Source organism: Streptomyces sp. NPDC033131, from assembly GCF_055578365.1.
Window position 1 is genome coordinate 1 of the sequence record NZ_JBVIPA010000010.1, and the last position, 112,079, is coordinate 112,079.

The window sequence follows — 112,079 nt, forward strand, 5'->3', positions numbered from 1 at the left end:
GCCCCTCAAACGGGCCCAGCACCGCAACTGGACACCACCCGCACCGGACACCCTCACCATCACTCGGCGAGACAGAACTTAAGTCACCGGCATTGCCCCTAGCCCGGCAGCGAGAGCCGCATCCCAGGCGCCCGCAGGCGGCGGCGACGCGGTCCGGGGCGCACTGCGGGGCGTCCGGCGACATGGTCGCAACTGTTGGGTCGTTCAACGGGGCCGGCCGAGTGCCGCCGCCGGACGCAGGTTCTCCTCGAGTCCTTCGGCCATGGCCGCGCCGGCCAATGCCCGTCCGAGGCGAGGTGCCTGTTTGAAGAGGTTGTGCCCGGCGGCGAAAAAGATTCTGTCAGCTTCCCAGACCGCCATGCCGTCTTCGCTCCACGGCAGGCTTGTCACCCAGCAGTGCAGGTACTCGACGGGCTCGGGGTCGAGGCGGGGCAATGCGCGGGAGACGTACGCGCGGGCGCGGTCGCTGAGTGCCGCCAGTGCTGCGGGGTTCACGAGGCTGCCGTCCTCCCGCACCTCGACCGTTTGGCTGAGGCCCACCGTATATCGGCTGTTGCCCGGGTAGGGGGCTGCGTAGACGCCAACCTCCCCGAAGTCGCCGCTGCTGTCCTGCAGGCAGGCGACCCGTTCCGGGGGCGCTCCCCTGACCTGGAAGGTGAGGCGGACGTGGGCTGCCGGCCGTACGGGTAGCGAAAGGCCCACGTTGCGCGCCAGCCGCGCGGTGCCCAGGCCCGCGCAAACAACGACGGTTGCGTACTCTTCGCGGCCGGCGGCGCTGAGCACCTCCACCGTGCCGCGGCCCGTGGGATGCAGCGAGATGACCTCGTCGGTGACCACGGAGTCACCCAGCGCATCGGCCAGGCTCTCGACCGCGACACGGGTGCGGATGGCACCGCCGTCCTCATCGAGCATCGCGGGACCGTGGTAGTCCGCGAGCAGCGGCATGCTGGCCTGAAGCTCGGCGCTGTCCACGGGCCGGACCGGTATGCCGCCGGCATCCTGCAGAATGCGAAGTCTCCCAGGAACGGGACCGCCCAGGGCGACCACTCCATCCTGGGAGATCAGTTCGGCGCCCAACCGGTCGGCCCACTCGTCCCAGACGGCGCGGCCCTGCCGGGTGAATTCAACCAGGCGGGCGTCGTCGTGCGCGTGACGGAATATGCGGGACTGGCCACTGGACTGACCGCTGCCTGGAACGCCGATTTCGTAGACCCGCGCCGTCGTCCCGCGCTCGGCCAGGGCATAGGCGGTACAGAGTCCGACGATGCCGGCTCCTACCACGGCCACCTCGGGAACCCGGTCCATACGATGGCCTCACTTCGCGTCCCGGAGCTGTCCCCTACGGAGCAGGGGTGAGGTTCATTTGTCGCCGCCTCGAACTGGTGGGTGACTGGACCCGATGGGCGGCGCTGCCAGGCTCTACGCGATACGACGGCGGAACCGCGTCTTCTCCAGCCTCACACCGGTCTGAAAAATGTCAACCGGCCCCCTCAGATGGCAGCCCTGACCGACCGGCGGGGAGCCGCGGGGTCGGACGCCCTGGTCCTGCACAGCCTCACCAAGACAGTCCGCCCGTGAGCAATGCGGCCCCTGGCCGTCGGGCAGTAGTTACCAACGGTGGTGCACTGCCGCGTTGGCTGGACTGCAGAGAAACCGGCGGGCCAGTCGCTGGCGCAGTTCTGACAAGCCGATCGACAGGTCGCTGTCACCGGAGTCGCGCTTCGCGGGCGCGCTCTCCGGTGAGCGGTCGCGTTCTGCTACCCCTGGGTGTCTCCGTGGACGCGACCTGATCCAGGACTGCCCGCCGCAACTGCGTGTGGGACAACCGCTCCGACACCGCCACCCTGCGCAACGACCGCGACCGTTTCGTCGACGAGGCTTCCTGGCGCGACGACCGCGGTGACCGGACCGACCGGGGCGAGCGCCGCTGGCACTGACGCGCAAACCCGCGGGCCGGCGAATGCTGAGTCGGGGCCCGTACGCTTCTGTAACGCGGCGCGCCCGGCCCTTCACCGCCCGGCGTGCCGTTCTGCGTACGTGGGTCTGTGATGCCAGGAGAGGGAGTAGCGGTGTCCGGGGCCGGCCTGCAGGGCACGTCAGGCGGTATTCCGGCCGACCAGCGCATGCCTGGGTACAGCTGTGGCGGGCCACCGTCCTCCGGCCTGCGCCCCTGCGGTGAGGGCGTGAATCCACAGTTCGTGAGTCCCCTGATGGCTCCCGACCGGAACTGGCCCTACTCAGGCCTGAGTTGAGTACGTGTGCTCATACCCGCAGCCCGCTGCGCGGCCAGTATGGGTGCAACGGCGCAGCCGAGAGCGCCGGTCTGGTCCAGCTGAGTCTGTTGGGGGAGTCTTTCATGTCGCGACGTGTCGTTTTGTCCGTGGCCGCCGGTGTCGCCGTGCTCGCAGGTGGCGGAGCGTTCGCCGTTGCCCACGCCGGGGACCAGCCTCTTTCCGTGGCGCACAGCACCGCTCGCTACGCTGCCCCCGACGGCGACCGTGGCGGCTCGTTGACCTTCACCACTGACGTGACGGCGTCCGCGGGTATCAAGGACGTGAAGGTCCTGGCCTGGCCGGCGAACTCGTCCTTCGCCAAGCAGCAGCTGACTGCGAAGGACATGGCCGCCGTCGAGTCGGCCGCCTGCGAGCCGTCCGGTGAGGACACCGTGCACTGCACCTATGCCGTCACCGTCTCCCGTGACGAAGCCGACGCGTCCCCGCGCGGCCTGTGGCACGTCGCCGTCCTGGCCACCGCCAAGGACGGCGACACGACGCTGGACACCACGGCGGCCGACTTCACCGTTGAGTGATCCAGAAGGCGTCCTGGCGCAGGTCGAGGAAGAACCGCAGTCGTACGCCGGGCCCGCCGGGCTCCCGGATCGTACGGTCCGATGGCGCGATGGCGCGAAGGGCGGGTTGTTCGCCTGCGGCGAGCAGCCCCAGCTGCATCGGGGCCAGGATCGAGTAGCGAGCGGTCTTGTAGTCGGCGACACAGTGCAGCGCTTCCTCGTCCGTGGCCGGGGCGAAGTCCCGCTCAAGGTCGATGATCTGGCCCACGAAGGTGTCGGAAGCCGCCCTGCTCTGCACCTCGACCATGGCCTGCCGGATCGCGGGGGGAGCTTTGGGCTCCAGAAGGACCCGCAGGGACAGGGCGAGGGCGAGGTCACCCGCAAGGATGGCCAGGCCGAGGGCGGCCTGCGGATGGTCGGGGAACTTGTGACGGTAGGCGTAGTAGGTGGAGGGGCCGCCCCGGCGGGGTGGGGCTGTCGTCGTGGCCGGCTCCACGACCTGATACTCGACGGCGCTGCCCGGAATGGTTTCCCGTACTTTCGCCACGCGGCCGCCGTTGTCGGCGATGGGGAACGGGTCTTTCGGCACCGGATCGGTCAGCCGTGCTCCTGGCGACCGGTCCTGCCGGCGAGGCGTTCCAGGGCGTTCCATGAACACACTCGGCCACAACAGCGCCACAGGGCCGTCGGCGGGGGCCGGCGTCCTGGATGCAACGCCCGTCCTCGGCGCCGCCGATGACCAGGGTAGGTGCGGTGATACTCCCGAGGGCATCGACCACGCTGCTGCGACCGGCCGGCACCGACCGTACGACGCGGGCCGATACGACTCCACGAACGAGGCGGTCGCATCAGGTGTGTGCCATGTGCCATGTGCCATGTGCCGGGCCTCGGTGAACTCTCTGCAGAGCGACGAGGTCCACTGGGAGGGGCTGATCGTCGGAGGCGACGTCGTCTACAACGGCGTACACCAGATGCTCCTGGAGGCCCCTGGCGGCGGATTCGAGTCGCCTTTCGCCCGCCGAGGGTGAGCCGACTTGAGAGACGGGAAAGGCAGGCTACAGGCGTCCTGGGACTCCGGCACCGCCTCGCTGCGGATTACGCCCGGGCCCGTGCTCCGACGCGGGTGAGGCCTTGGCGGCGGAAGGCGCCGGTTATCGAAGGAAGAAGTTGAGGAGAGCGTCGGCACGCTTGCCGAAGGGGGCATACAGGAGGCGGACGGCGTTGTAGCGGCCTTGTACGTAGATGCCCTTGGGGTGGCTGAGCGTCCGGAAGCCCTCGATCCCGTGGTACTGGCCCATGCCGCTGGCGCCGACGCCGCCGAAGGGGAGGTCGTCCTGCCCGACGTGCATGATGGTGCCGTTGACGGTGACGTTGCCGGAGGTCGTACGGTCGAGGACCTTGCGCCGGTCCGCGTCGTTGCTGCCGAAGTAGTAGAGCGCGAGCGGTCGTGGTCGTGCGTTGACGTACTCGATGGCGTCGTCGATGTCGCGGTAGGGGAAGATCGGCAGGATGGGGCCGAAGATCTCCTCGTGGGCGATGCGCATGTCGTCGGTGACGCCGAGTACGACGGTGGGTGCGAGGGTGTGCGGGCGGTGGGCGGCCTCGCCCGGCCGGTGACCGACCTCGATGATCCGTGCCCCGTGGCTGCGGGCGTCTTCGATCAGGTCGGTGAGGATCGCGTACTGCTTGTCGTTGATGATCGAGGTGTAGTCCTTGCTGGTCGGACCGTCGGGGTAGGCGGCCTTGGCCTGTCTGTCGTAGCTGTCGATGAAGGTGTCGATCTCGGATTCGTGGACCAGGGCGTAGTCGGGGGCTATGCAGGTCTGCCCGCCGCTGAGGAGTTTGCCGAAGACGATGTCGGCCACGGTCCGGTCGGTGACGTGTCCTTTGGCGACGATGGTCGGGGACTTGCCGCCCAGCTCCAGCGTCACGGGGACGAGGTTCTCGCTCGCCGCCTTCATCACGGCTCGTCCGACTTCGGTGCTGCCGGTGAAGACGAGATGGTCGAAGGGCAGGGAGGAGAACGCGGCACCGTCGCCGCTGACGATCGTGACCTGCTCCTGGGGGAAGAGCTCGCTCAGCATCGAGGCGAGCACGGCGTTCGTCGCCGGGACGAACTTCGACGGCTTGAGCATGACGCGGTTGCCGGCGGCTATCGCGGTGACGACCGGCATCAGCGACAGGTTGACGGGATAGTTCCACGGTGAGATGACCCCGACCACTCCGAGCGGCTGGTACTCGATGCGGTTGGTGCTCATACGCATGTGCAAGGCGGTGTGGCGGCCAGTCGGGCGCATGTACCGGCGGAGGTGGCGCTCCAGGTAGTCGATGCCCGGGACGACGCCTCCGACCTCCATCATCGCGGTCTCGTGGCGCGAGCGGTTTCCGAAGTCGGCGCTGATCGCCTCCTCGATGGCGTGGCGCCGGGCGATCAGCGCCGCCTTGAACCTGTTCAGGTCGCTGCGCCGCGCCGCCAGTGAGGGCGCTCCGTCGCGGAGGTAGGCAGCGCGCTGAACGGCGAGGATGTGGCCGAAGCGCTCCGCGTCGGTGGGCGGTGGGGTGACTTCTGTGATGGTCACGATGGTGGTCCTTTGCTGCTGGTGGGGACGACGGAGGGGCAGTGCCGCCTGGGACGTGGAGCGGGTCGCCGAGAGCTGCGGCCTCCGGTCAGGGGCGGGCCATGCGGCCCATGATCCGGACGATCAGGCGGCGCGGCAGGATCTTGCCGGCGAGGGCGATCGGGCGGCCGTTGGTGATCACCGACGGGGGCGCGGAGCGGCGGTCGAGCGTGTCCAGGGCCATCTTCACGACGTGTTCGGGGGTGACTCGCTTCGCGCCGTAGTCGGCCGTCTCGCTGCCGGCGGCGTCGTAGAACTCGGTCTTCGTGGCGCCGGGGCACACGGCGAGGACACGCAGGCCGGTGCCACGGTTCTCTTCCCACAGTGATTCGGTGAAGCTGAGGACGAAGGCCTTGGTGGCGCCGTAGACGCTCAGGTACGGGGTCGGCTGGAAGCCCAAGAGGCTGGCGACGTTGATCAGGATGCCGGTGTCGGCGGAGTTCAGCGGGCCGATGTAGGCGCGGCTGAGGTCGACCAGCGCGCTGACGTTCAGCGCGATCATGCTCTGCAGGCGGTCCGGGTCCTCGTCGGTGAGGGCATTGTGGGTGCCGAAGCCGGCGTTGTTGACGAGTCCGGTGGCGTAGATGCCGCGGGATTCGAGTTCGGCGCGCAGTGTGCGGCCGGCGTCGGGCCGGCCGAGGTCGCGGGCGACGACGTGCACCGTGACGCCGTGGGCGCGGGTGAGTTCGTCGGCCAGGTCCTTGAGCCGGTCCGCGCGGCGGGCGACGAGTACGAGATCCGCACCGCGGCGGGCCAGTTGGTGGGCGAATTCCGCGCCGAGCCCGGAGCTTGCTCCGGTGACGATGACGGTCTGGCGGCGATAGTCAATTTTGCTCATGGATTCACTTTACGCACATGCTTGCACTCAGTGCAATTATTTGCATCGCGCGAAGACATGTACTATCGGTGCATGCCTCCGAAACCGACGCCCCTCCGGGAACAGACCCGCTCGGTGGTTCGCGCGCTCCTCGCCAAAACCGCCCTCGAGCTGTTCGCGGCCAAGGGGTACGACGACACGACACTCGACGAGATCGCCTCGGCAGCGGGGGTCTCCAAACGGACTCTGTTCAACTACTTCCGCAGCAAGGAGGACCTCGCGCTCAACGGCCTGTCCGAGCAGGGGGAATTGATAGCCGCGCGGCTCGCCGAGCGCCCGGCCGACGAGGACCCGTGGACGTCGTTGCGTGCGGCGTTCCAGGTGCTCGAGGAGATGGACCTCACGGCCGAGCGCCGGCTCGAGATGGTCACGCTGCTGTTCGGCAATGAATCCCTGCGCGCCGGCCATGCCGAGAAGCAGGCCCGCTGGCAGGACCTGTTCGCGCCGCTGATCGAGCCGCGACTGCCCGACTCCGACCACCGCCCTCTGCAGGCCCGCGCAATCGCGGCCGCGGCGATCACCTGCCTCCAGGCGGCAACAGAAGAGTGGATGCGCCTGGGCGGACAGGTCGACGTCTCCGACCTCTACGACACGGCCGTACAGGCCATCCGCCGGCCCGCCTCACCACCAGAGAAGACAACGACATGAGCAAGGGCCTGCCCCCGCCGACCTGCCGAACATGGCCGCCGCCCTGCGCGCCGAACGTGCCGGGATGCTGGACTTCACCAGCGGCCTCACCGACGACGAATGGACTGCGCCCAGCGCCGCGGCCGGATGGCGCATCGCCGAGGTCGTCGCCCACCGGCGCGACAGCACGGAACTTCTACACACCCCCCTCTCGGGAGGCGCTGCGGGCCACCAGCCTCGAACGACTCAACGAAGGCCCTGTCGACCGGCGCCGAGGCTGGAGCCGGGCACAGGTCATGGCCGAGTACACCCGCGCCACCCGCCGAGCGACCACGCTCCTCGACCTCATCCGACGTACCCCCGCCACTCGGCTGCGCATACCGCTCGTCGAACTCGGACGCTACCCCTTGGGCTTGTTGATCGGCGGCGCACTCGTCTTCGACCACCACACCCACCTGCGCCACGACATGGCCCCGGCACTCGGCCGGCCCGTGCCGTCCACCGATGCGGACAGGATGCGCGCGGTCCTGACGTGGATGATCGCCGTACTGAGCAATCAGGTCGCGCAGGCACCGGTCGCCGGGCTCGACGCCCGCGTCGCACTGACGCTCACCGGCCCCGGCGGCGGGACCTGGTGGTTTGATGAGGCGGGCGGCCTGGCTCCCTCCGACGGCGCGGTCGCCGCGCACGTCACCGCCCTCGCGTTGACCTTCCCCGACTGGGGCACACAGCGCTCGTCCTGGCGCGACAGCGACGTGACGGTCACCGGCGACACCGACCTCGCCGCCCGCTTCCTCGACACCGTCAACGTCATCTGAGCGGAGTACCAGAGGCCTTCCAGGCAGCCCCATTCCCGTCGGCCACAACATCGCCCGCCGTGTCCGGGCGGTCTCGCAGCGGTCTTGGAGGGCGCTGCCGCCGGCTGGCGGGAGCGCGTGATGCTGTTGCGCGGCCCTGACCGGGAGCCGGCGCGCGGCACGCCGAAGCCGGGGCCAGCGGGTCACTCGCGGACCGCCACCGTGTGGCTCATGTCCGCGTAGCGGGTGCCGACCACCTGCGCCGACAGCGGTTCGAGCGCGGCGAGTTCGGCCGCGGACAGGGCGAGCGCCGCCGCCGCGTTCTCCCGCAGCCGGGCGGACCTGCGGGAACCGGGTATGGGCAGGACGGTGAGGCTGTGGACGCGGGATTTGCCCGTGCCGCCCTGCCCCCTGCGGCCCCTCCCATGCCGAGTTCTTCGCCGTGGGCTGTCGGTGTTACGCCCCGCCGCCGGTTTCGGGTACCGGCTTGCCCGGCGGCGTGAAGGCGGCAAGGACCGTGGCCGTGATGTGGTCGGCGGCGCGGTCGGAGGTGAGGCGGCCGGCGCGAATCTCCTCCGCGGCGCTGTGCATGACCATGTGCAGGACATTGACCAGCCACGCGATCGACAGGTCCGTACGGAAGGCGCCCTCGGCGCGGCCTCGGGCGACCAGGGTCTCGACCCGGGCGGCGGGCCCGGCATGCAGTTCGCGGATACGTCCGGCGGAGAGTTCCTTCTGGGCGGCGACGAGCAGTGCCCGCGCCTGGTCCACCAGATGCCAGCCCGCCTCGACGTAACGCGCGAGGGCGAGCAGCGGATCGCCGGTCAGATCGATCGCGTCCAGTGCCTCGTTGCCCCGGTCGATGGCGCGGCTCATCGCCGCGTCGACGACTTCCGCCCGGGAGGTGAAGTGCGCATACAGCGTCACCCGGCCCACCCCCGCGGCGCGCGCGATCTCGCTCATGCTCGCCTCCGGGTTGCGTCCGAGGCATTCGGCGGCGGCCTGCACGATCGCGTCAATGCTGCGCAGAGCGTCGGCGCGCTTGGTGGCTGTGGAGTTCTTGCTGCCCATGCACCCACACTACCCCGGCAAGTCGTACAGGACTGTTTGGTTTATACCCCCTGGGCGTATAACGTGAACACCCCTGTACGACTTAGTGAGGAAAGGGTGAGCGTCATGAGCGAGACGGAAACCACCACCACACGCGCACCGGATGCGCCGCATCCGCTGCGCTGGACGGCCCTGGGCCTGCTGGGGCTGGCCCAGCTGATGCTGATCCTCGACATCACCGTGGTCGCGATCGCACTGCCCCACATGGGCGCCGAACTGGATCTGGACCGCGCCGCTTTGACCTGGGTGGTCAGCGGCTACGCCCTCACATTCGGGAGCCTGATGCTGCTCGGCGGCCGGGCGGCGGATCTGTTCGGCGCCAAGCGGGTCGTCCTGGCCGGGCTTGCCGTGTTCACCGCCGCGTCGTTGGCCGCCGGACTCGCCACCGGCGCCCCGCTGCTGCTCGGCGCCCGGATCGCCCAGGGGGCGGGCGCCGCGATGCTCTCGCCCGCCGCCCTCTCCGTGGTGGTGCGGCTGTTCGACGGCGACGAGCGCAACCGCGCGCTGGGCATCTGGTCGGCGCTCGGCGGCGGCGGCGCCGCCCTAGGTGTGCTGCTGGGTGGGCTGATCACGGCAGGACCGGGCTGGGCCTGGGTCTTCTTCGTCAACGTCCCCGTAGGCCTGGTCGTCCTCGTCTCGCTGGCCCGGATCCTGCCGAGTCTGCCCCGCGCGACCACCGGCTCCCTCGACGTGCCCGGGGCCGCCCTGGTCGCCGCAGCGACCGGCGCCCTCATCTACGCACTGATCCGGGTCGGCGACCACGGCTGGCTCGACGCCGTCACCGCCGTCCTGGTCGCCTTCTCGGCAGCGGCCTACGCCGCGTTCGCCGCGTGGCAGCGCCGGGCGGCGGCACCTCTGATGGACCTGCGTCTGCTCGGCCGGCGCCCGGTGGTGGCGGGCACTTTCGTGATCGCCGTGACCACGGCGCTGATGGTGGGGGCCTTCTTCCTCGGCTCCTTCTACCTCCAGAACCATCAGGGCCACGGCGCTCTGATGACCGGTGTGCTGTTCCTGCCCGTGGCACTGGTGACGATGGCCGCGGCCACCGCCGCCGGACGTGTGATCGGCCGTCTGGGAGCACGGCTGCTGGCCGGGGTCGCCCTGGCCGTTGCAGCCGCCGGATTCCTCGTGCCGGTGCTCCGGTCCGGAACCGCCGCCATGGTCACCGGTGTGAGCGTCGCCGCGGCGGGCTTGGGCGCGCTGTTCGTCGTCGCCGCGGCCACCGCGCTCAGCAGCGTCGCCCCTCATGAGGCCGGCGTGGCCTCCGGGATCGTCAGCACCTTCCACGAGTTCGGCGCCTCGGTCGGCGCTGCGGTCGTCTCCAGCGCCGCAGCCGCGAGCATCGCCGTCCGCACCGGCGCTCAGGCCGCCTCCGGCTTCGACGACGCGTTCCTCGTCGCCACAGGAGTGGCCGCACTCTCCGCCGTCATCGCCCTGTGGCTGATCCCGACCGAGAACGCGTAAGCCCGTGCCACCCACCAGGCGTTGGCCACGCGATTGAAGCACCCCCATCCGAGACGAGCGGGCGTAGAGCCCGCCCGCGAACTGCCCAAGGGAGGCACTGGATGAACAACAGCAAGCGCCGGCTCTGGATGGCCGGCATCGCCGCAGGGGGTGTCGGCGCGGCACTGGCCGCAGTTCTGCTGATCGGGAACCCGCTGCAGGATGGTGACGACCGGCGGACCGACCGGCAGGAAACGGTGGCCGAACGCGGTCGGACCGTGATGCCCTTCGACCTCGAACAGACCACCCACCACTTCACGCCCACCAAGACGGGCGGGGCCCAGGACGTCGTCGCCGACCAGCCTGACGACGCCAAGCAGACCGGCCTCATACGCACCCATCTCCAGCAGGAGGCCAAAGCCTTCAGCCAGGGCGACTTCGGCGACCCCGCCCAGATACACGGCGACAGCATGCCGGGCCTGGCCGAACTGCAGGAAGGCTACGAACGCATCGAGGTGCGCTACCGGGAACGGCCCCAAGGGGCCACCCTCACCTACACCACCGACGAGCCCGCGCTGGTCGACGCACTGCACGACTGGTTCAAGGCGCAGCTCAGCGACCACGGGGACCACGCAGAATCCGGCCACTGACCAACGAGCCGAACACCGGAGCAGTCCCCTCACTGCGCACATCGCACGATCGGAAGTGGATGGCTTGAGTGATCCTTACGAGTTGAGCATGGGCGTGCCCTCCGTCGAGGTCTTCCGCCGCTTGCGCACCGATGCGGGCCTCTCGGACAAGACCCCCGAGGCGGTCGCGCTCGCCCTGCCCAACACCTGGCACGGGGTGGTGCTCCACCACGAAGGAGAGCCGATTGGTATGGGGCGCGTCATCGGGGACGGCGGTACCGCGTTCCAGATCGTCGACCTGTGCGTACACCCCGCACACCAGAGACGCGGCCTCGGCAGGCGCATCATGGCCGCGCTCACCGAGGAACTGGAACGCCGGGCGCCTGCGACCGCCTACGTCTCCCTGATCGCGGACGGCCCCGCGCGCTTCCTGTACGAGCAGTTCGGCTTCGCCGACACCGCAGCGCACGAATCCATCGGCATGTACCGCGTGATGAGCGGGGGTGCCTCTGTGTCTTTGGTCGAGTAGGGAGGGTCGTCCGCGGAAATTTCCCAGCCCTGGGCGACGTGAAGGTGGGCCCACTGGGAGTGCGAGTCCTGGGCGGGTGATCAGGGCAGGTCTTCGTCCGGGTGCAGGTATGTGTCGTTCTCGGCGTAGTGGACGACTGCCTCGCATGCCTGTTGCGGGGAAGGAAGGACCCCGTCACGGTGCGCACGCCAGGTCTCCAGGACGTCGCGGATCAGGAAGGTTTCCAGGAGGTAGGTGCGGCCGTCTGCATCTGGCCGGCTTGTGCCTTCCCGGTGGGGGACAGCCATCGCGTCGCTCTGCGTAGTCCAGGGCTCGCTGGCGAAGACGGTCAGACCGTCATCCCTCTCGGTCAGTTGGCTGATCAGTTCTGCAAGTGTCACGTGTACTCCGGCTCGGCTCATCGGCTAACTGCAGAGTCCCATGTGGCGTGGGGTTCTGGGTTCGTAGAAGGTGCCGTCGCGGAGCATCGCGAAGAGCACGTTGATCCGCTGACGGGCAAGGCGGAGGAGGGCCTGGGTGTGGGTCTTTCCGCGGGCCCGGCACTTGTCGTAGTAGGTGCGGGAGGCGGGATCGCAGCCCGGTGAACACCACTGTCAACTGCCGGCGTTGAGCGATGACGCAACGGCCGGGCTGGGTACCGGACGCACAGTGTCGGGGTGCTTCCCCCGCCGAGTGACGACTGACTGCGCAGATCAGTCGGTGTCCGTCGCTGCGAGTACGGCGATACGGCGGCCGTCAGGGGAGAGGGCGACGATGCCGTAGTCGTCCAGGTCGTTGTAGAACCATTCGGTGTCGGCCTCGAAGCGATACCAGGTACAGGCCCGGGCTCGCTCCTCGACTTCGGATGCGTTTGCCTCCGGGTACTCGGCTCCGCAGAGCCCCGCGAGGGAGAGCCAGGCGCTGAAGCGCCCCCAGGCACCGTGGACGCCCGCCGAGCCGATTCCGCCGGTCGAGGCGGTCATGAACAACGTCAGCCAAACCGAGTCGAGCGTGCACGCCTCCCCTTCGAACCGGTCCTGCTCACCCAGTCCCCGCAAGCAGTCCAACGGCAATGCGGTCACGACTCCCGGCAGATCCTCGGGGGCGACGGGCTGATCCAGGACGAAGACCCGCGCTTCGTGGTTGCACCATCTGCCGTCTTTGGCCGGCCTGCTGATCAGGTCGACCAGATGCGCGGGTGTGGCCTCCCGGACGCGGTGGGCGGCGCCGGCCCGACGTGCAGCCACATCGACAGACGTGGGCGACTTCATCACCGGGACGGATCCGGAGGCACCGCCCTGGTAGCCACGGTTCGGCAACCACCTTCTCAGGTCCGGCCCCTCCATCTCCGAGAGCCGGGCCGGCAGCCAGGAAAGACCGCTCCAGTAGGCCGGGCGGAAATCGGGGCGTTGAGTGGCATGGGGGACCAGCGTGTCGGGGTCTGCCCCGCGCAAGAGCAACTCGTGGAAGAGGCAGGCCCGTAGCGCATGGTGCTCTTTGCCTTCGGGGTGCCACAGTACGTACAGCGCGTCGTCCAGCGACTGCGCCTCCGCGATCAGTGAAGCGAGCAGGCGCTCGTCGCTCGTACCCGAGTACCGCACCTGACCACTCAGGGCCAAAAGCCGCTCCATGAACGGTCGCCCGGGAGTGAGTGCCAGGACCCGCTGCAGGAACGTGAGGTCGCGATGTAGCCACCTCAGTCGTTCCTCGATGTGCTGAGCCTCCGCGCCGAGCGCCTCACCGAGTACGCCGATCCGCTCAGCCTCCCCACTCCTGGCCCACGCCTCGATGGTGATCCAGGGGTATCGCTCACCGGCGTCCCCTCCCCGCGTGTCCACGTTCGCCATGTGCTGCCTTCCCCCGTGAGCCGTCTGAATCATCCGCGAGAGTAGAAGACTGAGAACCCTGGTGCGAACTCTCCTGCGAGGCGACCCGCACCCCGTACGGGGTCGCGAGCGTCAGGCACTGCGCGCTGGATTCGCACACCGCGATGGACGCAACCTCCCGGACGGTTCGCATCCCCCGGACCTCTCGCGGCCTGGCCCGCACCCTCTCGGCCTGGATGGTCGCCGGCGAGGCGACCATCAATAAGATCACCGCCCTGCGGGGCACCCTGGCAGCCCTGACGGACCCATGCACTGCACCGCATGGGCGGCGCGGGGGGTCTGCTGCCGGTGACGCCGGTGACACTCACGTCTGGGGCTCTGCGTAACGGCCTTGTCTCACATTCGTTGGTGACAGTCCTCTGCCCGCCTGCGCGGTGCTGGGCGGGCAGAGGAGCGGGATGCTCAGTGCGCCCGTACGGATGCGCCGTAGCTGTCACTCTGCCGAAGCACCGTCACTGGTGCTGCCGGTGCCGGCCACGCCTGGATGAGGTACCACTCCGTTACCTCGTCGGGTGCGAGGTCGACTGCGGTGTCCCGGCCGCGTGCGTGAATGCGCAGCCGGTAGTCGCCTGGGCCACAGGAGGACAGGACGGGGAGTTCTTCGTCAAGGTCGTCCATTGGGCCGCGGACCATGAGATCGCCCGACGTGGAGTGTGCGGAGATTTCAACGACTTCCTGCCAGCCGCCGGAGTCCGGCGCGGGCTCGGTTTCGTGAAGCGTGACGGTGACGTCCACGTCGCCGGTGTGGATGCCGGTGACGACGATGGTGACGCCGTCGGTGACCTGCACGAGTCCGTTGTGCTCGGGGTGCAGGTCGGGGCCGGTCGGTCCGTCCTCGTCGCTGATGTTGAACTGGTGATACTGGACGGGGACAGGTCCGTTGCCTCGTCGGGTGTCGTGGCTCATCTCGCAGTCCTCATGCGGCTGGTGCGGGTCTACTGGGCGCTGGGAGACTGGTGCCGCGTCAGGCAACGCTCGCCCTGGTGGTCTGTGACGATGGCTCTATGGACGAGGAAGTCATTCCCATTCTTCGCGTTGAGGACGCTGCGGCGGCGGTCGCCTGGTATGAGCGCCTGGGCTTCGCCAAGCTGTGGGAGCACCGCTTCGAGCAGGGTCTTCTCGCGTTCGTCGAGGTCGCCCGGGGCAGGGTGCGGTTGATCTTGTCGGAGCACAAGGGAGATGCCCGCCCTGACACGTTGGCCTATCTCCGTATTCATGCTGTCGAGGTCATCGCTTCCGAGTTCGGTGTGCAGGCGAAAGACGCTCCGTGGGCGCCTGAGATTGAGCTGCACGACCCTGACGGCGACCGGCTTCGGATCGGCACGCCGACGGAATGACCCTCGCCCGCCGCGCGCGGCAGGGAAGCTGTGCCGGTGGCTGAGCGAGTGCGCGTCCGACGTTCTCCAGCGGCGTTGCGTCCCGCCGTCGGCTGAGTATGGCATCGAGTGCGTCCGGAAAACTGGCACTGGCTTTGGCTCGGTGCATCTCCTTGAGCGCCTCCCGGTAGCGGCACGGCACTCAGGGTCCCACAGCTCCGTAAGGGGCTTCGGCGCCACCCTCGGAGCACCCGATGCGTCGAACTCAGCGCTGCTGACGGGACGCGGCGGATCGCTGCGGAGGACGGTGATACGAGGGTCGGCGACGTCCGGCGTGAAGAGCACCGATGTCGTCCAGGAGCAGGTGGCCGAAACGGAGTCCGTCTCAGGGAGCATGGCGAGACCTCCCGGTCTGCACTGCACGACTGCCACGCACCACTCGTGATCGGGTGCGGTACGTGACTGGACTGATGCCGCATCAGCCGCCATGATGACGTCGCCATGACAAAGACGTCTCTTGGGTGGTGACCCGTGCGCGGATCCTTCGTCAGAGCCACGTTGGCCGCCGTGTTACTCCTGGCGCCCCTGACGCCCGTCCCCGCAGCCGCACAGGGTCCCGCCCCCGAGACGGGTACACCGTCCGAAAGGGCCGTGCCCGCCGTGCCCGCCGCGGCCAACTGGACGGCACCGCTCAGCACGCGAGGCCGCTGGATCGTCGACGCGGACGGAGACCGCTTCAGACTGCGGTCCGGCAACTGGCATGGAGCCAGCGGAACGTGGAACGGTTCGGGAAGCGCCGACGAGGACGCCAACCACCACGCGGGCGAGAACTCCGGCCGGATACCGCTCGGCCTGGACCGCGCCCCCATGGCCGAAATCATCGCCGGTTTCCGGGAGATCGGGATCAACAGCATCCGACTGCCCTTCTCCAACGAGATGATCCACGACAGCGTCCCCGTCACGGACCACGCCGTCGCCGCCAACCCCTCCCTGCGCGGCAAGACCCCACTCCAGGTGCTCGACGCCGTCGTCCGCGAACTCACCGCTGCCGGCCTCGCCGTGATCCTCAACAACCACACGAACACCACCCGCTGGTGCTGCGGAGTCGACGGCAACGAACGCTGGAACGCGAGCCGGTCCACCGAGACCTGGGAGAACGACTGGCTCTCCATGGCCCGCCGCTACAAGGCCAACCCGCGTGTCGTCGGCGCCGACCTCTACAACGAGGTGCGCCGCGACATCTGGGACGACCCCAACTGGGGCCTTGGTGACAACCACGACTGGTTCGCCGCCTCGCAGCGCGTGGGCGACCGCATCCTGACAGAGGCCAACCCCAATCTGCTGATCATCGTCGAGGGCATCAACTGGACCGGCATCCCTGTCGACGGCCTCGCGCACGAACGTCCCACCCTGGAACCCGTACGCCGCCTTTCACACACGCTCGTCGACTCCGGCAAGCTGGTGTACTCCGCCCACTTCTACGACTACACCGGCCCCAACCACAGCGGCGCCACCGGAACGGGCGAGACCACCGACCCCCGCTACCGCGACCTGACCCCCACCGAACTGATCGACGTACTGAACCGCCAGGCGTTCTTCGTCACCGGCGAACAGAACCAGCACTTCACCGCCCCCGTCTGGATCAGCGAGTTCGGTGTCGGAGGCCGTGAGGAGACCGGTTCCCGGCAGCGCGCCTGGTTCGGGAACTTCGTCGACCACCTGATCCGCACCGACGCCGACTTCGCGTACTGGCCGCTCGTCGGCTGGCACGAGAACCGCACCGGCAACGGCTGGGCCCTGCTGCACTGGGACGCGGCGGGCAACCGTATGGGCCTGTACGACGGTGATGACTGGCGTGCCACCGCCTGGGCCAGGCTCGTCGGGGCCCAGAGCCGCACCGGCCGCATAGCCCCCGTGACGGACTGGTCGATGCTCAGCCCCGACCACGGCGACTTCGTCCAGTCGCGGCGGATACGCGCCCTGCCCGACTGGGACGCCGGAGCCCGTAAGGCCGTCTGCCCCGACGACCAACGCCTCCTCGGCCTCAGCCACACCGGCAACCGCGGCCTGTGCTCGGACGTGTCCGCCGGTCCCAAGTGGGACCCGGCCGCCGGACACAAGGTGATCGTCGACGAGCGATACGTCATGCCGGGCCGGGACTGGGCGACCGGATACACCAAACTCCAGTGCCCCGACGGCCACTTCCTGACCGGCTACAGCGCCCGTGGCGCCGCTCTCTCCGCCGTCCTGTGCGCAGCCGCCGCGCCCGGCTCGATCACCGGCACGAGCGGCCGCACCGTCTGGTTCGACCGCGGCGACAGCAGGGGCTCGGCACCCAAGGGCGGCGACTTCGCGCAAGGCCACTACAAGGGCCAGTGCGCGGACGACGAGTACGCGGCCGGGATCGCCTTCACCGGCCGGGTGGGCTCGTCGCGCACCCCCGACGCGCTGTACTGCCGACAGCGGAGCTGATCCGCCGCCCACCTGGCCTGTCTGCGCGAAGGTCTCGGATGCGGGTACCTGGTCGGTATCCGCCGCACCCGTGTGGTCTCCCATTCGTGGGCAGCTGTCGTAGGTGCCATCGCGCTTGGTGGCGACGCTGCCCGTCCGGCGCCGGGTGCGCAGCGGATCCCGACGGGTCAAGGGACGGCGTGCGGGGCGGAGCGCACGTTCGCGCCTTCGATGGCGCAGTCGCAGACGGCGCGGCCTTCTGGAGTGAATCTGACGAGTGTCAGGTAAGCTGGGCTCCCAAGCCGGTCGCCGGCCCGGCTCGCCCCGCGGGGGAGGGCGGTTCTTCGGTACAGAGCGCGACGACTCACCGACGAAGACATCGGCGCACCGCACGGCACGCAGGAACGAATCAGCAGCAGTGGAGGCAGTAGTGGGAGCACGAGCCGAGTCGGTTCGTCGGCCAGGGCGCCCCGGGGCGGGCACCCCCGAGGTGCCCGAGACCGAGAGCATCCTGCTGCGAGGGCTCGAGGCCTTCGCGGAGCTGGGGTACGACCATGCCTCCGCGCGCGAGCTGGCCCGCCGGCTGGGCGTCAGTCACAACTTCATCAACGACCGGTACGGGTCCAAGGCGGCGTTCTGGCGTGCGGTGGTGGACCACGCGCTGGGGGCACAAGTGGAGCGCATGCCGCAGGTGGATCCCTCGCTGGACGACGCCGAGCGGCTTCGGCAGATCATCACCGGCTTCTATCGGACCGCGGCGGACGCGCCACTGATCGGACGGATCTTCGTCAACGAATTCACTCTGGACACCGACCGGCTGGACTACCTGTACGACAACTACATCGCCCCGATCCTGCAGCCCATGAGGTCCTGCATCGACCGTCTCGTGGCTTCCGGACGCATGGCGGCCGTCCCGATGGACGTGCTGTTCTTCGCGATCATCCCTCCCATCTCGGGGATGGTGGAGGTGCCGCTGGCGCGACGCCTGGGACGGTCCGAGGCCGCGTCGCCGGAGCAGCTCACGGCCACGGCCGAAACGCTGGCGACGCTCGTGATCAACGGGCTGCTCGCATCAGGCTCTAGGGGTCGCCCCTGAGCTGGATCGACGACGACCTGCCCAAGCGGGAACTGAGCCGGGGCTGGTTGAAGGCGTCCAACCGGGCGCGGACGAGGAGCGGTCCACGCCGTGGAAGCCGTTCCACAAGCTGACGCGCGCCGAGCGAGAGCCGGCTGTGCCGGGCGAGATCGTAGAGTGCGACATCGAAATCTCGGCGACCGCCAACGAGTTCCGCCGCGGTCACCGGATCTGCCTGGAGATCACCAGCATGGACACCCCGACGGGGATGGCCGGGGCGACCAATGCCGCATACGTGCCGTACCACGTGTGCAGTTCGAAGACCACGCTGCACCACGTTCACCACAACTCGGCCTACCCCTCGCACCTTGTGCTGCCGGTGATTCCTCATGAGCGCTGACCTGATCACCGACCCGTCCACACGCTCCGTGAGGCGCGGGTATGGCTGCGCGACCACCTGGCCATCCGGCGCAACCCGTTCCACGCCCCCACCGATTCAATGCACGACCGCGCCGCCCGGGTGCGATCCGGATGGGTGGCATTGCCGATGGGACCGAAGCAGACGATCAGGCCATCGGTGTCGGCCACAACCACCGTCGTACGCGGAGCCCCTCCCAGTGGTACCGCGGTACCACTGGGACGCTGAAGATTCCTCTCCGGGCCCATAGTTCAGACCTGCGCCACGCCTAACTTCGAACGCAGGCGCGGCGCATCCGCGGCCGAGTTCACAGCAGGAAAGGCCCAAACTCCCATGATCGAAGCGCGTGAGCTGACGAAGCGCTACGGCGACAAGACGGTCGTCGACAGCCTGACCTTCACCGTCAAGCCCGGTGAGGTGACCGGCTTCCTCGGCCCCAACGGCGCGGGCAAGTCCACGACCATGCGCATGATCGTCGGCCTGGACTCCCCCACGAAGGGCTCGGTCACCGTCGATGGCAAGTCGTACGCCAAGCACGCCGCACCCTTGCACGAGATCGGCACACTGCTGGAGGCCAAGTCCGTCCACCCCGGGCGCAGCGCGGTCAACCACCTGAGGGCGCTCGCGTACACCCACGGCATTCCGCGGCGCCGGGTGGACGAGGTAATCGAGCTGGCCGGACTGACCAGCGTGGCCGACAAGCGGGTGGGCGCGTTCTCGCTCGGCATGGGGCAGCGGCTCGGCATCGCCTCGGCCCTCCTCGGCGACCCGGCGATCGTCATGCTCGACGAACCGGTCAACGGCCTCGACCCCGAGGGCGTGCTGTGGGTGCGCAACCTCCTGCGTGGGCTGGCCGACGAGGGCCGGGCGGTAATGCTCTCCTCGCACCTGATGAGTGAGACCGCGCTGATCGCCGACCACCTGGTCATCATCGGGCGCGGCCGGCTGCTCGCCGACACCACGGTCGACGACTTCACGCGAGAGGCCGGCGGCTCAGGCGTGAAGGTCTGCACCACCGAAGCCAGGAGGCTGCGCTCGCTGCTGGCGGGCCCGGACGTCACGATCAGTTCCTCCTCCGCCGAGGAACTGCTGGTCACCGGACGTGACGCCCGTGAGATCGGGGCGATCGCCGCCCAGCACGGGTTGGCGCTGTACGAGCTCACCCCGCAGGCCGTCTCCCTGGAGGTGGCGTTCATGGACCTCACCCGCGATGTCGTCGAGTACCAGAGTGCTCCGGCCGGCACCGAACGAAAGGCCGCCTGATGCCCGCCACCGCACTCCGCCGCATCCAGCGCCCCGGCAAGCGCTCCAAAATGTCCGCAGCGCCCGATCCCACGACGCCGGCCACCTCCGGGACGACCTACAAGGTGACCGGCGTCCGGGTACTGCGTTCGGAGTGGGCCAAGTTCTGGTCGCTGCGCTCGAGCTGGATCACCCTGGGCGTCGCTGTCTTCCTGCTGATCCTCTTCGGGACGGTCGCCAGCTACACCTACAGTCCCGACGCCGTCGACACCGGCGGGCCGCCCGGACCGGGCAACGGCGGCGACAGCGACGCCATCGGTCTGGCGCTGACGGGGGTTACCTTCGCGTCCCTGGCCATCGGCGTGCTCGGGGTGCTGCTGTCCGCGGGCGAGTACACCACGGGCATGATCCGTTCCACCCTCGCCGCGGTTCCGCGACGGCTGCCCGTTCTGTGGTCCAAGGCCGCCGTGATCGGACCCATCGCCCTGTTCCTCACCTCCGTCGGCGCGCTGGCCGCGTTCCTGCTGGGCACACCGGGCCTGGACGGCGAGAAAATCGCGCTCTCGCTGAGCGACGACGGTGTACTGCGCAGCCTGGCCGGCGCCGGCGGTTACCTCGCCTTGGTGGCCGTCTTCGGTGTGGCCCTGGGCATGCTGCTGCGCTCCTCCGCCGGGGCCATCGCGGCCCTGGTCGGCGTCCTGCTGATCCTGCCCGGTCTGGCTTCGCTGCTGCCCGACTCCTGGTACGACACGCTCAGCCCCTACTTCCCCAGCAACGCGGGGTCGGCCGTCTACGCCCTGCACCAGTCCTCGGACGCCCTCTCGCCCGGGGCCGGGATCGCCGTCTTCGCCGGCTGGGTGGCACTGACCCTCGCCGGGGCTGCCGTCCGGCTGGTCCGGACCGACGTCTGACCGTGGTCACGAGGGAAATGGTGTCCATGAGCGTGGAACGCGCGGCCGCCGATGAGGACACCGCCCAGGGGGCCGCCCGCCCGCAGCCCCCTGGGGTCGACGCCGACTGGACGCACCCCGTCCTGGGGCGTATGTGGCGCGGTCATCAGGACCGGAAGCGGCTGGACCGCCGGCATCCTTGGCTGTTCGACACCGCGGTGGTGCTGGTCGTCGTATGCGTCAGCATTCCCGACCTGATCTGGGGCAGCGGTGGCTCGCCCTTCAGGGACACGGATTCCCGTGACCAGCTGCCGTCGGCCGTCCTGTTCGCCTTCACCGCCGCACTCGCCATTCCCCTGTGGTGGCGGCGTAGGGCTCCGGGTGTCACCTTCTTGGTGATCGCTTCGGTGTCCCTGGTCCAGTCGTCGCTGGGCCTTTGGCTGCAGGCCGGCATCAGCGCCGTCATCGCCCTGTACGCCCTCGCCCGCCGAGGTTCGTTGCGGGTGCTGGGCTGCGCCTTCGTGATGGCTGCCACCAACGTGATCGTGGCCGTCAGTGTCCCGGCGCGTGTCGACGATCCGTTCCTCGGTGTCTTCTTCCTGATGGCGCCGATCACGGCGGCCACGGCCATGGGCCTGACGCTCCGGATCCGCCAGATGTATCTGGCGGCGCTGGAGGACCGCGCCAGGCGTCTGGAGATCGAACAAGAACAACGTGTCCGGCTCACCGCCGCCGCCGAGCGCTCCCGGGTAGCCCGCGAGATGCACGACATCGTCGGCCACAATCTCTCCGTCATGGTCAGCGTCGCGGACGGCGCCGCGACTCTCGCCGCCAACAGGAACGAGCAGTCCGCCGAAGCCCTGCGCATCCTCGGCGACACCGGCCGTCAGGCCATGAGCGAACTGCGCCGGGTGCTGCGCGTCCTGCGCGAGGAGCAGGACGACGAGACGATGCTCAGCCCGCAGCCCGGGATCCGTGATCTTGACCCCTTGCTGGCACGCGTGCGCGCAGCGGGACTGACGGTGACCTACCGAACCGTCGGCGACCTCGACGCACTGGGCAGCGGCGTCCAGCTCAGCGTCTATCGCATCGTCCAGGAATCCCTGACCAACACGCTCAAGCACGCGGGCAGGGGCTCCACCGCCGAAGTCACCGTGGCCGCCGACTCGGGCAAGGTGCGGATACGGGTCGCCGACACCGGGGTGCCGCCGGGAGCGCCGCCGCGAGCGAAGCGGGGAACCCAGACCGACGACCCCGGCCACGGCCTGGTCGGCATCCGTCAGCGGGCCGCCATGTACAGCGGCTCCGCCACCATCGGCCCACGTGGGACGGGACACGGCTGGACCGTGGAGGTCGTGCTCGACGTACCTGCCGCACCCGCCCCGTCGGCACCAGGAGAATACTTGCCATGACCACCATTCTCATCGCCGACGACCAGCCTCTCCAGCGCATGGGTGTCCGCATGCTCATCGAGGGAACCCCGGGCCTGACCTCGGTCGGTGAGGCGGAGCACGGTGCCCAGGCCGTCCGCATGGTCGCCGAACTCCGACCGGACGTCGTGCTCATGGACATCCGCATGCCAGGGATGGACGGCATCGAGGCAACCCGTCGCATCATCGCCGCCGGCGGCCGTACCCGAGTGCTCATCGTGACCACCTTCGACCTGGACGAGTACGCGTATGAAGGCCTGCGGGCGGGAGCCAGCGGCTTCCTGCTCAAGGACGCCCGCCCGGAGGAGCTCGTCGCGGGCATCCACGCGGTCGCGACCGGTGACGCCGTCGTGGCCCCCCGCCTCACCCGGCGCCTGCTGGACGCCTACGCCCACCAGGTGCTCGCTCCGGCCGGCACTTCCGCCCCAGAGGACCCCCGACTGCAAACCCTCAGCGAACGCGAACGTGAGGTCCTGGTCGCCATCGGTCAGGGCTGGACGAACACCGAGGTCGCCGAGCGGCTCGTCCTCAGCGAGTCCACTGTGAAGAAGCACGTCAGCCACGTCCTGACCAAGATCGGGGCGCGCGACCGGATCCAGGCCGTGATCATGGCGTACGACGCCGGGCTGGTCAGGGCGAGGTCATAGCCGGGAGCGCCCCCGAAGCCGGCCGGCTCCCGCCGTTCGTCTCGTCGATGACGTCGGTATTCCTCCCTCACTCGGCATGGAGAAGACAGGCACGGTCTCCGTACTCATCGTCAACGACCAGTTCCTGGAGCGCCCCGCCTTGTACGTGCTCCTGAACGCCGAGCCCGACCTGGCCGTCGTACGGTGCCGCCGGTGGCATGGTGCGAGCACGCCTGGAGGGAGCTCTCCCGCTCACCGGTCGCCGGCGACTGGGACAGGCGCGACGACGCGTCCCCGGACGACCTGACGGCGGCCATCCGCGTGCTGGCAGCCGCAGTTGCCGTGATCACCCCGAACGCCTGCTCCGCCGACTCGTCCCCTCGGTCGTCGTCATCTCCTTCGTTCCAGACCTTTTCCAGTTCGGCGAGGGCAAGGCGACTGGTGTGGCGGCGCTGCTGGTGATGCACGTCGTGGTAGCGGCGATCGCGGTGCAGGCGTATCGCAGAGTCATGCCAGTGGACTCGGTGCGATGACCTGAACGAACACGCTGACGATGCGGATGACTGCGGATTCTCTGGCTCTGCTTCAGGCGTGTCGTGGCTTGAACGATGTGTATTGCGTGCCGTGGGCGGCATGGTGGACGAGTTGGGCGGGGGCGACCTCCCGGCTGGTCAGCACGTACTCGAGTGAGGTGAGGACCAGGTCGGCGTCCGCGTGGGCGGACGTCTTCCAGGCCACGTGTCGTGAAGTCGCGTTGCACCAGGTCACGGGCGAGGTCGGCGTCCGGGTCGCGGCGGGTGAAGCCCTTGCTCCTGCGGGGGCTGATCCCGGCCAGGCCGGCCTGGCGCATGAGCCGATCGACCCGCTTGCGGCCGACGCGAACTCCATGGCGGCCCTGGTCGGCGTCGACCATGGGTGCCGGGTCAGTCGTCGACCTCGTACTGGAGAGGACGCGGTTGTCGGCTGGACTGGGGGAGCCGTCGCAGTAGCGGCCGGCGGCCCTACTGTTCGCACACACCGTTCTGGTGGGCGTCTCACCGGTGACGCGAGGCAGCACGCGATCCGCTCCCTGTCCTTCCCCGGCAAGGGGCGAGGCCTGCTGAGCAGTAGTGACGGTCTTGCGGCTAATGTGATGACATGTGCGAGTTTCATGAGGGAGGTTCCACCACCGCCTCCGCTGCGCGCGGGTGAGCGGGGGGCGCGGTGACGGCTGAGAAGGCTGGGCACTCGAGCGACGCAGAGCGGCCTGAACGGCTGCCGATCGGCTCCCTGACGGCCCCGGGCGAAGACGCTTGGGGGGACGGAGCGTGGGGCACGGAGACGCTGGCACTCGTGCTCCGGCAGGCGACGACGTGCTTGGGTGGCTCGGGTGCCCTGGTGCACAGACACGACCGAGCCGCAGGTCGGCTGCGCCTGGTCGCGGCCAGTGGGCTTGCCCGGGCCGGCGCGGGTGAGTGGGTGTATCTGTCCGACGAGCAGAACGTGGTGCCCGCAGACGCCCTACGCCATGGTGGCTTCGTGTGCGTTGCCGGAGACAGCCTGGGCACCGGCGCGGGCGGTACGGTCGCAGTACCCTTGCCCGGCGCCGATGGACCGGTCGGTGTGTTGTCCGTGCTCATGCCAGGGCCCGGCGAGCCGGATGAGGCGCAACGCTCCCTGCTCCGCGCGTTGGCGGCGTGGGCCGGCGCACGCCTGGGCGGCGGCCCCGGTCGGTCGGCCGGTCCGGACCCGATGGCCGCGACCGAGCGGTCGGTGCGCATGGGTGAGCTGACCGCAGCGCTCGCCGAGGCGGCCACCTCCCGTGACGTCGTGGAGGCCGTCGCCGAGTTCGTCATGCCTCCCTTCGGTGCCGACGGGGTGGTGTTTCAGCTCCTGGAAGGCAGCCGTCTGCGGGTCGTCGGCGCTGTCGGATACTCGCAGGAGTTCCTCGGCCAGATCGACGGGATCCCGCTCACCGCCGATGCCGCCGTCGAGAACATGATGCGCACCCGTGCTCCCGGGTTCATCGGATCAAGAGTCGAGCTGGCGGCGCGCTATCCGACGCTGACCAAGCTGAACGAGGCGTCGCCGAAGGAAGCGTGGGCGTTTCTGCCCATGCTGGCGTCCGGACGCGCCATCGGCTTGTGTGTGGTGTCCTTCAGCGAGACCCATGTCTTCACCGACGACGAGCGCGCCTTGCTGACGGCGTTGAGCGGTCTGGTCGGTCAGTCGCTCGAGCGGGCCCGCCTGTACGACGTGGAGCACGCCCGAGCCCAGGAACTGCAGCGTGGCCTGCTGCCCCGGACGCTGCCACGCCTGCCCGCCGCCAGCGCCGCCGCCCGGTACCTGCCCGCGGGCCGCGGTGAAGAGGTGGGCGGTGACTGGTACGACGTGATTCCGCTGTCGGCCGACCGGGTCGTCATGGTGATCGGCGACGTCATGGGGCACGGCATCAGCGAGGCGGCCACCATGGGCCGACTGCGCACCGCAGTACGCACGCTCGCCGACCTGGAGATGCCCCCCGACGAGCTGCTCAGCCGCCTCAACGACCTGGTCTCCGACCTCGGCGAGGACTTCTACGCCACGTGCCTGTGCGCCGTCTTCGACCCTGTGGCGCGCACCTGCTCGTACTCCCTGGCAGGTCACCCGCCGCCGCTCGTCGTCCACCCCGATGGCACCGTCCACAGTCCCGATGTGGCCCCCGACCCGCCACTGGGCGCGGCCACGCCGCCCTTCGAGACTCACCAGCTGAATCTGCCCGATGACTGCCTTCTCGTCCTGTTCACAGACGGGCTCGTCGAATCCGCAACCCGGGACGTCGACCAGGGGCTGGCTCAACTGCGGGGGGTCCTCTCCCGGGCCGTGGTGGACACCGCCTGCTTCCAGGCCACCGATGAGGGCGACAAGATCCGGGGGTTGGACGAGTTGTGCGACAGGGTCGTGTCGGCTCTGCTGCCCGACCACGAGCAGACGACGGATGACGCCGGCCTGCTCATCGTCCGTACCCGGTGCGCCGCTGCCCGCGATGTCGCCTCCTGCGCTCTCCCGAACGATCCCCGGGCTGCCGGACAGGCCCGGGAGTATGTGCGCGATCAGCTCGACGCGTGGGGGCTCGGTGATCTCGTGCTCACCACCGAGCTACTGGTGAGCGAGCTGGTCGGCAACATCGTCCGGCATGCCAAGGGGCCCATCCGCCTCCGCCTGCTGCGCAGCCGCTCCCTGACCTGTGAGGTCTACGACGGGAGCCTGACCACCCCCCGCATCCGTCACGCCAGCTACACCGACGAGGGAGGACGCGGCCTGCAACTCGTCGCCGCCCTGTCCCGGCGCTGGGGCGCCCGCTATCTCGACGACGGCAAATGCATCTGGACGGAGCAGGACCTACCGCCCACGCAGAACTCCGCAGAACGCGGGCACCCAGGCGTTCAGGCCGTACCGCAGCATCCCCCCATGCCGGGTGCGTGACCGGAGCCCCGCCTCGACGGGCTCGTGGTGACACCGTCGAAGCACTTGTCGCGCCCTTCGGGGGCAGCACGCAGAAGATCTACGTGTCGCTGGGAACGGACGCGGCCGACGTCCTGCCGAAGAACGACGAGCGTCGCCGGTTTCTCGGCGACACCCGAGCCGGTGGGACGTTCCACGCCTGCCTGACCGCATGCGCTGCGAGAACGTCGGCGGGTGACCGCGGGTGTCGCGCGGCCACTCGTTCCGGCCGCTGCGGCGACATGGCCGGTCTGATGGCGGGGGTCTGGTCGATCCGCGTCACCGGATGACGTCACGTCATGGTCTGGTCGAACTCGTCCTCGTCGAGTGCGCGGTGGGGCAGAGGGCTGGGGCGGTCGCGGTCGTGGCGCAGGCCGTCCAGGAGGAGGACCTGGTAGCGCCTCCACAGCTCGGGGGCGATGGTTCGGCTGTGCTCGGTGACGGCTCCGAGCATGAGCTGGATGAGGGGGAAGTCGGTGGGTTCGATGTCGTCGCGGAGCCGGCCGGCCTGCTGGGCGCGCACCATGACGGCGGTAACCGTGGGGGCGAGGCGGACCCGTGCGACAGCGTGGGTCTTTCCGCGGGCGCCTTGCAGGAGGACTTCCCTCAGTCCGCGGTTCTCGGCGAAGTCCTGCATGACGTCACCCCGAACCAAAAATCTCAGTAGCCGGAGTCCTCATGCGCTGGTGGCGGTGCCACCGCACCGGTCTGCAAGTCGGCGTGTCCGGCCCGTAGCCCACTGGGCTGGACACGCGCTGCCGCCGTTCAGGCTCCGCCGGCGAGGCGGGCGCAGCCGCCTCGCCGCTGGCACTCGCTCCACCTGGAAAGCCCGAACCGTGCGACGACGCCGGGGCCCGCACCCCTGCCCGCGCTCTGCGCATCAGACTTGTCCACCGGGGCCCACTAAACGCGCCAGTCACACGTGGGCCTTACGCAGCGCGGCGGTCTCCAACTGCTCCAGGACGTCCGCGACGTTCTGGCCGTCCTCGGTGAGGATCTCCTCGACGAAGCGGACTCTCCGCCCGCGGCATCAGCCTGCTGCGGCCCTCCTACCGCAACCGAGGCATCCCACGGCCCGCAGAAGCCCTGCACCTGGCGGCAGCTGCCGCCTCAGCCCGGAACAAATCCCACAGTCCCTCTGGGACCAGCCCCTCAACGAAGGCCATCGAGTACAGCCCCCTCCATCGGTGCCGGAGCCACCAATCTTTCCGTGGCCTTCCGGGGAGCCCCGAATCGCGCCAGGCAGTGCCACACCTTCTTGACCGCCTGGGGGTCATAGAGGCCGACGCGTGCGGAGTCCCCGATGATCCGAGGATCGAGCATGCCGTCGACCGCGATCCGCGTGCCCAAGTCGACGTATTCCTGGCCGCGGTAGTCGGGGTGACGTCGGAGTTCTTCAACCCCGAGTCGGAAGCCGGGGTGCCACTCCACCGGGCAGCCAAGACGCAGAGCCGCGTCCTCGACCGTCGTGCCTCGGTAGCAGGGGTCCAGCACCAGCGCCTCCACATCGCATTGCAGCTGGACCGACGCGTGCACCTGCGCCTCGATGTAATCGTCAAGCTCGTCCTGACGATCGGCGCAAGCAAGCTCGATAAGCCCCATGCGGGCCGCGACACCGAAATCCGACGGTTCGAGGAAACTGTCCGGGTAGCAGAACGTGCTCCGCGTCAGCGTCTGGGCCGTCAGCCGGAAGTGGGCCGAGCCGAATCGCGGTGCCCCGCCGACCGGCTTGCGGCGGAAGTTCAACGCCCCGTAGACGGGCCGCTCATGATCGGTCGCTTCGTCGTACGCCCCGTCGAAGATCCGGCTCTCCCAGCGCCACCGGTCGCCGCCTGGATGCGCGGTCAGACCGCCGTTGCTGGTCCTCGTGACGAACTGCGAGTGGTAGACGCCGCCCTCGGCCATAGCGTCCAGGATCAGCTTGCCGTGCAGCAGACGGTCCGGATGGAAGTTGAGGGTCACCCGCAATGCCGGGTCCATCGGAGGGCCCGACGCCAGTTCCGCGACATGCCGAAGGGCCCGTTCCTGCACTGTCTGGGAGGCGGCAGAGCTCATCAGCACAGTGTTCCCCACCCTGATCAACCGGTGCACGCGGATTGTCCACCGACAGCCCGTTCCAGCGTGACGGAGCGTTGATTGGTCACCATAGTCGCTGTCAGTCAGGCCATGTCGGGGATCGACACGATGGAGCAGGGCCTGTCCCTGAAGGTGGGCAGCAACCCAGGCCCGATCGGTGTCTGCGATCTCGTCGTCGACCCAGGCGAAGGGGCGCCCCGCCGCCCACCAGGCCACGACAGCCTGCTCAAACGCGTGCTGGTCGTCGTCAAGGAGCACGCGAAGAAGGCAATGGCCCGCTCTCAGGGGCCCGGCTATGTCAAGTTGCCGGGCAGCATCTGCCCGCTCGTCAGTGTCCGGCTTGCGCAGGGTCACGGCGGGCCAGTCGCGGGGCACATGACCGCTCACTTCGGTCAGGCAGAGGCACAGCCGTCCATCGCGGCAAGATCCGCCGGATCCGACGTCGAAGTCAGCCTCGAGTACGGCACCCCGTCGCGGATCGTGGGCGCATAGTCGCTTCGCAGCAGCAGACCGATTACCCGCTGCCCGTCCCACAACCTCAACGCCAAGAGCATCCGCTCCGGCGGCGAGGACACCACCTCGGCGGCGCTGTCGAGCACCGTCGGCCTCCTGCTGTATGTGCTCCAAGCGGGAGGAGGATGGTCAGAGTGTCAACTCACCGAACTATGACCCGAAGAAGTTCTACGCCGATGTGCATGAGGTGATTCACATCGACTCGGTGATAGACGTTCCTGCCACTTCTCTCCGACGTCAGGAGTCCGGCCGAGCGGAGTTTCGCGAGATGCCGTGAAACCTGCGGTCGCGTCATGTTCGTGCGACGAGCGAGATCCGATGTCGTGATCGCTTCATTGACCATATGGCGACACAGGCTCAGGCGCGCGGGGTCGGAAAGGATGAGCAACCGCTGGCGTACTTCGTCGATGGAGGGCGGTTGGCGCTGCCATGCCACCGGGTAATGCAGCACGACCGGGAATCCTGGTTCGCCTCGAATGATGAGGTGGGGGCGGCCGTGGATGGTCGGCACGAGGAAGACATGGTTCCCGCGGAGTGGGACATTGAGGTCCTGGAACTTGTCGAAGCGTACGCCTCTGCCGCCCTGAACCACCTGTGCGGCCGGACTCACTGAGGAGATCAGCTCCGCGAGGGGCAGTTTTCGGAGCCTGGAACGTGTCTGCTCGGCCTCGTCGCGCAGGCGGTCGTGAATGCGTTCCCATTCTTCCGCGAAGAACTCCTCGACGGAGTCCTCCAGTATCCGTACCAGGGATTTCCGGAACGCCTCCGGATCGTCGATCAATCTCTTCGCCAACTCGCCTCGGGAAAACGAGCGTGCTTCGCATGCCGTGACGAAGTCGGCCGGTTGGGTGAGTGCTCCGCTCGGGTCGAAGGCTCCGCCCTGGATCGCGTAGGCGGCGGCCTCGACGAACGTGGTCTCGTCGAGTTGCGACAGGCGACCGATCTCCGTCTCGATTTCCGCGTCGAGCGGAGGGCTCAGCGGGAGCATCAGGCGGCAGCGGCGGCGGGCCCAGAGCGGCGCGAATCGCGTCAGCCCATGACGGAATTCCCGTGGAAGGGATTCGCTGATCTTTATCAGCCATGACCGGGAGTCCAGGTGGTGGTCGGGCTCGGCCAGCGAGTGCAAGCAGGCTTGAAGCTCGGAGATCGGTGACGTTCCGATGGTGACGTCCGAACTCTTCGCGCCCCTGAGATCGAGGAGTACTGGCATCCGCTGACTGTAGACGAACAGTTACCGCCCTCGCGGTAACGATCGGGCTCACGCTTCCGCCCGCGACCTAGAGTCCCGGCTCATCAGTGGCACAACGTTGCGAGGGAACGAACGTGGTCGACATTCCGGGGACAGAGAGCCCCTGGCAGGCCGTCCCGGAGCCGGGATCCGGATGGCGCCGGGTGATCCGCCTACCGATGCGCGATGGAACCGAGCTGGTCACGGACGTCTACGCGGCCGACCCGGACCCGGCCCCGCGGCCCGTGCTGCTGGAGCGCACGCCCTACGGCCGCCGGAAGGCGCGCGGCTCGGACGGGGCCTTCGAGTCCTGGAACCCGCCTCCGCCGGAGGCGGTGTGCCGGCGCTTCGTCGAACGCGGCTACCACGTGGTCCGGCAGGACTGCCGTGGCCGTGGTGACTCCGGCGGTGAGTTCGTCAAGTACCTCAACGAAGCCGAGGACGGCTACGACACCGTCGAGTGGATCGCGGCTCAGCCCTGGTGCGACGGTCGGGTGGCCACGATGGGCGTCTCCTACGCGGCCCACGTACAGACCGCGATCGCCTCGCTGGGGGCACCGTCCCTGTCGGCGATGTTCCTCGACTCCGGCGGCTTCGCCAGCGCCTACGAGACCGGGGTCCGGTTGGGCGGAGCCTTCGAGCTCAAGCAGGCGACCTGGGCCTTCGCCAGGGCGCGGACCAGCTCGGCGACCCTGGCCGATCCGGTGCGGAATGCCGCGCTCGGCAGGGAGTCGATCGAGGAGTGGTTCAGGCAGCTGCCGTGGCGGCGCGGGCACTCACCCCTGCGGCACGCTCCGGAGTACGAGGACTATCTGTTCGAGCAGTGGGAGCACGGTCGGTTCGGGCCGTACTGGCAGCAGCTCGGTATCTACGGGCGGGGCCATTTCGACCGTTTTCCCGACGTGCCGAGCCTGCACATCTCCAGCTGGTACGACCCCTACATCCGGACCGCCGTCGAGAACTTCCACGAGCTGGGGGTTCGCAAGACGAGCCCCGCGTATTTGGTTCTCGGTCCCTGGACGCACGGCCGGCGCAGCGTCTCCTACTCCGGGGACGTCGATTTCGGTCCTGAGGCAACCCTGGACGGCAACCTGGCGGCCGACTACGTCGAGTTCCGGGCCCACTGGTTCGACTCGCAGCTCTCCCCGACGCCGTCGACGGACCCGGCAGTCCGCTACTTCAGGATGGGTGGCGGGTCGGGCAGGCGCACCGCGGACGGCCGGATCGACCACGGCGGGCGCTGGGAGGCCAGCTCGGCCTGGCCGCCGCCCGACGCACAGGCCACGGAGTTCTTCCTCACCGCCGACGGGGAACTCACGCCGGAGCCCGGGGCGCTCACCGGGTACCTGGAGTACGACCACGACCCCCGCGATCCGGTGCCGACGATCGGCGGGCAGGTGACGTCCGGCGAACCGGTGATGGTGGGCGGCGCCTTCGACCAGCGCCCCGACGACCGGACGTTCTCCCTGGCGGGGTCGCGGTTGCCGCTCGACGCCCGTCCCGACGTGCTCACCTTCCAGACCGCTGTCCTGGAGCGGGACGTTGTCGTGACCGGCCCCGTCCTGGCCCGGCTCGCGGTCTCCTCCAGCGCGGCCGACACCGACTTCACGGTGAAGCTGATCGATGTCCACCCGCCGATCGACGACTACCCGGCCGGTTTCGCCATGAACCTCACCGACGGCATCCTGCGCTGTCGGTACCGCGACTCATACGAGGAGCCGTCACCGCTCGAACCGGGGCGGGTCTACGACATCACGGTCCAGGCCCCCGACACCGCCAACCTCTTCGCCCGCGGTCACCGGATCCGGATCGACGTCAGTTCCAGCAACTTCCCCCGCTTCGATGTCAACTCCGGCACCGGCGAGGACGAGACCACCGACCGTCGCCGGGTGGTCGCGACGAACCGGGTGTTCGTCGACGGACGCTCCACGATCACCCTGCACCTTCTCCCTGAGGACTCGGCATGAGCAGCGGCAGGAGAATCACCCTCGCCGCGGTCGGCGACCTCGTCCTCGACGACGACGTCCTGACCCCCCGCCTCGAGGCGACCGCGCCCGGTCTCCTCGACGTCCTGCGCGGCGCGGACGTCACGATCGGGAACTTCGAGACGACGGCGATCGACTTCGACCGTTTCCGCGGCTGGCCGGAGGCCGAGCCAGGGGGATCGTGGCTGGTCACCTCGGTCCGTAGCGGAGCTGATGTCCGGGCCATGGGCCTGGACATGGTGTCGAGGGCCAACAATCACGCCACAGACTGGGGGGTGGCCGGCCTGCGCTCCACCAGCGCCGTCCTCGACGAAGCCGGACTCGTCCACGCCGGCGCGGGCGAATCGCTGACCGCCGCACGGGCCCCGCGCTACCTCTCCACCCGCCAAGGGCGGGTCGCGCTCGTGTCGGCGGCGACCCGCTACCAGCCCATGTCGTTGGCCAGTGACCCGTTCGGCATCGTGCCCGCCCGCCCCGGCATCAACGGCCTGCGCACCAGGAAATGGTTCGCCGTCCACCCCGCCGAACTCGCGGTCATGGCCTCGATCCGCGACAGTCTCCCGCCCGAGTCCCTGCACCACACGGCACGCGGCGCGGACGCACGGGACGGCTCCGTGACGCTCCAGGGAACCGCATTCATCTCCTCCGACACCACCGGCGGCCGAGTCGGACCGTACTGGCGGGTCGAGGAGGAGGACACCGCCGCCCTGCGTACCAGCGTGCGGCAGGCCAAACAGAGCGCCGACATCGCCGTGGTCGCCCTCCACACCCACGAACCCGGCAACTACAGCGCCGAGCCGCCCCCCTTCATGCGGGAACTCGCGTACGCGGCCGTCGACGAAGGGGCGGATGTCGTCCTCGGCCACGGTCCGCACCAGTTGCGCGGCATCGAGGTGTACCGCGGCCGTCCGATCTTCTACTCGCTCGGCAACTTCGTCTTCATGCAGAACCGGCAGTTTCCGCTGACCCGCGAGGCGTGGCGGCGCACGGGCCTCGACCCGACCCGCCACACCTCCGTCGAGATGCTCGAACAGAAACGGACCAAGGGGCCCTTCGCCGACCAGGTCTGGTTCGAGAGCGTCGCGGTCACCCTCACCTTCACCCGCTCAGGGCCCCTCGACATCGCCCTGCACCCACTCACCCTCACCTACGACACACCGCACCACTCCGACCGAGGAACGCCTCAGCCGGCGAGCGCCTCCGCAGCGGCGCGAATCCTCGAACGTCTCCGCACGCTGTCGCGCGCGTATGGTACCGAAATCCTCCTTGACCAGGGGAAAGGTGCCCTTCGCATCGACATGCGAACATGACCCTCCGGCAAAGGAAGTCAGAAGCATGATCTCCAGATCTGATCCAGCGCAGTCCGAACCACAGCAGTCCGAACCACAGCAGTCCGAACCACAGCAGCCCGAGCCGCAGCGGTCAGGTCCGGCGCACCCCTCGGGAGGGCTCACTCGCCTCCTCGACAGGGTCGAAAGAGTCGGCAACAGACTGCCTCACCCGTTCTGGCTGTTCTCGATCCTCTTCGGTCTCGTCGCCGTAACCAGCGCGATCATGGCCGCGGCCGATGTCTCCGTCGCGGATCCGGCGACCGGCGACCCGTCTCCGGTCAAAAACGCCCTGTCGGTCGTCGCGATACGCGAGCTGCTCCTGGGGGTCGAGGAGTCGTTCCTGACCTTCGGCCCGCTGGGCACCGTGATCATCATCATGCTCGGCCTCGCGGTCGCCGACCGCTCCGGCATGCTCGAGTCCCTGGCCCGGCATGCCCTGGGCCGGGTGAGCCCCAGCTACGCTGTGTTCGCTGTCTGCCTCGCCGGGGCGCTGTCCAAGTTCCTCTCCTACAGCGCGTACGTCATTCTCATCCCCCTGGCGGCCTTGGTCTTCAAAGCGGTCGGACGATCTCCCATGCTGGGCATGATCGTGGGCTTCCTGTCGATCAACGCCGCCGGTGACGCGAACCCGTTCATCGCTCCCGGCGACGTCATCTTCGCCAAGATCGCCACCCAGGCCGCGCAGACCGTCGACCCGGACACGGTCGTCCGGGCCACCGACAACACGTACTTCACCACCGCCTCCGCGGTTCTCCTCGCGATCGTCCTCACGGTGGTCACCGAGAAGGTCCTGTCCAAACGCGAGCACGAACTCGTCCAGGACGAGGGCGCCACGGGCCCGACCACGGGAACCCGGACCGACACCATTCCCGAGGAGGTCGAGCTGCGCGCGCTGCGCGCCACCGGTGTCGTCGCCGCGGTCTTCCTGGGACTGCTGGCGGTAGGAATGATTCCGGCCGGTTCCCCGCTCCGCGGTGAGAACGGCGCCATCCTCGACTCCACCCTGTTCAACAGCATCGCGGTGGTGCTGAGCGCGTTCTTCCTGGTCATCGGGGCCACCTACGCCTACCGGACCGGCCGGCTCACGAGTTCGGGCGACATACCGAACTTCATGGCGGACGGCCTCAAGTCCGTCGCGCCGCTCCTCGTACTGTTCTTCGCGGTTTCCCAGTTCCTGGCTCTGTTCCAGTGGACCTCGATCAGCACCGTCGTCGCGGTTCGGGGAGCCGAGGTACTGCAGGGGCTGGACGCGCCGATCTTCGTGGTGCTCATGCTGCTCATCGCCGGCATCGCCATGTTGAACCTGCTGATCACCAGTGGGACCGCACTATGGGCGCTCCTCGCTCCCGTGCTCATTCCCATGATGATGCTCATCGGGGCCAACCCCGCGACGGTGATGGCCATCTACCGGATCGCGGATTCCTGTACGAACTCGATCACCCCGATGAGTGCGACGTTCGTCCTCACCGTCGGCTACCTCCAGACGTACCAGAAGAAGGCGGGCATCGGCACTCTGGTGTCCTTCACGCTTCCGGCCGCGATGGCGATGATGGCCGCCTGGATCGCGCTGTTCGCGGTCTGGTACGCCCTCGGGGTGCCGCTGGGCCCCGGGGCGCCGATCCGCTGAACAGGCGACTCACTACAGGAGCCCGCCCTCACGAAGGAACGGTGCGCCTCGATGAAGTCACGGTCGACCGCTGCCTGGCACGCCCGGGACCCATTGGGCCATGCACCATTCACACAGGGGGCTGCCGCCGCTGCCGTACCGTGGAGCGCTGACAGGTGGCGCAGGGGCCGACCAGGCTGCCAAAGCAGGTAAGGGCGGAGTGGTACAGCCCGGCGAGCCTGGCCTGGCCATCCCCAGAGCCAGGCTCACCAGGCTGAACATGTAGGCCCCACCCTCCCGGTCCTCATGGACGACGTCATCACAGATCGGTACACGGGTGGGGCTCGCTCCCTGTCAACGGCACCCACACCGACTCGGACGGATAGTGCTCCTAGACATCCTCCAAGACGCCGGCTCCCAGTTGAACCCCGCAGGCGAGGGCTGCGACGAGCGGGTGCTGAGCGACCATCGCCTGCAGATCGCTGATTCGGTCACCCAGCCTGGCCCGGGATGCGCCGGTAAGCACGAAGAGGACGCGAGGGAAGACCGGGTACCAGCGGAGCCACGTCGGGCAGGTAGATCCAGTGGACGTCGGTCGGCGTCGCCCGACGGGCTGGACTTCGTACTGGAACAGTCTGGCGTTTCGATCAGCTTCACGGCCAGGCGCTCGCTGCCCATGGTGCTGCGAACGACTTCCACGAACGCAAGGCCGAGCTTGATCTGCTCTCGCTCGCGGCGAGTGCGGCCGAGCCGGAACGCATAGCGGTGACGCCGCGGTGGCATACGTTGCGAGCACCGACCGCGACCAGGGCCTCCCGGAAGCCAGAGGACCCGGTTGGCACCAGCCCGCTGCACCGGCGCCCCGAGCGCGATGAGCTGGGCTTCTGCATACTCGCTGGCCCTGCTCCTGGCGCCGGATCTTCTGTGCCGCCCGATCGTGGAAGACGGTGCCGTCGGGCAGGAGTTTGATGGTCCGCGCGGTCGCCCTGCCGGCGTAGACACCGTTCGTAGCCTGGTAGATCCAGCCGTAGTGCCCCGTCATGATCAGGCCGCCGCAAGCGTGCGCCGGGGGACGGGATCGGCGAAGGACACCACACCACACCGCGCACGCCCGGGGCCAGCAGGTCGGCGTGGCGGCGCGCGAGGAATCTGCGCTCCGAGCGCGGCCATCGACGCTGATCACGTCATGTGCAAGGGTCTTGAGTGATCTGGAACTGGTCGTGGGACCGGACGGCAGGGCCAGAAGTCTCAGAGCTGCTCTTTGACCGTTCTGGGTTGAGCGCCAGTGGGTCAGCGCCTGCTACCAGTCTGGAGGCGTGAGCGGCGCTGTATAGCTCGCAGCGGTGCGACGTGTGTGGCCGAAGGCGTGACGGCGGCGTTCTGCGTTCGTTGAAGTGGGTGGACGACGTCGGTGCATGTGCGCTTTTGACCTGCACACTTCTGATGTGAGCGAGGGAAGCCTGTGCGTTCTTGGGGGAACGGTCTGGATGCAGCAGGAGTGGTCGGGCAACGGTTGCGAGCCGACTACGCGCACGTGGCGCGGTTCCTTGTGCGTACCGATCCGGCGGGTTACGCGGCTGTGCGAGTTCTGGCGCCCGCGGAGTCCCAGCCGCATTTGCTCGCTGGTTTCGCGTTCGCGTCGTTCACCGACGATGTGTGTGATTCGGGGGCCATCGAGGAACGCAAGCGGCGTTTCGACCGGTGGGTGGGGCTGGTGCAATCCGGCTTGGACACGGGCCGAGCGGAGCACCCGCTGTTGCGGGCGTTCCTGCACACTTCTGTCGTGGCTGGTCTGCCGAGGCGCTGGGTGGAGTCCTACCTGACGGGTGCGCAGATTGATCTGGCCTTTCCCGGCTTCGTCAACGAGTCCGACTACCAGGCGTACATTGATCAGCTCACCTGGCCCTTCCTCATGCTCACCACGGGCTTGGTGCATCCCGCCGGCGGTGATGAGCAGTTCGCCCAGGCCTGCCGGATGCTCGCCGACGGGTGCCAGCGCACCGACTTCCTCGCCGATCTGGCGGAGGACCTGCGAGGCGGAAACCTCTACCTGCCTACCGATGACCTTCAGCGGCACGGCGTGACGCGCGGCGATCTCGAACAAGGCCGAGACACTCCAGGTGTCCGCGCACTCATCTCAGCAACTGTCGACTCCGCGCATGCCACGCTCAGAGAGGCAAGCCGGATCCTCGACGAGGTTCCGGAGCGCCACCGCCCCCTGATGCGCTGCGTTTTGCGTCTGCACCACCTGAGACTCCAGACCATCGCAGCGATGGGTACCGGGGTAACGCGCGGTCCCGTGCGAAAGCAGCCTGTGGCCTGTCTGCGTCTGCTGGTTCAAGAACGCATGGGCGCCAAAGCGTTGCCTGCGTAGGGGACGGGCCTGGTCGTCGGCGTGCCTGGATGTGCAGACGCGTCTGTCGTCCTGGGGGGGAGCTGCAGGACGATGGTCCTGGCGGACGAAGACGGAAGGCCGCCGCTGGGGCAGGGGGCGTGATCTAGTGCCGCTTCTGTCGTTGACGATGCATGCAGATCAAATGGGTGACCTTGCGCAACAGTCGGCGTGAGCCGTTCCAAGACCCCGGCGCACTGGCCCTGTCCAGCTGCCGGGCTCCGCTCTTCTCGTACCGGGCCGGCCATCCTGCGCCCGGGATCGGCGGGGCGAGTCTGTGACATCGACTGCTACGGAAATCCAGGAAGAAATCAACCTGCGGGCCGTACGCGAGCAGGTTGATGCCGTACTGCAGGACTTCCTGGACGACAAGACCTGTGCGGCAGACGGCCGGAACCTGCCGCCCGAGGTCGTGGACACGTTGCGGTCCTTCCTGACCGCTGGAGGCAAACGTATCCGCGCCTTGCTGTGTGTAGTCGGCTGGCACGCCGCAGGCGGTCAGGGGGATGCAACGTCGGCCGTGCGGGTGGCCGCCTCGCTCGAACTGTTCGTGGCGTTCGCCCTCATCCACGACGACATCATGGACGATTCGGTCAGTCGCCGTGGCCGCCCTGCCGTTCACCGTGCCTTGAGGACACGCCTTGTGCCGTCACAGCGCGCGGAGCGGCTCGGTGCGGGTGGTGCCCTGCTGGTGGGGAACCTGGCACTGATCTGGGCGCAGGAGCTGCTGCACACCGCTCAGCTGTCTCCCGACAAACAGCGCGCGGTGCACGCGTTGTACGACGCGATGCTGGAAGAGGTCATGTACGGCCAGTACCTGGATGTGATGGGCACCGGCCGGGACGCGGATGATGTCGAGGCGGCGCTGAGGATCGTCCGCTACAAGGCGGCTACCGCGACGGTTCAGCGCCCCTTGCAGTTGGGCGCCGCTGTCGCCGGGGCCGGTGCGGACATCCTGGAGCCGTTCACGGCGCTGGGGCTGCTGCTCGGTGAGGCGTTCCAGCTTCGGGATGATCTGCTGGATGTGTTCGGCAGCACGGACGGGGCGTGCGCGCCGGGACTGGGCGATCTGAGGGAGGGAAAGCGGACGGTGCTGTTGGCCCTGGGGATGCAGGCGGCCAGTCCTGTGCAGCGGCAACGCCTCAGCGAACTGGTGGGCCAGCCCAACCTGGATGCGAGCGGGGCGAGTGAAGTGCGGGCCATTCTGGAATCGACGGGAGCGCGAGAACGGACCGAGGCCATGATCACCGCCCGTCACGATCGCGTCGTGCAGATGCTGGAGGCGGCACCCTACCCGCCCGCCGCTTACCGTGCGCTGCACTGCCTGGCCGTGGCCGCCATCTCCTACACCTCCTGAGACCTCAAGCCCTCACGCGCGGACAGCCGTCGAAGGGCGCGGTGCGCCAGCCGGACGACGCGCCACGCAGGTGTATCGGACTCCGGCTGCCCGCACGTACAACTGCCTTTGCCGCCAGCCCTTTCAGACGTCTTTTCGATCAGGAGGTTTTCCCTGTGACGGATGCCGCTGTCCTCACCACCCAGATCCAGGCGCGTCTGGCCGGATATGAGAACCACTTCAACACGCTGTTCGAGAAGTACTTCCAAGACCTCGGCGCTGCTCTGGCGGTGCCGTCATTCAGCAGGTTCACGCCCGAGTGCCTGCACCTGCTGCGGGATCTGTCGTTGCGCGGGGGCAAGCGGATGAGAGTGACGCTGGTCGAGGAAGCTGCCCGCCTGGTGACAGCTGAACCCGGCCCGGCGGTGGACGACGCCGCGCTGAGCGTCGAGCTGCTACAGACGCACGGTTTGATCCACGACGACATCATCGACGACAGCCCCACCCGCCGGGGCGGTCCCTCCACCTACTACGCCTACCGTCACAGGTTCCCCGACCATCCGCAGGCCGCCCTCGGCCTGGCCATCCTTGCGGGTGACCTCGCGCTCGCCCTGTCCCTGCGGGTCCTTCTGGAGTCCAAAACTCCCCCCGCGATCCGGCAGGCCATGGTCGAGGTGCAGAGCAGGGCGGCTTCCGACACCTTCGTGGGCCAGATCATCGACCTTGAGCGGGACTTCGGCCCGGCCACGGACGAGGAAGCGCTGCACTGTGTCGCCGACTACAAGACCGCTCGCTACTCGATCCTGGCCCCGATGCAGCTGGGGCTGCTCGCCGCCGGCGAACAACCCGCCCATTGTGAGGAGGAACTGCGCCGCTACGCCCGCCTGGTGGGGATCGGCGGACAGATGCGCGACGACTACCTCGACCTGTTCGGTGACGCACAGATCATGGGTAAGCCCACGGGGACCGACATCCGGGACGGGCGGCGCAACTACACGGTCCACACCATCCTGGCAGCCGCCACTGACGCCGAGAAGTCCGTGGTGACCTCCGCGCTCGGTGACCCGGACTGCACCGAGGAAACCATCGGGGCCGTCCGTGAAATCGCCGAGCGCCGGGATGTGCCGACGACGATGCGGACGAGCATGCAGCGCTGTGCGGAACTGGCCTCGGCCGAGGCGGCCGGCTGGCGCCCGAGGTGGCGACCGGACGCGGTCGCGTTCTTCGAGTACCTGCCGCAATGGGCCATGCAACGGATCTCCTAGCCTCCCGACGACAACGAACGGCGGTGCCCGGTGGGTTCCGCAGGCCGGGGGCGAGGGGAGCGACGCGCCTCGTGCCCTGGGGAACGACGCGCATGAAGGACGGCGATTCTGCGGCAGGTCAGAGACAGCCCTACGTGTGATCCACGGCGGCCATGGAGCAGCCGGCCCACCGGGTCGTCTGCATGCGCAGGCGGTTGTCACGGCGCCGGAACGGTGACACCGGGCGCCGTGTCCTGACCAGCCGCCTGCGCAACCGGTAGACATTGCGTGCGGGTACGTACGGCGAAGGCCGTCATGCCCAGCGCGGCCATGCCCAGAGCCCACCCGCCGCCCAGCAACAAGGAGCTCCAGGGCACGGTGTGCAGTGCGCCGGCGGTGACGGAGGCTTGCACCGCGCCGTGGGAGGGGAGGTGGCGCACAACAGGGCTGTCGGCATTCGGGTTGATCATCGGGTTCTGCAGCAGCAGGTCGATGGAGCTGGTCATGATGGCCAGAAACATCCCGGCGAGTTCACTGCGCAGCACGGCCGCGAGCACGATGCCGAATGCTCCGTAGGTGAGGGCGCCGGTGAACATGCCCGCGGCGAACACCATGGGCTGCGCCGGGTACCACAGCAGGTGGGTCCAGGCGGTGGCGTAGACAGCGACCACCGCGGCCACCAGGACCAGGGTGGCGCATTTCGCCGCCGCCAGACAGGACCGGGGGTAGCCGGCCTGCACCAGGCGCCGGTCGAAGAGCGCGGAGCGGGCCGTGGAGATGAACATCATGAAAGCGATGACCAAGGTCAGAGCCTGAAGTGCCCCGGTGATCTGAGTGAGGACGTTGGCGTCCATGACCAGCCACCGGTCCACCGAGCGCACATGGAACCGCAGCGGTGTCCGGGCCACCACCTCGAACGCCAGGGTCGTCCACAGGGGGACGAACAGCAGCACGATGAGCAGCGCCAACCGGTTGCGGGCCTGTTCGATGAGCGCGAACCCAAGCGCGCTCCACAGGCACGACCACCACCGCTTCACGAGCCCCACCCACCCGTGTCGGCCTGTTCCGCTTCACGCAGCACGCCTTCCTCCAGGCGGTACAGGGTGTCCAGCCGGGAGGCGTCGTAGGCGAGGTGGGAGACCACCAAAACCGCGCAGCCCCGGTCGCACAAAGCCCGGGCCAGGTCCCAAAACCGCAGGTAGGTGTCCCAGTCGAAGCCCTGGTACGGCTCGTCCAGGAGCAGTACCTGCGGATCGTGCATCAGGGCCAGAACGAGATTGAGCTTCTGCCGGGTCCCACCGCTGAGCGTCTCCACGCGCTGGTCCCGGTAACCGGTGCAGTTCAGCTGATCCAGCAGTTCAAAGGCCCGGTCAAGACAGCTCAGGCCATAGGCCGTGTGAAAGAACCGCAGATGCTGCTCGACGGTGAACGCCCCATGGAGCACCGCGTCCTGCGGACAGCTGCCCACCACCCCCCGGCACTCCGCCACCCCGCTGTCCGCGGCGAGGTCACCGGTGAGGATCCGTAGCAGCGTGCTCTTGCCCGCGCCGTTCTCACCCACCACCCCCACCAGCTGTCCCTGAAACAAATCCAAGGACACCCCCCGCAGGACCGGGCGGCCCCGATAGCCCTTGCGTACATCCCTCATGCGCAGGCTCGGCCCACACGTGGCCGAAGCGTCCCAATCCAGCGCACGTGCCTGATGACCGGCCGTTCGCATCACATGTGTCCCCGTCTGCTCGATCAGAAATGCCCCTCCCGGCGCGGACCGCGCCGCGGACGGCACGTCACAGTCCTCTGCGCTGCCGACGGCCCCGATAGTCCTCCAACGCCTCCTCCAAGGCCGCCCCGTCGAAGTCCGGCCACAGGACGGGCGAGAAGTACAGCTCGGAGTGCAGCGTCTGCCACGGCATGAAGCCCGAGAGCCGGCTCTCGCCGGAGGTGCGGATCACCAGATCCGGATCGGGCTGACCAGCCGTGTCCAGATGCCGGGCCAGTTCGCCAGCGTCGACCGGCCCACCATCAGAAAGGAGGTTGCCGTCTGCGATGCGGCTTTCCAGGAGCCTGTGCACCGCTCGGGTGATCTCCTCCTGACCGCTGTAAGCGATGGCGAAATTCACCAGCGGACCCTTCACGGGACTGCTGCGGTGTCCGTAGTCGCGGAGTTCTTCCGCCACCGATGGCGGAAGAAGATCCAGGTTGCCGAGGAACCCGATACGCCACAGTCCCAAAGATGCGAGGTGTCCTACGAAGGCGGCGATAACTGGCAGCCCCTGGTCCACCTCCACACGCGGCCGACGGAGGTTCTCCACGGACGTCGTCCACAGCGTGACAACCTCGATCCCAGTGTCCGTACGACACCGGTCGAGCAACTCCAAAGTCCGCTCACACCCGCGCCGATGCCCCTCCAGGCTCGATAGGCCCCTGGCCCTGGCCCAGCGCCGATTGCCGTCAGGAATGACGGCAAGGTGACGAAGCAAGGGGGCGACGACAGAAGAAGCGCCAGCGGGACCTGATGCTGGACTCAACGACGTAGCGCCTTCGTCTTCGGCAACGGAGGCAGCGGTATGGCGCCCACCAACGGAAGGCACGCTCGACATGAACCACTCCCTTTCAGAACCTGGCCTCAGCCCACTGCGCTCCTTCTCAGCCAGCAGCCGCCCACTCGTACAACGACCATGCCTTCGTGACGCAACGCCCGTTGAACTCGTCATGTGCCGCAACCGGTGTCGTTCGGCATGGTGCTGGCGTGCCGCTCAGTGTCGAAGGCCGCGCAGGCACGACCGGTAGTTCGAGGCTCCGTGAGGCGCTGCCACGAGAAGCGACCGCGCAGAGTCGATCCGAGATAGAGATGCTGTGGTGGGGGACCGTGATGCCCGGCCAGCTGCCGGTGAAGTGGCGGGCCTGGTCAGCGGCTGTCCGGGGATGCCGGTTCGCCGAATATCAGCTGTTCGACTGGACAGGCGTCGTCTCCTGGCACGGATCCGTGGGCGTCCTGTTCGGGGTGGACGCCGACACGTTGCCGTACCCGCCCGTAACTCTCGTCGAGGACATTCAAGACAGCGTCCGCGGGGGGCCGTTGAACATGAGCACCTCGGTGCCGTCACCGGCGTCCGCTACGCCCAGCTGCGGGTGCCGCGTCGCGGCGGTCTGCAGCGCGCCTTTGGCCGGACCGTGCCGAGACTGGGCCTGGGGGCAGGGCGGTGCGATCTGCCCTGCTGGCGTCCGCCAACCGCGGACAACGAGCGCACCTGCGGGGCTGATACGTCTGCCTCGCTGGGAAACGCCGCGTAGTACCGTTCGCCGCCCGGCTGCACGCTCCTTCCGGATCCGCGCTGGTCTGCGGAGCCAAAACCTGATGTGCCCCGGCGCCGACTGCTGACACGATGCCGTCAGCACCTGCCCGGCCCCTAGCCGACACCAGGTCGGGACCGGTGCTGTACGACAAGAGGCGACCCCGCCCCTAGCACCCGGAGAAGAGCACGGCCGTGACGACTACAGCCCCCGGCAACGACATCGCCCTCGCACTGATCGCGCAGGACATCATGTTCCTGCGACGCTTCGCCCACAGCGTCATGGCTGCCCCCGACCAGGCTGTCCTCCCGATCTTCTGCATGCACAACTACATGTGCCTGATCATCCACGAGTCCCACCGGGCACTTCGCCACGTCGCTCCCGACCTCGCGGACGCACTCGCCTACGACTGCGCGCCCGCCATCGAGCGTGCTCGGCACTCGGTCAAGCTCTACGACGACAAGTACAAGGAACTGGACGACGTCGGCGCCGACTTCCGGCGCATCATCGAGGAACACCGTCAGGAGTTCCTCGACAACACCTGGCTGCCGCTGGCACGGGGGCTGGAGAGGGATCTCGTCCTGTGGCGCTTTCGCGGCAGGCTTGTCTCGACCTCTCACACAGCCAGCTTCTTCCTGGCATTCCCCCCGCAGGCCTTCAAGGACCAGGACGTGCTCGGTCCCAAACTGCACGCCATCGCAGCGGAACAGGGCAGTTACATCGCTGCGGCGGCAGAGGGCCTGCCATGGCAGGGGCAGGCCGCCCTCGACGCGATGCAGAAAGCGGATCTCACCGAGAACGAGGTGCGTGCCGAGAAGCACTACCGACGAAGTTTCGATCCCGCCCTCCGAGAGGAGATCAAGGCCTCCCTGACGGCCATGACATGCGCGCTGAACACCGTTGACGTCTTCCTCGCCGAGGACATCACCCCTTCCTCGGCGACAACACTGTTCAAGCTGCGCTACATCACCCTTCATCACGTCCTCTCCAGCCTCCGCAAGCTCGACGACCAGTACGGAGCCGGGCTCCGCCCGCCGGACCGAGCGCTGCTGAAGGACATCCTCGACGCCCCGATGAGCAACCTGATCCTTCAGGCTCACAGAGGGTTCAGGAACACCCTGGTCCACTACAGGCCCACGCGGGACGTGCAGGAGCGACTGTCCCCGGACGCACCGCTCTACGGCCTCCTGGACGCCTACTTCCCCGCGGATGAAGCACGATCGCTCGGCGACGCCCTCGCACTCCACACCGCGCACGTGGCCGACCGCATGAGCGCCTGGTGCGACAACTGACTCCTCCAGGACTTCCGGTGCGTCACCCTCTACGCTTCGAACCTGTCCGGCTGTGCCGCAGCCAGGACGTCCGTGAGGATTTTTGTGAAGTCCGTGGCCGGGATGCGGCCGTCAGTGTCCTCCCGCAACAGGACGGGGAGAACGGGCTTCACGCCCACGCCACGGGTGCTGCCCGCTGTCGTGTCCGGATGCCTCCTCCCCGCAGCCAAGGAAGCGTTGCCCTGTGCTACCACCGCTCCGTGGCCGGCTGCGGCTCCAACTGTCACAGTCGCGTGTCACGATGGACGCGTGGAGCTTGATGACGAGGCCAGGTACGACGGCCGCCTCCCAGCGTGGCTCACAGATGCCCCCACAGGGGCAGCCGTGCCGCCTCCGGTTGAGACGTCTCCGGAAGTTCTGCCGCTGGCCGAGGTGACTTGGCAAAACACGGAGAGGCTGTTCTTGCGGCTGGCAGAGCGCTCAGGCAGCGCCGTGTACGCGCAGCAGTACGGAACTCCCGGTCAGAGGCAGGACGGTATCGACCTCTATGTACGCCTCGCCGCTTCCGACGCGCCCAGCAGCAGCCGCCGGTACCTGACCCTCCAGTCTCGCAGGATCAAGGACCTGACACCCGCGAAAATACGGGCAGCGGTCGATGACTTCCTGGCCGGCACCTGGGCCGCGCGCAGTGCGACCTTCATTTACGCCACCACCCACTCCCTGAAACCGACCCAGCTTGCCGAGGAGGTCCTCAGACAGGCCGACCGGCTGAGTGAAGCAGGCATCACCTTCATCCCCTGGGGCCTGGAATCGGTCTCCGAACGCCTCAGAGATCTCCCCGAGATCGTCGAGGAGTTCTTCGGCCCGTCATGGGCAACCCTTTTCTGCCGTCACCCGCCCACCGCCCGCCAGCGGATCTCACCCGCTCGACTGCCCGAGACCGGCAAGACCACAGCTGGCTGGGACGCGCAGCGCCTGGGAGTGCACCCCGCAGCGCCGAGTCCCGGCGCACGCCGCCCAGCCTCGGGGTTCGTGCTCCCCACCTACGTGCCTCGTCCACACGACACAGAGATCCGGCGACGGCTCCAAAGGATCGCCAGCGGCGACCAGTTCGAGCTCCTGGTCGTGCGCGGATCATCTTGCACCGGCAAGACCCGAACCGCCTACGAAGCCGTCCGCGCCGTACTGCCCCACTGGCGGCTGATCCACCCCAAGACTGCCGAAGCCGTGGTCGCCCTTGTCGACTCACAGACCGTGTCCAGCGATACGGTGCTGTGGCTGGATGATGCCCACCACCTGTTCAACGAGCCCGCCGGTGAAAGCGCCGCCGCTGCCCTGCGGCACCTCCTGGAACGGCCAGGCCCGGGACTGCTGATAGCCACCATGTGGCCCCAGCACTACGACGCCCTCGTCACCCCGGACCCGTCCGGAAACGATCTCCACCCTCAGACACGCCAGCTGCTGCGCCCCTTCTCCGCGATCGACGTCCCCGACCGCTTCCACGGTCCCGCGCTGGAGCACCTCAACGACCTCGCGCAGCACGACTGTGCATTGCGCGCCGCTCTGGAAACCGTCTCCGAGCCGGGAGCCATCGCTCAGACACTGGCTGCAGGCCCCGACCTCCTCGATCGCTGGGAGCACGCCCGCTGCCCCTACGGGCGAGCCGTCCTGACCGCAGCCATCGACGCCCGACGCCTGGGCGTGCGCACCCCCCTGACGGAAGCCTTCCTTCACGACGCCGCCCCCGGCTACCTCACGGACCATCAACGGGCCGCAGCACCGGCAGACTGGTTCGAGCGCGCCACCCAGTACTGTCAGCAGCCGGTCAAAGGCGTCGCCAGCGCCCTACAGCCCGTCGCGCTCCCCACCGGCATGGGTGCCACGCCCGGCATCTACACCTTGGCCGACTACCTGGAGCAGCACGCCAGCGAGAAACAAGCAGATCAGCCGATTCCCGCCACCTTCTGGGAAGCCGCCGAGCATCATGTGACGGACGGCGCAGACCTGACCTGGCTCGCCCGCCACGCATGGAACAGGGGCATGCGCAAGCGCGCAGTCCTGACCTGCCACAAGGCACTCATCCTGCAGGCGCCCTTCGCAGCCGGATGGCTGGTGACCTTTATTCACCAGCTCGCAGCTGAGGCGCACGCTTATTCCTGGATCGCGCGAAGCACGCCGCTCACTGACCCCTACGCGGTCAGTTTCCTCCTGGAGGAGCTGAAGGAAGCAGGTCGTACCGAGGCGATCGACATCGTTTTGCGGCGCGGACCCGAGCTGCATGTAGCAGCAGGGAACCCTTACTACGTCGCGTTGTTGGTGAACAGCTTCAAGGCTCTCGACAGGCCTCAAGCCGCCTACCAGCTGGCCGAGCGAGCAGCCCGATCCATACCGCTCGAACACGCCGGCGTCGTCGCCTACCTGCTGGAAACACTCCTGGAAGCCGGCGCACACCAGGCCGTGCAGACTCTGCTGCACCGTGACCCGGCTTCCAGCGTCCGACTCAAAGAGCACTACGACATCTACGGCGCGCCGGACGATGACACCTACGACGCGATCATCCTCCTCGAACTGTTCGGCGAGGCAGGCGCCCATCAGGCAGCGGACGTTCTGGCCGGGCGCATTGCACAGTTCCTTCCCCCGGACGATCCCTGGGAGTTCGGTCGCCTGCTGACGGCACTGGACCAGGTGAAGGCAGGCAGGCACATTGCTACGGCGATCAAGCGAGCCGTCAGAGAGGTTCCCGTCACCGACGGGCGCGCAGTCACCGACTTCATGACAGCGATGCTGAACGAAGGCACCATGGCGGGCGTTGACGCATTCGATGCCCTCATGGATCAAGACCCGGTGCATCACGTGGCGCTCGACGACGCACGTACCGCAGCCCGCCTGATCAATAGGATCTCGGCCGCGGAGTGGCACGAGGAAGCGCTTGGGGCACTTCTTGGGCGCGACCCCGCCTCTAGCGTTGGGCTGACGGATCCCATGGGCGTGGCCATGCTGCTCGAGAGCCTGCACGCAATCGGCGACAGGGAAGCAACGAGTCGGCTCATCGCCCGATCGCCGGCCGCCCAGGTCGAGCTGACGGACGCGGACTCGGCGGGAGTGGCCCGGCTGTACCGGGCCTTCCTCGCCCTTGACGCCGTGGACGAGACCGAGACCTTGCTGGCACGTGCTCCTGGGGACACCGTCTGCGCCGACAGCCTGAGGAAGACCGTGGACCTCATCAACCTCTACGAGTCGCTGGGCAGAACCGAGGAGTGCAGCCGGCTCGTGCAGCGGGTCGGCTCACGGATGACTGACTGGGAACCGCTGCTGGGCGATTCTCTGAAGGACCTCGCAGATGATCAGCTGCGGAAGGAGTTCCTCAGGACCCTGGCCGCCCATGTGGAACTGCAGAGCCCGCGGACGGTGACCGGGCTGCTGCGGCTGATGCACGACCAGGACCCCACTGGCGCACTCCCGTTGCTCCTCGCCCGGAAGCCGTCCGGATATGTCAAGGTCCATTGGGCCCACGACGCTGAGGCCCTCATCGACGCGTTGGCCGAGGCCGCCGGCCCGGCCGAAGCTGCTCGCCTCGTCGCGGCGGGCCTGGCAGACACCGTCTCCTTTTATGGCCACCACGATGTGAGCGGCCTGTCCAGAGCGCTACGCAGACTCGGAGCCGTCGAGGAGGACGCACGTCTTGCTCGAAGAGCCCTTCATGCAGGCTCCTTCGACACGTACCTGCAATGCATGGACCGGAACGCTTTCGACTACCGATACGGCATCGAAGCGGACGAGCAGCCCTCCCCTCAATGGTTCTTGCAGCACCCGTTTTGGCACCCGGCGGATGGTCAGAAGGATCTCGCCGAATCCACGCTTGGTTGCTCAGTCGATCAGTAGATCAGACCTTGGAACCGCTGTCCTGTCCGATAGCCTTCCGGCCCGCCGAGCTCATCGGGTCGGCGCCACCAGCCGCTCCACCATCTCCATCTTCCCCTTGCCGATGGTAGGCGTCGGTGTCGGCAACGCCTGGACCCGGACTTCCTCATCGCCATGGCCGGCAGGGTGGGAATCATCGAGGTCGACGGCCCCCACCACCAGAAGCGGTTCGCCGCGGACCTACTCGCGACCGGCAGTGGCGCAACGGCGGGATCGCTCACATTGAGCGAATTGTGGTCGAGGAAACCAGCGCCGACGCGGTGATGCCAGAGGAATCACAGCGAGACGTTCCGGAGAAGCGAGAGCCGCTCTGCCTGCCCGCCTCAGTACTGCATTTCGCACGACCGACACCGAGATCGAGATCACCGCAGACCTGGTCCGCGACCTGCTGCAGGAGCAGCATCCAGAGCTTGTAGGGCTGGCCATCCGCGAGGTGACGGGCGGCTGAGGCAACCAAATGTGGTGCCTCGGGGACGAGTTGGCCGTGCGCATGCAGCGCATGGACCCGACCCCGGAGCTCCAGCTCAAGGAGCGGCGGTGGTTCCCCGTGCTGGCCGCGCGCCTGCCGCTCCCAGTGCCCACCCCGGTACGGTTCGGTGAACCGCCCGAGCGCTTCCCCCTGCACTTGACCGTCATGACGTGGGTTCCAGGCGAACCGCTGGACCACGGCTCGATCAGCCGCAGCGACCACGCAGCCGACACGCTGGCGGGCTTCCTTCAAGCTCTCCATGTGGAGGCGCCCGCTGGAGCGCCAGTAGCCACGGACCGCGGCAGCCATCCCAGGAACTGCACGGATGGGTTCGAAAACTTCTCCCAGCTGTTGCCCCGACTACATCGCTGCCGCTCTCCGGGCCGCGCCCCGGAGAGCGGGCGGCGTCAGCCGCCTCCAACAGTGGCGCGGCATCGCCACCCGCTACGAGAAGACCGCCACCATCTACCTGGCCGGACTCCACATCGCAGGCACCTTCCTCTGGTCCATCCGATGATCCAAACGAAACGGCCTGAGGTGCGTGCGGTCAGCTCAGCCGGGCGTCGGCGTACACGGTCATCGCATCGCGCTGGTAGACGGCGAGACCGTCGGCGATCTTGTCGAAGTTGGCCCGCATCTGCGGGTCGTCGACATAGGTCTGGCCCACTCCCTTGTACGCGGCCGCGGTCGGGGTCCAGAACCGGCAGATGTTCTGGTAGTTGGCGTCCACCTCGGCCTGTACCGCGGGGTCGGACACCGGCGTGCCGGCGACCATGAACTCCGCCATACGGATCATCTGCGCCGTCACTTCACGCTGCCAGCGCTCCGTGTCCTCGGAGGTCATCGCCTCGACGGCCTGCCGGGACTGCTCCCACGCCTGCGGCCACCGCTCCCGTACCTCGGCCTCGGCCTCGGAGGGGGCCTGGAACCCCTCGAACAGGTTCTCCGGCTTGTTGATCTTCACCATATGGTCCTTGCCCTCACCTTCTTCCAGTTCGGCGATGGTGCGGCCGACCGTACGGGCCAGCGTCTCCAGCCGGTCCCGTTCCGCGAGCAGCCGTTGGTGGTGCTCACGGAGCACGGCCACCTGGTCGAGCTGGCTGTCCAGGACCGCCTGGATCTCGCGCAGCCCCAGGCCCAGCTCCCGCATCAGCAGGATCTGCTGCAACCGCAGCAGATCGGCCTCCTCGTAGTAGCGGTGCCCGTTGCTCCCGATCCATGCGGGCGGCAGCAGTCCGATCTCGTCGTAATGCCGCAGCGTCCGCGATGTCACCTTGGACATCCCGCGCCACCTCCGCGATCGACCAGGCCATTGCGGTGCCTCCCTCGCCGGGCCGGTCTCTCCGGCCACACACCTGACCGTAGAAGTTGCCGCAACGGAAAGCGCAAGCCCGAAGCCCTGTCGGGCAGGCCGCAGGGCCTGACCCATCGGACAGGCTCTAGCCCAGATGCCGGGCCACCGCCTCCCGGATCCCCACCGCGTCCGCACCCTCCGCCGCCCAGGCCACGTATCCGTCGGGCCGTACCAGGACGGTCGTCCGGCGGTCGCCCGCCCAGCGTTCGACCGTCAGCCACCCCTCACGGACACCTGGGCCTTCGTACGTCCCGGGGGTGATCAGCACGAACCGGCCGCCGCGCAGCGCCTCGTAGAGCCGGCCGTCCTTCAGGGCGACATCGGGGACGCGGGTGCCGGTGAGGCGGTGGGCGCCGCGGGGGGCGGGGTAGGCGTAGCCGATCCCGGTGATCTGACCCAGGGCCTTGCGCTGGACGGGCGGGGCCATGTCGACGAACACGGAGACAAGGGCGCGGGCAGCACGCAGCAGCGGATTGCGCGCACGGGCCAGCCGGACCAGTCCGCCACTGCTGCGCAGCACCGCCCTGCCGACCGGGTGGCGCTCGGCCTCGTAGCTGTCGAGGAGCCCTTCGGGGGCCCGGCCCTGGACGGCCGCGGCCAGCTTCCAGCTCAGGTTGGCGGCGTCCTGGAGGCCGGTGTTCATGCCCTGCCCGCCGGCCGGGGAGTGGATGTGCGCGGCGTCCCCGGCGAGGAAGACCCGCCCGACCCGGTAGTGCGGTGCCTGACGCTCGTCACTGTGGAAACGGGAGAGCCAGCGGGCGTCGTGCATGCCGTAGTCGGCGCCCAGGGCACGGCGGGTGATCTCCTTGACCTCGTCGAGGTCGAGCGGGGCGTCGTCGGAGACCTCGTTGCGGCGGTTCCAGCCCATGACCCGGTACCAGCCGTCGCCGAAGGAGGCGATCATCGCGAAGGCGTCGCCGCGGCCGTTGACGGTGAGGACGCCCTCGGGCTTCTCGGCCAGCCGGACATCGGCCAGGATCAGCGACTTGATGATGGAGACACCGGGGAAGTCCAGGCCGATCGTCTCCCGCACGGCGCTCCGGTGACCGTCGGCGCCGACGACATAGGCCGCCCGGCGGGTGACCACCGCCCCGTCCGCGCCGCGCACGTCGAGGTCGACCCCCTCGTCGTCCTGCCGCAGCCCCACGACCTCGCTCTCGTACGCGAACTCGACCCCAGCCTCCTGGGCACGCCGCTCCAGGAGCCGCTCGACCTCGTACTGCGGGGTGATGAGCAGGAACGGGAAACGCGAGGGCAGCGTGCTCAGATCGAGGGAGAGGCGGCGGAAGAGCCGCAGGCCGGTGATGGTTTCGCCGGTGGTGAGGAGTTCGTCGGCGAGGCCGCGGGCGTCGAGCTGCTCCAGGGTGCGGGCGTGCACCCCGAAGGCGCGGGAGAGGTTGCTGATCTTGCGCGGCCGTTTCTCGACGAGGGTCACGGCAACGCCGGCTGTGGCGAGGTCACCGGCGAGGAGGAGGCCGGTGGGGCCGGAGCCGACGATGATCACGGTGCGGTGGGTGGCGGTGCCGTTCATGGTGGCCTCCTGTTGCCAACGCTTGCTTGCCATCGCCCATTGCCAACAAATGTTGGCCAACGCTCGTTGACCAACGTAACGAGGCGCCAAGGAAAATGTCAACAGTTGTTGGCGAACGCTTGTTGACCTACGTCCGTTGGCCTACGCTTGTTGGCATGCATGGCAGCGACAGCACTCCCACGGTTCCCGGGTCAGGCGCCACCCGCCGCTCCGACGCCACTCGCGGCGCGATCCTCGCGGCGGCCCGCGAGCGCTTCGCGACCGACGGATACGAGCGAGCCACCATCCGCGCCATCGCAAAGGACGCGAACATCGATCCGTCGATGGTGATGCGGTACTACCGCAACAAGGAGGGCCTCTTCGCGGCGGCCGTCGCCATCGACCTGCGGCTGCCGGACGTGAGCGGGGTGGACCGCCGACAGGACGCGGGGCGGATCCTCGTCGAGCACTTCCTCGACATGTGGGAAAAGAACGAGGTCCTCACCGCCCTGCTGCGCGTCGGCGTGACCAACCAGGCCGGGGCGGAGCGCATGCAGGGCATCCTGCGGGACCAGCTCATGCCGGTCGCCCGGCAGGTGTGCCCCGACCTCGACCAGGTCCCGGCACGGGCCGCACTCATGGCGTCGCAACTGCTGGGCCTGGCGCTCACGCGGTACGTGCTGCGGATGCCGCCGGCGGTGGAACTGGCACGGGCGGAGATCGTGGCATGGCTGGCACCGACGATCCAGCGGTACCTGACCGCGCCGAGTCCCTGAGGCTTGCCGAGCAGTCGTATCCGCAGGGGCCACGGGACCGGTAGGACGCTGGAAGGCCGCTCCCTACATGAGACCCGCCGGGCGCCGAGACATCCGGGCCCAGGAGCCCAGCCGAGCGCCGAGAACCCGCCGAGCCCCTGACATCGCCCTAGGCCCACCGCCACGGCCGCGGACCTGACTTCCTCGTCCACGACGGCTACCTCTTCGATGGCGTCGACGACCGCCAACTCGCCGCCCTCACGCTCGCCGCCGACGTCACCCGCGAAGAAGAGCTGCAGTACATCGCCACCTTCAACAGCGACGACCTCGACAAGGCCACCCGCCGAGGCTTCGACCCCACTCCCTACATACGCCAACCACGCCCGACCGATCGCCTCTACGACGGCGGCCTCTCTTCCAATTCCGCTTCTGACCGCGTCCACTGCCGGGTCTCCCCGCTGCCGAACACGTCAAGGCATTCCGTGCCCTCGTTTCCGTGTTCGTCATTGCCGACACTCGTCGCCGTGACTCGCCGGCCGAGTCCAGGTCCACTCCTCGACGATCCTCGCCAGCGACGAAACGCGAGACGATCCACCGGCCGTGCGCACGCCAGGCCCCCGCCGCGTCGCCTCGCCATAACGATCCGTGGCCCTCACAGGTCACATCACGGATCGGACGCCGTCCGGCATCCAGCCAACGAGCCGCCGCCCCCACGCCGCAGCTCGACCCACAGGCGAGCCCATCCGCCGGCGACACTCGAACACAGGTGTGCCCCAGCCGCCCCCGGACAACAGCGGCTCGTCCAAGCGCCGCCGCATACCAACGATCACTGAACCTGCACCTTGCGCAGCGCAGCTGACACCACCTGATCACCCACCCAACTGACTGACAAAGCCGCAGATCAGATCCCCGCCCCCAGCCCAGCACCCCAAGCAACGCAACTACTGACGCTCCGCGATCCCCCGACCGCAGACTCACCGCAAACTGATCAACGCAGGCCGGACCACCACCCACTGATCAGAAAAACCACGTCTGGACACGCACCGCGGGAGCTGGGCATGGAGTGGGCGTAGCGCGGCGCGGTATGGGGCGATCTGTCAATATTTCGGCGGGCCGCCCACCCGCTCGAATGCGGCGCAGATCCGACCGGGGGAGGACCGGCTTCGTGCCACGGTCGTACGGCAGTTGTGCGCCGTCCGGCCCCGGTACCGCGGCCGGGCGTCAGTCGGCCCGGCGGGCGGTGACCAGCAGGTACTCCCACTCCATGACCGTCCCGTCCTGCCCCGCCGCCAGGTTTCCGTCGCGGGCCAGGGCCGCCAGGTCCCGGTCCAGGGCGGCGGCCCGGTCGGGCTCGTCCGCGATGTTCTTGTAGACGGAGATGGTCGGGCCGTAGCGCTCCTTGAAATAGTCGCGGAACGCCTCGGGCGTGGGGAAGAGGTCGATCCGGACCGTCCGGCGCTCGGCGCGCACGTCCGTGACCCGGTCGCCGAGGAGGCCGCGCACATGGTCCTCGTCCCCCCACAGCGGGGGCGGCTGCGCACCGGGCGGGGGCGGCGGCGCGTAGGGCTTCATCGCGGCGAACATCCGGCCGATGAACCCCTGGGGCGTCCAGCTCAGCAGGCCGATGGTGCCGCCGGGGCGGCAGACCCGGACCATTTCGCCGGCGGCCTGCTTGTGGTGCGGGGCGAACATCACGCCGACGCAGGACAGCACGGTGTCGAACTCCGCGTCGCCGAACGGCAGGGCCTCGGCGTCGGCCTCCTGCCAGGTGAGCGGCGCGCCCTGCTCGGCCGCCCATAGCCGGCCGGCCTCGAACAGTTCGGGGGTCAGGTCGGAGGCGACGACATCCGCGCCGGCGAGGGCCGCCGGGATCGCGGCGTTGCCGGAGCCGGCCCCGACGTCCAGGACCCGCTGGCCGGGGCGCACGCCGCACGCCTCGACCAGGGCCGCCCCCAGTTCGGGGATGACCTCGGAGGCCACGGACGGGTAGTCCCCCTGGGCCCACATCGCGCGGTGCTTGGCCTTCAGCGCACGGTCGGCGTCGGCCGTGCTGTTCTGCGTCGTCATGGCTGCGCTCCTCACCGGTCGGACGGCGGCTTCGCGCCGACGGTCTCGAGCGAGCTCCGCCGCCTCCTTACGAGCGTAGTGACGAGCCGGGGGAGTGTCTCGCCGTCCGATGCTGGGATTCGGCGTACAGGGCGAGCGCGCTGAGGGCATCACCGGTCAGAGTGAGTACCTGCACGAACTGCTCATCGGGTCTCAGTCCGTCCAGGCCAGCGCCTGTCAGGGTGGCGTGCCAGTCCGTGCCGCGCAGATGAGCAGGGCCCGTGGAACGGAGGCCGTGCAGGATGCGCAACGGACGGGTCAGCGTGTCGCTGTCACCTCCGCTCGCGGCGACCCACGCTTCGAGGCAGTTGATGCTCTGCGCCTTGGAATCGGTCACCCCGAGAAGGCGCCGGAGGGCTTTGACGGCCAGGTAGTCGATGACGCCTTTGGCGAGCAGCAGTATGAGGGTGTCGGCTTCGTGCTGCTCACTGCTGGTGGGCAGGTGCAGGCCCTCGCAGGCGATCTGGCCGGCGGGATGCCATGGCGTATAGGCCGCTTGCCCAAGAAGCGCGCCCAGGGCAGTGCTGAAGTGCTCCCGTGCGGCGAACAACCGACGTAGCGGGTCGGGCGGCCCATCGGTCCACCGGCCGAGAATGTCGCGGTCGAAACGGCCCTCGTCGCGGCCTCCGCTGGGAGGGGCGTTGAAACTGAGCCAGTGATCGTGTTCTTCGGCCGGCAGGTCGCGCCCGAGGTCTCCGAGGTAGACCTCGATGAGACCGTCGGGGTTGGTGCCGATGGAGATTCCCCACAGTCGCGGATCTTGAATTCCGGGAACCGGCGTTCGGAGGTGTGGGGGCGAGCCAGGTCGACGGGTGCTGCGTCGATGGGCAGGACGATCTGTTTCCCGACCAGCCGTACGAAGCCCGGGTGATCCAAAGAGTGGATGTCTCCGCTGTGGAAGTGGAAGGAGAAGTGCTGCAGTTCGGTGCGGTTGACTGCGTTCGATCGCAGGGTCGGGTACGTGATCGAGCCTGGTGATCCGGTCGCGCTGGATCACCAGCAGGCGGCTGCGCACGGCGAGGTAGCGGCGTAGGGGCAGGGCCACGATGTCGATGCGCAGCTCGGTGTCAGTGCGGCGAGTGCGCACCAGTTCGTGGTCACGGCCGGCGTCGTCGAGGTAGTACCAGCGCCGTCCTTCCTCAAAGGGGAGGCACATGTGGGCCACTTCGCGCAGGCTGCAGGTTCTGCCCGGCCCCCCATGTCCCGGCCTCATTCTGCATCGGCCGGCACGGCGAACAGGGTCCCGGCCTCCTGCAGAATCGGCCGTCCGCCCACTCGCGGTCGTCCCGCCGTAGGGACTCGGCGGGCAACGTTTCAGCAGGTCAGCGCCTGGGACGTCCCGGGATGAGGCCACTTCTCCGGCAACTGTGGCCGGACATCGCGCCGAAGCCGCAGTCTCGTTGCGGAGCCGGCCGGTGCGGTCGGTTCCGTTCATCGCACGTCAACGGAGGGAAAAACAGCATGCGAGCTCTCACGAAGGCACTCGTCAGTGCCACCACCGCGGTCGGGATCGCCGCCGGCGGCCTTGCCACCGCGGGCACGGCCATGGCGGCCCCCGCGCCGGCCCAGCAGCAGGCGGTGACCGGTGAGGTCGGCACGCTCGCGGTGAACAACCTGGGGCTGAACACCCGGCAGGCGAAGAACTGGCAGTGCTACCTGCGCTATTGGAATTTCAACCCCGGCACGATCGACGGGCAGCTGGGTACCGACAGCTGGAAGGCCGCGCAGAGGTTTTTCAACTATTACGGCCATAACGGCGATGTCGCACTCGCCGTCGACGGGGTCGTCGGACCGAACACGATCAGGGCGCTGCAGCGCTTCCTGGACGGCCGCAACGGGATCAACCTTGACATCACCGGGATCGCCGGACCGAAGACCAAGGACGCGTTCGCGACATTCGCCGACGGAATCTGGCAGGAGTGCTGAGTCGATCTGACGTCCGCACACACGCCACGGCCGTCCACTTCCTGCGGGAAGTGGACGGCCGTGGCGTGTGTATTCAGGTGCCTCGGTGCACGACAGTCTCGGCCTGAAGCCGCTGGTACGCGGTACTCCCACCGATCCGCTCGCGACGCGGCCCGCGCCGCCGGCGACCGGCCAAGCTCCACGCCGACAAGGGCTACGACTACGACCACCTGCGTCGATGGCTCCGCAAGCGAGGCATCCGCCACCGCATCGCCCGTAAAGGCATCGAGTCCTCGCAGCGGCTGGGCCGCCACCGCTGGGTCGTCGAGAGGACAGTGTCCTGGCTCGCCGGCTGCCGACGCCTGCACCGCCGCTACGAGCGCAAGGCCGAACACTTCCTGGCCTTCGTCGGGATCGCCGCAGCCCTCATCAGCTACCGCCGACTCACCAACTGAAACGACGTCTTATCCGGCCGGCCAGATCAGTTTGGTGCCGTCGTAGATGGCCTTCAGGTAGCTGGGGTCGAAGGCGCTCTCGACGGCGGGCAGTTTCTTCAGGTCACCGGAGGCTATAAGAGTCTTCCCCTCGGCCGTCGCGCGGGCGATGTCGATGTAGCCGGCCGGCTTGTCCTTGGGCGTCGACTTGTCGGCCAGGCCGGATTCGATCTTCCAGATGGCTTCGTTCTGCTTCACGTCGTAGCTGGACCCGGCGACCTTGGCCGCGTACCCGACGCATTCGGCGCCGTGCTTCTCGCAGTACGCCTCGGCCCGGAGGGTGGCCCGCAGGAAGTCCTCCACGGCGTGCGGGTTCTTTTCGGCGAAGCCGGGATTCACGATGGTTGTGCCGAAGGAGCCGGGAACACCGTAGTCCTCCGGGTTCCACTCCTTGATGTGGGCGCCCATCGCCTTGAGCTGCAGTGGCTCGTTGGACTTGTACGCCGCCAGCGCCTGCACCTGGCCCCGGGGCAGCACGCTGGGGTCGTACCCGACCTCCACCTGACGGACGGAACCGATCTTCACACCGGCCTTCACCAGCATCGCCCGCAGCGCGGGTCCCAGGGCGCCATGGTGGCCCAGGGTCTTGCCGTCGAGCTGCTTGAGGTTGGTGATCTTGGACATGGTGATCAGCGTGGCGATCGGCACGTGGCCCGGGGTCATGACGCCCTTGACGTTGATGCCGCCGGCGACGGACTGGAGCAGCGCGGCGTCGTTGCCCAGGGAGGCGAACTGGGCGGTGTTCGCGGCGACCAGCTGGGCGTTGCTCCCGGTGTTGCCACCGCCCGGCTTGATGCGCACGTCCAGACAGAGGTCGGAGTAGTAGCCCATGGCGTCGGCGGCGATGTTGGCGAGGATGCCGACCGATGCCTGGTACTGGTAGCCGGTGAGGTACGTGATCGGTCCGGCGGCACGGTTCTCCTTGCAGCGCTCCGCCGACACGCCCGGGGCCGCCGACGTGGACGCCGACGAGGACTGGTCAGCCTTGGCGCCGCCGCAGCCGGCGAGCGTCGCGGTAAGGGTGAGAGCGGTCGCGAGCAGGGCTGTCCGGCGGGCGGTGAGGAGGCGTTGGACAGGGGTGTGGGACACGGGGGACTCCGTTCGGGGACTGTGCCTGGTGATGCGGGGCATGGGTTCGGCAGCGGGTGCGCGGTGGGTCAGGAGTTGCTGCCCTGCTGGGATTCGTGCCAGAAGAGCAGCCGGCGTTCGGCGGCGTTGATGACGACCAGCGTGATGACGCCGATCAGCGCCAGGCAGCCGACGGCCCCGTACATCTGAGGCAGCTGGGAGTTGGCCGCACTGTTCTTGATCATGGTGCCGAGGCCCGTGGACGACCCGGCGGCGACGAACTCGGCGACCACCGCTCCGACCAGGGACAGCGGCAGCACCACCCGCAGGGCGGCCAGGGTGTAGGGCGCGGCGGTCGGGATCCGGAGCCGGACGAGCACCTCGAACCGGGAGGCGTGCAGCGTGGTGAAGACGTGCAGGGTGGGCAGCTGCACCGACCGCAGTCCGGCGCTCACGTTGGCCAGCACCGGGAAGAAGGTGATGATCGCTGTGACGATCACCTTCGGCATGAGGCCGAAGCCGAAGGCCACCACCAGGCCCGGCGCCAGCGCGACCACCGGGGTGACCTGGAGCACGGTCGCCAGCGGCATGATCGCCCGGCGCAGCACCGGGATCTCGGAAGTGACCACCGCGACGGCGTACGCCGCGACGAAGCCGACCAGCAGTCCGACCAGGGCGACCTTCAGCGTCTCCCCGGCATTGGACACGAACAGTTCGGGGTCGCCGACCAGAGCCTCGCCGACGGCGGGCAGGCGCGGCAGCACGTAGGGGTTGCCGGCGGCGATGAGCGTCCACAGACCGCCGGCCACGGCCAGCGCGGCCACGGTGGGCAGCCAGAACCCGGGCCGGACCCAGGCGGGCCACGACCGCCGGGCCGGTCGGGCCCGCCCCGCGGTGGGCGCGGCCGGGCCCGCGCCGGGGGCGTGAGGGGCAGGAGCGTCGCCCTCGGTGCTCAGCTCAACGGACATGGGGACGCCTTTCGGGGCGGTCACGAGGGAACCAGGTCGGTGGGCGGCGTGCTGGCCAGCCACGCGTCGTGCAGGGAGGTCCGGACCCGGTCCTCGAGCGCGTGCGTCGCCGGGCCGGCAAGCAGCTCCGCCGTGCGGGGGCGCGGGAGACCGACGTCGATGATCTGGTGGATCCGGCCGGGCCGGGCGGACATCACCACGATCGTGTCCGACAGCGTGACGGCCTCCGCCACGGAGTGGGTGACGAAGACGACCGTGGTGCGCATCCGCTGCCAGATGTCGAGCAGGTGCAGGCGCATCGCCTCGCGCGTGAACTCGTCCAGCGCGGAGAAGGGCTCGTCCATGAGCAGAACGTCCGGCCGCAGGCCGAAGGCGCGAGCGATGGCCACCCGCTGCTGCATGCCCCCGGACAGCTCGCCGGGGTACTTGTCGGCGGCGTCGGTGAGGCCGACCAGCTCCAGCAGTTGGTCCGGATCCGCCGTGAGCGGCGGTCCCGCGTTCGGGGCGGAGGCTCCGTCCACGCCGGCCCGCCGTGCGCGGAGCCGGCCCGCCGCCTTGTTGATCTTGGATGGTAGAGCGACGTTCTTGCGTACCGTCAGCCAGGGCAGCAGAGCGGGGGTCTGGGGCACCAGTCCGATCGTCTTCTGCGCGCACGCCTGTTCCGGCGTTGCCCCGAAGAGCGTCAGGGCGCCGCTGTCGAACGTGTCGATTCCGGCGAAGGTACGCAGCAGGGTGGATTTCCCGCAGCCGCTCGGGCCGATCAGGCTGATGAACGTCCCGCGCGGCACGGCGAGGTCGATGTCATGCAGTACCGGAAGGGTCGCGCCCGGATAGGTCTTGCTCAGTCCTCGGACGACGATGTGGTCGGAGTCCGTGAGCGGGCCGGGTGCCGGACGGTCCGCCGAGGTCTTCGACGGGGTCGGGGAGGGCCGTAGGGGGTCGAGGTCGTCCGGCGTGGTCATGACGGGTCCTTTCCAGCCGGCTGCGGTGCGGAGGGCTCCACCGGGTTCAGCGTGTGGAATCGGCGTCCCTGATAGGTGAGCGGCTCCCCTTCGCCGACCACCACGCCGGCCACCTCGATCAGGATGATCGTGTGGTCGCCGGCGGTGAGGCGCTGATGGACAGAGCCCTCGAACGACACGGTGGCGCCGTCGAGCAGGGGTTGACCGAGCTTCCCCCGGCCGAAGGGCACCGCGGCGAACCTGACGGCACCGCTCTCCGCGCCGGCGCCGAACGTCTTCGCCACCGGGCCCTGGTCGGCCGCCAGGACGTTGACGGCCACGGACTCGGCCTGGCTGAAGGCCGGGTGGACGTCGGCCGTGTCGGCCAGACAGACCGATATCAGCGGCGGGTCAATCGACACACTGGTCACCGTGTTGGCGGTGAAGCCGTACCGGTTCCCGTCCACCTCGGTGGTGACCACGCAGACCGACGTGACCATGGAGGACAGCCCGTCGCGGTACGTGTGCGGCTCGTCGACCGGGCTGGTGACCGGCCTGTGTGTGACGGCGTGATCCATCGCGGGGTCGGTCATGTCAGGCCACCTCCTTCTCGTCGGCAATCATCTGGAACGGTCGTTGCGCCATCGGATTCGGCAGGGAATTCGACCCGAAGGCCGACGAGGAAAAAGGGGGATATTTCATGGATCACCTTGCTTGTTGTGATGGCCAGACGCTAGGAACGTCCCGTTGCTGTGGTGTTTCGCGTGGAGGTCAACGCGGTAACCATCTCGCATAACAACATGGCGTCTCGCGCTTGGCCGTGCCGTGCGCCAGTCAATGACCACCTGGGACCGGCTAATACGTCACCGTGTGAGCGTTGCTGGACGTTGGGGGAGACACGTATCGCCGCCGGAGCGCCTACTGCGTCGGAGTCGAGTGGGGACCGGCCAGCGCACGGTCCGGCGTCGGGCGCCCGCCCACCGCTGGACCCATGCGGCAGCCGGCCGGTGCCAGGTAGTCGGGCGGCGAACGCCTTCCGTCGGCGACCAAGGCTCGGAGACGGCTCGTGGGTCGAGGCCTAGTCGGTTGCCCTGGGCAGCGGCCGACACGGAACCTCATCGTGTGCCCGGCAGAGCCTTCCTCGTCGTGGAGCACGGAGTTCCGGTGTTCCGGTGTCCCGGCGAGGACATGACCGCGGTCGCACCGACGGGCACGCGCGAGAGGACCGTGCGCAGGGACATGGTGTGCTCCAGCGGAGGTGTGACGGGGAGTGGGGTCAGACGCCCCAGTCCAGGCGGGGGATGGAGGCGGTGCGGATGGAGAAGTTGCCGCGGTCGTCGGTGTCGCCGTCGGTGCGCGTCTGTGTGCGACCCTGCACGACGTTCCTGCCGAAGCCGGGGACGACCGGACGCCCGCTCTCGTGGCGCAGCCACAGCCGCAGCAGGTGGCGGCGTCGCTGCAGTTCCGGGAAGTCCTGGTACTCGGTGCGGGAGTGCATCGCGGCGTAGTTGAGCAGCCACTGGACGTCGCCCGGGCGGAAGTCCATGTCGAGCGCCACGCCGGGCTCGCGGGCGATGTCGTCGATCAGGTGCAGCAGCTCGATCTGCGCCTCGGTGAGCCGCGGGACCTCGGGGTAGTCCTGCGCGGAGAAGATCATGCGGTTGCCGCCGTAGATGCTGAACACGCCGTCGACCCAACTGCAGATCGGCGAGGTGTAGTAACGCTGCGGGGCGTCGTGGTCCTGCTTGTACCAGTCGTGGTGGAAGGGCTCGAACAGCAGCGGGGCGAGGTCGGGGCGGCGGGCGAGCACCTCGTTGTAGAGGGTGGCGCCGCTGACCAGGCTGCTTGCGCCGCCCCCCTTGGACGGCCGCAGGCACATCAGCCCTACGATGTCCGAGCTGTCGGAGTGGAAGTTGAGCTTGTCGCGGGTACGGGACCCGAGCGCGGACGGGTCGTCCAGCGTCTTGTCGGTGGTCGCCATGACGTGGTCGAGCAGGTCGCCGAGCTCGTTCTGCCGCATCGGCTCACCGAGGTGCAGGCCCATCACGTAGAAGATCGCGGCGGACAGCGCGTCCGAGTAGTGCTGGGTCCGCAGACCGCGCACCAGCATGAAGCCGCGACCGCGGTCCAGCTCCTGTGCGGTGCTACGGAGCTGCTCTGCGCACACATCCAGCGGGTAGTCCTCGGGCCGCACGGTGCGCAGATCCGGATCGTCGTCCACGAACCGGCGGCCGACCGCCTCCAGCTCGGCGACCTCTTCCGGGGTGAGGTGGTGGATCCAGGCGTCCGAACCGGCCAGCTCGTCGCCCCGCCAGGCGGCGGGTCCGGTCGCGGGTCCGAGATCCAGCGAGGTGGTCATGGTGTGGGAACCTCCTTGTGGTGCGGGTTGTCCGGACCGGGCAGTGCCGGGCCGGGATGTTCACTTGCGGATGCGGCACTGGGCGCCCTGACGCCGAGGTCGTCGGCGGTGCCACGTGGTGGCCGACGGCTCCGAAGCGGAACTCGGTCAGCTCGACGCTGTGGTGCTTGAGGCCGGCACGCAGGTAGGCGTGCGTGTGTGGTGCTCCTCGAAGGCGAGCCCGACGTGGTAGTCGAGAGCTCGATCGCCTCAGCGACGCCGAGCCGCACCAAACCTGCACCGTGCGGCCAAAGGGTGGTATTGCCCGCGTCGTGGAGGTCGCCCTGCTCATGGTCCGGAGAGTAAGGGGCTCCACACGGACCGTCAAGCAATGCGATACGGCATCATGCAATTCGATATGGAAGGGCGCGCCGTCAGTGTGGCGGCCGCTCCGGGCCGATCGACTCGGGGAAGGGCGTCCCCGGGGCCGGTTGGACGTGGACGGGGCGACGCGGGGCTGGACAGCAGCCGCGGCGAGTATCGCCCTCGTGGCGGCCGTCAGTACGAGCTCCTGGGTGCGAGCACCGGAGTCACGGTGGTCCCTCCCGTAGCCCGGCCTCGTCCTGCGGGAGCAGGGTCAGTGCGTCGGCGGCGACGGCGGCGAGTCCGTCGCGAACGCCATCGTCGAGCGGGTGCGTCCGCCGTACGACGGCGACCCCTGCCTGCCTGTTCACCCCTACCTGCGCGTTCACCAGCGCGTCTACCTGCCGCAGTATGGGCTGTCAGCCTTACGGACAGGCGAACACCGACGTAACCAAGATGTTCCACAAGGGCGTTGACAGCACCCGTCGGCGGAGGCGAGAGTGCATCGCAATACGTTCCATCGGCTCGCAATGCGAGACAGCTGAAGGTGAGGGGGAGCACGGTGCAAGCCATGATGCAGACCGATTTCGGGGGGCCCGAGGCCATGTCCCCGCGACAGGTCCAGGCGGTTGGCAAGGCAGTGATCGAGCCATGACCGACCTTTTGATGGTGGGCGGCGACGTCGTCACGATGGACCCCGCCCGGCGGGTTCTCACCGGTGCGACGATCGCCGTGTCCGGGGACAGCATCGCCGCACTCGGCACGGCCGAGGACCTGCGCGCCCGCTTCCCGGGTGCGCAGGAGATCGACGCCTCGGGCTGTGTCGTGATCCCGGGCCTGGTCAACGCCCACCAGCACATGACCGTCGACCCCCTCGTGCGCAGCGTCATCCCGGATCACATCAGCTCGCACGAGTCGATCTTCGACTGGATCGTCCCGCTGCAGACCCGCGCCGACGGCGACGACGACGAACTGGCCGCGACCATCACCGCCGTCGAGTGCCTGACCCGGGGCATCACCACGGTGCTGGAGCCGGGTACGACGGCCTTCCCGGAACGAGTCGTCGCAGGGCTGGGCGCCGCGGGTATCCGCGCGCGGGTCGGCGGCTGGGGCTGGGACGCCGAGGGCGTGCCGTTCAGTGCCCCCGCGGACGAGATGCTCGCCCGGCAGGAGGAGATCGTCCGGTCCCTGCCGGCCACCGGGCCGGTCACCGGGTGGCTGACGCTGGTCGGCCACGACCTGGTCAGCGACGAGCTGTTCGCCGGAGCGGCGAGCCTGGCCGAGCGGCTCGACACAGGAGTGACCTGGCACGTCTCGCCGGGACCCGCCGACGTCGAGGCCTACGCCAAGCGCTGCGGGCGCCGGCCGGTGGCGCACTTCCGCGAGCTGGGCGTACTCGGCCCGCGCCTGCTGCTGGGGCACGCCGTGTGGCTCGACGACGAGGAGGTCGAGGCGATCCTCGACACCGGTACCGCGGTCGTGTCCTGCCCGGGGGCCTATCTGCGTCTCGCCCAGGGCTACACGCGAGCGTCGCGCCATGCAGAGCTGGTGCGGCGGGGCGGCCGGGTGGCACTGGGCTGCGACGCCCACAACGCCGGCGACGCACCGGACGTCCTCCTGACCGCCTACCTGTTCGCCGCCCTGGAACGCGACCGTGACCTGCCCGACCCGGTCCGCGCCGAGCAGGCGTTCGCGCTCGCGACCATCGACGGCGCCCGGGCGATCGGTCTCGGCGAGCGGATCGGCTCCCTGGAGGTGGGCAAGGCGGCCGACATCGTCGTACTCGACACGCACGACCCCGCCTGGATGCCCCGGGGGGACCTGGCCCGCCAGCTCGTCTGGGGTCACGTGTCGCGGACCGTCCGTGACGTGCTGGTCGACGGCCGCGTGGTCGTCCGCGACCGCCGACCGACCGGCGTCGACCTCGCCGCCGTCGCCGAGGCCGCCGCCGAACGATCCACCGCCCTCCTGCGACGCGCCGACGTCACGCCCCGTCCGACCTGGCCTGAGGAGCTGGCGGCCACGGTGTGAACTCGTCATCGACAGGAAAGACCGAAAGGCCTGCCACCAGGCCAAAGGAACGACCTCTAAGGAAGAGCTGGCACGGCATCCCTGGCCCGGGTGGCCCAAAGTGGCGGGGTCGTCATCAGGTGACGACCCCGCCCTACAGAACCCCTCCCAGCCGCTCCGTAGCCCGAGGGGGAGCGGCCCGGGATCCCAGTGCCTATACGCACTCCAGTGCGATGCCGCTGGCCGGCGGCAGCGAAAGACCCGGGCCGTACAAAGCGCCCTGGGTCGGCCCTACAGCGTCAGGGTGCTGCCCAGTCGAGTCCGAGGGTGGCGAGCGCTTGTGTCCAGGATGGGTTTTTCTGATCAGGCCGGGGTGAATAGTCCTGGGGTGGTCGGTTTGTTGCTGGTCGTTGTGCTGAGTGAGCGGGGCGACACGCGGGTCTGGCGGCGGGAGGGCACGTGTCGGGTACGTGCGCTGACCTCGCGGTTTATCAGGTCGCGGGTGAGTTGATCAGTTCCTTTCACCTGCAGCGAATGTTGGTCAGTTGCGTTGCTCGCCGGTATGTGGTTGTCGGCGATGAGGGCAGAGCGGCCTGGGAGTGGCGCGGGTGGATGGTCACTCTGGGGGGTTGAGCCGTTCGGGTGGAAGGTGTTCGCGGCCGGTGGCGTCGGTGCTGTCGCTGATGTGGACGGTGAGGTTGTCCAGGTGTGCGAGCGGTGCCAGGTCGATGGGCCCTCGGCAGTTGGTCAGTGTCAGGCGGGCCAGGTGCGGCAGCTCTTTGAGAGGGGAGAGGCCTGAATGCACCGTGCAGTCATGCAGAGTCAGGTTGGTCAGTTGTTGGTGACGCTGCACGGTGGTGAGGTCGAGACTTGGCTGCTTCTCGATGCCGAGGCTTTGCAGCTGGAGTGGATGGCGTAGGCGGCTTAGCTGTGCGCCCTGGGCGTCGCCCACGATGGCGAGCCAATTGAGGTAGGGCCAGCGCTCCAGCCCGTCGAGCGTGATGTTCTGGCTGTTCTCGGTGAACACCAGGCTGGCGAGGCCGGGGCCGGCGGGGATGTCTCCGGCACGGGTGACGTCGGCGGGAAAGCCCAGCGTCAGATGGTCCAGAGCAGGCATGTCAGTGAGCGGGGTGAGGGACATGCCCTGTGCTAGGTCGTGGAGGAAGAGTCTCTTCAGGCTCAGGCGGCGTAGGGGCTCGAGATCCTGCACATTCGGGCAGCCGAAGATGGCGAAGGTTATGAGACTGGGAAGTTGCGCCAAGGGCGACAGGTCGCGCAGCGAACGATCTCCGGTAAGACACAGGTATTCCAGTCCGGCGTGCTCCAGTATCTCGGGTGGGAATCCCTGGAACCCTCTTAAGAAGATGTGCTTGAGCTGCGGCAGACGTGGCAGCTCGGCGAGTTGAGCGGCCGTGCTCACCTGGACGTAGGCCTCTGGTGTGATGGCGGACAGCACTTGGTCCGCGTATTCCCCGGCATCGAAGGATGCCCAAGCCGTCCCAAGCTCCCCGCTCACCCCCGGCCGGGTGTCCGTACGGAACTGCGCGATCACCCCGAGGGCGCTGTCTCCTGTGATCAGGGCCGCTGTCTTCACCACGGCGCTTGCGGTGTGGCTGTCCAGCCCCTCGGGACCCGGAAGCAGTTCCAGGACCAGTTCTCCAACCTTGGCAAGCTGCTCGGCTTCCGCCGCCGATCGGGGAGGGACCAGCTCGGCGGCGCGGTCCTGCACATCTTGCCGTACCGCGGGGTCGAGCTCGGGCGCATGCTCGAGGCTTGCCGCGGCGAGGAGTACCAGCCGTTGCCGATAGCGTGGCGTTTTGTCCGCCCGGTGCAGTAACTGCCTCAGCAGCCGCGCGCGTTCCTCTACCCGCGCGTGCCCGACCGCCATGCGTACGACGTCGTCCCACTGGTCGTCGTGCGCGTTGCGGACCAGGACGCCGAAATCGCGGGCCTCGACCGCCGCCTTCGCGCCCAAGTAGTCCTGGAAGATGCGGTGTACGAAGTCGACGTAGCCAGGGACCGGTTCGCGCAGCAGGCCGCTGCGGATCAGCAGGTGGGAGAAAGCCTGGTCCGCGTCGCCCTGCGCCCGTACCTGCGGCATGGCAGCCAGCCACTCGTCCAGCAACGCCACGGCCTCGTCGCGGGTCGCCTCCGCCTGGCCATTGCGGATCATCCAGTACGCCAGTCGCTGCAGCAACACTGTCTGCTCGTCCCGGGAGAGGGACACGCCTTCCACCGACGTGATCTCGCGCTCCGTGTCCCGACGGACCAGCAGCATGTCCAGCGCGGCGTCGTACAGCTCCTTGCGGGCCCGGGGAAGGTGCATGCGGCGGTCGCGGTTGAGCGCGCACAGCAGGGCGCATGTCAGCGGATTGGTGGCCAGCCGGCCAAGGTCGCGGCGCGTGGTCACCGCCTGGCTCAGGCTCGCCTCGTATCGCTCCAGCGACTCCTGTTCGGCGTCTGTGACGTGCTCCCTGCGGGCCGCGTCGTGCCAGTGCCGGATGAACGCCCGGATGTCGTCCCGTTCCATCGGCAGCAGCGTGTGCACGGTGAGGCCCTGCGTCGCCAGCCCGTCGTCCGGTACTGCGGACGGGCGCGTGGTCACCACGTATCGTGCCCGCGGAAACGCGGTGATCAGCGACTTCAGCCACTGTTCCGTGCGGTTGCGCAGCCTGGACGGCACCTCGTCGACACCGTCCACGAGAATCAGCGCCCGGCCGCTGCCGAGGAGTTCCTCGACCCAGCTTTGAGGAGCGCGCAGCGGCACGCCGGAGGCTGTCAGGAAGTCCTCCGGCATGGGCAAGCCCTCGGGGGTGTTGAAGGACCTCAGCCGCAACACGAAGGGCACGCAGCGGTTGAGATCCGCCAGCTCCGGCCCGAAGCTCTGCCGCGCCGCGTTCAGCGCCAGCCACTGCACCAGCGTTGACTTCCCTGACCCGGCCGGTCCCCGCAGCATCAGCCGGTCACAGCCAGCGAGCGCCTGTTCCACCTTCACTGAGGTCCGCGTGGTTCCCGGGATACCGAGCCGTTCGTGGTGCGGCTCATGGGCGCGCTCGGCGTCCACCGCAAGGCTGATGTACGCGGCATCCAGCGGCCATTCAGCACGGCGCCGGCTGCCCAGGGTGACCCCGAACAGTTCCAGGCGCGAGTGCGCCTCGGCGACGAAGTCCGCATACCGCTGCTCGAAACCGAGCGCGGCCTTCGCAGCCGAGCCCGTAACGGTCCGCTCCCGTAACAGCGCCCCGGTCCGCCGCGTGTGCTCCACTGCGGCCCGCGCCGCGAAAGTGGGATGGGCCGTGAACTGTTCCACCAGATGCGCGCAGCACAGCCCAAGCAGCTCCCCGTACAGCTCGCGGGCTCGTTCCGCCAAATCCGTTACGGGGCGCCGCAGTTCGTCCGCCAGGCGTCCCGGATCAAGGTCCGCGGCGAACAACCGTTCCATGTCGAGGGGGCCTGCGGCGGCGAACGTGTCCTGGACCGCCGCCACCGCCGCCAGCCGCTCATCCTCCGGCACCGAGGCATACGCGGCCGCGATGCGCTGCCCGAGGACCCGCGCCAGCTTCTCCGGTCCCGCCGGCTTCGGTACCGGCCGTACTGGATCCGCCACCAGACCCGCCCCCGGCTTCGGCATCAGCACCGACTTCGCGACCGTCAGGGCCACCGTCGACGCCAACCGGACGACCACCGCTTCGAGCCCCTGCATTACGCGACCTCCCCGTTGCCCGCAGAGGGCATCGTAGGCAGATGACCGGCCGTCAATGGGCGAGACAGCCCAGAGAACAGCGACGCCCTGCCGACCGGATGGCCTCTCGGCCACCCGACCTTGGCGGTGTGTGTCCCGTGCCCCAGCACCGAGGCAGGGGACATCGAGTCGTCAGACGACGTGATCAGCGGCGTTGGATCAGCCTGTTGGATCGCATGACCTGAAGGCAAGCCGCGGCCCTCGACGTGCCAACCCCAACCTGCATGAGCTCGTTAGGAATTGGCCCTGCCGCCGGTTTTGGCGCCCTGCCACCCGGCAATGACCCGGTGCCAAGGAGGCCGCGAGGGCCCTGGCTGACGATGTTGCGACTCGCGCCGACCAGCAGCCAGCGATGTCCGCAGGCGACCGGGACGAGGAACGTCTGACGCTGGCTCTCCGCAGCCGCCTGTCCGACGCCGTCAAGAGTCGGTCACTGCTGCTGGCCTGGTTTGTAACCGTTCTCGGAACAGACCCCCCGCCCGAGGCACGAACCAGTGGCTGTTGACGGCCACCGAGCTCCTTCATCGTGGCGATCGCGGTGTCCGCGATGATGGTGCGGCGGTCAGGGCTGAACATGCCCTGACTCCGCAGTTGCAGAGTCAGGGCTCCGCAACTGCGGAGGGTGCTCGAACCGAACGGAAGTGGTGTTCCATGCCGAAACGTCACGCGGTGGTGGCCGGGGCCGGAATCGGCGGTCTTACGGCCGCCATCGCACTGCACCGCCACGGCTGGCACGTCACCGTCTGCGAACGCGCACCCGAACCCCCCACCACCGGCGCCGGCATCGGCCTCGCCCCCAACGCCCTGCGCGCACTCGACACCATCGGCGTCAACGCCGCCCGCGCCGCCGGCAGCGCCGTACCTACGACGATGGGCCTCCGCCGCTCGGACGGCCAGTGGCTCGCCCGGACCGACACCGCGGACATGGCGGCCCGCTACGGCATACCCCCGATCGCCGTCCCGCGCCCGGTCCTCAGCACCGCCCTGGCCGCCGCCCTGCCGCCGGAGGCCCTCCGCTACGGCACCGCCGTGACCGGCGTAGACGACGCCATGGGCCACCCGAGTGTCCGTACGACAGTCGGCCCGGACCTTCCCGCCGACCTGGTCGTCGCCGCCGACGGCATCCACAGCCCGCTGCGCCACGCGTACTTCCCAGCCCACCCCGGCCTGCACTACCTCGGCGAGACCGCCTGGCGGACCATCGTCGACGCCCCGGACCTCCGGATACCGGCCATGAGCGAGACCTGGGGACGGGGCGAACGGTTCGGCGTGACACCGCTCTCCGACGGCCGGTTGTACCTCTACGCCACCGCAGTCGTCCCGGCCGGCACCCGGTCAGCCGACCCCCGCGCCGAACTCCGCCACCGCTTCGGCTCGTGGCACGACCCGATTCCGTCCCTGCTGGACCGCGTCGGCCGCCTCGACCCCGCCGAGGTCCTTCAGAACGACCTCTATGACCTGGCCGCCCCGCTGCCCCACCTGCACCACGGCCGGATCGCCTGGCTCGGCGACGCCGCCCACGCCATGGCCCCCAACCTCGGCCAGGGCGGCTGCCAGGCCATCGAGGACGCGGTGGTCCTCGCGCACCTGGTGCCCGCCGGAGACAGCGCAGACAGCACCGACTCCGTCCCGGCCGCCCTCGCCGCGTACACTGCTGCCCGCCGCGACCGCACCGACGCCGTCCGCGTCCGCGCCCGCCGGATCGGCCGCCTGGGCGCCCTCAGTAACCCGCTCGCGGTGACGGCCCGCGACCTCACGGTCCGCGCCACCCCCGACCGCCTGGCCCTGCGCGGCATGGACGACCTCTTCAACGGCTTCCGCCTCCCTGGGTAGCAGGCACCCGCGAGCTTCTGCCAAAAGCGGCGCCGCCGAGCCCACCGACGCCTCCGGCAAGCACGGCGATCACTGCTGCAAGCCCTGACGTTCCGTTGGCGCAGACAGGCCCGGTGGCCGCGGGAGGAGTACGTCTTGTCCTCGGCGACCGCGACGCGCCGCTTGCGACCCTAGGTCTCCTTCCCGCCGGCGGTCGGGACGGTGTGGCGGGGCGGGCGGTCTGGGAGTCGATCACCGTCGCGTCCTGCAACGGCTGGCACCTGCATGTACTGGCCATATGCGGGCCGCAGCAGGGGCTCCTACTATCCGGTCATCGCGCAGCTCTTGGGAACGTCGCGGAGTGTTACTGGAGGAGGGTCATTTTCGGTCGCCGTCGGGAGAAAGCCGGTCGTCCCCTTGTCTACGGCCGGCGCTACCCGCTCCTTCACACCGGGGGACGGGACGCTGACGCGATGCGCGACGGCACGCGGATCGCGTCATTCGTCAAACACGGCTTCCGCCCCCAGGACGGCCACGTCAGCGGCGACGACCACTGTGCCTTGGACGAGACCGACGAACGGGTCCTGACTATCTTCGAGAAGCTCCTGAGGCCCGGACGCCCCGGTGCTGTCTCACCCGCAGCCGATCTTCACGAAGTGCTCGCTGGGCGGTTGGCAGATGGCTGCCACGTGCCGGCCACCCTTACTCCAAGTGGTCGCGCACGACATCGAGGAACGCCCTTCGGCTGGGACGTATGTACGCCCAGACCTTCTCATCCTGCGGCTCTTCCGGGTCGCCGGGGCCCTTTCTGATCACGCCTTGGACGTCGGACGCCAGACGACGCGCCGCCGCGTTCACCTCGGACGCGCACAGCATGTGGATCGTCTTCTGCGCCACCCACATCCGGTCAATGGACTCCTTTGCCCGTGCTTGCCACTGCTCGTCGGCCAGATTGTGGTGGTACCGGTCTACGGCGACCCGTTCGGCTTCTTGCACTGCGGCCAGGAAGTCGACGAGGTGGGTGACGCGTTCGGCGCGACGCGTCTCGGCGCGTTCACGCGCGCTCCGTCGCACTTCGGCCCGCTCCGACGCGCGTCCCAAGGAGTACTGGGCCAACGTCGAAACGAGGCCGCCGAGTACAACGCCGAGGAGCGGCACCAACGTTGTCGATGTCACAAGTCACTGTTGCACTCACGTGGCTGCTGTCGCAGTTCTTCCCCATATTTCATGCACTGCCCTTTCGCATGGTGTATTCAGGCTTCGATGTCGCACTGTCCCCATTCCACAACGGCGCCCAGCGGCGCCGCGGGCAAGTACGTCTGGCGTCCTTCCATGAACGAGGACCGCTACGGCCGGTCATTCAGGTCGCTTTGAGGCCTCGGACTCGGATGGCGCTCGAAGAGGACCGGAACACCGACGAGACCGTCGCCTGCGAGACGCGGTACGGGTCTTGCGGGTGGCGGATGAAGGCCTTCGCCTGGCAGGGCCCCGAGGTGAAGGCCGCCACCACCTTCGCGCAGGGGCGGCTGGTCGCGGTGCGGACTGCCTGCGCCGAGGACTTGGGGCCCCCGTCGACTGGGACGACCCCGCCTCCTACCGGGACGACCTGGAAGGGGAGTACGGGGCGCCCTCCGAGCCGTGGACGGTCGGCGGTGTGCTGGCGGGCGTCGGCTGCCTGGCGGCGGCCTTTGCGTTTCTCGCGATCTGGGTGAATGGACTCGTTGCCCTCTTCGACTGACTCAGGTCACCGGGGCCTGTGAGGAGCGCCGCCGGCTTGCTACTGATGTGAGGTCACCAGTTGCCGTGCTGTGGTGGGTTACCGGTTCGCTGCTGTTTCAACCGGACGGGCGGTGGTGAGCCGGCGGGACTCGGCGGGCCGTTCCCAGGGGTGGCGCAGATCCTCGGCCAGGGGGCGGGCGAGGCGGAGTGGGGCGTGGGCGACGATGATCAGCCAGGCCCACAGATCGGCGGTGTGCGGGTCGCGGATCTTGGGGACGGTCCAGCCCATGGTCTGTTTGAACAGGCGAAAAGTGTGTTCCGGATCGAATCTGCGGAGGCCGCGGGGCTGCGCAGTTGGCGTTCCCCCGTGACCGTTCCCCGTCAGCCGAGTCGGCTCAGCCTCGCTTGGCGACGGCGGTGCGGGCGGAGTGCCACAGGGCGCGGGGGTTGTCGCGGTCGCCGTGGAGCTTGAGCATGGCGTTGACGACATCCTCGACGCTGCCTTGCTCGTTGACAGTGCGGCTGAAGTCGCGCAGGTACTGCTGGCTTGCGCCGATGCTCTCGGGCAGGTCGGTGCACCGACGCTCTTGTGCCCCGCGACGACGATCTTCGGGTTCAGGGCGGCGACGGCATCCAGGCTGGCGATCCACGCCTCGCGGCTCTTCTCGTCGGTCTCCCCGGTCATCATGTGCACGGCGTTGTAGACGACGTCGCCCCCGACCACCGCGGCGGCCGACGGCACGTGCAGGACAGTGGAGAACTCGGTGTCGCCCTGGCCCACGGAGACCGCCCGCAGCACCTGGCCTTCCAGCTCGAACTGGTCGCCGTTCAAAGGCTCCGGCAGTACCGCGGTCTGCGGCAGTTCGCCAGGGAAAATGGTTTTCCAGTAGGCGGACAGCCCCGGGTTGGTGGCCTCGAACCGGGCGCGTTCGACCACCTCGGGGGTGGCGATGCCGCGGGCCTCGGGGAAGTGCATCCTGGATGCGGGCAAGGCCGATCCAGTGGTCCTGGTGGCCGTGGGTGATGTAGACGCCGGTGACGCGCTTTCCGAAGCCGCGCACCCACTCGGCGAGCGCGTCGACCTGGTCGGCCTGCATGTCAGAGGGCGTGCGTGAAGCAATGATCAAGGCGGCATGGTTGCTGATCGCCGAGCGAGGACTTGAGGGCATGTCGACCCGCGAGGTGCTCGCGCGTACCGGGGCACCGCGCGGCTCCGTCTACCATCACTTCCCCCGCGGCCGCGCCGAGCTGATCGAACTCGCCGTCGACCACTCCCTGCAGTGGATGCAGGACCAGATCGACGCGATCCACGCGCGGACCCCGCAGGACGTGGTCTCCGGCTACATCGACATCTGGCGCAGAGTGGTCGAAGGCACGGACTTCCGCGCCGGCTGCACGATGGCCGGGGTCACGACCGGCGGACACGACCCCGCGATCCTCGACCGGGCCGAGGCCGCCTTCAATGCCACGGGCGAGGCGCTGGCCGCCCGGCTCGAACAGGTCGGAGTAGCGCCCGCCGAGGCCGCACAACGCGCCGCCCTGCTGGTGATCGCCGCTGAAGGAGCCGTCATCCTGGCCCGCGCACGACGAAGCAGCGAACCACTCGCCCTCGTCGCCGCACAGCTCGGCTGAGCCTGACCTCAGAACTTCGCGGTCTTTGTACCGCCGTCGGCCACCGCCCTGCGGCCGCGAGGCAGCGGGGCGGTACCACTCGCCCGGCTTCCAGGCCGCCTTCACAGCCCGACGGGTGGCGGAGGCTCTCGCCCTGACATTCCGCAGATTCTGGTAGCCGTACTTACCGATATCGGCCAGGAAACCGGGTTTCGGGCCCCTCGCTACCGGTGGCCATGTAGAGGACGGCGGTGCGGTCGAGGTCCATGCCGTGCGCGTCCGGGGCGGTGAGCATCTTGGCGAGGCAGGCCGAGGAGTCAGCGCCGGCGCCCCAGTTGATGACGGTGTCCAGGTCGTCGTCGGCGGCGATGAGGCCGGGCAGTGACGACGTGTACGTCGTACGGGACATGGCGGCGGTCACTCCTCGAGGGGCCGGTCGGTCAGCCGCTGGGCGGAGACGATGAGCAGGAGGCCGTCGGCGGGCCACGGAGCGCAGGACTCCCAGGGGTCGCCCTGGGACAGCACCACCACCTCGCCGGGCTCCGTGACGAGGCAGCCCACGCCGCAGCCGCACGACGGGTCGAAAGTCTCGGGTGGGCGATGTGCGGGGTGTTGAAGTGGTCGGCTCCTGCCCCCCGACCGCGGCCAGGAGCAGGTCGCCGTCCGTGATGTCGCCGGCGCGGGCCACACGCGCGTGGGGCAGAGCGAGGGCATGGCAGCCGCGGCGGCTCAGACCGGATTGCGGCCGATGAAGAACTCGCGGAACGGGTCCATGCTCGGTTCGAGGCCGGCGTCGACGAGGCCCTTGCGCAGGGCGTTCATCTGGGCGTCGTGGATGCGCTGGGTGGGCATGCGCAGCGGGCCGCCGTTGTAGCCCTGGAGCCAGCCCTGGAACTTCCATGCCTGGCGGTTGATGAAGGCGCCGCCGTGCAGGGCCGGGGCGAGTCCCCCCTTGATCTTGCGGGCCGGGTGGAGCTGCCAGTAGATCTCGGCGGCGTCGTCGTACTTGCCCTCCCGCAGCAGCTGGAAGACGCGCGGGATCATCGGGCCGTAGTACTCGTGGTCGCTGGTGGCGGAGAACTGGAGCGGCATGATCTGCGACAGCGGGATCAGCTCGCCCTCGATGGGCATCGAGATGACGACCTCGTCACCGAAGTGACGGTGGCACTCGATGACGCTCTGGATGCTGGGGAAGCCGCCCTCGGCCTTGATCGCGACGATGTTGGGGCAGTCGTCGAGCAGGCGCCGGATCAGGCGTACGGGGATGTCGGAGGGGTGGATGCGCGGGCTGAAGCCCCACAGGTACATGGGGAAGAGCATGACGCCGAGGTTCGTCGCGTCGCAGACGGCCTTGGTGTAGTCGTAGATCTCCTGCTCGGACTCGGGGTAGAAGTTCGGCGGGTACGACAGCAGCACCAGTTCGGCGCCCGCCTCCTCCGCGCCCTTCACGGCCTCGATGTTCTGCTCCAGGTTGTTCCAGCTGGCGTGGTGGGTGAGCAGCAGCCGCTCACCGGCCTCGTCCTTGATGACACGCAGGAAGTCCAGGTACTCGGGGAGCTGGATGGAGACCTCCGAGACGCCGAGGGTGCCCATGAAGCCGTGCTCGATGGCGAGGCGGGTGTCGTGGCGGATCGCCTTCTCGTTGATCGCCTTCAGGTCGGCCGTGAAGGACGGGATCGTGCAGTTGACGACGCCGACGAGGTTCTCGCGCGCCCAGTCGCGGGCTTCGGCGCGGGTGTAGCGGGCCATGGTGTGCTCCTTGCGGGTCATCAGATGGATTCGGGGGCGGAGGTGGGGGCCTTCGCGCCTTCCCAGGCGAGGTACTTGAGCTCCAGGAACTCGTCGAGTCCGTAGACCGAGCCCTCGCGGCCGATGCCGGACTGTTTGACCCCGCCGAAGGGGGCTGTCTCGTTGGAGATCAGGCCTGTGTTGATGCCGACCATGCCTGCCTCCAGGGCGGCGGCGACGCGCCAGACGCGCTCGGCGTCCTTGGCGAACAGGTAGGCGGCGAGGCCGAATTCGGTGTCGTTGGCCATGCGGACCGCGTCGCTCTCGTCGGTGAACCGCAGCAACGGGGTCACCGGTCCGAAGGTCTCCTCGCGGGTGACGGCCATCTCGGCGGTGACGCCGGTCAGCACGGTCGGCTCGTAGAAGAGGCCGCCCCGTGCGTGGCGCCTGCCGCCGTGCAGGACCACGGCCCCGTGGGCGACGGCGTCGGCGACGTGGGACTCCACCTTCGCCACCGCGTCCTCGTCGATGAGCGGTCCCTGCTGGACGCCCGCGTCGAATCCGTCGCCGACGGCGAGGGAGCCGACCCGTTCGGCGAGTCTCTTCGCGAACGCGTCGTAGATCCCGTCCTGTACGTAGACGCGGTTGGCGCTGATGCACGCCTGGCCGGTGTTGCGGTACTTGGTGGCGATCAAGCCCTCGACCGCCTCGTCGAGGTCGGCGTCGTCGAAGACGAGGACGGGCGCGTTGCCGCCCAGCTCCATCGATGTCTTCTTCACGGTCTGCGCAGCCTGGGCCAGCAGCAGCCTGCCGACCTCGGTGGAGCCCGTAAAGGTGATCTTGCGGACCAGTGGGTTGCCCGTCAGCTCGGGGCCGATCTCCCGCGGGTCACCGGTGACCACGTTGAACACGCCCGCCGGGATGCCCGCCCGGTCGGCGAGTTCGGCGAGCGCCAGGGCGGTCAGCGGGGTCTGCTCGGCGGGCTTGAGGACCATCGTGCAGCCCGCGGCCAGCGCGGGCCCCGCCTTGCGGGTGATCATCGCGGCGGGAAAGTTCCACGGGGTGATCGCCGCGCACACACCGACCGGCTCCTTCAGGACGACGATCCTGCGCGAGGCTTCCGGCGCCTCCATGACGTCACCGCGGATGCGCTTGGCCTCCTCGGCGAACCACTCCAGGAACGACGCCGCGTACGCGACCTCGCCGACGGCCTCCGCGTACGGCTTGCCCTCCTCCAGGACGATCAGCCGGGCGAGGTCCTGCGCATGCTCGGTGACCAGGTCGAACCAGCGCCGCAGGAGCCGGGACCGCTCCTTGGCCGGGCGTGCTCGCCAGGCCGGCAGCGCGCGGTGCGCCGCGTCGATCGCGGCGGTGGTCCGCGCCCGGTCCAGGAGCGGCACTTCGGCCAGCAGGTCGCCGGTGGACGGGTTGTGTACGGCGAGGGTGGCGTCGGTGGTGATCCAGGTGCCGTCGACGTACGCGGCGGTCTTCAGCAGCAACGGGTCGTCGAGTTCGCTGCGCACGGCCTTGCTCACGGTGTTCCTCACGGGGGCGCTCACTTCGAGACCGGGGAGATGGTGACGGGCAGTTCGGTGCCCAGGGACAGTTCGGCGGCCCGCCGGACGCACATCGCGGCGACGGCGAGGTCCTGCGCCGCCGAGCCCACGGACTTGTAGATCACGACCGCGTCCGGGTCGTCGGCCGGTCGGCCGGACGCGCGACCCGAGACGACGTCGGCGAGCGGGATCACCTTTCCGGCGAGGTCGACGCCCGCCTTCCTCGCCGCGATCAGGTCTCCTGTGTCCTCGGCGACCTCGTCCGCCATGTCGGCGACGATCACCTCGGCGCGGGCGATCACCTCGGTCGCCAGTTCGCGCTGCTCGGGGAGGGTGGACCCGATCGACACGATGGTGACGCCGGCCGGAGCCTCCCGCAGGGTCGGCTGCTCGTCCCGGGAGCGGGCCGCGCAGATCACCAGGTCGGCATCGGCGATGGCCGCCTCGGCGCTCTCCGAGGTGGCGAGCGGCAGCCCGAGGTCGGCGAGTTCCCGGGTGAAGCGGGCGCGGCTGTCGGGGTTGGGGCTGAACACCGTGACGGACGACAGGCTGCGGATAGCCGCCAGAGCACGGACGTGGTTCTGCGCCTCGAAGCCGGATCCGATCACCCCTACGCGCAGGGGGCCGGCGGGGGCCAGCAGGTCGGCGGCGAGCGCCGAGGTGGCGGCGGTACGGAACCCGGTGATGGAGTGGCCGTCCAGGAGCGCCGTCAGCTCCATGCTCTCCTGGTCGAACAACGAGATCAGATACGAGGCGCGCCGGTGCCGGGGGGAGGCGGCGATCAGTTTGGCCCCCATGGGGCCGCCGTCGCCGGGTACGCCACTGAGCGTGCGCAGCCACAGGCCGTCTCCGCGCGCCATCGTGCGCGAGGGGAAGCGATTCGCATCGGGCGGCGCGGCGTAGGCGCTGCGCAGTGCGGAGATGGCGTCGGCCCAGTCGAAGGCGGCTTGGACGTCGGCGTCGGTGAGAAAGAGGGTCATCTCGGGGCTCCGTGCGGGATGAACGGGATGAACGGGGGCGGGGTCAGCAGGCGGCCGTGACGGCGTCGATGTGCAGTGGCGCGCCGGTGCGGGCGCGGATGTCCTGGACGGTGACCCCGGGTGCCGTCTCGATGAGCGCGAGGCCGGTCGGCGTGACGTCCAGGACGCCGAGGTCGGTGATGACGCGGTGGACGCACCGCTCGCCGGTCAGCGGCAGGGTGCATTCCCCGACGATCTTGGGGGTGCCGTCCTTGGCCGTGTGTTCCATCAGGACGATGACGCGCCGGGCGCCGTGGACCAGGTCCATGGCGCCGCCCATGCCCTTGACCATCTTTCCGGGAATCATCCAGTTGGCCAGGTCGCCCGCGGCCGACACCTGCATGGCGCCCAGGACGGCGGCGTCGATGTGCCCGCCGCGGATCATCCCGAAGGACAGCGCGGAGTCGAAGAAACTGGCGCCGGGCAGCACCGTGACGGTCTCCTTGCCGGCGTTGATCAGGTCGGGGTCGACCTCGTCCTCGGTGGGGTAGGGCCCGGTGCCGAGGATGCCGTTCTCGGAGTGCAGCACGACGTGAACGCCGGACGGCAGATGCCCGGGGATCAGGGTCGGCAGGCCGATGCCGAGGTTGACGTAGGAGCCGTCGGTGAGTTCGGCGGCGGCGCGGGCGGCCATCTGGTCGCGGGTCCAGGCCATCAGGTACGTACCGTTCCTCGTGTCGGAGACGCGGAAATCGAAAGGCGCTCGACCGGCTTGTCGGCTGCCTCTTCAGCGGTGAGGGCCACGACCCGCTGGACGAAGATGCCGGGCAGGTGCACCTCGTCGGGACGCAGCTCACCCGGCTCCACGAGCTCCTCCACCTCGGCGACGGTGATACGGCCGGCCATCGCGGCGAGCGGGTTGAAGTTGGCGGCGGACCTACGGAAGACGAGGTTGCCGTGCCGGTCGCCGCGCCAGGCTCGTACCAGGGCGAAGTCGGTGGTGATGCCGTGCTCCAGGACGTAGGTACGGCCGTCGAAGGCACGGGTCTCCTTGGGCGGCGAGGCCACGACGACCGAGCCGTCGGCCGCATGGCGCCAGGGCAGTCCGCCCCGGGCGACCTGGGTGCCGACACCGGCCGGGGTGTAGAAGGCGGGGATGCCCGCCCCGCCCGCGCGCAGCCGCTCGGCGAGCGTGCCCTGCGGGACCAGTTCCACCTCCAGCTCGCCGCCCAGGTACTGGCGGGCGAACTCCTTGTTCTCGCCGACGTAGGAGCCGGTCACCCGGGCGATGCGGCCAGCGGCCAGCAGAACGCCGAGACCGCGGCCGTCGACTCCGCAGTTGTTGGAGACGACCTTCAGACCGTCCGCGCCCTGTTCGTACAGGGCACGGACGAGGACTTCGGGTACGCCGCTGAGGCCGAAGCCCCCGACGGCCAGCGAGGCTCCGTCCGTGATGTCGGCGACCGCCTCCGCGGCGTCGGCGCTTACCTTGTTCACTTGCGAAGGTCCTTTCTCGTGGCGGCACAGCCCAGGGTGTGGGTGTCGGTCATGGCGTCTCCGGCCGCAGGGCGTCCGAGACGGACTTGACTCCGCCGTGCGCGGTGAGTCCGCCGTCGACGGCGATCTCCGTGCCGGTGATGAACGACGACTCGTCCGACAGCAGGAAGACGATCAGCGGGGCGACCTCCTCGACGGTGCCGGTGCGGCCGAGCGGGGTCTCGCGGATGTTGGCCTCGCGGAAGGCGGGGGCGGCGGAGGCGGTCATCTCGGTCTCGATGTAGCCGGGGTGGATCGTGTTGACGCGGATTCCGCGCGGTCCGAGTTCCAGTGCGGCCGTCTTGGACAGCCCGCGCAGGCCCCACTTGCTGGCGGTGTACGCCACCGGGTAGTGGGCGGTGAGCGCGGCGGAGGAGCCGACGTTGACGATCGAGGCGCCGGGCGGCATCAGCGGGGCGAGGTGCTGGATGCCGAGCAGCGGGCCGGTGACGTTGACGGCGTGGACGCGGTCGAAGTCCTCGGGGCGTACGTCGCCGAGCCGGGCCCGCCAGGTGACGCCCGCGTTGTTGACCAGGCCGTGGACCTGCCCGTACGCCTCCTTCAACTCGGCGGCGAGATCGGCCCAGTCCTGCTCGCTGGTGACGTCGAGACGGCGGCAGCCGGGTGCCTCGGTCACATCGGTGGCGATCACCGTGGCGCCCTCGCGGGTCAGTGCCTCGGCCTCAGCGGCACCCTGGCCGCGGGCCGCGCCGGTGACCACGACCACCTTGCCCAGCAGCCTCTTGGGGTACAGGCCCGTCATGGCCGCTCCCGGCTGCGGCGCCGGCCGGCCGGAACGGGCACGGGATCGACGCCGGGGACAACGGTGTTGGTGAGCGTGCCGATGCCCTCGACGGTGAGCGAGACGGTGTCGCCGGGCCCCAGCGGCGGCGGCATCCGCTCGCCCCGCCGCCCCCACAGCTCGGCGAGGCAGCCGCCGTTCCCGCAGGTGCCGGAGCCCAGGACGTCACCCGGCACGACCCGGGTGCCACGGGAGGCGTAGGCGACCATCTCCTCGAAGGTCCAGCTCATGTTGGACAGCAGGTCCTTGCCGACCACCTGCCCGTTGACCTCGGCGGTCAGGGCCAGCCGCAGAAAGCCCTCCGCGTCCCGGTACGGCTCCAGTTCGTCGGCGGTGACCAGGTACGGACCGAGGGTGGTGGCGGTGTCCTTGCCCTTGCAGGGGCCGAGGCCGACCTTCATCTCGGCGGACTGGAGGTCGCGCGCGGACCAGTCGTTGAAGATTGTGTAGCCGACGATGTGCTCACGGGCCTGCTCGGGGGTGAGGTCGCGGCCCTCGCGGCCGATGACGGCGGCCACTTCGAGTTCGAAGTCCAGGGCCTGGGACCCCGGGGGTACGGGAATGTCGTCGTGCGGCCCGAATACGGCGTGCGGGTTGGTGAAGTAGAAGGTCGGCGCGGTGTACCAGGCGTCCGGAACCCCGCTCGCCCCGTCGACCGAGCGTCGTACGCCCTCGACATGCTCCTCGAAGGTGACGAAGTCCCTTATGGAGGCCGGTCGCAGCGGCGGCAGCAGGCGCACCTGGGATGCGTGCGGTCCGGCCGAGGCGTCGAGGGCCGTGACCCCCGCTTCGGAGAGGGCGTCGGCTGTGATCAGTTCGGTGAGCGTGCGCTCGCCGGGGACCGGGTGGAGACGGCCGTCCTCGCCGATGACGGCGACCTGGCGCTGGTGTCGGTGCTCGTACGCGGCGAAACGCATGTGCGTGCTCCAGGCTCTTGGATACGGGGTTCTCGGGGGCGGGGAGATCCGGGGGCGCGGCGGGCAGCCAGGGCAGGACAGGACGTGCCGCGCCCCCGGAAATGAAGGGGGATCAGACCGGCGGGGCGACGAACACGCCGCGGTCGACGTCGTTGAACGACTCCTTGGCGACGAGTTCGTTCATCGGGTTGGCCGTGCCCCACTGGTCGGCGACCTCGGGCTGGGAGAAGTCGTAGACGTGCGGGTGCCAGGTGTCCTCGTCGACGACCTCCAGCTCGGTCGTGTACTCCACGGTGTTGCCGTGCGGGTCGAGGAAGTAGGTGAAGGTGTTGTCGCCCGCCGTGTGCCGGCCGGGGCCCCAGACCTTGTGGACTCCGGCCCGCAGCAGGCGTCCGGTACCGCGCAGGTACTCGTCGACGCCGCGCATCTCGAAGGAGACATGGTGCACGGACGTGTGCGGGCCCTGCGCGACGGCCATCGAGTGGTGCTGGTTGGAGATCCGCATGAAGTGCATGACCTCACCCATGTGCGGTGAGCTGAGCGTGTCGGTGAGGCGGAAGCCGAGGTGACGCTCGTACCACTCGCGGGTGCGGTTGAGATCCGGTGAGTTGAGGACGACGTGGCTCAGCCTGACCGGGATCGACTCCTTCTCCTCGATCCTGCGGTGCTGCCGGGCCTCGACGTCGGCGGAGACCTCGATGGTGCGGCCGTCGACGTCGAAGAAGCGGAAGCCGTAGCCGCCGCCGGGAGTGTCGACCTTGCCCGGCTGGGAGATCAACTGCACGCCACCCGCCAGGAGTTGTTCGGCGAGGGTGTCCACGTCGGCCGGGCTCGCGGCGCCGTAGGAGACCAGGTCGAGGCGCTTCTCCTCGGCCTTGCGCAGCCGGACGACGTACTGCTCAGGGCTGCCCTCGGCGGCCAGGAAGGAGATGCCGGAGTCCTCGGCGACCTTGGTCAGGCCCCAGACGCCGGCGTAGAAGTCGAGCTGTTTGTCGTAGTCGGGCACGGCGAGGTCGACGTGGCGGAGGTGGGTCAGCAGGCGTGCACTCATGATGGGTTTCCTCCTGTGGGGGCAGGTGAGCGTGGGGGTCGGGTGAGCTGCAGCAGCGCTGCCGCGTTGCCGCCGCGTACCGCCTGGAAGTCGGCTTCGGGCAGGTGGGCGGAGCGCAGTGCCCCGACGGGGTCTTCGGTGCCCATGTCGAAGGGGAAGTCGGAGCCGAGCAGGACCCGGTCCGCGCCCGCGGCGGCGATGAGCGCGCGCAGGACGTGGGGGTCGTGGACGAGGGAGTCGAAGAAGAGTCGTTTGAGGTAGCTGCTGGGCAGGTGGGCGCAGTCCGCGCCCGCGTCGGTGCGGACTGACCAGGCGTGGTCGGCGCGGCCGATGTGGGTGGGGAGGTAGCCGCCGCCGTGCGCCGCGATCAGTTTCAGTCCCGGATGGCGGTCCAGGACCCCGGAGAAGATGAGGTGGGACAGCGCGACGGCGTTCTCGGTGGGCTGGCCGACGGTGTTGGACAGGTACCACCGGTCCAGCCGCTCGTCGAGGGTGCAGCCGAACGGGTGCAGGAAGAGCACCGCGCCGGTTTCCTCGGCCCGCCGCCAGAAGGGCTCGTAGGCGGGGTCGGACAGCTCGCGGCCCGGAGCGTGGCTGGATATTTCGGCGCCCAACAGGCCTTGTTCCAGGGCGTGTTCGAGTGCCGGGACGGCCAGGCCGGGGTGGTGCAAGGGGACCAGACCCAGCCCTTTGAGCCGGTCCGGTGCGGCCGAGCAGTGCGCTGCCGTGCCTTCGTTCGCCAGCCGGGACACCTTGTCGGCGGTCGCCTCGTCCGTCCAGTGGTGGTAGTGCGACGGGGACGGGCTGACCAGCTGCACATCGACGCCCTGGGCGTCCATCGCGGCCAGCCGCACATCGGCGTCGATGAGCCGGGGGATCCGCTCGCGCACCATGGGCCCGTTGACGGCGAGAGCGGCCGGTCCGTTGCGGCGGGCGTCGAGCGCCCTCGCCTCGGCGAGGCCTGCCGAGCCGTCCACCAGCGCCTCGATCGCGGGCAGCAGGACGTGGGCGTGCACATCGACCGTCGGCCAGGGGTACGGGTCGGTGCTTGTCGTGGGCTGCTGGCCGGGTTGCGGGTGGGTGGTCACGGCAGGTCCCTGAGCATGGTCGACATGCGGTTGACCAGGCCGGGCACATCGGCGTCACGCACCCCGTCGAGCTGCCACTGCCCGATCTGCATGGAGGCGTCCACCACCGGGCGCACCCGCGAGATGCGGCGCTCGTAGTACGTCTGGAACAGCTGGTCGTCCCAGTCGTCGGTGCCGGTGAGCAGCTCGGCGAGGACCAGCGCGTCCTCCAGGGACATCGCGGCGCCCTGAGCCAGAGTGGGCGGACAGCTGTGGGCCGCGTCACCGATCAGCACGACCCGTCCGCGGTGCCAGGAGCCTTCCACCAACAGCCGGTGGTACCACGTGTAGTTGACCTTCGCCGGATCGTCGATGTGCTTGACGATCTCGGTCCAGTGACCGCCGTACCCCAGCACGAGGCTGCGCATCTCGTCGGCGTAGCTCTCGGGGCGTATGGACGCGCGATCGCGGTTGGCCTCGACCGCGTAGGCGTAGATGGTGTTCTGGCTGGTGGGGCAGTAGCCGGCGATGTAGGCGGGGCCGCCGTAGGCGAGGTCGGTGCGCTCCAGGCCCTTGGGACGAGGAGCGGCGATGCGCCAGATGGCCATACCGGTCGGCACGGGACGGTCGGTGATGCCGATCGCGGCCCGTGTGCTCGATCCCATGCCGTCCGCGGCGATCACCAGGTCGTAGCGGCCCTCGGTGCCGTCGGTGAAACGCACCCGCACGCCGTCGGCGTCCTGGTCGAAGCTCTCGGCGCGGGTGCCGAGCCGCACCGAGGCGCCGCTCGCCCGGACGGCGTCGATGAGGATGCACTGCAACTGCGGGCGCTGGATGCCGACGGTGGCGGGCAGGTCGTCGCCGCCGGTGCGGATGTCCTCGACTACGTGCTGGACGGTGCCGTCGGGGCCGGTGATGCCGAGCGATCCGAAGCCGAACCCGGAGGCCCGCACCTGCTCCCACACGCCCAGTTCGCGCAGGACCCGCAGGGCGTTGCCCTGGACGGTGATGCCGGAACCCGCGGTGGCGTTCCAGTCCTCCTTGGCCTCGATGAGGTCGACGGTCAGTCCGGCGCGGCGGAGCAGGATGGTGACGGCGTTGCCGGCCGATCCGCCGCCGACGACCAGGACGGTGCGGGGTGTTCTCATAGGGAAGTCCTTTGTCCTCAGGTTGCTCCGGGCGAGGGTGTTCCTCTGGTTGCTCCGGGCGAGGGCTACTTGACGGCGATCGGGTTGACGGGAGAGCCGACGGCTCCGGTGATCGGGAGGGGTGCGGCGGTGAGCCAGAACTCGTACACGCCGTCGGCCGCGCAGTCCGCGGCGAGCGCGTCGAGGTCCCACATCTCTCCGATCAGCAGGCCCATGTTGGGGATGACGACCTGGTGCAGCGGCTGGAAGGCGTGCTCGAACTCGTTGGGCCGGACCTCGAAGCCCCAGGTGTCGGTGGCGATCGCGGCGATCTCCGTGCGATGCAGCCAGTCGGCCGTGGTGAACGACAGGCCCGGTGCCGCGCCGCCCGCGTAGTCGCCCCAGCCGTCGCGGCGGACCCGGCTGAGCTGTCCGGTACGTACGACGACGATGTCCCCGCGGCCCACCCGCACCCCGTGGGCGGCGGCGGCCTGGGTGAGGTGCTCCTCGGTGACGGCGAATCCGTCGGGCAACTCACCGTTCGACCCGTGGACTTGGCCTACGTCCAGCAGTACACCGCGCCCGGCGACGTGCGGCGCCATGTGCTCGATGCCGGTGACGAGGTCACCGTCGGAGGTGACGACCTTCTCGGCCGCCCGGCCGTTCCACGCCTTGCCGTGGTCGAAGATGTGCCCGAGCCCGTCCCACTGGGTCGAGCACTGCAGGGGCATCGCGATCACGTCGTCGGCGCCGCCGATGCCGTGCGGGAAGCCCTGGTTGCCGAGGGCGGCGTCGGTGCCGGTGTCGAGCATGGTGTGCACCGGGTTGGTGCGGCGCCGCCAGCCCTTCTGCGGGCCGTCCATGTCGAACCGCTGCGACAGCGAGAAACTGGCGCCCCGCCGGACGAGGGCGGCGCCCTCGCGTCGCTTGCTCTCGTCGAGGAAGTTGAGGGTGCCGAGGACGTCGTCCTCGCCCCAGCGGCCCCAGTTGGAGTACCTCTTGGCGGCCTCGGCGATCGCGCCCTCGGGGTCGTTCCGGTTCATGAACCCGTCTCCTCGGACACACATCGGGTGCGCTGCACGCCGAGACCCGTGATGGACCCCTCCATGACGTCGCCGTCGCGCAGCAGCCGCCCCCAGTGGATGCCGTTGCCGGCCGGGCTGCCGGTCAACACGAGGTCGCCGGGCAGTAGTCGGGAAGTCCGGGAGATGTACGACACCAGCCTGGCCACTCCGAAGAGCATGTCCTTGGTGGACTCGTCCTGCATGGTGTCGCCGTTGAGTTTGAGCGTGACCCTCAGGTCGCCGGGGTCGGCGATCGACTCGGCGGGCACGATCCACGGGCCGAGCGGGGTGAAATCGGGGGCGTTCTTGCTGCGCAGCCAGTCGGTGCCGATGGCGGGCATGTCCCGGCGGAAGACGGTGGCACGGTCGGTGAGGTCGTTGGCGATGGTGTAGCCGGCGACGTACTCCAGCGCCTCGTCCGTGGACAACCGGTAGGCGGGTTTGCCGATGACGGCCGCCAACTCCAGTTCCCAGTCCGGCTTTTCGGCCCAGTCGGGAAGGTGTACGTCGTCGTACGGCCCGGTGATCGCGCTGGGCAGGCCGATGAACACGTACGGCAGGTCCTCGGCCGCCCGCCGGTCCATGAGCGCGGCGATCTCCGCCCTCGCCTCCTCGACGGTGCGCGGATCATCGGGCGCACGGTGAGCGACCTCCAGGTCGATCACGTGCTGCCGGTAGTTCGCCCCCGACTGGAAGACCTGCCGGGGCTCCACCGGAGCGTGCACCCGCAGACCCGAGAGGGGCTGCCAGGCTGCCTCGCCGTCGCTCGCGAGGACGTGCAGTCGGGGACCGGCCTCCTCCCAGCGTTCCAGGAGCGCGCGGATCGTCAGTTCGTGCTCGCCGAGGGCCGCACGCAGGTCGAGGGCGAGGCCGTCCGGCGTGACGAGAGCGGGGAACGGTACCCCCTCGGGGGCGGAGAGGGTGCCGAGGGCGAAAGGTCCGGCGAAAGGGACGGACGTGGTGGCTGCGGGTTTCACGAACGTGTCCTCCTGATTGCGATGGGACTAATCTGGCCGCAGCCCTTGGGATAAGGGAAATCGATTATCTGGATGACTGTCATCCGTCGGGCTTATCCCGCCGACGCCATCGCACGCTGGAGTGCCGCCGTGAACCTGGCAAGCCTTGATCTCAATCTGGTCGTCGCCCTGCGCGCCCTGCTGGAGGAGCGCAACGTCACCAGGGCCGGCCGCCGCATCGGTCTGAGCCAGCCCGCGATGAGCGGCGCGCTCGCCCGGCTGCGCCGGCACTTCGACGACGACCTGCTCGCCCGGGTCGGCGGCAACTACGAACTGACGGCCCTCGGCCAAGTCCTGCTGGACCGCACCTCCACCGTCTGCGACCTGCTGGAACGCCTCTTCACCAGCCAGGCCGACTTCGATCCGGCGACGGAGTCCCGCGAATTCAGCCTCGGCGTCAGCGACTACTCGGTGGCCGTCTTCGGGGCCGAGCTCACCCGGATCCTCGACCGCGAGGCGCCCGGCGTCCGCGTGCGCTTCGTCCAGATCCCGCCCCGCATCACCGAGGTGGCCGGTGCCGTGCTGAGCAGCCTGGACGGCGTGATCATGCCGCACGGCATCATCAGCGACTTCCCCGCCACGGAGCTGTACGAGGACGGCTGGGTCTTCCTCGTCGCCGAGGACAACCCCGAGGTGGGCGACCGCCTCTCCCGCGACGACCTGGCGCGCCTGCCATGGGTGACATACCTGCGCGCCTACGACACCCCGGCGGTCCACCAGCTCGGCATGCTCGGCATCGAACCGCGGGTGAGTGTCTCCGTCGACAGCTTCACGGTGCTGCCCTTCCTGGTCGCCGGCACCCACCGGATCGCCCTCGTCCCGGCACTCCTCGCCGAACGCCTGCGCGGCACCGCACCGGTACGGATCATGACGCCGCCGTACGAGACGGTCCCCCTGCGCGAGGCGCTCTGGTGGCACCCCGTCCACACCCACGACGCCGGGCACATCTGGCTGCGGACCACGGCCGCCCGCGTGGGGTCGGCCATGGGGGCAGACCCCATCCGCGGCACGGATGGCGAGGATCCGGCAGTGTGATCACGTGAGGGCTAGTCGCCGGGAACGGCCTGGCTCATAGTCGGGGCAGTCCCCGACGCCCGCTGTCCCGGGCGTGTCCCCTCTGGTGTGCCGGTGCCCCGCTGCGTGGCCAAGCCGCAGCGGTTCTGCGCCGCACCCCTGCCACCACACGTGGAGTTGGCATGTCCAGACCCGTTTCCCCGCCCGCGCCGGCCGACAGCCTCAGCCCGAATACCCAGAACGCGGGGCCGCTGCGCGCCGTGCTCCTGATGGCGGGCAGCTGTCTGCCGGTGCTGGGCGCCGTCCTCCTCGCGCCGGTCCTGCCGAAGATGCAGGAACACTTCGCGACCGTGCCTGGAGTGAAAACCCTCGTCCCGGTCGTCCTGACCATCCCCGCGCTCGCGCTCGCACTGCTCGCCCCCTTCGCGGGCGTCATCGTGGACCGCCTCGGCCGGGTACGGCTGCTGGCCGCGGCGACGCTGCTGTACGCGCTGCTCGGTACCGCCCCGCTGTGGCTGGACTCGCTCGGTGCCATCGTGATCAGCCGGGTGCTGGTCGGCATCGCCGAGGCGGCCATCATGACCTGCTGCACCACGTTGATCGGCGACTACTACAGCGGCCGAACGCGCGAACGCTACCTGGCCCTGCAGACCATGTGCGCCTCCATCTCCGCCACCGCGTTCTTCGTCATCGGCGGCGCCCTCGGCTCGGCGGGCTGGCGCGCACCCTTCTGGATCTACGCCGTGGGCCTGCTGCTGGCCCCCGCCATGGCGATCACCCTGTCCAAGCCCAGGCCGACCGGCGTCGAGGAGGCCGAAGAACCCGAGGGCGAGAAGAGACCGTTCCCCGTTCGCCGGATGGCGGGCATCTGCGCACTCACCGTGTTCGGTGCGATGGTCTTCTACACCGTGCCCGTCGAGATGTCCTACCTGCTCGACGATTTGGGCGTGAAGTCCACCGGCGTCATCGGCCTGGCAACCGCGGTCGCCAGCGCCGCCACCGTAGTCGGTTCCATCGCCTTCACCAGACTGTCCGGCGGCCCGGCCGGCAGGCTGCCCCTGGTCTTCGCTCTGTGCGGGGCCGGTTTCGTGGTGATCGCCCTGGCGAACAGTCCGGTGGTCGTGGTCGTCGGCGCCGTGCTCAACTGCCTCGGCACCGGCGTGCTGTTGCCCTCGCTGCTGACCATCGCGATGTCCAGGCTCAGCTACGCCGACCGGGGCCGCGGCACCGGACTGTGGACGGCCGCCTTCTTCGCGGGCGAGTTCATCAGCCCGCTCGTCCTGATCGGCCTGGAATCGGTCACCGGCAGCATGGCCCACGCCGTCGGTCTCCTCGGTCTCGCCTCGGCCCTGGTCGCCGGCGGGCTGCTGCTCGGCCGTCGCCCAGCAGCCAGGCCAACACCGCCTTCACCGACCCCAACCACCTGACGCGCACCCTCAGACAGGGCCTCCGCCAGATCCAGTACCGCGGCAACGTCTTGGGTGCCCGGGAGGGGGGAGCGGGTGTAGCGGTGCGCGACGGCTGCCCACAGTGCCCATATGGCCCCGACGCCGACCGAGCCGGTGGAGAAGTCGACGGTGTCCGGGTCCTTCAGCCGGCCGGGGTAGCTCTGCAGCCCGCCTTTTGCGCGCGGTGTCGTCAGGTAGGCGGGTCGAGGTCGCCGAACGAGTAGTTGACGGCGTGCAGGACCGGGGAGGCGTGCAGCTTTACCGAGACACGGCGGGAGTGGCGCAGAGTGTGGAACCGCTGCGCGACCATGATGTCGACCATCGACGCCGAGGACGCCTGGTGTCCGCCACCCTTGACCCCACTGCTGTTGGGCCGGCCCCGGTTCGCCGCGTCGACGATGGCGACCGAGAGCCAGACGCGCGCCGGGAGATGGAGCGCAGTGCGTCCGGATCTTCTGTCGACAGCGCTTTGAGCCTCGGCGGCGGCCGGTGCCGGTCGCGGGGCTGGTCGGAGTGGCGGTCATGCGGGGAGGTCCCAGATCGTCATCGCGTTGCACTGAGAATGCACTATGCTGCACTTCATGAACAGCAGTGCCAGCGAGTTGTCGGCTGCGATCGGCGCCACGGTGCGCGCCGAGCGTCAGGGGCGCGAGTGGACTCTCGACCGGCTCGCGGAGATGGCCGGGCTGAGCCGTCGCATGATCATCAACGTCGAGCAGGGAACCGCCAATCCCAGCGTGACAACCCTGCTGCGCATCAGCGACGCGCTCGGCATCGGCCTGCAAGCACTCGTGGCGGTCCCGCAGACGAAACGGGTGAAGGTCGTGCGCAGCGGTGACGGCGCCGCACTGTGGACCGGCCCGGGCGGTGGTCGTGGGGTCCTTCTGGCCGGCACCGCGCCGCCGGACGTGCTGGAGCTGTGGGACTGGACCCTCGCCCCTGGGGACAGGCACGACAGCGAGGCGCACGTCCAGGGGACCAAGGAGATCCTCCAGGTGCACGAGGGCTCGGTCACCGTTGAGGTCGCCGGTCAGGTGGAAATCCTGGAGGTCGGTGACGCCATCTCCTTCGCCGGCGACGTCGCCCACTCGTACGCGAACGAGGGGTCCGAGGAGGCGCGCTTCTCCCTCACGGTGTTCGAACCCGGTGTGGGCGCCGACGGGAAGTCGGAGGCGAGCCATGACTGACCGGACAAGCCTCGATCGGGTTCTTCCTCGCCGGGCACGGACCTGCCCCGCCGTGACCACCCTCCGGCCGGACTGCCGCGCCCCTCCTCATCGCAGTCGATGGCATCGCCCCGGGCCACCAGGGTGACGACGCCACCGAAGCACTCCTCGCTCGATCGAGCCGAGGCCCGCGGCGAGCGACCTCCTGGCGAATGGCTCCGCCGAAGGGGTTCCCCATGTCGCCGCGTGGCACGACGCCTACCGCGCTTTCGGCGCCAAACCGCAGCGCACCCGCAACAGCCTCGAAGCGCTCCTGCGTCGCGCCAGTACCGGTCTTGCGCAGGTCAACGGTCTCACCAACATCCACAACGCGATCAGCGTCATCCACCAAGTTCCGCTGGGAGGCGAGGACCTCGACCGGTACGCCGGCCCGCCACGGTTGAAGCGTGCCATGGGGTCGGGGTACGACGCTCAGGGAGTGACGTGCCGCCGTTGGCACTGTCACGGACGACCTACACAGCTCAACCCGGACACCACGTCCGCTCTGTTCGTTCTCGACGCCCGCATCGATGTCCGACGGCGCGCTCGCCACGGCCGACGACGACCTCACCGGCCATCTGCAGCGCATCAGCCGCGACATCCGAGTCGCCCCCCGCGCAGTCTGAGCCCCACCACCCCAGGAGCACCCGTGATCTGCTGCCAGTTCATCTTCAAGCCCGGTACCTACGACGACGACTTCCACCGCCTCGACCAGGACATCGACGAGTACGCGCGCAGCCTGCCCGGATTCGACAGGGTCGAGAAGTGGGTGGCGCCCGAGGGCGATGTGGTCAACGCGATTTACTACTTCGCCGACCCGGAGTCCGTGGCGCAACTGGGCCGATTCCCGCAGCACCGAGAGGCCAAGGGTCAGGTGCAGCGCTGGTACGACGGCTACCGCATCGTCGTCAGTGACATCCGGGCCACCTACGGGGACGGCCGACTGCCCGCCTGACGTTCCCCGTCCCACACACGAAGGCCCTGCGACTGAATCGGGCGGCCTGTTCTCGCATGCACCCGCCCACGAACTCGAAGGCAGACCATGACCACCGACCAGAGCACCCGTACACCCATCACCCGGCCGGACAAGCACGACTACGACAGCCTGACGGGCAACACGTGGTCCGTGCACGGCGGCAACCAGGCCGACGAGACCACGGGCGCGATCCGCACCCCGATCATCATGGCGAACTCCTACCGCCTGCCCACGGATCCGACCACGATCGATGACCCCGACTTCGAGGGCCTCGTCTACACGCGCGAGCACGGAGCGAACCAGCGAGGGCTCGAGCAGAAGCTCGCCAAGCTCGAGCACGGCGAGGCCGCCGCGGTGTTCGGCACGGGCATGGCCGCCCTGCACGCCGCGTTCTTCACCATCCTCAACCCCGGCGACCACGCCATCGTCTCCAACGTCGTCTACATGCGCGTCGCACGACTCTTCGGCAACCTGTTCCCGGCCAAGCTCGGCATCGAGGTCGACTTCGTGGACATCACCGACCTGGAGGCCGTCCGCACCGCTGTACGACCCACCACCCGACTCGTCCACACCGAGGTCATCGCCAACCCCGACCTCCGGGTCGCCGACGTCTCGGCCCTGGCACAGATCGCCCACGATGCCGGGGCCCTGCTCACCATCGACTCCACCTTCACGCCGCCGCCCCTCATGCGTCCGCTCGACCACGGTGCGGACCTGGTCATGCACTCGCTCACCAAGTACTACAACGGCCACGGCGACGCGATGGGCGGCGTCGTCATCGGGAACCGCGCCGTCGTCGAGGAGACGCGCACCGGTGCCATGTTCCACATCGGCGGGGCCATCTCACCGTTCAACGCCTGGCTCATCATGCGGGGTTCGACCACCCTGCCGCTGCGACTCCAGCGGCAGTGCGAGAACGCCCAGGCCGTCGCAGAGTTCCTCGACGCGGACCCGCGCGTCGCCCACGTCGCCTACCCGGGGCTGGCCGGCCACGGTCAGCACGCCGCAGCGGCCACCCAGTTCACCGGCGGGTTCGGCGGGATCGTCTCGTTCGCCCTCGCCGGCACGCACGAGAACCGCCTGCGGTTCGTCAACGACCTGCGCGTCATCACCTCCGCGGTCTCCTTGGGGCACGACGAGACTCTCGTTGCCTACGAGCAGTACCCCGATGGCCCCTCTGCCGCGTTCGCTCCAGTCTTCCAGGAACACGGCCTGATCAGGCTCGCCCTTGGTCTCGAGTCCCGCGAGGACCTGATCGCCGACCTCGCCGCATCCCTCACCACCGCCTACGGTCCGGCCCGCTGAACTGCCAGCGTCCGTCACCCTAGGCACCGAGACGGAACCGACCACCCTCAACGATCTCGCCGACCACACCACACACCTCGGCGTCCCCAAACCGGAAGATCAAGACGGCGCACCGACAGGCAGGGCGGTATGGACCAGCCGCCGCGCGAGCGAGGCATTCATTCAAGGCCCGACCGGAGGTCTTGCGCTGCGAAGTGCGGGTTCGGCGCGCTCGCGCACCGCAGGGCGTGGCGGATGACGGCGACGGGATCGCCGAGGTGGTAGACCTTCTCGGACGGTTCGATGCCGTCAAGGAACTCCTGGTAGCGCAGGGCGTAGGACAAGTGGGCGAGGGGTTCCGCGATGGCCAGCGCATGTCTTGGCTGGCAGCCGGGGAGGTGCCTTTCCCAGGCGTCGATCCAGGCCCGGGCGGCAGTGGGCCGCTTGGCTTCGGGCAGGTAGTCGTACGCTCGCAAACCGTCCAGTACCGGGTTGCCACAGTGGGCGTCGGCGAAGTCGATGACGACCGGAGGGCCGCCGTCACTGCGCCAGTTACCGGGGTGGAAATCGCCGTGCACGATGGTGTCCGGCAGGCCGCAGTCGTCCAGCATGGGCCAGCGGGCGAGCAGTTCGCGGGTGGCGGCCAGTTCTTCCGAAGACAGTTCGCGGGCAACCTCTCCCTCGAGAAGATCGCGGACCTGGGCCGCGATGACGGACGTCCGCCGGTTCCGCAGCCCGCGCGGGCGGTCTTCCGGGAGGCCGGCTACGGCGGCCTGGGCGGCTACAAGGCGGCTCACGGCGCTGGTGATGGTTTCAGGGGAGGCATCCCAGCAGTCCTCGCCGGGCAGGTGTTCCAGCAGGATCCTCCGCACTCCGGCCCCCACGACCGTCGGGACGAGGCCCGGGTCGACCCGGGCGAACGCGGAGATGACGGCGGCTTCATCGGAGGCGAAGTGCGGTGTGGTCTTCAACCAGACGGGGCCCTGGCCCGTGGGCAGGAGGAACAGCCCGGCCAGATTCCATGTTCTTCGCTGCTCGACCGGCCCGGTCACCGGACGGCCGGCCGCGGCCAGTGTGTCGGACGCCCAGCCGAGGATCTCCCGCAGACCGTCTGCCCGGGCCCACGGGGCGCGTAGGTCCTCATGCCCGGTCAGCTTCAGCAGGCTGTCGGCGAGGGGACCATGCATCAGCAGGCCCGGCGTTGGGCGGCGCAGCGCCTCTACGTGGTAGGTGACATGGCCGTCGCGGGCTCCGTCTCCGCCCTCGACGTCCAGCAAGCGCAGCACCATGACCGGAACGCCGAGCGTGTGGTGAAGACGCGCGATGACCGGCTCGACCTCCGACCACCACGGGACGTCCACGGGAAACGGCCCGGTGGCGCCGAGAAAGTCCCCACCTGAAGTGACCCATGCACTGACTGCCCGGCTCATCGCCTAAGTCTGACGTAGCGTCATCGCCCCGGGGGTGGGCGGGCAAAGGCGCGGTCGTGGTGTCAGTTCTCGTCGACATTTCACACCCCTCTGATCAACAAGTGTGCCCAAACTCCCAGACAAACGGTGTCAGTTCTCGGCTCCGGCACAGATCTTGGGGAACAGTCGCGGAGCGTTACCGGGGCAAACGGCACGAGCACGAGCTGGCTGCCGAAGGCGAGGACCTCGGGCGCTTGGTCGCCGTCCCCGAAGACGCCCGCAGCACGTTGGTGCACCGGGCGCTCAACGACAGCGCCCCCAACATCACGACCCGGGTCCGCCATGCGATCGCCCTGTGCACTGCAACGAAGGTCGTCATTGAGGAGAGTGGCGTCGTCCCCACCGTCTGATCACCGTTCGTTTGGGGCGCCTGTCCGAGGAACCGGAGGACGCCGGAGGCCTTCGCCGGGGAGTCGCCGACGCCGAACGCCGACATGACCACTACTCGCTTGGTGCCCATGGCCTCGGCGGCCCGGACGAGCGCGCGCGTGGTGTCGGTGATCAGGTTCGCGGGGTCCTTGGCCTTGCCGATCCCGAGGGTGCTGACCACCGCGTCCACGCCGCGCATGGCCTCGGCCAGCGCCTCGGCGTTCCGGACGTCACCGGCGACGCGTTCACCCGCTCGCGCCGGGCGAGCTTGGCCGGTCGCGTACGAAGGCGACCGCCTCGTGTCCGGCGGCGGTGGCCGCGTCCGCATAGAGGCCGCCGGTCGCGCCGGTGGCGCCCAGGAGGAGAAATCTCATTGCAGTAGCCCTTTCAGGAGCCTTGACGGCTCTCGTGTACGAACCTGGTGTTCGCCGCGCCGCACCGGGCAGGCGCAACTGGCGCGGGCAGGGTGGTCTATGAGCACACCGGCGCTGCGGCGCGTGTCCGGTGCCGGGATGAGCTCCCGCCCGTGGGCGTTACCGTCACCGCCCTGCCCCGGCCGAGGCCTTGGCTTCCGCCCATTCCTCCTGGAACTTCGCAGCCAGGGTTGCCTCGATCCTCGCCGCCGTCATGGACGGCTTGCAGCTCCAGTGTGCTCTCGGCCCGGACGCGTACGACATGACGGGCCGGCTGCGCCAGTACGCGGACCTCCTGCTGCGGTCGATCACCCTGGACGGTTCGGATCTGCCGGAATAGGGCCGGACGCGCTCCCGGATTTTTGGTCGGGAGCGCGCCCCTGCGCGGTCTCACGTGACCGCCGAAGCCTCCTTGAGCGCGGCGATCCGCTCCCAGTCCAGACCCAGTTCGAGCAGGATCTCCTCCGTCTGTGCGGCGAACTCCGGGGCCGGGCGCAGTGCGGGGGACGCGACATCGAACTGCACGGGATTCGAGGCGAGTTGGAGCTCGCCGGCCTGTACGAGGTACTCGTTCGCCCGTACTTGTGCGTCGTCGCCGACCTGGAGTGAGTCCTGGACTGGAGCCCAGGGCCCGGTCAAGGTGGCGAACCGTTCGGACCACTCGGCCAGGGTGCGCGTCGCGATGACCTCTCGCAGGAGTGCCACAGCCTCGGCCGTGTGCTCGGCGATGGTCTGGGACGTGGCGAAGCGCGGGTCGTCGGCCAGCTCGGGACGGTCGATATGGCGGCACATCTCAGCCCAGTACTTCGCGGGCTGCAGCATCACCAGGGACAGGTAGCGGTCGTCGGCTGTGCGGTACAGGCCGGTCAGTGGGTTGACCGGTGAGTTGTGCACGCCCGGCGGTGCCATCTCCCATGCCTGCTTGAGGTGCAGGGACAGCGCGATGCCGTGGCCCATCGCCCACACCCCGCTGCCGAGCAACGACACGTCCACGACCGAGGGTTCGCCCGTTCGCTCGCGTTTGAGCAGCGCTGCCGCGATGCCGCCGGCCAGGTTCGTGCCCGAGATGGTGTCCCCGTACGCGGGCACCGGCGCGGAGACGATGCCCTCCATGCCGGCCGGGGTGATGCTCGCTGCCGTGGAGGCGCGGGCCCAGAAGGCCGTCATGTCGTAGCCGCCGCGCTCGGCCTCCGGGCCGCGCGGGCCCAGTGCGCTGCCGCGCGCGTACACGATGCCCGGGTTGATCGCGCGCACGTCGGCCACCTCGATGCCGAGCTTGCGGCGGGCGGCGGGCAGCAGACTCGTGAGGAACACGTCGGCGCGTGCAATGAGTTGGCGCAGCACCTCCATGCCCTCGGGGCGCGCGATGTCGAGACCGATGCTGCGCTTGCCGCGGTTGGCGTGCTCGATGTTCGGGTTCGGGTCGCCCTCGACGCGCATCGCGCCGGTCTGGCGCAGTCCGCGCTGCGGGTCGCCGGTCACCGCGTGCTCGACCTTGACGACATCGGCGCCCCAGTCGGAGAGCACCGCCCCTGCGGAGGGAACGAAGCCGTACATGGCGACTTCGACGACTCGGATCCCTTCCAGGGGTCCTGTGGCGCTCATGCGTCCACCCCTGCGACCACGGGCGCGCCGAACGCCTTGGTCTCGAGGAACTCCTCCATGCCCGCCACTCCGCTCTCGCGGCCGATGCCGGACTGGCGGTAGCCGCCGAAGGGCACGTCCGGGTGGAAGTAGTTGCCGCCATTGATGCTGAACGTGCCGCTGCGGATGCGGCGCGCGACCCGCACCGCCCGCTCCTGATCGCGGCTGTGCACGGCGCCCGACAGGCCGTACACCGAGTTGTTCGCGATCCGTACGGCGTCGTCGTCGCCCTGGGTGTCGTCGTAGGGGGTGACGGCGAGCACCGGTCCGAACACCTCCTCCTGCGCGATCTCGCTGTCCGGGTCGACCCCGGCGAGCAGCGTCGGCGCGTAGAAGAAGCCGGGGTCGACGCGTTCGCCGCCGGTGATGAGTTTTGCGCCGTCGGCGACGGCCCGCTGCACCATGCCGTCCACCTTGTCGCGCTGTTTGGCGCTGATCAGCGGGCCCAGATACGTTTTCGGGTGCGACGGGTCGCCGGGGCGGATGCGGGCGAAGTGGCCGGCGATCAACTCGACGATCTCATCGTGGCGGGAGCGCGGGACAAGGAGGCGGGAGGTCAGCGCGCAGCCCTGGCCCGCGTTCACGCAGATCATGTAGGCGGCGAACTGGGCGCTCACCGTAAAGTCGGCGTCGTCCAGGACCACCATCGCGGACTTGCCGCCGAGTTCGAGGAAGACCTTCTTCACCGTCTCGCTCGCCGCGGCCATGATGCGGCGGCCGGTCGCGGTGGATCCGGTGAAGCTGACCGCGTCGACGTCCGCGTGCGTGGTGAGCACCTCGCCGACGTCCGCGCGGGACGAGGACAGGACGTTGACCACGCCGGGCGGGATGTCGGTGTGCTCGGCGATCAACTCGCCGAGCGCCAGGGTGATCAGCGGGGTGTCGGGGGCAGCCTTGAGGACGATCGTGCAGCCGGCCGCGAGGGCGGGGGCGAGCTTGGCGAGGGCCAACTGGTTGGGGTAGTTGTACGGCAGGATCGCCGCCACCACGCCCACCGCCTCCTTCTCCAGCCAGCGGTGGTGGCGCTGACCGTGCTTCTCGACCTCGCCCAGGTCCTCGGTGAAGGCGTAGGTGCGCAACAGGTCCGCGTAGTAGCGCACGATGCCTATGGGATCCTCGAGTTGAGCGCCATGGGTAAGCATGCGCGTGGCACCGGCCTCGGCGATGGTCAGCTCGCGCAGCTCCTCCACATGGTCGAGCAGAGCCTGGTGCAGCTGGTCGAGGCAGCGGATGCGCAGGTCCCGGTCCGTGGCCCAGTCGGTGGTGTCGAACGCACGGTGTGCGGCGGATATCGCGGCCTCGGCGTCGGCGGGTGTGGCGTCGGGCGCATGGCCGAGTACGGCGCCGGTGGCCGGGTTGAGGCTCTCGAAGTGCTCCTTGGTGTCGACGAGTCGTCCGTCGATCAACAGGCGTCGCCGTGCGCGGCCCGGTTCGCCTGGATCGTTTCCGTGGACAGGCATCCCGCCTCCTGCGTCGTGTACTCGATGAAAATGCAATTCTCTAAATAGGAAATCTAATACCCGCCTGGAAGGAACTCCAGAGTCCCGACGTGAATCGGGGCCCCGCTCAGGAGCGGCCCCCACGCTCCCGCCGGGCCTCGCACCGCGCCGCCTCCAGTGAAGGGGCGGTGGCGGCGAGGCGTACGAGATCCCTGGCGGCGGCAAGTCCGTGGGCGGAGCCTTCGGCGATCCGCGCGGCCGGCGTGAACCCCGTCGACTCCACGGCGTCGGGCGATACGACGCGGTTGACGAGGCCGAGTTGGAGGGGCGCGCTGCGCGTCGACCGAGTCTCCGGTCAGTAGCAGTTCCAGTGCGGCACCCATCGGTACCCGTGCGCCCAGAAGGGCCCCGCCTTGTACGCGAATCACGCCTTGGCGCAGCTGCGGACAGGAAGACCGTGCGGCTGTGGATGCCACGATGACGTGGCAGCCAGGAAGGAGTTCGAGACCGCTGCCCGAGATGACGCACGTCGCGGTTCCGGCCACCGGCAACGGCGTACGGCCCGCGAGCAGTCGGAGATACGCGGCCGTCCGGGCGTCGTCGCGGGTGGCCCTCGGTCACCCGGTTGCCGAGGTCCGACTCCGTGCAGTCGGCGAGCAGCAGGGCACGCACTTCAGGATCGGCCTGGGCTGACTCGAGCGCCGCGCCGATCGCCCGTTGGGGCACTGGGTGTCGCCCGGCCGGACAGGCGGAGGGCGAGGACCGAGCCGGAGCGTTGACACCTCAACGCAACGTAAATCAACGGGGGTTCGTGCATGACGTACCGTCTTTCGATGTCAACGAGGATGTTCCATGCGGCCCAAGGCGTCGTCGGCGGCCGTGAGCGTGGCGCTTTCGACTCGTCCGACGAGCTGTGCCAGGAGCCGGACGTCCTTGCGTAGCAACGGGCCGGCGCGGCCCGCCAGCGCCGTCAGGGTGCCGCCCGCCGCGGCCACCCGTCCTAGCGCGAAGCTCGCGCCGCTGCCATGGCCGAGCACCTCCGCGAGCCGACCCGCGTCCAGGCCCAGCTCGTTCCCGAGCGCGAGCGTGTCAGCGGCCGTGGCCAAGTGGGCCGTGAACAGTACGTTGTTGAGCAGTTTCGCCGTTTGTCCCGAACCCAGCGGACCGACATGGACCACCGGATCGCCGAAGGTCTCGAACACCGGGCGGCAGAACGCGAACGTCGGATTCTGCCCGCCCACCATGACGAGGAGCCTGCCTGCCTCGGCGGCCGGTCCGCCGCCGCTGACCGGTGCGTCGATCACCTCGACACCGCGCGTACGCGCCTGTTCCGCCAGGCGGCGGCAGGTGTCGGGATGGACCGTGCTGTGCACCGCGATCACCCCGCCCTTGCGGAGTCCGGCCAGTACCCCGTGCTCGCCGAGGATCACGTGCTCCACGTCGGTGTCGTCGACGACGCACACGCACACCAGGTCGCAGTCGGCGGCGAGTTCGACGGGCGATGCGGCCCGTTTCGCCGGGGTGTCCGCGAACGGCGCGAGCGTTGCCGAGCGGCGCGCCCACAACGTCGTGGGATAGCCGGCGTCGATGATGCGGCGGGCCATGGGGGCGCCCTGGCTGCCCAGACCGATGAATCCGACGTGCGTCACGATGGTTCCTGCCCTTCGTCGGGTGACTCTTGCGGTGTCTCGGCCCGGGTCGCATCAGGTGCCTTGGCGGGCGGCGTATCGGGTGTCTCGGCGGGAGTCGCATGGGGTGTCTTGGCGCGTGGCCCATTCGGTGCCTCGCCGAGTGGCCCATCAGCTGCCTCGTCGGCTGTCGCCTCCGGCAGCTGTGCGCCCGGCCGCCAGAAGGCCGCGAGCAGCCCCGCCGTCCCCGCCGCTCCGACCCCCGCCGCGAGCCCCCCGCCCGCCCAGCCGTCGATGTCGATCCCGGCCGCGGCGTCCAGCGACACGTCTCCGGGGCCGAGCATCGCCAGCGCCACGCAGGCCACGGCGAGCACGAGTACATACTCGTATCCGTCCTTGAACACGAAGAAGCCGTTGCGGCGGTGCGCGAGCAACCCGGCGACGAGCATCACCGACATCACGGCCGCGCCGGCCAGCGGCGTGAGCAACCCGAGCACGAGCAGGGCCCCCGCGCCCACCTCGGTGACCACGCTCAGCCAGGCCTGCAACCGCCCGTGCCGCAGCCCGAGCCCGGTGAACCAGCGGGCCGTCCCGGCGATCCTCCCGCCGCCCCGCCAGTGGTTGAGGCCATGGACGATCATGGTGACTCCGAGGACCACCCGCAGCAGCAGCACCGCCGTCGACTCGGCCCCGGTCATCGCCGTCCTTCTTCCGACTCGCGCAGCACCGCGCACTCCTCCGCGAGAGACAACACCCGCAGGTGGTAGGCGCGAGCGGTGAGCCCAAGGCTCAAGTTGTGGCCAGCGCCCGCCTGTTCGTGCCAGCGGGCGCGACGCGAACCGGTGAACAGGTCCGCAAGGCGGTCGAGTTCGGCGGGCCCCGAGCGCCACACCGTCTCGTGGTCACCGAGGCTTACCTGGACCGGCGCCCCGACCAAGGCGGCCAGCTGGGGGAACTCGTCCACCCAGTGGCGCGCTTCCGCCTCGTAGAGCGGGGACGGTCCCGCAATCGCCGCGTCGTCGTACACCTCGGGGGCGTACAGCCGGCTGGGACCCCACAGCACCTCGCGCAACCCGCGCGGGCGCAGAGGCCGTCCGCAGGCGTCGCGCTCGGCCGTGTCGAGCGTGTCGACGGCGGACCGGTTGTGTTCGAGGCCGGTACCCGCGATCTCCAGGCCGATGAGGTCACGGCCGCGCTCGTCCGCTGCCATCCGCATGGCCAGTTCGCAGCCGGCCGAGTGCGCGAGCAGGAAGACTCCGGCGCCGCCGGGCCGGTGCGCGAGGAGCGCCTCGACGGCCGCGAAGCCCAGGTCCACGCGGCGCGCCGGATCGCGGACCTTCTCGGCGTACGCCTCCGAAGCTCCGTATCCGGGCCGGTCGAGCGCGATGACCGTGAATCCGAGCGCGGCGCCAAGGCGCAGCAAGGACAGGTCGGGACGGCCGGGACAGTCGAAGTATTTCGCGGTGGTGCCGCCGCCGTGCAGGGCGAGCACCACGGCCCGCGGCCGGGGCACCTCGCACACCAGCGCCGACAGGGGGACGCCGTCGGCGTCGACGACGTCCCCGTGCGGCTGCGCGGGGGACTCGATGTCGCAAGGGGTCACGTGTCCGTCCTCAACAGAAGTACGCCGCTGGGGGTGAGACCACCCGAACTCACCACGGCCACCCGGGCGTTCGCGACCTGCCGCGCTCCGCCCTCGCCGCGCAGTTGGGTGACCGCCTCGTGGACGAGGCCCATGCCGTGGGTGCGGCCGTGCGAAAGCTGGCCGCCGTGCGTGTTGAGCGGCAGGATCCCGTCTCGGGCGATGTTCTTGCCGCCGTCGAGGAAGTCCTTCGCCTCGCCGATGCCGCAGAAGCCGAGAGCCTCGATCCAGGACAGGCAGTTGAAGGTGAAGCCGTCGTAGAGCAGCGCCACGTCCACGTCCTGCGGACGCAGATCCGTACGGGTCCACAGATGGGCCGCCTGCCCCAGGACCTGCGGCTCGTGGGTGGAGGTGGACTGGTCCCAGTCGAGGCGCTCGACGATCTGCGTACCGACCGCCTCGACGAGGACGGGCGGCCTGGGCAGCTCGCGGGCCGCGTCGACGGCGGAGACCACGACGGCGACCGCGCCGTCGCACGGCACGTCGCAGTCGTAGAGACCGAAAGGGCTGGTGACGGGACGGGCCGTGAGGTAGTCGTCCATGGTCATCGGATCGCGGTAGACCGCCGCGGGGTTGAGCGCGGCGTTCGCGCGCTGGTTGAGGGCGATCCAGCCGAGCGTCTCCCGGGTCGTGCCGTAACGGTGCATATGGCGCTGGGCGTTCTGCGCGAGCAGGTGCGCGGCGGAGGTGGCGCCGAACGGCATCCGCCACGCGGCCGTTCCCTCCACCCTGGCGGGAAGCGCCGCCGTGAGCCGGCCCTGGCGCACGAGTGCGCCGTGCGTGGCCTCCCACACCGTACGGAAACACAGCACATGCCGGGCGAGCCCGCCCGCCACCGCCAGCATCGCCGCGATCAGCGATCCGCCCGGGCCGAAGGTCTCACCACCGCCGTTGTGCCAGGTGGGGCGGATCCGCAGCGCTGATTCGAGGGCTGTCGTCCCGCCCTCCCCGAAGCCGCCGAAGGGGCCGGCGCCAGGGTAGGTGGCGAGCCCGTCGATGTCGTCGAGCGTCAGCCCGGCGTCCGCGACCGCCCGTTCGCAGGCCTCGACGGTCAGGGCCAGCGGCGGCACCATGAGGCGGCGCCCGATCCGCGAGGCACCGGCCCCGGTGAGCGCCGCCTGTTCCTCGAACTTGCGCGCGGTCCGGACCGGCGGCCGGATCAGCCGGGTGATCTCGGCGGGGCCCGTCTCGTCGGCAGGCAGTTCGGTGGGCTCGCCCTGCTCCGGGACAGGCCGGAACAGCGGCAGCCACACATCCTCGACCTGCTCGAAGACGACCTCCATCCGCATCCCGAGCGTCAGGTCCTGCGGATCGCACTGGACCGCGTTCGTGGTCAGACGGACCCGCGGGTCCTCCTCGATCGCCACCTGCGCCACGACGTACGGGGCGGGCAGGCCCGGCAGGCCGAAGTGCTGGTTGACGGTGAAGCCGACCAGGGTGCCGTACCCCGAGACCGCCGTGACGCGAGTGTCATGACTGCGGCAGTACGAACACACCGGCTGCGGCGGATGGATGAGTGCGGCACACGCGCCGCACTCCTGGAAGCGCAGCCGCCCGTCCGCCCCGGACGTCCAGAAGAACGCGGAGTCGTCGGTGAGTGAAGGCAGCGGACGCACGCCCTCGCCGTTCTGCTCGGGCACGGGCCTCAACCGCCCAGTTCCGCACGGGACCTGCGTACGGTGACCGGCTCCGCGAGCCGCTGCTCGTCGCACGCCTTCTGCAGCCGCTCCAGTGTCTCGTCGAGCCCCGGACCGAGCCGTTCGCCCGGTGCGAAGGTGGCGGGCAGATGCCGCATCCCGTTGATGACCCCGATGGTCTCGTAGTGCACGGTGCCGTCCGGGTTGCATACGTAGTCGGGCATGCGGTCGAGTACGGCGAGCAGCATCCGCTTGAACACCGTCCGTGCCACGTTCGATCCGATGCAGCGGTGGATCCCGAGGCCGAAGCTGTTGTGCCGGTTGTGCTTGCGGGCCAGGTCGATGTGGTGCGGGTCGGGGAACTGGGCCGGGTCGCGGTTGGCCATCGACCAGGACAGCCACACCCGGTCGCCCTCCTTGAACTCGGTGCCCGCGAGCGCACAGTCCTCCGAGACGGTGCGGCCGTCCCCGACCGCCGGTGTGTAGAAGCGCAGGAATTCCTCGGTCGCCGGGTCGAGCAGCCTCGCGCGCTCGGCGCTGAGCCGCTCGCGTTCCTTCGGGTTCTGTGACAGCCACTCCAGCGCGTGGGCGGTCAGTGCGGTCGTCGTGTCGAAGCCGCCGCCGATCAACAGGGCGACCACACCGATGAGTTCCCTCTCGTCGGGCTTCTTGCCGTTGATCTCCGCCTTCACCAGGGCGTCGATCAGGCCCGGTCGCGGCTGTGCGCGTACGGACGCGATCTGCTGCGCGATGTCCCGCATCATCGCCAGGTGCAGTTCGATGACCCGCGGCATGTCCGGGGAGTCGGGCGGGGTGTAGACGCCGGCGTGGGCGGGCTCGTTGTAGATGGTCCAGTGTTTGAGCGGAATGCCCAGCATGGCGAGCGTGAGCACCGCCGGCACGACGTTGGCCAGGTCGTCGATCAGGTCGATTCGGCCCTGCTCGATGTGCTCGTCCAGGCAGGCGCGCACCACCTCGTCGAGGAAGGGGATCCAGCGCTGGACGGCGGCGGGGGAGAGGTACGGGTTGAGGGCCTGGCGGTAGTGGCGCTGCTCGGGCGGGTCCATCTCCAGGAAGCCGCCGCGAAACCCCCGGGCGCGCGTCGGAGCGGGAATGCTGATCCCCTGGTAGCCGGTGCCGTCGCCCGTGACGTCATGGTCGTTGGAGAGATGCTCGGCCGCCCGTGCGATCTCGAACAGTTCGTTGTTGCCGCTGACCACCCAGTGCCCGCCGTGGGTGTCGGACCAGGCCACCGGACAGCGGCTCTGCATCTCCTCGGTGATCGCCTCGAACCGCTCGCGGTAGCCCGGGGCGTGGCGGTCGAAGGCGTAGACGGGCTTCTTCCGTTCCTCGCGTTCCTCGCGCTCCTCGCTCATCGGGCCTCCCATACCGTGATGGCGCGCTCGGGGCAGGAGTGCGCGGCCTCGCTCGCCGTCTCCTCCTGGTCGGCCGGTACGTCCTCGTGCACGGCCGACGAGTGGCCGTCCACCTCGTCGAGCCGGAACACCTTGGGCGCGACCATGGCGCACAGGGTGTGGCCCTGGCAGCGCTCGGGATCCACGCGCACCTTCACGGCCTCTCTCCTTTCGTACGGGTCCATGGGTGTCGTACGGGTGCGGGGCGGGCCACGGGTTCAGCGGCGCCAGTCGTGCCACTTGAGGTAGCCGCCGGCGTCCACGCGCAGCTGCGTGCCGGTGATGTACCGGGCCTCGTCGGAGGCGAGGAACAGCACCGCGTTGCTGATGTCGAGCGGCTCCACGTACGGGACGGGCATCGCCTGCTGCACCGCGAAGGAGGGCTCGGCGTCCGCCCGCGTGGGGTTCTCCAGATCCGGGCGGAACGAGCGGTACATGGGCTCGCTCTGCAGCATCGGAGTGTCGCAGTTCGTCGGGTGGACCACATTGGCCCGCTGCTTCAAGGGGGCTAGGTTGCGGGCGAGTTCGTGGATGTACTCCGACAGCGCCCGCTTGGCGAACGCGTAGCCGGCGCCGCCCGGATTCGATCCCGGCTCGGCGACGATGCCGTGGTCCATCAGGGCCGCGGTCGAGCCGGTGGCGATGACGGAGGCACCCTCGCGCAGCTGGGGCAGGGCGGCCTGGATGGCGTTGATCGTGCCGATGAGGTCGACGTCGACGGCGTCGCACCAGGCCTGGAGCTTCGGCTCCCCGCGCAGCGGCGCGATACCGGCCTGGGCGACCACGATGTCGAGTCCGCCCAGCTCGGCCACCCCGCGCTGCACGGCCTCGCGCATGTCGGCCATGCTGCGCACGTCCGACTGGAGCGCGACGATACGGCGGCCCTGCGCCTCGACCAGGCGCACGGTCTCCTTGAGGTCGTCGGGCGTGGCCATCTTGTAGCCGACGGTCTCGTAGTCGCGGCACAGGTCCACCGCGATGATGTCGGCGCCCTCTTCGGCGAGCCGCACGGCGTGGCTGCGGCCCTGGCCGCGGGCCGCTCCGGTGATGAACGCGACCTTGCCCTCAACACGTCCCATGAGCGGTGTCCCCTTGGGGTCGTAGTGACTGCTTGCTGTGAGTCGTACGGATGGCCACCTCCAACAGGCCCAGATCGGTGCCGAGTCCGGTCGCGACCTCTCGTACGACCGCGATGTCCTTCTCGAGGAAGGAGCGCACCGAGTCGGTGAACGCCGCCACCGATCCCCTGGCGGCCGCCGCCCTGGCCACGCGGCTCTCGGCGCTTGCGTGCGGTAGGGCGGTGAGCAGTGCCGTCTCGTCCACCCCGAGCGCCGCCGCGAGCCGTACGGTCTCGCCGAGCAGGCCCAACTGGGCGGCGAACAGAGCATTGTTGAGCAGCTTCACGCGCTGCCCCGAGCCGAGCGGCCCCACGTGCAGCACCGGATCCGCGTACGCCCCCAGCGCGGGCAGTACGTGCCGTACGGCGCCGTCCGCGCCGCCGGAGAAGAGCGTGAGGCATCCTGCCGCGATGTCGTGCGGGCCGCCGCTCACGGGGGCGTCCACCACCCTGGCACCTTGGGCGGCGATCGCCTCGACCGTGGCGGGGCTGCCCGTGGTGTGCACGACGACGACCGCGTCCGGCGCCAGGGCGTCGAGCAGGGGCGTCGCGAGGCACACTTCGCGGACCTGATGGTCGCTGAACACGCACACCAGGACCGCTTCGGAGTTCTCGGCGACCTCTCGGATGCCGCTTTCGGAGCGGACTCCGGGTGCGGCCCGGGCGATGCGGCTTCGCGCCGAAGGCGTGCGTCCCAGTGCCCTCACCTCGTGCCCGGCCGCCGTGAGCCGCTGCACCATCGGCAGCCCCATGCGTCCGGCGCCGATGAATCCCAGACGCACAAGAATCTCCCTCCCGATAGCGAGAATCGTAATCTCGCCGCTTGTGGACGCGGAACCCCTCGGTCATCGGATTCTTCGCCGGGCTCTGCAGCTGGGTTGTCTCCGGATGATCGGAGTCATTGCTGCCGACCTCAGAGAATCGTATTCTCGCAACAAGGAAGCGTTCGTACCGCCCGAGGGCCGACGCCCACGACACACCAAGGAGCCCGCGTGCACGCAGCAACTCGACACAAGGTGGCCGTCGTCACGGGCGCCGCCTCGGGGATCGGCCTGGCCGTCGCCCGGCGCCTCGCCCGCGACGGGGCCGCCGTGGCCCTGCTCGACCTCGACGCCGAAGCGGTCGAAGCCGCCGCGGCCAAGGTGCGCGCCGACGGCGGAACGGCGCTCGCGGTACGGGTGGACGTAGCCGTCCGTGCAAGCATCGACGCCGCGTACGCGCAGGTCCGCGAACAGCTCGGCCCGATCGCGATCCTCGTCAACTCGGCCGGGATCGACGGCTTCAAGCGGTTCCTGAACATCACCGCCGAGCAGTGGGAACGGATCCTCACGGTCAACCTCACCGGCACCTTCCACTGCTGCCAGGCAGCGGTTCCCGACATGCTCGACGCCGGCTGGGGCCGGATCGTGAACATCTCCTCCTCCAGCGCCCAGGGCGGCCAGCCCCTCATGACCCACTACGTGGCGTCGAAGGCCGGCGTCATCGGCTTCACCAAGGCCCTCGCACTCGAACTCGGCCCCGAGGGCATCACCGTCAACACCATCCCGCCCGGCTTCATCGACACCCCGATGTCGCGGCGCAGCGAGGAGAAGGGGCTGCTCGGCGACACCATCGAGAACCACGCGGCCCGCACCCCGGTGCGGCGTGCGGGTCTGCCCGAGGACATCGCGGCGGCCTGCGCGTATCTGGCGAGCGAGGAGGCGGGGTACGTCACCGGTCAGGTCATCGGCGTCAACGGCGGGCGGAACACCTGACATGGGTGCCTCCGCGCACCCGCGGGCGACGGTCCGTCATGACCACTGGATCGACGGAAAACCGAGCGAACCCGCCCGCGGCAGATACCTGCCGACGCTCCGGCCGGCCACCCGCGAGCCGGGTGACGAGGTCGCGGCCGGCGGCCCCGACGACGTGGACCGCGCCGTCGCCGCAGCCCGCGCCGCGTACCGCGCGTGGGCCGCCCTGCCCGCAGCCGACCGCTCCTCGGCCCTGCACCGCGTCGCGGACGCGATCGCGGCTCACACCGGCGAGCTGACCGCCCTGGAACGGGCCTGCACGGGCAAGACGGACGCTCAACTGCGCCTGGAGACAGAGATGTCGGCGGCGTACTTCCGCTACTACGCGGGGGCGCTGCACGCCCACCACGGCCGGACCATCGATCAGGGCGCGGGCGCCCTCACGTACACCCGGCTCGAACCGTACGGCGTCGTCGCGGTCATCACCCCCTGGAACCTGCCGCTCAACCAGGCCTGCCGCGCGCTCGCCCCGGCCCTCGCGGCGGGCAACGCCGTGGTGGTCAAACCGTCGGAGCTGACGTCGGCCTCGACGGTGTGCCTGGCGCGGATCGCGAGCGAGGCGGGCCTGCCCGACGGGCTGCTCAACGTGGTGACGGGGACAGGCCGCGAGGTGGGCACCCCGCTGGCGCTGCACCCCGAGGTGCGCCGCGTCGCGTTCACCGGGTCCGTGCCCACCGGTCGGCATCTGGCGACCGTGGCTGCCGACCGCCTGATCCCGCTCACCCTCGAACTCGGCGGCAAGTCACCGCTGGTGGTCTTCGCCGACGCCGACCTGGAGCGCGCGGCTGCCGCCGCCGTGAATGCCGTCGCCGCGAACGCCGGACAGGTGTGTTCGGCCACGACGCGGCTGCTCGTCGAGTCCTCCGTGCACGACCCCTTCGTACGCGAGGTCGCCGCACGGCTCGAACGCCTCGAACCGGCAAGGGACTTCGGTCCGATCATCACCGAGGCCCAGTACGCCAAGGTCCTCGACCACTTCGACCGCGCCCGCGAGGATGGCTGCCGTCCGCTGACAGGCGGCGAAGCGTACGAGGACGGGCCGCCCGCCGACGGTCTGTACATCCGGCCGACCCTCTACACCCACGTGCCCCGCGATCTGCCTCTCGCCCGCGAAGAGATCTTCGGACCGGTCCTCGTCACGATGCCGTTCACCGACGAGGACCACGCACTGGCTCTGGCCGACGACACCGCGTACGGGCTGGTCGCCTCCATATGGAGCGGCGACACCGCCCGCGGACTGCGCCTCGCCGAGCGGATCCAGGCGGGCCAGGTCACCGTCAACGGCGGCCCGTCGACCATCGAGACCCCCTTCGGCGGGTACAAGCAGAGCGGTTACGGCCGGGAGAAGGGCCTCGAAGCGCTGCACGAATACGCGCAGGTCAAGACGGTCAGCCTCGCGCTGGGCAGCTCATGAACCGAACCGTCACCGACCCGGGAGACCCCATGCCACAGGCCGACCCGCCCACGCCTTCGCCACAGGCGGCCCCGCCCCCGCAGGCCGCCCGAGCGTTGCGCCGGGCCATGCTCGGCGACGCATACGTCGATGCCAACGCGGCCCCCGCGGGCACCGTCGCCGCGGACTTCCAGGACTACATCACCACCGTCGCCTGGGGCGCGTGGGCCAGAGGCGGTGCGCTGAGCCCCCGCGACCGCAGCCTGCTGGTGCTCGCCATGACGGCCGCGATGGGGCGCATGGAGGAATTCCGTCTGCACGCCTCCGTACGGGAACGGACCGGTGTCACGGACGAGGAGCTGGACGAACTGCTCTTCCAGATCGCGGGCTATTGCGGGGCGCCCGCAGGACTGGCCGCACGGCGTGCCCTCAAAGACGTACGGGACGCGCGGGTCGTGCAGGACGGGCGAGAGGGTCCTGGGGCATGAGCACGGTCGGGTTCATCGGGCTCGGCAACATGGGCGGGGCCCTCGCCGCCAACCTGGTGCAGCGGGGGCACGGCGTCCTGGCGTACGACACCGCCGGAGCCGGCGGACTGCCGGCCGGCGCGGCGATGACGTCCGGTGTCGCGGAGGTGGCCCGCCGCTGTGACGTGATGGTGCTCAGCCTCCCCGACGGGGCGGCCTGTGAGAAGGTCGCCCGTGAGATCGCGATGGCCTCCGGGCGGCGCGCCACCCACGTCGTCGACACGTCCACCATCGGCGTCGCGGCCGCCCGCAGCGTCGCCGACCTGCTCGCCGAGGCCGGGGTCGGTTATGTGGACGCGCCGGTCTCGGGCGGCGTGGCGGGGGCCCGCGCCCGCACCCTCATGGTCATGTACGCGGGCGGCGACGAGGCGTGCGCCCGTGTCGAGCCGGTCCTGGTCGGCCTGAGCGACCGGCGCCGCCGGGTGGGGGACCGCCCGGGGCTGGCGCAGGCGCTGAAACTCGCGAACAACTTCCTCTCCGCGACCGCCCTGTGTGCGACCAGCGAGGCGGTCGCCTTCGCCTGCGCGGTGGGACTCGACATGGCCACGGTCCTCGACGTCCTCAACACCTCGAGCGGTCGGTCGGCGGCCACCTCCGACAAGTTCCCGCACCACGTGCTGACCGGGCGCTATGCCGCCGGGTTCGCCAACACGCTGATGGCGAAGGACGTGGCGCTCTACCTGGAGGCCGTCGCCGATCAACGTGGCGGGAGCGCGGGGCAGGTCGGCCCGGTCACCGGCCAGGTGTGGGACGACTTCGCGACCGCCGAGCCGGGCGCCGACTTCACCCGGATCTATCCGTACACCGCACGGGCTCATCAGGCAGCTCTCCACGACAGCGCGGAGGAATCCCCATGACGACATCCGCAGCAGACGGCCCGGGCGCCGCGCCGGTGACAGAGGACTTGGGCACCACATCCGTGCCAGACGGCCCGGGCTTCGCGCCCGTGGCAGACGGCCCGCTCACCGGCGTGCGCGTCCTCGAACTCGGCAGCTTCGTCGCAGGACCCTTCGCCGGGCAGCTCCTCGCGGACCACGGCGCCGAAGTCATCAAGATCGAGGCCCCCGGCGCCGGTGACCCCATGCGCCGCTGGGGAGTCCTGCTGGAGGGCCGCAGCATCTGGTGGTCGGCGCTCGCGCGCAACAAGCGCCTGGTCGCCCTCGACCTGAGACGCCCCGAAGGCCGGGAAGCGGCCCGCCGAATCGCTCTCACCTGCGATGTGGTCCTGGAGAACTTCACGCCCGGCCGGATGGAGGAATGGGGCCTGGGATACGAGGAGTTGAACCGGGAGCGGCCCGCCCTGGTCATGACCCGGGTCTCCGGATTCGGCCAGACCGGCCCGCGCGCGGGCGACCCCGGCTTCGGCAGTATCGGCGAGGCGATGGGCGGACTGCGCGAACTGACCGGATCGCCCGATCGCCCGCCGGCGCGTGCCGCGCTGTCGATGGGAGACCAGCTCTCCGGGATGTTCGCCGCCTTCGGCACGCTCGCCGCGCTGCGGCAGGCCGAGCGCGACGGCCGGGGGCAGGTGGTCGATGTCGCCCTGTACGAGGCGGTGTTCGCGCTGTCGGAGTCACTGGTCGCCGACTACGAACTGACCGGCCAGGTCCGTACCCGATCCGGCGGTACGCTCCCGGGCTCGGCCCCGTCCAACGCGTACCCCACGGCGGACGGACGCCTGATGATCGTGGCGGCCAACGCCGACCCCATCTTCGTACGCCTGGCCAAAGCCATGGAACGGCCCGAACTCGCCGACGACGAGCGTTACTGCACGCACGTGGCACGAGGCGCGCACATGGCCGAGCTCGACGAGCTGATCGGCGCGTGGACCGGCACCCTCGACCATGCCGACCTGGACGAGCTGCTCACAACGGCCGCCGTACCGCACGGCCTGGTCTACCGGGCTCCCGACATGCTCGCCGACCCCCAGTACCTGGCCCGGGAGATGATCCAGCGAGTCCACGACACGGACCTCGGCCGTGAGGTGGCGATGGCCGGTGTGGTGCCGCGCCTGAGCCGCACGCCGGGCCGGATCCGGTGGGCGGGCGCGCAGGTGGGCGCCCACACCCGGGAGGTCCTGGCCGAAGTGGGTTACGGGCAAGAGGAGTTGGCTGCCTGGGCGCAGGCGGGTGTGGTCTCCGGGCCGGGCTGTGAGTGACGGACCAGAGGTGATCGCGAAAATATGAGAATGACGTTCTCTTCAACCGATAGCTCTGTTATCGTCGGCCTGTCGGAACGACGAGCGTGAGGACGGAACCCCATGCCGCACTTCCCCAAGCCCGAGGCGGGCAGCTGGACCGAGCACTTCAAGATCGGCACCGAGCCGCTCTCGTTCGAGGACTCGATCTCTCCGGAGTTCTACGAGCAGGAGCGTGAGGCGATCTTCAAGAAGACCTGGCTGAACGTCGGCCGGGTCGAGCAGCTGCCGAAGAAGGGCAGCTACTTCACCAAGGAGCTGGACGCCGCCGGCGCCTCGGTCATCATCGTGCGCGGCACGGACGAGAAGATCCGCGCCTTCCACAACGTCTGCCGTCATCGCGGCAACAAGCTGGTGTGGAACGAGTTCCCGCGCGAGGAGACCAGCGGCACCTGCCGTCAGTTCACCTGCAAGTACCACGCCTGGCGCTACGGCCTCGACGGCAAGCTGGCCTTCGTGCAGCAGGAAGGCGAGTTCTTCGACCTCGACAAGGGTGACTACGGACTCGTCGGCGTCCAGTGCGAGGTGTGGGAGGGCTTCGTCTTCGTCAACCTCGACCCGGAGAACACCACCGAACTGCGGGACTTCCTCGGTAAGTTCGGGTCCGGCATCGAGGGCTACCCGTTCGACAGGCTGACCCAGGTGCACAAGTACCGCGCCGAGATCGGCTCCAACTGGAAGCTGTTCATCGACGCGTTCGCCGAGTTCTATCACGCGCCCATCCTGCACGGCGGCCAGTACATGGCCGAGGAGCGCACCAAGATCCAGAAGTACGGGTACGAGGCCCTCGCGTACGACATCGACGGCCCGCACAGCATGGTCTCCTCCTGGGGAGGCATCGCGCCGCCGCTGGACCGCAAGATGGTCAAGCCCATCGAAGCGGCGCTGCGCAGCGGTCTGTTCGGGCCCTGGGACGCACCGGACATCGGCGTGGCCACCGAGGACCTGCCGCCCGCTGTCAACCCGACCCGCGACAAGCGCTGGGGCATGGACTCCTTCGTCTTCTTCCCCAACTTCATGCTGCTGATCTGGCGCCCCAACTGGGTTCTCACGTACCACTACTGGCCGACCTCGTACAACACGCACATCTT

The 112,079-nt window shown here is 69.3% G+C and carries 98 protein-coding genes and 14 pseudogenes (1 of these 112 running past the window's edge); 51 read left to right on the top strand and 61 right to left on the bottom strand.

What is annotated here, in order from left to right:
* Positions 1-204: 204 nt before the first annotated feature.
* Positions 205-1,305, bottom strand: coding sequence for an NAD(P)/FAD-dependent oxidoreductase (locus tag ACZ5XS_RS14970; RefSeq protein WP_468651288.1), 1,101 nt, complete (start codon positions 1,303-1,305; stop codon positions 205-207).
* A 497-nt stretch (positions 1,306-1,802) separates the two neighbouring features.
* Between ACZ5XS_RS14970 and ACZ5XS_RS14975 the strand changes: the two are divergent.
* A pseudogene (locus ACZ5XS_RS14975) lies at positions 1,803-1,937 on the top strand (lamin tail domain-containing protein); the annotation flags it as partial.
* Positions 1,938-2,356: 419 nt separating this feature from the next.
* Positions 2,357-2,809 (top strand): DUF5707 domain-containing protein, encoded by a 453-nt coding sequence (locus ACZ5XS_RS14980; protein ID WP_468651290.1) that lies wholly within the window; start codon positions 2,357-2,359, stop codon positions 2,807-2,809.
* Positions 2,810-2,816: 7 nt separating this feature from the next.
* Here the strand turns inward: ACZ5XS_RS14980 and ACZ5XS_RS14985 are convergent.
* Positions 2,817-3,254: pseudogene (locus ACZ5XS_RS14985) on the bottom strand (DUF6207 family protein); the annotation flags it as partial.
* A gap of 424 nt (positions 3,255-3,678) precedes the next feature.
* Between ACZ5XS_RS14985 and ACZ5XS_RS14990 the strand changes: the two are divergent.
* Positions 3,679-3,816, top strand: coding sequence for a hypothetical protein (locus ACZ5XS_RS14990; RefSeq protein ID WP_468651292.1), 138 nt, complete (start codon positions 3,679-3,681; stop codon positions 3,814-3,816).
* A 123-nt stretch (positions 3,817-3,939) separates the two neighbouring features.
* Here the strand turns inward: ACZ5XS_RS14990 and ACZ5XS_RS14995 are convergent, their stop codons facing one another.
* On the bottom strand, positions 3,940-5,367 hold the full coding sequence (locus ACZ5XS_RS14995; RefSeq protein WP_468651294.1) for a coniferyl aldehyde dehydrogenase: 1,428 nt from the start codon (positions 5,365-5,367) through the stop codon (positions 3,940-3,942).
* 88 nt (positions 5,368-5,455) lie between these two features.
* The gene (locus ACZ5XS_RS15000) at positions 5,456-6,244 is read right to left on the bottom strand and encodes an SDR family NAD(P)-dependent oxidoreductase (protein ID WP_468651296.1); all 789 of its coding nucleotides are present in this window, start codon (positions 6,242-6,244) and stop codon (positions 5,456-5,458) included.
* Positions 6,245-6,316: 72 nt separating this feature from the next.
* Between ACZ5XS_RS15000 and ACZ5XS_RS15005 the strand changes: the two genes are divergently transcribed.
* Positions 6,317-6,931: a TetR/AcrR family transcriptional regulator gene (locus ACZ5XS_RS15005; protein WP_468651298.1), complete on the top strand. Its 615-nt coding sequence runs from the start codon at positions 6,317-6,319 to the stop codon at positions 6,929-6,931.
* Between the two features lie 275 nt (positions 6,932-7,206).
* The gene (locus ACZ5XS_RS15010; protein ID WP_468651300.1) at positions 7,207-7,728 is read left to right on the top strand and encodes a hypothetical protein; all 522 of its coding nucleotides are present in this window, start codon (positions 7,207-7,209) and stop codon (positions 7,726-7,728) included.
* 435 nt (positions 7,729-8,163) lie between these two features.
* Here ACZ5XS_RS15010 and ACZ5XS_RS15015 read toward each other — a convergent pair whose 3' ends face one another.
* Positions 8,164-8,778, bottom strand: a complete 615-nt coding sequence (locus ACZ5XS_RS15015; RefSeq protein ID WP_468651302.1) for a TetR/AcrR family transcriptional regulator — start codon at positions 8,776-8,778, stop codon at positions 8,164-8,166.
* Between the two features lie 105 nt (positions 8,779-8,883).
* Here ACZ5XS_RS15015 and ACZ5XS_RS15020 point away from each other — a divergent pair, with 105 nt between their 5' ends.
* The 3 genes from ACZ5XS_RS15020 (at position 8,884) to ACZ5XS_RS15030 (ending at position 11,418) form a co-directional block, all read left to right on the top strand.
* Positions 8,884-10,281, top strand: coding sequence for an MFS transporter (locus ACZ5XS_RS15020; RefSeq protein ID WP_468651303.1), 1,398 nt, complete (start codon positions 8,884-8,886; stop codon positions 10,279-10,281).
* Positions 10,282-10,382: 101 nt separating this feature from the next.
* Positions 10,383-10,910, top strand: a complete 528-nt coding sequence (locus tag ACZ5XS_RS15025) for an aspartate carbamoyltransferase (RefSeq protein WP_468651304.1) — start codon at positions 10,383-10,385, stop codon at positions 10,908-10,910.
* Positions 10,911-10,998: 88 nt separating this feature from the next.
* Positions 10,999-11,418 (top strand): GNAT family N-acetyltransferase, encoded by a 420-nt coding sequence (locus ACZ5XS_RS15030; protein ID WP_468651305.1) that lies wholly within the window; start codon positions 10,999-11,001, stop codon positions 11,416-11,418.
* Between the two features lie 80 nt (positions 11,419-11,498).
* On the opposite strand, the gene ACZ5XS_RS15035 is transcribed toward ACZ5XS_RS15030, so the two are convergent.
* The 4 genes and pseudogenes from ACZ5XS_RS15035 to ACZ5XS_RS15050 all read right to left on the bottom strand — a co-directional run bounded on the left by ACZ5XS_RS15035 (position 11,499) and on the right by ACZ5XS_RS15050 (position 14,189).
* A complete protein-coding gene (locus tag ACZ5XS_RS15035) occupies positions 11,499-11,798 on the bottom strand; it encodes a hypothetical protein (protein ID WP_468651306.1) in 300 nt (99 codons plus the stop codon).
* A gap of 24 nt (positions 11,799-11,822) precedes the next feature.
* Positions 11,823-11,990: pseudogene (locus tag ACZ5XS_RS15040) on the bottom strand (IS110 family transposase); the annotation flags it as partial.
* Positions 11,991-12,110: 120 nt separating this feature from the next.
* Positions 12,111-13,244, bottom strand: a complete 1,134-nt coding sequence (locus ACZ5XS_RS15045; protein ID WP_468651307.1) for a DUF6183 family protein — start codon at positions 13,242-13,244, stop codon at positions 12,111-12,113.
* Positions 13,245-13,685: 441 nt separating this feature from the next.
* A complete protein-coding gene (locus ACZ5XS_RS15050; protein WP_468651308.1) occupies positions 13,686-14,189 on the bottom strand; it encodes a hypothetical protein in 504 nt (167 codons plus the stop codon).
* A 98-nt stretch (positions 14,190-14,287) separates the two neighbouring features.
* Between ACZ5XS_RS15050 and ACZ5XS_RS15055 the strand changes: the two genes are divergently transcribed.
* The 9 genes from ACZ5XS_RS15055 to ACZ5XS_RS15095 all read left to right on the top strand — a co-directional run bounded on the left by ACZ5XS_RS15055 (position 14,288) and on the right by ACZ5XS_RS15095 (position 23,264).
* Positions 14,288-14,620, top strand: coding sequence for a glyoxalase superfamily protein (locus ACZ5XS_RS15055; protein ID WP_468651309.1), 333 nt, complete (start codon positions 14,288-14,290; stop codon positions 14,618-14,620).
* Between the two features lie 510 nt (positions 14,621-15,130).
* The gene (locus ACZ5XS_RS15060; protein ID WP_468651311.1) at positions 15,131-17,071 is read left to right on the top strand and encodes a glycoside hydrolase family 5 protein; all 1,941 of its coding nucleotides are present in this window, start codon (positions 15,131-15,133) and stop codon (positions 17,069-17,071) included.
* A 409-nt stretch (positions 17,072-17,480) separates the two neighbouring features.
* The gene (locus ACZ5XS_RS15065) at positions 17,481-18,146 is read left to right on the top strand and encodes a TetR/AcrR family transcriptional regulator (RefSeq protein WP_468651313.1); all 666 of its coding nucleotides are present in this window, start codon (positions 17,481-17,483) and stop codon (positions 18,144-18,146) included.
* A gap of 109 nt (positions 18,147-18,255) precedes the next feature.
* Positions 18,256-18,525: a CocE/NonD family hydrolase C-terminal non-catalytic domain-containing protein gene (locus tag ACZ5XS_RS15070; RefSeq protein ID WP_468651678.1), complete on the top strand. Its 270-nt coding sequence runs from the start codon at positions 18,256-18,258 to the stop codon at positions 18,523-18,525.
* Positions 18,526-18,876: 351 nt separating this feature from the next.
* On the top strand, positions 18,877-19,806 hold the full coding sequence (locus ACZ5XS_RS15075) for an ABC transporter ATP-binding protein (protein WP_468651315.1): 930 nt from the start codon (positions 18,877-18,879) through the stop codon (positions 19,804-19,806).
* Positions 19,806-20,696 carry an ABC-2 transporter permease gene (locus tag ACZ5XS_RS15080; protein WP_468651317.1) on the top strand — a complete coding sequence of 297 codons (891 nt, stop codon included), beginning with the start codon at positions 19,806-19,808 and terminating at the stop codon, positions 20,694-20,696. The genes ACZ5XS_RS15075 and ACZ5XS_RS15080 overlap by 1 nt, the downstream gene beginning before the upstream one ends.
* Before the next feature lie 26 nt (positions 20,697-20,722).
* Positions 20,723-22,087 (top strand): histidine kinase, encoded by a 1,365-nt coding sequence (locus ACZ5XS_RS15085; RefSeq protein ID WP_468651319.1) that lies wholly within the window; start codon positions 20,723-20,725, stop codon positions 22,085-22,087.
* Complete coding sequence (locus ACZ5XS_RS15090) at positions 22,084-22,752, top strand: response regulator (RefSeq protein WP_468651321.1); 669 nt, start codon at positions 22,084-22,086, stop codon at positions 22,750-22,752. Before ACZ5XS_RS15085 ends, ACZ5XS_RS15090 begins: the two co-directional genes overlap by 4 nt.
* Positions 22,753-22,949: 197 nt before the next feature.
* Positions 22,950-23,264: a DUF6069 family protein gene (locus ACZ5XS_RS15095; protein ID WP_468651323.1), complete on the top strand. Its 315-nt coding sequence runs from the start codon at positions 22,950-22,952 to the stop codon at positions 23,262-23,264.
* 52 nt (positions 23,265-23,316) lie between these two features.
* Here ACZ5XS_RS15095 and ACZ5XS_RS15100 read toward each other — a convergent pair whose 3' ends face one another.
* Together ACZ5XS_RS15100 and ACZ5XS_RS15105 are read right to left on the bottom strand one after the other, a co-directional pair.
* On the bottom strand, positions 23,317-23,469 hold the full coding sequence (locus tag ACZ5XS_RS15100) for a hypothetical protein (protein ID WP_468651693.1): 153 nt from the start codon (positions 23,467-23,469) through the stop codon (positions 23,317-23,319).
* A gap of 85 nt (positions 23,470-23,554) precedes the next feature.
* A pseudogene (locus ACZ5XS_RS15105) lies at positions 23,555-23,644 on the bottom strand (IS3 family transposase); the annotation flags it as partial.
* Positions 23,645-24,108: 464 nt separating this feature from the next.
* Here ACZ5XS_RS15105 and ACZ5XS_RS15110 point away from each other — a divergent pair.
* The gene (locus ACZ5XS_RS15110; protein ID WP_468651325.1) at positions 24,109-26,175 is read left to right on the top strand and encodes an ATP-binding SpoIIE family protein phosphatase; all 2,067 of its coding nucleotides are present in this window, start codon (positions 24,109-24,111) and stop codon (positions 26,173-26,175) included.
* Between the two features lie 310 nt (positions 26,176-26,485).
* Here the strand turns inward: ACZ5XS_RS15110 and ACZ5XS_RS15115 are convergent, their stop codons facing one another.
* Complete coding sequence (locus tag ACZ5XS_RS15115) at positions 26,486-26,830, bottom strand: SbtR family transcriptional regulator (protein WP_468651327.1); 345 nt, start codon at positions 26,828-26,830, stop codon at positions 26,486-26,488.
* 515 nt (positions 26,831-27,345) lie between these two features.
* Positions 27,346-28,248, bottom strand: a complete 903-nt coding sequence (locus tag ACZ5XS_RS15120) for a DUF3626 domain-containing protein (protein ID WP_468651679.1) — start codon at positions 28,246-28,248, stop codon at positions 27,346-27,348.
* Positions 28,249-28,329: 81 nt separating this feature from the next.
* On the opposite strand from ACZ5XS_RS15120, the gene ACZ5XS_RS15125 reads away from it, so the two are divergent.
* Positions 28,330-28,761 (top strand): hypothetical protein, encoded by a 432-nt coding sequence (locus ACZ5XS_RS15125; protein WP_468651695.1) that lies wholly within the window; start codon positions 28,330-28,332, stop codon positions 28,759-28,761.
* On the opposite strand, the gene ACZ5XS_RS15130 is transcribed toward ACZ5XS_RS15125, so the two are convergent.
* Together ACZ5XS_RS15130 and ACZ5XS_RS15135 are read right to left on the bottom strand one after the other, a co-directional pair.
* On the bottom strand, positions 28,662-28,868 hold the full coding sequence (locus tag ACZ5XS_RS15130; RefSeq protein ID WP_468651329.1) for a hypothetical protein: 207 nt from the start codon (positions 28,866-28,868) through the stop codon (positions 28,662-28,664). The genes ACZ5XS_RS15125 and ACZ5XS_RS15130 overlap by 100 nt on opposite strands.
* A 56-nt stretch (positions 28,869-28,924) precedes the next feature.
* Positions 28,925-29,992, bottom strand: a complete 1,068-nt coding sequence (locus tag ACZ5XS_RS15135) for an ArsR/SmtB family transcription factor (RefSeq protein ID WP_468651331.1) — start codon at positions 29,990-29,992, stop codon at positions 28,925-28,927.
* Positions 29,993-30,189: 197 nt separating this feature from the next.
* On the opposite strand from ACZ5XS_RS15135, the gene ACZ5XS_RS15140 reads away from it, so the two are divergent.
* Genes ACZ5XS_RS15140 through ACZ5XS_RS15150 form a run of 3 tightly spaced genes read left to right on the top strand, consistent with a single transcriptional unit; the run spans position 30,190 to position 34,953 of the window.
* The gene (locus ACZ5XS_RS15140) at positions 30,190-31,977 is read left to right on the top strand and encodes a CocE/NonD family hydrolase (protein ID WP_468651333.1); all 1,788 of its coding nucleotides are present in this window, start codon (positions 30,190-30,192) and stop codon (positions 31,975-31,977) included.
* Entirely contained in the window at positions 31,974-33,305 is a 1,332-nt protein-coding gene (locus tag ACZ5XS_RS15145) for a CapA family protein (protein WP_468651335.1), read from the top strand. Before ACZ5XS_RS15140 ends, ACZ5XS_RS15145 begins: the two co-directional genes overlap by 4 nt.
* Positions 33,306-33,330: 25 nt before the next feature.
* A complete protein-coding gene (locus tag ACZ5XS_RS15150) occupies positions 33,331-34,953 on the top strand; it encodes an AbgT family transporter (RefSeq protein WP_468651337.1) in 1,623 nt (540 codons plus the stop codon).
* A gap of 298 nt (positions 34,954-35,251) precedes the next feature.
* Here ACZ5XS_RS15150 and ACZ5XS_RS15155 read toward each other — a convergent pair.
* Positions 35,252-35,637: pseudogene (locus ACZ5XS_RS15155) on the bottom strand (replication-relaxation family protein); the annotation flags it as partial.
* A gap of 808 nt (positions 35,638-36,445) precedes the next feature.
* Here ACZ5XS_RS15155 and ACZ5XS_RS15160 point away from each other — a divergent pair.
* From ACZ5XS_RS15160 to ACZ5XS_RS15170, 3 genes are all read left to right on the top strand, one after another.
* A complete protein-coding gene (locus tag ACZ5XS_RS15160) occupies positions 36,446-37,306 on the top strand; it encodes a squalene/phytoene synthase family protein (protein WP_468651339.1) in 861 nt (286 codons plus the stop codon).
* 295 nt (positions 37,307-37,601) lie between these two features.
* Positions 37,602-38,681, top strand: a complete 1,080-nt coding sequence (locus tag ACZ5XS_RS15165; protein WP_468651341.1) for a polyprenyl synthetase family protein — start codon at positions 37,602-37,604, stop codon at positions 38,679-38,681.
* A gap of 155 nt (positions 38,682-38,836) precedes the next feature.
* Positions 38,837-39,925: a polyprenyl synthetase family protein gene (locus tag ACZ5XS_RS15170; RefSeq protein ID WP_468651343.1), complete on the top strand. Its 1,089-nt coding sequence runs from the start codon at positions 38,837-38,839 to the stop codon at positions 39,923-39,925.
* A 197-nt stretch (positions 39,926-40,122) separates the two neighbouring features.
* Here the strand turns inward: ACZ5XS_RS15170 and ACZ5XS_RS15175 are convergent, their stop codons facing one another.
* The 3 genes from ACZ5XS_RS15175 to uppS all read right to left on the bottom strand — a co-directional run bounded on the left by ACZ5XS_RS15175 (position 40,123) and on the right by uppS (position 42,618).
* Positions 40,123-40,941: an ABC transporter permease gene (locus ACZ5XS_RS15175; protein ID WP_468651345.1), complete on the bottom strand. Its 819-nt coding sequence runs from the start codon at positions 40,939-40,941 to the stop codon at positions 40,123-40,125.
* A complete protein-coding gene (locus ACZ5XS_RS15180) occupies positions 40,938-41,552 on the bottom strand; it encodes an ABC transporter ATP-binding protein (RefSeq protein ID WP_468651347.1) in 615 nt (204 codons plus the stop codon). Before ACZ5XS_RS15180 ends, ACZ5XS_RS15175 begins: the two co-directional genes overlap by 4 nt.
* A 139-nt stretch (positions 41,553-41,691) precedes the next feature.
* Positions 41,692-42,618 (bottom strand): polyprenyl diphosphate synthase, encoded by a 927-nt coding sequence (gene uppS / locus ACZ5XS_RS15185; protein ID WP_468651349.1) that lies wholly within the window; start codon positions 42,616-42,618, stop codon positions 41,692-41,694.
* 774 nt (positions 42,619-43,392) lie between these two features.
* On the opposite strand from uppS, the gene ACZ5XS_RS15190 reads away from it, so the two are divergent.
* The 4 genes and pseudogenes from ACZ5XS_RS15190 to ACZ5XS_RS15205 all read left to right on the top strand — a co-directional run bounded on the left by ACZ5XS_RS15190 (position 43,393) and on the right by ACZ5XS_RS15205 (position 49,376).
* Complete coding sequence (locus tag ACZ5XS_RS15190) at positions 43,393-44,490, top strand: hypothetical protein (RefSeq protein ID WP_468651351.1); 1,098 nt, start codon at positions 43,393-43,395, stop codon at positions 44,488-44,490.
* Between the two features lie 288 nt (positions 44,491-44,778).
* Complete coding sequence (locus ACZ5XS_RS15195) at positions 44,779-48,351, top strand: hypothetical protein (RefSeq protein WP_468651353.1); 3,573 nt, start codon at positions 44,779-44,781, stop codon at positions 48,349-48,351.
* A gap of 349 nt (positions 48,352-48,700) precedes the next feature.
* Positions 48,701-49,231 (top strand): annotated as a pseudogene (locus ACZ5XS_RS15200) (phosphotransferase); the annotation flags it as partial.
* On the top strand, positions 49,185-49,376 hold the full coding sequence (locus ACZ5XS_RS15205; protein WP_468651354.1) for a hypothetical protein: 192 nt from the start codon (positions 49,185-49,187) through the stop codon (positions 49,374-49,376). The pseudogene ACZ5XS_RS15200 and the gene ACZ5XS_RS15205, both read left to right, overlap by 47 nt.
* 30 nt (positions 49,377-49,406) lie before the next feature.
* Here ACZ5XS_RS15205 and ACZ5XS_RS15210 read toward each other — a convergent pair.
* A pseudogene (locus ACZ5XS_RS15210) lies at positions 49,407-50,172 on the bottom strand (MerR family transcriptional regulator).
* Between the two features lie 126 nt (positions 50,173-50,298).
* Positions 50,299-51,744 carry an FAD-dependent monooxygenase gene (locus ACZ5XS_RS15215; RefSeq protein WP_468651356.1) on the bottom strand — a complete coding sequence of 482 codons (1,446 nt, stop codon included), beginning with the start codon at positions 51,742-51,744 and terminating at the stop codon, positions 50,299-50,301.
* Between the two features lie 155 nt (positions 51,745-51,899).
* On the opposite strand from ACZ5XS_RS15215, the gene ACZ5XS_RS15220 reads away from it, so the two are divergent.
* Both ACZ5XS_RS15220 and ACZ5XS_RS15225 read left to right on the top strand, forming a co-directional pair.
* The gene (locus tag ACZ5XS_RS15220; protein WP_468651358.1) at positions 51,900-52,499 is read left to right on the top strand and encodes a TetR/AcrR family transcriptional regulator; all 600 of its coding nucleotides are present in this window, start codon (positions 51,900-51,902) and stop codon (positions 52,497-52,499) included.
* A gap of 167 nt (positions 52,500-52,666) precedes the next feature.
* Positions 52,667-53,311 (top strand): annotated as a pseudogene (locus ACZ5XS_RS15225) (DUF2326 domain-containing protein); the annotation flags it as partial.
* A 388-nt stretch (positions 53,312-53,699) separates the two neighbouring features.
* On the opposite strand, the gene ACZ5XS_RS15230 reads toward ACZ5XS_RS15225, so the two are convergent.
* Together ACZ5XS_RS15230 and ACZ5XS_RS15235 are read right to left on the bottom strand one after the other, a co-directional pair.
* The gene (locus tag ACZ5XS_RS15230; protein WP_468651360.1) at positions 53,700-54,545 is read right to left on the bottom strand and encodes a class I SAM-dependent methyltransferase; all 846 of its coding nucleotides are present in this window, start codon (positions 54,543-54,545) and stop codon (positions 53,700-53,702) included.
* Between the two features lie 67 nt (positions 54,546-54,612).
* Positions 54,613-55,749 (bottom strand): hypothetical protein, encoded by a 1,137-nt coding sequence (locus ACZ5XS_RS15235; RefSeq protein WP_468651362.1) that lies wholly within the window; start codon positions 55,747-55,749, stop codon positions 54,613-54,615.
* Positions 55,750-56,045: 296 nt separating this feature from the next.
* On the opposite strand from ACZ5XS_RS15235, the gene ACZ5XS_RS15240 reads away from it, so the two are divergent.
* On the top strand, positions 56,046-56,510 hold the full coding sequence (locus ACZ5XS_RS15240; protein ID WP_468651364.1) for a peptidoglycan-binding domain-containing protein: 465 nt from the start codon (positions 56,046-56,048) through the stop codon (positions 56,508-56,510).
* A gap of 73 nt (positions 56,511-56,583) precedes the next feature.
* Positions 56,584-56,944: pseudogene (locus ACZ5XS_RS15245) on the top strand (transposase); the annotation flags it as partial.
* 9 nt (positions 56,945-56,953) lie between these two features.
* Here ACZ5XS_RS15245 and ACZ5XS_RS15250 read toward each other — a convergent pair.
* From ACZ5XS_RS15250 to ACZ5XS_RS15275, 6 genes are all read right to left on the bottom strand, one after another.
* Complete coding sequence (locus ACZ5XS_RS15250) at positions 56,954-58,072, bottom strand: ABC transporter substrate-binding protein (RefSeq protein ID WP_468651366.1); 1,119 nt, start codon at positions 58,070-58,072, stop codon at positions 56,954-56,956.
* Between the two features lie 68 nt (positions 58,073-58,140).
* A complete protein-coding gene (locus tag ACZ5XS_RS15255; protein WP_468651368.1) occupies positions 58,141-59,019 on the bottom strand; it encodes an ABC transporter permease in 879 nt (292 codons plus the stop codon).
* A gap of 20 nt (positions 59,020-59,039) precedes the next feature.
* Positions 59,040-59,981, bottom strand: coding sequence for an ABC transporter ATP-binding protein (locus ACZ5XS_RS15260; protein ID WP_468651370.1), 942 nt, complete (start codon positions 59,979-59,981; stop codon positions 59,040-59,042).
* Positions 59,978-60,553 carry a flavin reductase family protein gene (locus tag ACZ5XS_RS15265; protein WP_468651371.1) on the bottom strand — a complete coding sequence of 192 codons (576 nt, stop codon included), beginning with the start codon at positions 60,551-60,553 and terminating at the stop codon, positions 59,978-59,980. Before ACZ5XS_RS15265 ends, ACZ5XS_RS15260 begins: the two co-directional genes overlap by 4 nt.
* A gap of 683 nt (positions 60,554-61,236) precedes the next feature.
* Positions 61,237-62,319 carry a TauD/TfdA family dioxygenase gene (locus ACZ5XS_RS15270; protein ID WP_468651373.1) on the bottom strand — a complete coding sequence of 361 codons (1,083 nt, stop codon included), beginning with the start codon at positions 62,317-62,319 and terminating at the stop codon, positions 61,237-61,239.
* A 569-nt stretch (positions 62,320-62,888) separates the two neighbouring features.
* Entirely contained in the window at positions 62,889-63,050 is a 162-nt protein-coding gene (locus ACZ5XS_RS15275) for a hypothetical protein (protein WP_468651375.1), read from the bottom strand.
* A 262-nt stretch (positions 63,051-63,312) separates the two neighbouring features.
* On the opposite strand from ACZ5XS_RS15275, the gene ACZ5XS_RS15280 reads away from it, so the two are divergent.
* The gene (locus ACZ5XS_RS15280; RefSeq protein ID WP_468651377.1) at positions 63,313-64,692 is read left to right on the top strand and encodes an amidohydrolase family protein; all 1,380 of its coding nucleotides are present in this window, start codon (positions 63,313-63,315) and stop codon (positions 64,690-64,692) included.
* A 595-nt stretch (positions 64,693-65,287) separates the two neighbouring features.
* Here the strand turns inward: ACZ5XS_RS15280 and ACZ5XS_RS15285 are convergent.
* Entirely contained in the window at positions 65,288-68,374 is a 3,087-nt protein-coding gene (locus ACZ5XS_RS15285; protein WP_468651379.1) for an NACHT domain-containing protein, read from the bottom strand.
* Positions 68,375-69,064: 690 nt separating this feature from the next.
* On the opposite strand from ACZ5XS_RS15285, the gene ACZ5XS_RS15290 reads away from it, so the two are divergent.
* Positions 69,065-70,246, top strand: a complete 1,182-nt coding sequence (locus ACZ5XS_RS15290; protein ID WP_468651380.1) for an FAD-dependent monooxygenase — start codon at positions 69,065-69,067, stop codon at positions 70,244-70,246.
* A 681-nt stretch (positions 70,247-70,927) separates the two neighbouring features.
* On the opposite strand, the gene ACZ5XS_RS15295 is transcribed toward ACZ5XS_RS15290, so the two are convergent.
* The gene (locus tag ACZ5XS_RS15295) at positions 70,928-71,401 is read right to left on the bottom strand and encodes a hypothetical protein (protein WP_468651381.1); all 474 of its coding nucleotides are present in this window, start codon (positions 71,399-71,401) and stop codon (positions 70,928-70,930) included.
* Positions 71,402-71,613: 212 nt separating this feature from the next.
* Here ACZ5XS_RS15295 and ACZ5XS_RS15300 point away from each other — a divergent pair.
* Positions 71,614-71,963 (top strand): annotated as a pseudogene (locus tag ACZ5XS_RS15300) (DUF6584 family protein).
* A 105-nt stretch (positions 71,964-72,068) separates the two neighbouring features.
* Here ACZ5XS_RS15300 and ACZ5XS_RS15305 read toward each other — a convergent pair.
* Positions 72,069-72,281: pseudogene (locus ACZ5XS_RS15305) on the bottom strand (NF041680 family putative transposase); the annotation flags it as partial.
* A 264-nt stretch (positions 72,282-72,545) separates the two neighbouring features.
* Positions 72,546-72,920 (bottom strand): annotated as a pseudogene (locus tag ACZ5XS_RS15310) (MBL fold metallo-hydrolase); the annotation flags it as partial.
* Between the two features lie 131 nt (positions 72,921-73,051).
* Between ACZ5XS_RS15310 and ACZ5XS_RS15315 the strand changes: the two are divergent.
* Entirely contained in the window at positions 73,052-73,576 is a 525-nt protein-coding gene (locus ACZ5XS_RS15315) for a TetR/AcrR family transcriptional regulator (protein ID WP_468651383.1), read from the top strand.
* A gap of 163 nt (positions 73,577-73,739) precedes the next feature.
* Here the strand turns inward: ACZ5XS_RS15315 and ACZ5XS_RS15320 are convergent, their stop codons facing one another.
* The 14 genes from ACZ5XS_RS15320 to ACZ5XS_RS15385 all read right to left on the bottom strand — a co-directional run bounded on the left by ACZ5XS_RS15320 (position 73,740) and on the right by ACZ5XS_RS15385 (position 86,339).
* On the bottom strand, positions 73,740-73,964 hold the full coding sequence (locus tag ACZ5XS_RS15320) for a hypothetical protein (RefSeq protein WP_468651385.1): 225 nt from the start codon (positions 73,962-73,964) through the stop codon (positions 73,740-73,742).
* 8 nt (positions 73,965-73,972) lie between these two features.
* Complete coding sequence (locus ACZ5XS_RS15325; RefSeq protein ID WP_468651387.1) at positions 73,973-74,116, bottom strand: hypothetical protein; 144 nt, start codon at positions 74,114-74,116, stop codon at positions 73,973-73,975.
* Between the two features lie 168 nt (positions 74,117-74,284).
* Positions 74,285-75,325, bottom strand: coding sequence for a dihydrodipicolinate synthase family protein (locus ACZ5XS_RS15330; protein WP_468651389.1), 1,041 nt, complete (start codon positions 75,323-75,325; stop codon positions 74,285-74,287).
* A complete protein-coding gene (locus ACZ5XS_RS15335; protein ID WP_468651391.1) occupies positions 75,325-76,818 on the bottom strand; it encodes an NAD-dependent succinate-semialdehyde dehydrogenase in 1,494 nt (497 codons plus the stop codon). The genes ACZ5XS_RS15330 and ACZ5XS_RS15335 overlap by 1 nt, the downstream gene beginning before the upstream one ends.
* 20 nt (positions 76,819-76,838) lie before the next feature.
* Entirely contained in the window at positions 76,839-77,819 is a 981-nt protein-coding gene (locus ACZ5XS_RS15340; protein WP_468651393.1) for an ornithine cyclodeaminase family protein, read from the bottom strand.
* A gap of 43 nt (positions 77,820-77,862) precedes the next feature.
* Positions 77,863-78,513 (bottom strand): CoA transferase subunit B, encoded by a 651-nt coding sequence (locus tag ACZ5XS_RS15345; RefSeq protein WP_468651395.1) that lies wholly within the window; start codon positions 78,511-78,513, stop codon positions 77,863-77,865.
* The gene (locus ACZ5XS_RS15350; protein ID WP_468651397.1) at positions 78,513-79,295 is read right to left on the bottom strand and encodes a CoA transferase subunit A; all 783 of its coding nucleotides are present in this window, start codon (positions 79,293-79,295) and stop codon (positions 78,513-78,515) included. The genes ACZ5XS_RS15345 and ACZ5XS_RS15350 overlap by 1 nt, the downstream gene beginning before the upstream one ends.
* A gap of 49 nt (positions 79,296-79,344) precedes the next feature.
* Entirely contained in the window at positions 79,345-80,097 is a 753-nt protein-coding gene (locus tag ACZ5XS_RS15355; RefSeq protein WP_468651399.1) for an SDR family NAD(P)-dependent oxidoreductase, read from the bottom strand.
* Positions 80,094-81,053 (bottom strand): fumarylacetoacetate hydrolase family protein, encoded by a 960-nt coding sequence (locus tag ACZ5XS_RS15360; protein WP_468651401.1) that lies wholly within the window; start codon positions 81,051-81,053, stop codon positions 80,094-80,096. The genes ACZ5XS_RS15355 and ACZ5XS_RS15360 overlap by 4 nt, the downstream gene beginning before the upstream one ends.
* A 112-nt stretch (positions 81,054-81,165) precedes the next feature.
* Entirely contained in the window at positions 81,166-82,104 is a 939-nt protein-coding gene (locus tag ACZ5XS_RS15365) for a VOC family protein (RefSeq protein ID WP_468651403.1), read from the bottom strand.
* Positions 82,101-83,192, bottom strand: a complete 1,092-nt coding sequence (locus tag ACZ5XS_RS15370) for an amidohydrolase family protein (protein WP_468651405.1) — start codon at positions 83,190-83,192, stop codon at positions 82,101-82,103. The genes ACZ5XS_RS15365 and ACZ5XS_RS15370 overlap by 4 nt, the downstream gene beginning before the upstream one ends.
* Positions 83,189-84,319: an FAD-dependent oxidoreductase gene (locus tag ACZ5XS_RS15375; RefSeq protein WP_468651406.1), complete on the bottom strand. Its 1,131-nt coding sequence runs from the start codon at positions 84,317-84,319 to the stop codon at positions 83,189-83,191. The genes ACZ5XS_RS15370 and ACZ5XS_RS15375 overlap by 4 nt, the downstream gene beginning before the upstream one ends.
* Before the next feature lie 65 nt (positions 84,320-84,384).
* The gene (locus ACZ5XS_RS15380; protein WP_468651408.1) at positions 84,385-85,341 is read right to left on the bottom strand and encodes a cyclase family protein; all 957 of its coding nucleotides are present in this window, start codon (positions 85,339-85,341) and stop codon (positions 84,385-84,387) included.
* A complete protein-coding gene (locus ACZ5XS_RS15385; protein WP_468651410.1) occupies positions 85,338-86,339 on the bottom strand; it encodes a fumarylacetoacetate hydrolase family protein in 1,002 nt (333 codons plus the stop codon). The genes ACZ5XS_RS15380 and ACZ5XS_RS15385 overlap by 4 nt, the downstream gene beginning before the upstream one ends.
* Before the next feature lie 129 nt (positions 86,340-86,468).
* On the opposite strand from ACZ5XS_RS15385, the gene ACZ5XS_RS15390 reads away from it, so the two are divergent.
* From ACZ5XS_RS15390 to ACZ5XS_RS15415, 6 genes and pseudogenes are all read left to right on the top strand, one after another.
* Positions 86,469-87,413, top strand: coding sequence for a LysR family transcriptional regulator (locus tag ACZ5XS_RS15390; RefSeq protein ID WP_468651681.1), 945 nt, complete (start codon positions 86,469-86,471; stop codon positions 87,411-87,413).
* Between the two features lie 161 nt (positions 87,414-87,574).
* A complete protein-coding gene (locus tag ACZ5XS_RS15395) occupies positions 87,575-88,819 on the top strand; it encodes an MFS transporter (RefSeq protein ID WP_468651411.1) in 1,245 nt (414 codons plus the stop codon).
* A 602-nt stretch (positions 88,820-89,421) separates the two neighbouring features.
* Positions 89,422-90,027: a helix-turn-helix domain-containing protein gene (locus ACZ5XS_RS15400; RefSeq protein WP_468651413.1), complete on the top strand. Its 606-nt coding sequence runs from the start codon at positions 89,422-89,424 to the stop codon at positions 90,025-90,027.
* 184 nt (positions 90,028-90,211) lie between these two features.
* Positions 90,212-90,400: pseudogene (locus ACZ5XS_RS15405) on the top strand (hypothetical protein); the annotation flags it as partial.
* Positions 90,401-90,694: 294 nt separating this feature from the next.
* The gene (locus tag ACZ5XS_RS15410) at positions 90,695-91,000 is read left to right on the top strand and encodes a hypothetical protein (protein WP_468651415.1); all 306 of its coding nucleotides are present in this window, start codon (positions 90,695-90,697) and stop codon (positions 90,998-91,000) included.
* An 87-nt stretch (positions 91,001-91,087) separates the two neighbouring features.
* A complete protein-coding gene (locus ACZ5XS_RS15415; protein ID WP_468651417.1) occupies positions 91,088-92,326 on the top strand; it encodes a trans-sulfuration enzyme family protein in 1,239 nt (412 codons plus the stop codon).
* A gap of 158 nt (positions 92,327-92,484) precedes the next feature.
* Here ACZ5XS_RS15415 and ACZ5XS_RS15420 read toward each other — a convergent pair whose 3' ends face one another.
* From ACZ5XS_RS15420 to ACZ5XS_RS15430, 3 genes and pseudogenes are all read right to left on the bottom strand, one after another.
* Positions 92,485-93,735: an aminoglycoside phosphotransferase family protein gene (locus tag ACZ5XS_RS15420; protein WP_468651419.1), complete on the bottom strand. Its 1,251-nt coding sequence runs from the start codon at positions 93,733-93,735 to the stop codon at positions 92,485-92,487.
* 496 nt (positions 93,736-94,231) lie between these two features.
* Positions 94,232-94,342, bottom strand: a pseudogene (locus ACZ5XS_RS15425) (hypothetical protein); the annotation flags it as partial.
* A gap of 46 nt (positions 94,343-94,388) precedes the next feature.
* Positions 94,389-94,517 carry a hypothetical protein gene (locus ACZ5XS_RS15430; RefSeq protein ID WP_468651421.1) on the bottom strand — a complete coding sequence of 43 codons (129 nt, stop codon included), beginning with the start codon at positions 94,515-94,517 and terminating at the stop codon, positions 94,389-94,391.
* 253 nt (positions 94,518-94,770) lie between these two features.
* On the opposite strand from ACZ5XS_RS15430, the gene ACZ5XS_RS15435 reads away from it, so the two are divergent.
* Positions 94,771-94,896: a hypothetical protein gene (locus ACZ5XS_RS15435; RefSeq protein WP_468651423.1), complete on the top strand. Its 126-nt coding sequence runs from the start codon at positions 94,771-94,773 to the stop codon at positions 94,894-94,896.
* A 50-nt stretch (positions 94,897-94,946) separates the two neighbouring features.
* On the opposite strand, the gene ACZ5XS_RS15440 is transcribed toward ACZ5XS_RS15435, so the two are convergent.
* From ACZ5XS_RS15440 to ACZ5XS_RS15450, 3 genes are all read right to left on the bottom strand, one after another.
* Complete coding sequence (locus ACZ5XS_RS15440) at positions 94,947-96,161, bottom strand: CaiB/BaiF CoA transferase family protein (RefSeq protein ID WP_468651425.1); 1,215 nt, start codon at positions 96,159-96,161, stop codon at positions 94,947-94,949.
* Positions 96,158-97,660 carry an aldehyde dehydrogenase family protein gene (locus ACZ5XS_RS15445; RefSeq protein WP_468651427.1) on the bottom strand — a complete coding sequence of 501 codons (1,503 nt, stop codon included), beginning with the start codon at positions 97,658-97,660 and terminating at the stop codon, positions 96,158-96,160. The genes ACZ5XS_RS15440 and ACZ5XS_RS15445 overlap by 4 nt, the downstream gene beginning before the upstream one ends.
* 106 nt (positions 97,661-97,766) lie before the next feature.
* Positions 97,767-97,922 carry a hypothetical protein gene (locus ACZ5XS_RS15450; RefSeq protein WP_468651429.1) on the bottom strand — a complete coding sequence of 52 codons (156 nt, stop codon included), beginning with the start codon at positions 97,920-97,922 and terminating at the stop codon, positions 97,767-97,769.
* A gap of 194 nt (positions 97,923-98,116) precedes the next feature.
* Between ACZ5XS_RS15450 and ACZ5XS_RS15455 the strand changes: the two genes are divergently transcribed.
* Positions 98,117-98,332, top strand: a complete 216-nt coding sequence (locus ACZ5XS_RS15455) for a hypothetical protein (protein ID WP_468651430.1) — start codon at positions 98,117-98,119, stop codon at positions 98,330-98,332.
* A 143-nt stretch (positions 98,333-98,475) separates the two neighbouring features.
* Here the strand turns inward: ACZ5XS_RS15455 and ACZ5XS_RS15460 are convergent, their stop codons facing one another.
* Genes ACZ5XS_RS15460 through ACZ5XS_RS15495 form a run of 8 tightly spaced genes read right to left on the bottom strand, consistent with a single transcriptional unit; the run spans position 98,476 to position 105,860 of the window.
* Positions 98,476-99,243, bottom strand: a complete 768-nt coding sequence (locus ACZ5XS_RS15460) for an NAD(P)-dependent oxidoreductase (RefSeq protein ID WP_468651432.1) — start codon at positions 99,241-99,243, stop codon at positions 98,476-98,478.
* Between the two features lie 41 nt (positions 99,244-99,284).
* On the bottom strand, positions 99,285-99,965 hold the full coding sequence (locus ACZ5XS_RS15465) for a DoxX family protein (RefSeq protein ID WP_468651434.1): 681 nt from the start codon (positions 99,963-99,965) through the stop codon (positions 99,285-99,287).
* Positions 99,962-100,870, bottom strand: a complete 909-nt coding sequence (locus ACZ5XS_RS15470; RefSeq protein WP_468651435.1) for an alpha/beta hydrolase — start codon at positions 100,868-100,870, stop codon at positions 99,962-99,964. The genes ACZ5XS_RS15465 and ACZ5XS_RS15470 overlap by 4 nt, the downstream gene beginning before the upstream one ends.
* On the bottom strand, positions 100,867-102,549 hold the full coding sequence (locus ACZ5XS_RS15475; RefSeq protein ID WP_468651437.1) for a thiolase C-terminal domain-containing protein: 1,683 nt from the start codon (positions 102,547-102,549) through the stop codon (positions 100,867-100,869). The genes ACZ5XS_RS15470 and ACZ5XS_RS15475 overlap by 4 nt, the downstream gene beginning before the upstream one ends.
* A 5-nt stretch (positions 102,550-102,554) precedes the next feature.
* Positions 102,555-103,922: a cytochrome P450 gene (locus tag ACZ5XS_RS15480; RefSeq protein WP_468651439.1), complete on the bottom strand. Its 1,368-nt coding sequence runs from the start codon at positions 103,920-103,922 to the stop codon at positions 102,555-102,557.
* Positions 103,919-104,119, bottom strand: a complete 201-nt coding sequence (locus tag ACZ5XS_RS15485) for a ferredoxin (protein WP_468651441.1) — start codon at positions 104,117-104,119, stop codon at positions 103,919-103,921. The genes ACZ5XS_RS15480 and ACZ5XS_RS15485 overlap by 4 nt, the downstream gene beginning before the upstream one ends.
* 60 nt (positions 104,120-104,179) lie before the next feature.
* Positions 104,180-105,040 (bottom strand): mycofactocin-coupled SDR family oxidoreductase, encoded by an 861-nt coding sequence (locus ACZ5XS_RS15490; protein WP_468651442.1) that lies wholly within the window; start codon positions 105,038-105,040, stop codon positions 104,180-104,182.
* Positions 105,027-105,860, bottom strand: coding sequence for an NAD(P)-dependent oxidoreductase (locus ACZ5XS_RS15495; RefSeq protein ID WP_468651444.1), 834 nt, complete (start codon positions 105,858-105,860; stop codon positions 105,027-105,029). Before ACZ5XS_RS15495 ends, ACZ5XS_RS15490 begins: the two co-directional genes overlap by 14 nt.
* A gap of 210 nt (positions 105,861-106,070) precedes the next feature.
* Here ACZ5XS_RS15495 and ACZ5XS_RS15500 point away from each other — a divergent pair, with 210 nt between their 5' ends.
* From ACZ5XS_RS15500 to ACZ5XS_RS15525, 6 genes are all read left to right on the top strand, one after another.
* Positions 106,071-106,832 carry an SDR family NAD(P)-dependent oxidoreductase gene (locus ACZ5XS_RS15500; RefSeq protein ID WP_468651445.1) on the top strand — a complete coding sequence of 254 codons (762 nt, stop codon included), beginning with the start codon at positions 106,071-106,073 and terminating at the stop codon, positions 106,830-106,832.
* 1 nt (position 106,833) lies between these two features.
* Positions 106,834-108,285, top strand: coding sequence for an aldehyde dehydrogenase family protein (locus ACZ5XS_RS15505; protein ID WP_468651447.1), 1,452 nt, complete (start codon positions 106,834-106,836; stop codon positions 108,283-108,285).
* A gap of 29 nt (positions 108,286-108,314) precedes the next feature.
* The gene (locus ACZ5XS_RS15510) at positions 108,315-108,752 is read left to right on the top strand and encodes a carboxymuconolactone decarboxylase family protein (RefSeq protein WP_468651449.1); all 438 of its coding nucleotides are present in this window, start codon (positions 108,315-108,317) and stop codon (positions 108,750-108,752) included.
* Positions 108,749-109,648 carry an NAD(P)-dependent oxidoreductase gene (locus ACZ5XS_RS15515; protein ID WP_468651451.1) on the top strand — a complete coding sequence of 300 codons (900 nt, stop codon included), beginning with the start codon at positions 108,749-108,751 and terminating at the stop codon, positions 109,646-109,648. The genes ACZ5XS_RS15510 and ACZ5XS_RS15515 overlap by 4 nt, the downstream gene beginning before the upstream one ends.
* On the top strand, positions 109,645-110,949 hold the full coding sequence (locus ACZ5XS_RS15520; protein WP_468651453.1) for a CaiB/BaiF CoA transferase family protein: 1,305 nt from the start codon (positions 109,645-109,647) through the stop codon (positions 110,947-110,949). Before ACZ5XS_RS15515 ends, ACZ5XS_RS15520 begins: the two co-directional genes overlap by 4 nt.
* A 102-nt stretch (positions 110,950-111,051) precedes the next feature.
* On the top strand, positions 111,052-112,079 hold the 5' portion of the coding sequence (locus ACZ5XS_RS15525; protein ID WP_468651455.1) for an aromatic ring-hydroxylating oxygenase subunit alpha. 250 nt of this gene lie beyond the right edge of the window; only the first 1,028 of its 1,278 coding nucleotides appear in the window; its start codon is at positions 111,052-111,054; the stop codon falls past the right edge of the window.

Excerpts from the sequence above, each read along its gene's own strand:
- ACZ5XS_RS14970 (WP_468651288.1), bottom strand. The coding sequence starts at position 1,305 with ATGGACCGGGTTCCCGAGGTGGCCGTGGTAGGAGCCGGCATCGTCGGA.
- ACZ5XS_RS14980 (WP_468651290.1), top strand. The coding sequence starts at position 2,357 with ATGTCGCGACGTGTCGTTTTGTCCGTGGCCGCCGGTGTCGCCGTGCTC.
- ACZ5XS_RS15000 (WP_468651296.1), bottom strand. The coding sequence starts at position 6,244 with ATGAGCAAAATTGACTATCGCCGCCAGACCGTCATCGTCACCGGAGCA.
- ACZ5XS_RS15005 (WP_468651298.1), top strand. The coding sequence starts at position 6,317 with ATGCCTCCGAAACCGACGCCCCTCCGGGAACAGACCCGCTCGGTGGTT.
- ACZ5XS_RS15010 (WP_468651300.1), top strand. The coding sequence starts at position 7,207 with ATGGCCGAGTACACCCGCGCCACCCGCCGAGCGACCACGCTCCTCGAC.
- ACZ5XS_RS15015 (WP_468651302.1), bottom strand. The coding sequence starts at position 8,778 with ATGGGCAGCAAGAACTCCACAGCCACCAAGCGCGCCGACGCTCTGCGC.
- ACZ5XS_RS15020 (WP_468651303.1), top strand. The coding sequence starts at position 8,884 with ATGAGCGAGACGGAAACCACCACCACACGCGCACCGGATGCGCCGCAT.
- ACZ5XS_RS15025 (WP_468651304.1), top strand. The coding sequence starts at position 10,383 with ATGAACAACAGCAAGCGCCGGCTCTGGATGGCCGGCATCGCCGCAGGG.
- ACZ5XS_RS15030 (WP_468651305.1), top strand. The coding sequence starts at position 10,999 with ATGGGCGTGCCCTCCGTCGAGGTCTTCCGCCGCTTGCGCACCGATGCG.
- ACZ5XS_RS15045 (WP_468651307.1), bottom strand. The coding sequence starts at position 13,244 with ATGGCGAACGTGGACACGCGGGGAGGGGACGCCGGTGAGCGATACCCC.
- ACZ5XS_RS15050 (WP_468651308.1), bottom strand. The coding sequence starts at position 14,189 with ATGAGCCACGACACCCGACGAGGCAACGGACCTGTCCCCGTCCAGTAT.
- ACZ5XS_RS15055 (WP_468651309.1), top strand. The coding sequence starts at position 14,288 with ATGGACGAGGAAGTCATTCCCATTCTTCGCGTTGAGGACGCTGCGGCG.
- ACZ5XS_RS15075 (WP_468651315.1), top strand. The coding sequence starts at position 18,877 with ATGATCGAAGCGCGTGAGCTGACGAAGCGCTACGGCGACAAGACGGTC.
- ACZ5XS_RS15080 (WP_468651317.1), top strand. The coding sequence starts at position 19,806 with ATGCCCGCCACCGCACTCCGCCGCATCCAGCGCCCCGGCAAGCGCTCC.
- ACZ5XS_RS15085 (WP_468651319.1), top strand. The coding sequence starts at position 20,723 with ATGAGCGTGGAACGCGCGGCCGCCGATGAGGACACCGCCCAGGGGGCC.
- ACZ5XS_RS15090 (WP_468651321.1), top strand. The coding sequence starts at position 22,084 with ATGACCACCATTCTCATCGCCGACGACCAGCCTCTCCAGCGCATGGGT.
- ACZ5XS_RS15095 (WP_468651323.1), top strand. The coding sequence starts at position 22,950 with ATGGTGCGAGCACGCCTGGAGGGAGCTCTCCCGCTCACCGGTCGCCGG.
- ACZ5XS_RS15115 (WP_468651327.1), bottom strand. The coding sequence starts at position 26,830 with ATGCAGGACTTCGCCGAGAACCGCGGACTGAGGGAAGTCCTCCTGCAA.
- ACZ5XS_RS15120 (WP_468651679.1), bottom strand. The coding sequence starts at position 28,248 with ATGAGCTCTGCCGCCTCCCAGACAGTGCAGGAACGGGCCCTTCGGCAT.
- ACZ5XS_RS15135 (WP_468651331.1), bottom strand. The coding sequence starts at position 29,992 with ATGCCAGTACTCCTCGATCTCAGGGGCGCGAAGAGTTCGGACGTCACC.
- ACZ5XS_RS15140 (WP_468651333.1), top strand. The coding sequence starts at position 30,190 with ATGCGCGATGGAACCGAGCTGGTCACGGACGTCTACGCGGCCGACCCG.
- ACZ5XS_RS15145 (WP_468651335.1), top strand. The coding sequence starts at position 31,974 with ATGAGCAGCGGCAGGAGAATCACCCTCGCCGCGGTCGGCGACCTCGTC.
- ACZ5XS_RS15150 (WP_468651337.1), top strand. The coding sequence starts at position 33,331 with ATGATCTCCAGATCTGATCCAGCGCAGTCCGAACCACAGCAGTCCGAA.
- ACZ5XS_RS15180 (WP_468651347.1), bottom strand. The coding sequence starts at position 41,552 with ATGAGGGATGTACGCAAGGGCTATCGGGGCCGCCCGGTCCTGCGGGGG.
- uppS (WP_468651349.1), bottom strand. The coding sequence starts at position 42,618 with ATGACGAGTTCAACGGGCGTTGCGTCACGAAGGCATGGTCGTTGTACG.
- ACZ5XS_RS15205 (WP_468651354.1), top strand. The coding sequence starts at position 49,185 with ATGGGTTCGAAAACTTCTCCCAGCTGTTGCCCCGACTACATCGCTGCC.
- ACZ5XS_RS15215 (WP_468651356.1), bottom strand. The coding sequence starts at position 51,744 with ATGAACGGCACCGCCACCCACCGCACCGTGATCATCGTCGGCTCCGGC.
- ACZ5XS_RS15220 (WP_468651358.1), top strand. The coding sequence starts at position 51,900 with ATGCATGGCAGCGACAGCACTCCCACGGTTCCCGGGTCAGGCGCCACC.
- ACZ5XS_RS15230 (WP_468651360.1), bottom strand. The coding sequence starts at position 54,545 with ATGACGACGCAGAACAGCACGGCCGACGCCGACCGTGCGCTGAAGGCC.
- ACZ5XS_RS15240 (WP_468651364.1), top strand. The coding sequence starts at position 56,046 with ATGCGAGCTCTCACGAAGGCACTCGTCAGTGCCACCACCGCGGTCGGG.
- ACZ5XS_RS15255 (WP_468651368.1), bottom strand. The coding sequence starts at position 59,019 with ATGTCCGTTGAGCTGAGCACCGAGGGCGACGCTCCTGCCCCTCACGCC.
- ACZ5XS_RS15260 (WP_468651370.1), bottom strand. The coding sequence starts at position 59,981 with ATGACCACGCCGGACGACCTCGACCCCCTACGGCCCTCCCCGACCCCG.
- ACZ5XS_RS15265 (WP_468651371.1), bottom strand. The coding sequence starts at position 60,553 with ATGACCGACCCCGCGATGGATCACGCCGTCACACACAGGCCGGTCACC.
- ACZ5XS_RS15270 (WP_468651373.1), bottom strand. The coding sequence starts at position 62,319 with ATGACCACCTCGCTGGATCTCGGACCCGCGACCGGACCCGCCGCCTGG.
- ACZ5XS_RS15280 (WP_468651377.1), top strand. The coding sequence starts at position 63,313 with ATGACCGACCTTTTGATGGTGGGCGGCGACGTCGTCACGATGGACCCC.
- ACZ5XS_RS15285 (WP_468651379.1), bottom strand. The coding sequence starts at position 68,374 with ATGCAGGGGCTCGAAGCGGTGGTCGTCCGGTTGGCGTCGACGGTGGCC.
- ACZ5XS_RS15290 (WP_468651380.1), top strand. The coding sequence starts at position 69,065 with ATGCCGAAACGTCACGCGGTGGTGGCCGGGGCCGGAATCGGCGGTCTT.
- ACZ5XS_RS15320 (WP_468651385.1), bottom strand. The coding sequence starts at position 73,964 with ATGTCCCGTACGACGTACACGTCGTCACTGCCCGGCCTCATCGCCGCC.
- ACZ5XS_RS15330 (WP_468651389.1), bottom strand. The coding sequence starts at position 75,325 with ATGACCCGCAAGGAGCACACCATGGCCCGCTACACCCGCGCCGAAGCC.
- ACZ5XS_RS15340 (WP_468651393.1), bottom strand. The coding sequence starts at position 77,819 with ATGACCCTCTTTCTCACCGACGCCGACGTCCAAGCCGCCTTCGACTGG.
- ACZ5XS_RS15345 (WP_468651395.1), bottom strand. The coding sequence starts at position 78,513 with ATGGCCTGGACCCGCGACCAGATGGCCGCCCGCGCCGCCGCCGAACTC.
- ACZ5XS_RS15355 (WP_468651399.1), bottom strand. The coding sequence starts at position 80,097 with ATGACGGGCCTGTACCCCAAGAGGCTGCTGGGCAAGGTGGTCGTGGTC.
- ACZ5XS_RS15360 (WP_468651401.1), bottom strand. The coding sequence starts at position 81,053 with ATGCGTTTCGCCGCGTACGAGCACCGACACCAGCGCCAGGTCGCCGTC.
- ACZ5XS_RS15365 (WP_468651403.1), bottom strand. The coding sequence starts at position 82,104 with ATGAGTGCACGCCTGCTGACCCACCTCCGCCACGTCGACCTCGCCGTG.
- ACZ5XS_RS15375 (WP_468651406.1), bottom strand. The coding sequence starts at position 84,319 with ATGAGAACACCCCGCACCGTCCTGGTCGTCGGCGGCGGATCGGCCGGC.
- ACZ5XS_RS15380 (WP_468651408.1), bottom strand. The coding sequence starts at position 85,341 with ATGAACCGGAACGACCCCGAGGGCGCGATCGCCGAGGCCGCCAAGAGG.
- ACZ5XS_RS15395 (WP_468651411.1), top strand. The coding sequence starts at position 87,575 with ATGTCCAGACCCGTTTCCCCGCCCGCGCCGGCCGACAGCCTCAGCCCG.
- ACZ5XS_RS15400 (WP_468651413.1), top strand. The coding sequence starts at position 89,422 with ATGAACAGCAGTGCCAGCGAGTTGTCGGCTGCGATCGGCGCCACGGTG.
- ACZ5XS_RS15415 (WP_468651417.1), top strand. The coding sequence starts at position 91,088 with ATGACCACCGACCAGAGCACCCGTACACCCATCACCCGGCCGGACAAG.
- ACZ5XS_RS15420 (WP_468651419.1), bottom strand. The coding sequence starts at position 93,735 with ATGAGCCGGGCAGTCAGTGCATGGGTCACTTCAGGTGGGGACTTTCTC.
- ACZ5XS_RS15430 (WP_468651421.1), bottom strand. The coding sequence starts at position 94,517 with ATGAGATTTCTCCTCCTGGGCGCCACCGGCGCGACCGGCGGCCTCTAT.
- ACZ5XS_RS15435 (WP_468651423.1), top strand. The coding sequence starts at position 94,771 with ATGGACGGCTTGCAGCTCCAGTGTGCTCTCGGCCCGGACGCGTACGAC.
- ACZ5XS_RS15440 (WP_468651425.1), bottom strand. The coding sequence starts at position 96,161 with ATGAGCGCCACAGGACCCCTGGAAGGGATCCGAGTCGTCGAAGTCGCC.
- ACZ5XS_RS15445 (WP_468651427.1), bottom strand. The coding sequence starts at position 97,660 with ATGCCTGTCCACGGAAACGATCCAGGCGAACCGGGCCGCGCACGGCGA.
- ACZ5XS_RS15455 (WP_468651430.1), top strand. The coding sequence starts at position 98,117 with ATGACGTGGCAGCCAGGAAGGAGTTCGAGACCGCTGCCCGAGATGACG.
- ACZ5XS_RS15460 (WP_468651432.1), bottom strand. The coding sequence starts at position 99,243 with ATGGCCCGCCGCATCATCGACGCCGGCTATCCCACGACGTTGTGGGCG.
- ACZ5XS_RS15465 (WP_468651434.1), bottom strand. The coding sequence starts at position 99,965 with ATGACCGGGGCCGAGTCGACGGCGGTGCTGCTGCTGCGGGTGGTCCTC.
- ACZ5XS_RS15480 (WP_468651439.1), bottom strand. The coding sequence starts at position 103,922 with ATGAGCGAGGAGCGCGAGGAACGCGAGGAACGGAAGAAGCCCGTCTAC.
- ACZ5XS_RS15490 (WP_468651442.1), bottom strand. The coding sequence starts at position 105,040 with ATGGGACGTGTTGAGGGCAAGGTCGCGTTCATCACCGGAGCGGCCCGC.
- ACZ5XS_RS15505 (WP_468651447.1), top strand. The coding sequence starts at position 106,834 with ATGGGTGCCTCCGCGCACCCGCGGGCGACGGTCCGTCATGACCACTGG.
- ACZ5XS_RS15510 (WP_468651449.1), top strand. The coding sequence starts at position 108,315 with ATGCCACAGGCCGACCCGCCCACGCCTTCGCCACAGGCGGCCCCGCCC.
- ACZ5XS_RS15515 (WP_468651451.1), top strand. The coding sequence starts at position 108,749 with ATGAGCACGGTCGGGTTCATCGGGCTCGGCAACATGGGCGGGGCCCTC.
- ACZ5XS_RS15520 (WP_468651453.1), top strand. The coding sequence starts at position 109,645 with ATGACGACATCCGCAGCAGACGGCCCGGGCGCCGCGCCGGTGACAGAG.